This window comes from Shewanella denitrificans OS217, from assembly GCF_000013765.1.
Taxonomy (GTDB): Bacteria; Pseudomonadota; Gammaproteobacteria; order Enterobacterales; family Shewanellaceae; genus Shewanella; species Shewanella denitrificans.
Genome location: NC_007954.1, coordinates 2132913 through 2248255, shown reverse-complemented (window position 1 = coordinate 2248255; position 115343 = coordinate 2132913). Strand labels below are relative to the sequence as shown.

Sequence of the window (115343 nt, the reverse complement as noted above, 5' to 3'; positions counted from 1 at the left end):
CTCTGAAAACAAGTCTAAGATGGCCATGCTAAACCCATCCGATGATATCGCCGCTTGGGTTGAAAAAACCTTGCCAACCATGGGCGCAGGTTGGTGTCCACCTGGCATGTTAGGCATAGGTATTGGCGGCACAGCCGAGAAAGCAGCCGTACTTGCAAAAGAGTCATTGATGGAAAGCATAGATATCCATGAGCTTAAGGCTCGCGGCGCTGTGACAACAGAAGAAAAGCTGCGTTTAGATATTTTTGAACGGGCTAACAACTTAGGCATAGGCGCTCAAGGACTTGGCGGATTGACGACAGTACTTGACGTTAAAATCAAATCTGTGCCAACTCATGCTGCCTCAAAACCTGTGGTGATGATCCCAAATTGCGCAGCGACCCGTCATGTGCATTTTCATCTAGATGGCACTGGGCCTGCCGACCTTGCGCCGCCATCCTTGTCAGATTGGCCTGAAATCACCCGTGAAGCGGGCGAGAATACTCACAGAGTTAACCTCGATAACATCACCCAAGCTGAAATCGAAACTTGGAAGAGTGGTGATACCTTACTGCTCAATGGCAAAATGCTTACCGGCCGTGATGCGGCTCACAAGCGCATTCAAAGCTTACTTGAGTCTGGCGAAGGTTTGCCCGAAGGCGTCGATTTTAAAGGCAAGTTTATCTACTATGTTGGCCCTGTTGATCCAGTGCGTGACGAAGTGGTTGGCCCAGCAGGTCCAACAACCGCCACCCGTATGGATAAATTTACCGACATGATGCTGGAAAAAACGGGCTTGATGGGCATGATAGGTAAGTCTGAGCGCGGCCCACAAACTGTTGAATCCATCAAAAAACATAAAGCAGTCTATTTGATGGCCGTAGGCGGCGCGGCGTACCTAGTGTCTAAAGCCATTAAAAAATCTCGCGTGGTGGCCTTTGCCGATCTGGGCATGGAAGCTATCTATGAGTTTGATGTACAAGACATGCCTGTGACTGTGGCTGTGGATTCAAATGGCGTAAATGCTCATGAAACCGGCCCTGCGGTATGGAAAGTGAATATCGCTAACAGTAAAACAGTAAAGCTAATAGCTAACAGCTAACAGCAAGTTAAGTTACTGGATGTAATACACTGCGCTCGAGTCGCCCTCTATCATAACTTGATACAAGTAGAGGGTTGCTTGAGCGTTTTGTTTTGGCTAGTCTGCTTACAGTTTTTTATTATTTCGAGTGCAGTCTTTATTGCTTGCGCTCATTTTTATAACAGAGAATCGATAACAATGAAAAAAACCTCTCTTTTACTTGCCTTGATGACTGCAGGATTGTGCAGTTCAGTTCAGGCAGCCGCGCCGACGGCGTTCAATGTTCAGCAATTGGTTAACCTTAATAAACTTCATTCTGCTGCTGTGTCTAATGATGGCACTAAGCTGGTTTACGGCGTTAAAATTAAAGATGCCAACAACGAAGCAAGCTCTGATCTTTATTTGCTGGATTTAAGCGATAAAAATGCTAAGCCTATGCAGCTAACCAGCGCTGCTGGCACTGAGTCTGATGTGACCTTTGCCCCCGATGGAAAGTCTATCTATTTCATGGCGAGCCGTTCAGGTTCAAGCCAAATATATAAGTTAGCCCTTAACGGCGGCGAAGCCATCCAAGTCACAGATTTACCTTTAGACGTCAACGGCTACAAGTTGTCACAAGATGGCAAGCAAGTGGTGATGACCCTGCGGGTTTTCCCTGAGTGTAAAGACCTTCAATGCTCTAAAGATAAGTTTCAAGCCGAGAAAGATAAAAAAACTACCGGCCGTGAATACAAGCAGTTAATGGTACGCCATTGGGATACTTGGGAAGATCACGCTCGTAATCATTTATTTGTGGCGCCATTAAACGGCAATAAGATCACCACAGCCATAAATGTAACCCAAGGCAGGGACACAGAAACGCCGCCTAAGCCATTCTCTGGCATGGAAGAAGTGACCTTCACCCCTGATGGACAGCACATTGTCTATAGCGCTAAAGCGCCAAGTACAGATCAAGCTTGGACCACCAATTATGATTTATGGCAAGTGAGTGTGAAGGGCGGTGAAACAACGAATCTAACCCCAAGTAACGCTGCTTGGGATGCACAACCTGTCTTCTCTGCCGATGGCCGTTATTTAGCCTATCTTGCGATGAGCAAACCGGGTTTTGAAGCAGACCGCTATAAAATCATGCTTCGTGACAATGCCACTGGTGATGAACGAGAAGTGGCGCCTTTATGGGACAGAAGTCCGAGTTCGATTAACTTCAGCAGTGATGGTCGTACCTTATACGTCACGGCTCAAGATGTAGGCCAAGTCTCCATATTTGAAGTTAACACTCAATTTGGTGATGTGCGTCCTATCTACAACCAGGGCAGTAGCCACCTAGTTGCGGTGACAAGCAAAGGCATTATTTTCGATAACACTAGCCTGACAGAGCCTGGCGATTTATACAAAATCAACTTAGAAGGTGAGCACTTAACTCGGCTCACCGAAGTGAACAAAGACAAGCTGGCTAACATCAAGTTTGGTGAATACCAGCAATTCAACTTTAAGGGTTGGAACGACGAGACTGTACACGGTTATTGGATTAAACCCACGAACTTCGAAGAAGGTAAACAATACCCCATTGCTTACTTAGTTCATGGTGGCCCGCAAGGATCATTTGGTAACAGCTTTAGCGGTCGCTGGAACGCACAGCTATGGGCGGGTGCGGGCTATGGCGTAGTGATGGTGGATTTTCACGGTTCTACCGGTTATGGGCAAGCATTCACTGACTCCATTTCTAAAGATTGGGGCGGTAAGCCATTAGAAGATTTACAAAAAGGCTTAGCGGCTGTGGCTGAGCAACAACCTTGGCTTGATGCAACCAATGCTTGTGCCTTAGGTGGCTCTTATGGCGGCTACATGATGAACTGGATCCAAGGCCATTGGAATACAGGCTTTAAGTGCCTAGTAAACCATGCTGGTCTGTTTGATATGCGTTCCATGTACCATGTGACTGAAGAGTTATGGTTCCCTGAATATGATTTCGGTGGACCTTACTCAGATAACAAGGCATTGTACGAGAAGTTTAATCCGGTGAACTATGTTGAAAACTGGAAAACACCTATGCTGATCATTCATGGCGAGAAAGACTTCCGTGTCCCTTATGGCCAAGGCTTAGCCGCGTTCAGTTATATGCAACGTAAAGGTATTCCTTCAGAGTTATTGATGTTTCCGGATGAGAATCACTGGATTTTAAATCAAGATAACCTGCAGCAATGGTATAACAATGTACTAGGCTGGATGGACCGCTGGACTGCTAAGTAACCAGCTGAATTTTAGCTAAATAAAGCAAAAAATGGAGACCTTAGGTCTCCATTTTTTTCCATGTGAATAATTCGCTTGGTAAGCATGGGAAATAAGCCTGACTTGGGTTTTCACTGCTATAGTTGTGCGGTTTGTTTCGAAAGAATAGTCGCGAAGCGCTTTACTGAGCTTTTTATTAAGTGATGACTTTTTATTACTTAAGGCAGGGCTTTACCGCTGGTCATTACGCATTAGTTTTCGGCAGGCTAAAATGCCATCACCTATATTTAGCCGCCCTAGTAGCGATGAAAAACCTGCTTTACTGATAAGTTTTTCTTATCTGATACTGGTTAAAAAATGAAAAAAACTCATTTTTGTCAGTGACGTACTTAAGTTAAAGTAGCGCTCCTAGAAACAAGGTGCTGTACCTATTACAACATTGCCTATCACAACAGTGCCGAATACATGAGTGCTGATTATTTAAAGAGGGTTTGTCATTGGACATAATGATTTACGTGAAGTTTTTCTTAGGCTTATTGGCGATCATTAATCCAATAGGGCTATTACCTGTGTTTGTCAGCCTAACCAGCCATCAAACTGAAGTCGAGCGCAATCATACTGGTAAAGTCGCAAACTTTGCCGTGGTGGTGATCTTATTAGTGACCATGCTTGCGGGTCAGCACATTCTGAATTTATTCAGCATCTCACTGTCTGCGTTTCGTATCGCAGGCGGCACCCTTATCGCTATCATTGCCATGTCCATGCTTCAAGGCAAGCTCAGTGAAGTCAAGCGCAACCAAGAAGAGGACAGGGAGTCATCGGCGATGGAATCCGTTGCTGTAGTGCCTCTCGCATTGCCGTTAATGGCGGGGCCTGGCGCCATTAGCTCTGTGATCGTCTTCGCCGCAGGTCATAACAGTTTTGCTAACTTTGTCGGTATGTTTGTCACTATCGTATTATTAGGCCTAGTCAGTTTTGGATTATTTAGAATGGCGCCGGCAATTTTTAAATACTTAGGTAAAACTGGGATTAACGTTATCACACGTTTGATGGGTCTACTCATGCTATCCATGGGGATAGAAGTGATTGCCGCCGGTGTGAAAGGGCTGTTTCCAACCTTATTAGGGTAATAGTGATGCCCTTTGACCAATTTATCTCGAGGTTTGCACAGCATTTGTGCAAACGCTTGAAAATAGGTTTTTTTAGCTTGACCCTCCTAGGTGATTTGCGTAAAGTAGCCGCCGTTCAGCAGGGTATTTGGTTAGGGCGATATTCCCGTTTGAACACAGAATTAAGGTGACGTGTCCGAGTGGCTGAAGGAGCACGCCTGGAAAGTGTGTATACGGCAACGTATCGAGAGTTCGAATCTCTCCGTCACCGCCACTTTATTTAAAGATGAATAAAAAAAGACGCCTAGGGCGTCTTTTTTTATGCCTGTCAGTTGCACTTTCTCATTCGCGCTTATTTCTTTCACACACCAAGCAGACGTTCTCCATAATGGCCCATGACACAGTAAACGGAAAACTCTGCCTTGATTAATCCCCTTTGAATTCCCGCTGAATGACCAGATAATTAATACGATTGGTATTAAATACCATTCGTTTATTCATCTCGTTAGAGGCATACATTTCACCTTGCCAGTCAATTACCCTGATAGAAATCATTGATACTTATCCGCCTGGCCAGCACAAACATCGCTCTCTAGATGTTAGTAACATGTTGGCAAATTTAGTTACTTTATAGTAGGAACAGTCACTTATTAAAAATAAATGGGTAGTAACAATCATCATTTACAATGTAAACTACTGATATTAATTGTTATTTATTTAATGGAACAGCTTTTGCTTTAAAGTCTGTCTAGATATAGCATGGTTAAAGCCGTTATTCAATTTACTAGTATTTTAGCCGCTGTTACATAAAAAATAATAATATTCAAAGAAGGTAAAATTATGAAAAACATTTTCTTTAATAATAATCAAGTACGAAATGGATGGTGGATCTTAATATTTATTGCGTTAGTTGCAATTACGCGGCCTATCTATAAACCCATTAAGCAGGGGCTGGGACAGCTAGGCTTTACAGAGCAAATGTTAGAGCCTGTATCATTTCTTCTCCTATTATTGGTCACTTGGATTTGTATCAAAGTACGCAAAGAATCTTTATCTGATGTCGGTATGGGAGTCAATAAACGTTGGTTCAAACATTTTTTCGTTGGCACATTTGCAGGCCTCGGAATGATGTTTGCCACAGTAGCATTAATTTGGTTCGTTGGTGGCGTCACTTTTGAACTCGATGAAAATAGAAACTGGCAAGTATTAAGCTATGGATTTTATTTGTTTTTAGTTGGATCTTTAGTAGAGGAAATTCTGCACCGTGGATTCATATTTCAACGACTGATAGATGGCATCGGTGTTTGGGGGGCTCAATTATTGATCGCCTCCCTGTTTGTACTAGGTCATTGGGGAAACCCAGGCATGCAGGGGACGACTCAAGTGTTTGCATCACTTGATTTATTTATTGGGTCACTGGTTCTTGGCTTAGCATACCTAAAGACACGTAGTCTTGCTCTACCCATTGGATTACACCTAGGCTGGAATTGGGCACAAGGTAATATTTTAGGTTTTGGCGTGAGTGGATTTGATAAAACCGGTTGGTTTAAGCCTGTCTTTCATGGAATGGAAGAGTGGATGACAGGTGGTGATTTTGGTCCAGAAGCAAGTATGTTTTCGGTATTAATCAGTATTATCACCTTAGTTATTTTGATCCGCTGGAAAGGTAATGTAGATAATACCAATACAGCTAAATTACCTATAGCGGAAGGCCCCGCAACGGCGTAAGAGTAATCACATTGCAGCCTAGCATTGCATTCGGTGACAGGTCAGTTTTTGAATTTCGCCACCATCTACAACAAGTTTAAACTGTCATATTATCGCGCCATGTTGGTGGCTGATATAACCGTTAAAAGAAAACATTAATAGTAGGATTTTTAGCCTGCTATTAATGTCATATGTAAAATGTACCATCAATATTTTCAACTAGAAAGTTACGTTTGGACAGAATTCAGATGCTAGCATGGCATATTGATACTCATCCCCCCAGCTCCTTTGAAAAAAACATTCTCGATACTCATCGATAAAATGAATGGCTAAGTCTCTAACCAATTCATCCGCGTCATGTGTCGTTATCGCCAATCTTCTCCAAATCGTATTCCGGACCAAATGCAAGTTAAGGTAAAAAAACCAAGCCCATTCACCCGTTATCCCGCTTAATCTCCTCTGTAATGCGTTTGGCCCATGCAGTGTAGATTTGCGGGCCAGGGTGGAATCCATCAACGGCCATCACCTGCCTCATAAAGGCTAACATGCTCGTTTCTGATGAAGGCTTATCTAATGGCAAATTAATCAAGCTAAAGCGAGTCGGGTGGTTAAGCTGGCCAAACCCAGGCTTCCCTGTTTGCTGTCCTAGGATAAGCAGTAATTGCTGTAATGCTTGATTAAAGCGAGTTGCTCTTTGGCCTAAGATCCAGCGCAATGGATTAGGCAGTGCGGGAAATAATCCCAGCGGCGGGACTGCCGTGACCAAAATGTGGGTTGGGCTATAACGCTGGGTTAATAGTTTGAATAGTTGTTCTTGCTGATCAAGCCAAGTATCGCAACTTATGGATGAAGTAACATCGTTAACCCCAAGTGAGGTGATGATAATATCAAAATGCGCTTGACTGAGAATGGGATGCTTGCCGTGAAGGTTTTTTTCTAGGGTTTGTAAAGTACTTGCTGTGGTGGCGCCTGTTTTGGCAAATAGGCTGAAACTCAGCTCACCAAAAGGTTTTAGATGATGAATCACTTGACCCAGTAGTGCGTCTTGTTGATTATCAACGCCCACACCCAATGCGGCGGAATCCCCCAAAATAAGCACACTTAAGCTTGGATTGTCTCCAGTTTGGCCCATACGTTCACCCTTAGGTTCAGCAAGCCTTGGTGTTGTACGACGCACTTGTAAGCCCTGCAACAGCAACAGCGGCGCAAGCAAAAGTGATATTCCCTTATGGAGCATAATGGTATTCCTGAGTGTTCTCGGCGGGCCAAAGTGGCGTTTTAGCACAAAATAGCCGCAAATAAGACGCTAGGGCACTCAAGTGACAGAACAACAGTAATAAAACAATAGAGATAACACTGTGATGACACAGCGATGAAACACTGATGACATACAGCTGAATTTGTTACACCTAAGGCTTGCCAGCGCTGCAAGTTAAGATGAGAATAGGGCAATCATAGCTTTCAATCCAGATAAAAAGTTAATAATTCAAGGACTCAAGATGAAAAAAGCGCCACTTGTACTCGCCATAAGCCTGGCTATCTTCGGCTTAAGTGCCTGCAATAAAGCCCCTGACAGTGAAACTCAGTCCAAAACGCCCAAGGCAACTGAGGTGGTTGCATCCGAGACACCCAATGCAGCGACTACCACACAGACTCAGGCTGAAATTGCTACCTTTGCTCACTTTTCTGAGCAGTTTATCGATGCATTATGGACTTTATCGCCTACCTGGGCCTTATACAGTGGTAAGCACATTAATGATGGTTACTTGGAAATCCCCAATGAAGCTGGTCGCAACAACACGCTCGCCTTTGTAAAGGCCCAGCAAGATAAACTCGCCCAGTTTGATAAGGCCGCCCTGACAGCCCAAGAGCTTATCGATTATGAACTTGTTAGCAATTTGCTCAGCAGCATGCAATGGGAAGTGGAGCGCTTTAAGTCTTGGCAGTGGGACCCGTCGAGCTACAATGTCTCAGGCGGTTTTGCTCAGCTGATTAATGAAGAATTTGCCCCATTAGATGAACGCTTAAGCTCAGTTCTTGCCCGTATGGAACATGTGCCAGCCTATTACCAAGCGGCGCGGGAGAATATCGATAAGCCCACCCTAGAACACACTCAACTTGCCATCATGCAAAATCAAGGCGCGTTTTCGGTGTTTTCTGATGATTTGCTGGCTAAAGCCATGGCATCACGCTTAAGTGATGAAGATAAAACCCTATTCAAAAGCCGTTTCGATGCCAGCGTTAACGCCATTAAACAGCATATTGATTGGCTGACTGAACTTGAGAAGGGATTAACGCCGGAAACGGCTCGCAGTTTTCGCATTGGCGAAACCTTATACGAAGAGAAGTTTGCCTTTGACATTCAGTCAGGCATGACGGCAAAGCAGCTTTATTATAAAGCGCTGGATGACAAGAATACCGTGCAGGCTGAAATGGCTAAGATCACAGACAAAATCTGGGCTAAGCATATGAAGACGCCTAAGCCTGTTGATAGTCAGTTAGCCATTAAGGCACTTATCGATACCTTGTCAGCAAAACACGTGAGCCGGGATAAGTTCGTCGATGAAGTCAGGGCACAAATCCCTGAGCTGATTAAATTTGTCAATGACAAAAACTTACTCACATTGGATCCCAATAAGCCATTAGTGGTGCGTGAAACGCCAGAGTATATGCGCGGCTTTGCTGGTGCGTCCATAAGCGCGCCTGGGCCTTACGAGCAAGCTGCTAATACTTATTACAATGTCACGCCCTTGGATGGCATGAGTGATGAATCAGCTGAAAGTTATCTGCGGGAATATAATCACTGGATTTTACAGGTGCTGAATATTCACGAAGCCATCCCTGGGCACTACAGTCAGCTAGTGTATTCCAACCAGTCACCAAGTCTTATTAAGAGTTTGTTTGGTAATGGCGCCATGGTAGAGGGGTGGGCCGTCTATACCGAACGTATGATGTTAGAGCAGGGCTATGGCGATTTTGAGCCCGAAATGTGGTTGATGTACTACAAGTGGAATCTAAGAGTCATTGCGAACACCATTTTGGATTACAGCATTCAAGTGAAGGGCATGACACAAGCACAAGCCATAGACTTTATGACTCAAGAAGCCTTCCAGCAACAAGCCGAAGCCGAAGGAAAGTGGCGCCGAGCAACCTTAAGTCAAGTGCAGCTCACCAGTTACTACGCAGGTTTTAGGGAAATTTATGATTTACGTGAGGCCATGGCTCACTCTCAAGGGGAAATGTTTGAGTTGAAGCAATTCCATGAACAGTTCTTAAGTTATGGCAGTGCCCCGGTGAAATACATAAAACAATTAATGCAGCAGCAATAGGTTGGCCTTGTCTACGTGTTATTCACTTCAATCTTATGACGTAGACTCTTGAGTTATTTTCAATCAAGCCTGATGATAAATCAGGCTTTTTTTATAATATTTTCCGTCAATCCTAGCTGAGCAATCAACTACATGGTAATCTTAATGAAAATGGTTATCGTTTATGTGGTTTGTAATATGGATAAAATACTACTCATTGTTGAAGAATTGAACACGGCGCAGTTTTTTATAGCTGGCCTGTCTGAACAAGGCTTCGAGGTTATATGGGCCAAGAGTGCAAAGGATGGCATAGCAGCAATGACGCAATGCGAGTTTGTGGCAGTGCTGTTTGATCTACACTTGCTGCAAGATAAGAACAAAGCCGATAGTCATGAGTTTTGGCGTAGTCAATTACAAGATCCTCAGCGTGCCGTTGCCGCATTGGCATACTCTAATAGTGACCAAGAACGCTTAGAGGCATTAGAGTTAGGGGCAGATATGTATTTAAAACGCCCATTTATCATCAAAGAGTTATTGCTTAACATAGATGCAATACATCGAAGGGCAGAGCGTGTCGATAAGGCTAGGCAATCAATATCAAGCACAATTAGCTTCGACGAACTTCACTATACGATTAATACACAGCAACAAACTCTGGTGTTAACACAAACTGAATTTTGGCTGTTTAAGTATTTATTTGAACGCGGTGGTGAGGTTGTCACTAAAGAAGAGTTGCAACGTAAGGTACTGAACAAACCTTTGGGGCGTTTTGATCGAAATTTGGACATGCACGTCAGTAATACCCGCCGTAAACTAACTCAATTAAGCCTACCCAGAGAGTGGATAAACACTGTCAGAGGGCAAGGTTATAGCTTCAACCCTGTGATTAATGAGCCATAGTGAGCTTATTAAGCCTTTGCATGCAGGATAACAAAAAACTACAATAAAGGATCCCATTTGTCTCATGGACAACAGATACCTAGAAACTAGGCGAAGGCCATAGTTAACAATTAAGGAAGCATTATGAGGATCAGCGCCAATTTTGATGGTGGTAATATTGAAACCATTAGTTTAGCTAACCCAGATGACATACAACTTGCTATTCGCCCAGATGCTGGTGGTGAGTTTTATCAATGGTTTAACTTTCGTTTCGAAGCCACTATTGGAAAAACCTACACCCTTAATATCCTCAACGCAGGCGGTGCATCTTACCTAAAAGGTTGGGAAGATTACCAAGCTGTGGCCAGTTATGACCGCCAAACCTGGTTTCGTCTGCCTACTGAATATAAAGATGGCAAACTCAGCATCAGTGTTGAACTGGACTGTGAAGCCATTCAAATCGCTTACTTTACCCCTTACAGCTATGAGCGTCATTTAGATCTTATCAGCGCAGTGCAACTTCATCCTTTAGTGAGCACTGAGCATTTAGGCTTAACGTTAGATGGCCGTGACATGACCTTAGTGAAAGTGGGTGATGACGATCCGAGCAAGAAGTCAATCTGGATCACAGCAAGGCAGCATCCAGGTGAAACCATGGCGGAATGGCTGGTAGAAGGCCTATTAAACCAGTTACTAGACAACGATTGTCCAACATCGAAAGCCTTGTTAGACAAAGCCAATTTTTACATAGTGCCTAATATGAACCCGGACGGCAGCGTTCGTGGTCATCTACGCACCAATGCGGTTGGCGCCAATCTTAACCGTGAATGGCAAACGCCCAGTCTTGAGCGAAGCCCTGAAGTGTATTACGTAGTGAATAAGATGCACGAGACAGGTGTTGATTTATTTTATGATGTGCACGGCGATGAAGGCCTGCCTTATGTGTTCTTAGCTGGGTGTGAAGGCATACCTAATTACAGCGATAAGTTGGCTTCATTGCAGCAAGATTTTGTTGCGGCGTTAAGCCTTGCCAGTGCAGATTTCCAAACGGAATTTGGCTACGACAAAGACGAGCCAGGTAAAGCCAATTTAACTGTGGCTTGTAACTGGGTCGCTAATACCTTTAAGTGTTTATCAAACACCCTTGAAATGCCCTTTAAAGACAATGCAAATCTTGCGGATCCTTTCCAAGGTTGGTCTCCTGAGCGCAGTGTGTATTTTGGGGAAGCATCACTTATCGCGATGAGAGCGGTTATTGATAAAATAGGTCAGTAATTATGGCATTGATGAGTTGTCCAGCCTGTCAGAAGCGCATTTCTAGCCAAAGCAAGAGTTGCCCACATTGTCAGGCTGAGTTAGGTGAACGGACTGAAACCTTAGTTAAAATAAGTCATATTGAGCAATCTAATCGCTTGATGAATCACAGCTTTATTTTCCTAACCCTGTTTATTGCTGGTGTGGTGGTGTGGTTTTGGGGCGGTGAGCCCGCCCAAGGCGTGACAGCTATGCTAGCCATTAGCAGTTTCGTGCTAGGTTTTGTGGGCTATTTAATCACCCGCGTGCGTATCGTATTACATAAGCGAAGAAGTGTATGAAATATATCAATAAAGTTATAGATGAAATGCCTGAAGAAGTGTATTTAAGGCTGTTGTCGGCTACAGAGCTTGGCAAATGGGACGATGGCACTGTGCTAAGCGAAGCTCAGCGAGAGTCTAGCTTACAGGTAGTGATGTTATATCAGGCGCGTAAATTAGCGCAAACTGAGCACTTTACCATTGCCGCTGGTGGTCAGATAAACGAATTATCCAAATCTGAGCTTAAAAAGCAGTTCCGCGGCGAAGCTATTGCCGAATTCAAAGAAGCCGATTTATAAGCTTCTTTAGCATAAACTACAAAAAAGCACTGACATTTCAGTGCTTTTTTATTTAGGCGATTTTTAGCTTTTGCTATTTTTGAGCTAGTCGGGTGTCAGCTCGCCCACTAAATTTTGTAGCATGGCGGTTTTAACCTCTTCAGAAGTGAGGTTGATAGAAAGTAAATAATGTAATTTGGCTAAGGCGGCTTCAACCGTCATATCGTTACCACTTATTACCCCAGCTTTAGCTAACGCGTTCCCCGTGGCATAGCCGCCCATATTCACTTTTCCTTGAAAACACTGGGTCAAATTAACTAATACTATGCCGCGTTCATCCGCTTGTTTTAGTGTGGCTAATAACTGCGGGTCTTGAGGGGCGTTACCGACACCAAAAGAAAGCAAAATTAGCGCCTTAACTGGCTGCTGTAGCATGTTATTAAATATTTCGTTGGAGATCCCAGGATAGAGAGTCACCACCCCAATAGGCTGAGGTTTTATGGTGATGACCTCTATGTCTTGTGTCGTCGCAGCCGTTATCTTGCCCGCTTTGACATTGATTTTAATTCCAGCCTCTAGCAGTAACGGGAAGTTAGGTGAGGCGAAGGCATCGAAACCATCGGCATGGGCTTTGGTGGAGCGATTGCCGCGAAATAGCTTGTTATTAAAAAATAAACACACCTCAGCTATGGGATAGTTAGCCGCTATGTATAAGGAATTTAATAGATTAGTTTGGCCGTCCGAACGTAGCTGAGCCAAAGGGATTTGTGAACCTGTCACTATCACAGGCTTAGTTAAGCCTTTGAGCATAAATGATAGGGCGGACGCCGTATAAGCCATGGTATCTGTGCCATGTAGAATGACAAAAGCATCATAATCTTGGTAATTGGCTTTAATGTCATTGGCAATGAGCTGCCAATCTTTGGGGGCCATATTGGATGAATCAATTAACGGGCAATATTCATGGATAACAAAGCTTGGCATTTCATCATGGTAAAACTCCGGCATGGCCTTGACACAATCGGTGAGAAAACCGGCCACAGGGACAAAGCCGTTGTCTGTTTTTTGCATGCCTATGGTACCGCCAGTGTAAGCGACATAAATGGAGCGAGTGGTTTTGGAAGCCGTTGGCATGAAAAAAGACCTAGAAATTGCAGATTATGTAAATTATACGAGTAATGGCTAGATAAACCCAATAAAAAAGCCTGCAATGCAGGCTATTTTTGATGATAAATCAATATCTAGGTTTAGTAATTACAGAGATCGCAATATAGGTAGACACCATTGGGGTCATCAAATGCTTTGAACTCTTCCAGTACTCCGGCCCACTGGGCAAGCAGGGTTTCCATTACACTGGTTTTTTGCAAGCTTTGAGGCAAGTAGGCGGCGGTTACGCTAAACACTTGCTGAACAAATAGCTGCTCAGGGGTGAGTTCTTGCTCGATAAGTTTAGTATCGAAAGTACTCATCTTGGCAAGTTCGGCTGCTTTTGCGACCGCAATATCCATATCACCGATTTCATCGACTAAGCCAAGTTCTAAGGCTTTTTTCCCGGTCCATACTCGGCCCTGGGCAATGGCGTCGACTTGCTCTAAGGTCATGTTACGTTCGGTTGCCACCAAAGAAATAAATTCATGATAACCCCGTTCTATATGACGTTGAATAACCGCTTCTACATTGCTATTCAGTGGTCTTGCAACCGAAAGCCCAGCCCAATCAGAAGTGGCAACCCCATCGCTATTGATGCCAATTTGCGCTAGCGCTTCTTCAAAGGTAGCAAACATGCCGAAAATGCCGATGGAGCCTGTTAGTGTCGTTGGCGTGGCATAAATATAATCGGCACTGGCTGAAATCCAGTAACCCCCAGATGCTGCCATACTGCCCATACTCACGACCACGGGCTTACCCGCAGCCTGAATAGCCAGCACTTCTTGTCGAATTTGCTCCGATGCAAAAGCACTGCCGCCAGGGCTGTCAACACGAAGTACTAGGGCCTTAATCTTGTCATCAAATCTTACCTTACGCAGTAATTCTGAAGTGCTTTCGCCGCCAATATCACCGGCTTGTTGATGGCCATTAAGAATGTTGCCCTTGGCCACTATGATGCCAACGGCGTCTTTTTCAATAAAACGGGTGAGGGGTTTAACAAGGCTTAAGTAATCCGCAAACTTCACTTGGCGGAAGTGCTGGGCATCTTTTGCGGCGCCAATAGAGGCTATCATCGCCAGTCTGAAGTCTTCGGCCGAGACCAACTCGTCAACCCACTTCATTGTCAGTGCCATTTTAGCGCTATCGCCTTCGTTAGTATCAAGCTCAGACAAATAACGCTCAGGGCTTAGAACAAGCGCATCTGGGCTTATGCCGCGATTTTGGCTGACTATATGACTGTAGCTACTCCAAATATCGCTTAATAGCGCATTGCTGGACGCCTTATCTGCCTCAGACATGTCATCACGTATAAAAGGCTCCACAGCCGACTTAAACGTACCCACACGGAATACATGAGTGTTGATTTTAAGTTTTTCTAAGGCGGATTTATAATATAAGCGATAACGGCTCAGGCCATCTAATGACACCATGCCTTGGTTGTTCAAATAAATTTTACTGGCATAGCTTGCGAGGAAATATTGATTCTGATTGAAGTAGTTACCGTGTGCGACAACGGTTTTACCCGTGGCTTTAAATTCATTTAGGGCATCACCAATGGCAGTCATTTTGCTAACGCTAGCTGAGTGCAGGTTAGCAAGATCAAGCACGATAGTCTTGATGCGCTTATCCTGAGTGGCATTGTGAATAACATAAAGAATGTCAGCCAATAAGATTTCAGTATTAGGGTTATCTTCATCGCCCTTATTCAATGCCGCTTCTAAGGGTTCAACAAAATGCTTTTGATCGACAATAGCACCAGAGAGGTTTAACACGAGTGCACTGTCTGGCTCGATAACGATAGCTTCTTCACTTAGCAGGGCAACGGCGATTAAGGCCAATAGTGAGAAAAAAATAAGGTTAAGAATAAGTTTGCGAGTGCCATTGATGGTATTCCACAAAAATAAAAAGAATCTTTTAAAAAACGATGGTTTAGCGGTCATTTACCACTCCTAAATTATCACAATAGGCTAATGCTAACTGAAAATGGTCAAAAAGAGTAAATTCAATTGTAAAGGTTTTTAACAAAGCCAAGGGTGAAATGATTGAGCTTAGGAAACTGAAAAGGTATGCTAGTTTAAATCACTTGTTTAAAAAGGATGTTTGAATGTCGTTTCCACATTTATTAGAACCCTTAGATCTAGGCTTTACTCAGTTGAAAAACCGCGTGTTGATGGGCTCCATGCACACGGGCTTAGAAGAAGAAAAGGGCGGCTTTGAGAAACTGGCAGCATTTTACAAAGAGCGTGCCCTTGGCGGTGTTGGCCTAATTGTTACCGGTGGGATCTCGCCTAATTTTCGTGGCCGCTTAGCCCCCCATGCCAGCCAATTGAGTTTTTCTTGGCAAGTTAAAAAGCACAAAATTGTCACTGATGCGGTGCATGATGGCGGCGGAAAAATCTGTATGCAGATTTTGCATGCCGGCCGCTATGGCTATCACCCTTTTAGCCAAGCACCGAGCAAGATTAAATCCCCTATCACGCCTTTTACGCCATCGGCCATGTCTGCCCGCCAAGTGCGAGGCACAATCAAAGATTACGCCAGCAGTGCGGCTTTAGCGAAAAAAGCCGGTTATGACGGTGTCGAAGTCATGGGCTCTGAAGGCTACCTTATCAATCAATTTGTTAGCTCGCGCACCAACAAACGTGATGATGAGTGGGGCGGTGATTTCGCTAAACGTGCCCGTTTCCCTGTCGAAATTGTTAATGCCATTCGAGAGAAAGTCGGCCAAGATTTTATCATCATTTTCCGTCTGTCTATGCTAGATCTTGTTGATAACGGTTCTACTTGGGATGAAGTGGTTCAGCTCGCTAAATGGCTCGAGGAGTCAGGTGTTAGCATAATCAATACCGGTATTGGCTGGCATGAAGCCAGAGTACCCACAATTTCTACCAGTGTGCCAAGAGGCGCTTTTTCTTGGGTGACTGAAAAGCTTAAAAGCGAAGTTAACTTGCCACTGATTGCCACAAACCGCATCAATACCCCAGAAATTGGTGAATCCATCATCGCCTCTGGGCAGGCGGACATGGTCTCTATGGCTCGTCCTTTCTTGGCCGATCCAGACTTTGTTAATAAAGCGGCAGCAAATCAGAGTGAGATGATAAACACCTGTATCGGTTGCAATCAGGCGTGTTTAGATCACACCTTTGCTCTCAAGCGCGCTACTTGCTTGGTTAATCCAAGGGCTTGTTACGAGACAGAAATAAACTTCCTGCCAACCAAAAATAAGAAGCGTATCGCTGTTATGGGCGCAGGCCCTGCTGGCATGGCCTTCTCTGTGTATGCCGCCACTCGCGGCCACGAAGTGGTATTGTTTGAAGCAAAATCTGAAGTCGGCGGCCAGTTTAACTTGGCAAGGAAAATTCCAGGTAAAGAAGAGTTTAATGAAACGATCCGCTACTTTATCAATCAATTGGCCCTACATAAAGTAGAGTTAAGGCTCAATACTCGTTTGGATGCTAGCGTATTGGCTACAGAAAAGTTTGATGAAGTGGTGATTTCTTCTGGTGTAGTGCCAAGAGCCATTAATTTGCCTGGTTTTGATAGCCCTAAAGTCGTTGATTATCAGCAAGTCTTAAGCGGTCAGGTTGAGATTGGACAAAAGGTTGCATTGATTGGCGCTGGCGGCATTGGTTTTGATATGGCGCACTTCTTGTGTGAGAAAGAGTCGAGCACCTTGCAACCAGACAAATGGCTTAAGCAGTGGGGCATAGATAAAAGCTATGAGCATGCGGGCGGTTTGACTGAAGAAGCCGAGCATCACCCAGGTCGTGAAGTTTACTTATTGCAGCGCAAAACCAGTAAAATAGGTAAAGGCCTTGGGAAAACTACCGGCTGGATCCACAGGAGCGTGCTAAAACAGCATCAAGTGAAGACTATGACTGGGGTCAGCTATGAGAAATTTGATGAACAAGGACTGCACATTACTATAGATGACAAGCCACAAATACTGGCGGTTGATAATGTCGTTTTGTGTGCAGGCCAAGAGTCTAACCGCACCTTGTTGGAGGAAATGAAGGCAACGGGATTACCTGTGCACTTGATTGGCGGCGTGGATGTAGCAGCAGAACTTGATGCTAAGCGGGCCATAAGACAGGGCGCCGAGCTTGCCATGGCACTGTAATTCTGAGCTTGCTGAACTAATCATATGTTAACTTTAGATAATCTTGACTAAGTTAACGCTCAAAACCTAGCACCTAATAAGTGCTGGGTTTTTTTATTGCCTTGGTACAGTAGCGCCGCCCTGATGGAATTAAATCAGGCTCATAATGCATTAGCTAAAATACTCATGTGAATCTGTGTACATCAAAGCATCAAAGCATCAAAGCATCAAAGCATCAAAGCATCAAAGCATCAAAGCATCAAACGAAGATAGCGCGAAATAACCCAGACTGCACAAGACTTCTGTTACGAACCTAAGTTAAAATGACGCAAATTTATTGGAGTATCACCATGAAACTGCGTCATTTCTTATCAGCCTTGTGTTTAAGCTTAATTTCTCCTCTGGTCCTCGGGGCCACTTTCACCTTTACCGCGATTCCAGATGAAGACGAAAGCCAGCTTAGAACCCGCTTTGACAAAGTAGCCGCCTACTTAGAGAAAGAACTAGGCGTCGAGGTTAAATATGTGCCGGTAAAATCTTACTCGGCAGCAGTGAGCGCTTTTCGCACTAACCAAGTGCAACTGGCCTGGTTTGGTGGTTTATCTGGGGTGCAAGCGCGCCGTTTAGTCCCAGGCTCAGAGGCCATAGCCCAAGGGTTTGAAGATCAATTCTTTAAAAGCTATATCATTGCCCATCATTCAACTGGGCTTACTGCCACTGAAAAGTTGGGTGAACTTAATGGTTACACGTTAACTTTCGGATCTAAAGATTCCACCTCTGGTCGGTTAATGCCGCAATATTTTCTTGAGCAAAGCACGCAGCAAAAGCTTGATAAGGTATTTAAACGCATAGGCTTTTCTGGGGATCACAGCCGCACCATTAGCCAGGTGGAGGCGGGGGTTTATCAGTTAGGCGCAGTGAACTATAAAGTGTGGGATACTGCCGTTGAGCAAGCACAAGTCGATACCAGTAAGGTGAGCGTAATTTGGCAAAGCCCAAGCTACCCAGATTACCAGTGGACCGTCAGAGCCGGAACTGATGCCCAATTTGGTCAAGGCTTTAAGGCTAAACTGACCGCCGCACTACTGAATATGCAAGACAAAGCGTTACTTGAGAGCTTCCCTAGAAAATCCTTCGTTGAGGCGAGCAATAGTGATTACCAACCCATTGAAGATGTCGCCATTGCCATTGGATTGTTAGATTAATGCTCGACTTGGTAAAGTGTGATATAGGCTATGGTCCTCGTATTGTCTTGGAAGAGTTTAGTCTGTCATTGCAGGCCGGGGAGCGGATTGCCATCCTTGGCCCTTCTGGATCTGGCAAGAGCACCCTACTCAAGCACCTTCACCACGCGCTTAAATCCACAGCGAGTTTTTGCGCGCAATCAGAGACCTTGATAGATAATCTTAGCGTTTATCACAATGTGTTTATGGGGGCATTGGGCCGCCATAACGCCTTATACAATATGGCTAATTTGTTACTGCCTTTTAGAAAAGAGCGTTTAGAAATCAATGCCTTGTGCCAAGGTCTTGAACTCGATTGCCCGCTGCAACAACAAGTGGTGTATTTATCCGGGGGTCAAAGACAAAGGGTGGCACTCGGACGGGCGATGTATCAGCACCAGCCAACGTTTTTAGGCGATGAGCCTTTTTCGGCACTCGATCCAGCCATGGGACAGCGCTTGTTGAAGCAAGTATTTGATGCACATGAAAGTATTATTTGTGTGCTGCACGATCCCAAGATGGCAGTTCGCCATTTTGATCGCATTATCTTGCTGCAACATGGGCTTAAAACCTTCGATGGCCCAGCAAACTCATTGGATGAAGCGCAATTACAAGCCTGTTACCGCCAAGAGATACCATTAGCCAACAGACAAGCACAGCCAACAGAAGCTGAGATGCATTGTGCCAGATAATAGCCGTTTAGCTTTTGTGGGTTTCTGGCAAAAATTCACCTTAGGCTTGCTGCTGTTAACCTTGATAAGCTTTATTCTCGCCGATACCGAAGTCATCGCCCTAGAGCCTTGGAATGAGCTAGTGCGCATGGGCCAAGGTTTGATGCAAATGGATTTTTTTGCTACCGAATATTTAGCACAGGCCCTATGGCAAACGGTGAGCTTTGCCTTGCTTGGGGTGGGATTAGGGCTAGTATTGGGTGCACCCTTGGCGCTTATTTATCACCATTCATGGGTTGCAGCCATTTGTGCCTTCATTCGGGCTATTCATGAGTTGTTTTGGGCGATACTTTTTCTGCAAATTTTTGGCCTTTCACCCATAACGGGAATTTTGGCCATAGGCTTACCTTTTGGTGCCACCTTTGCCCGAGTGTTTTACGATATTCTGGCGCTGGCGCCTAAAGACACTCAGAAAATATTGCCCCATAACAGCGATAAACTGAGCCGCTATATTTACGGCACTATCATGACAGTGTGGCCGCAATTAGTCTCCTATTGCCGTTATCGCTTCGAATGTGCTTTACGCTCAAGTGCCGTGCTGGGATTTATCGGTATGCCGACCCTAGGTTTTTACTTGGAAACGGCCTTTCGCCAAGGACATTACCCTCAAGGGTTCGCTTTACTCATCATATTTATCATCTTGATAGGCACAGTTTCTCTTTGGTGCAGAAACTTCACCCTGCCACTGCTCTTGCTGGCAGGTATCTATTTTTTACCAGTACTTCCCGCCATGGATGGGGCCTTGATTTGGCGTTTCTTAAGCCATGATATCTTGCCCCCCATGCTGCAAAATATGGGGGAAGAGGGGTTAAGCACTGAGCGCATGCTTGCACTTTTGAATTGGTTTAGTGAGTTAGTGACAAGCCAAGTCATACCAGGCATAGCGGCGACTTTAGTGCTTGCCATTGCGGCACTTGGCTTGACTCATTTGCTGACTATGTTGCTGTTACCATTAAACCTTAAAGCCGTAATGCCAATCGGGTTATTGCTGCCATTAAGAGGTGCAAATCTAGTACTTCGCTCAATACCTGAATACTTGTTGGCCTTTATCTTTATGTTGCTGCTCGGGCCATCAATGCTGCCAGCCATTTTGGCTCTCGCCTTACATAATGCTGGGTTAATGGTGTTTTTAAGTGCAAGGCAAGGGGATAAATTAAGCCTAAGCCCAGACTTTCGCCCAAGACTTGATCATTACTGCTTTGAGCTTTTACCTAAACTTTACCCTAATCTGGTTGCCTTGTTGTGTTATCGCTTCGAAGTCATCATCCGCGAAACCGCAATATTGGGCATGTTAGGGGTGGCCACCTTAGGTTTTTATGTGGACAGTCAATTCTCAGAGATCCGCTATAGCGGCGCACTTGTACTGCTGATATTCACCGCATTACTCAATATCCTGGTCGACAGGCTTTCCAGAAACGTATTAGCTGCACAGGTTCAGTAAAATCTTTCCTACTGAAGCTAACTTAAATTTCAAATGATTCTGATATTTATGAACTAAAATATAATCACCTATTTCAATACTTCATTTGTCTTTGATTAAGTAAAAGGAGCTGCAATGCCGCATTTTATTGTCGATTGTTCAGAAGAGATCTTAGTATCCCATAGCGTAGAAACCATCCTTAAGTATTTGCATCAAGTGGCAAATAACACCAAGCTTTTTGATGAAAGTGATATCAAGGTACGAATCAATCCCTTTAAAACCTTCCTCGTTGGTAATAAAAAACAGCCCTTCATTCATGTATTTGCCCATATCATGGAGGGGCGAACTGATGAAGAAAAAACAAATTTATCTACCCTGATGGTCAAACGCTTATCCATGATGTTTCCGGTTGTGGAATATATCTCCATGAATATCGTCGACTTTAATAAGACGGGTTATGTCAACTTGGTGTTATTGCATGCCGAAGCGGAGCAGAAAAAAGTGATTACTACCCCGGTAGGTGAAAAGCCAGAAACAGTTAAAGAGGGCACCGCGGCAGTTGAAGCGACTCAGGTTGAACCAGCTAGCACTAGCCAAGGTAGTACTAAAGGCACAGCCTAACCTTGTTATATATATTTGCCCTAGACAATTAGCTGTTTAGGGCAAAATTACTTTTTATGAATTAAATAACGCAATAAGTAATTTGATGACTGAGCTAGCAACAACATAGAGCCAGGTTATTATTGTGATTTCACCTACGGTGCGTCTTTTTTACGTTTTACCATCATAGGAATATCGGCCCGTGTACTTGGAATATTGTAAAAGTAAGGACCTGGGTGCATTTTTTCAGGCCAGTCCAGCAACATCATCGCCAAGACGTTTCTGTGCTCCCCCGACGATAAAATCCGCTGTCCTGCAGGAGATGGGATCATTTGATGTTTAGGACTAAAGGCTTTGGTGACAAACTCTTGAGTAATACCCACGACTCTGTGATCAGGCTGGCCTGCCAATAAGAAACTTATACCTACTTCAGTCACTATGTCTTCGGTAGCATCTTTTAAAATCCTGTCGATATTTTTATCGAAATAATCCAAAATCCACTTAAACTCCTTCGCATCCACGGGATACTGATAATAGTTACTGGCGGCGAAAATAAAGTGTGTCATGCCATAAATCTTATTGCGGTACTGGTTCTTTGATAATTTTTTATCTTTATTGTCAGGGTAGGCCTTGATGAAGGCTTTCTTATACTGAGCCACATAATTACCCACACCTAATTGCTCGGCCCAATAAGCGTAGTTAATCAGTTGAGCTGCCCAGGCCTTGATCATCTTTTTGTCGGTTAATGCAGGGGCTAAGTCTTTGGCTTTAAGGGCGGCGATTATCTTGTCATGGCAGGGGCCTTCGAAGCCAAATTCATCCACACGGCTGGCATAGCGCAGCAAGATATCGGCATAAAACATAAAGTCTGGGTAAGGCGTGGTAGCCTTATAGCGAGCTTGTGCCCGTTGACCTGGCATGTCTTTAAGCTTATTTAACTCATTGAGTGACTGACTGCGGATAAACTCCTTATCATCACTGCTACAGGCATAAAAGCTCAGTCTGTCACTAATGGTGATTAAATCAATGAGTGAGGCATTAGCGTATTTGTTTTCTCCCGTCATGCGGTACATACGAATACCATAATGGCCTTGCACTCTCGGTGGCAGGGAATACAAATTATGCTCAAACGTGTCTTTGATTTTTACTCGCACTTCGGCTTGGGATAAATTATGTGGCTCCGGTGCGCCTTTTGCAAATAATGGCCCGCTGATCAGCGCCAGTGACAGTGCTAAATACGAGAGTGTCCTACTCTTGCGTAATACTTGCATGGGTAAATCTCCTGATAAGGGAAAGCGGATCTACGGGGCCTGAAATTAATTGCGCCAGTTGATCCTTAAGGGGTGCATAGGTTTCATTAACTATAAGGATATTAAATATATCCTCAGGGGTCAGTGAACGAGATTGTTGAAAAATCAATTGCGCCAGTGATTGATGCCACAGCGGAAGATAATAGCTTACGCCTTCATTAGCAATAGCCCCGAAGGCATATATTAATTGGCTGGCATCCTGCCAAGGCTCGCCAAAGGACAACGCAAATTCCTCGGCAAGCTTTTTCTGAGTGCTTGCTGAAAAACCCTCTTGAGGCGATAAATAAAATGCTAGGACCAATTTACTGTTAAATACTTTAAACTGGCGTTTATGTTCATCGAGCAATTGTTCCCGAGGCGATAGAGGCGCTAAGTTAATGGCTTCAGTCAGATATTGGCTTAACCACAAGCTGCCTATGGATGTTTGTGCCTCACGCCCAAGGGTGGCGACTAAATAGAAAGCTGCGCCATTGCCAAGAGATGCGATTGCGTCACTGATGCCGGTTATCAGAGCTATAGCATCGCTTCGACGCAGTATATTTGATTGCACGCTTAAGGCCACTTGACCAAACTGCCGTCCAGGTAAGGACTGCCTGAGTATATACGCGCTATTTTTATCGCCTACGTTTGAAAATATTTCCCCTAACAACCTGTCATTATGCCAAATACGATAAACCACAGTGTGCTGCTCATCAAGCACTGGAGCTTTAAGGTTTACTTTACTGCTAGGAGAATTTTCGCTGTGAGGGGGCAGCTTTGCTTCATAGTCTTGCAGAGTTTCGATGCGTATGCCTAATGGGGCTAAGGCTTCAAATAATTGCATCAAGGTATGTTCGCCCTCCAGTGCATCAAAGCGGTGGGTTTCTTTAGCGAGTGCTTGGGCTAAGTTCCACGGCTTCACTTGGGTAAGTTGAGTTTGACTTGCAAGGTAGGCCCATATCTCATCCTGACTCAGCTGCTGTTGCTGAAGTTGCCATAAGCCATAATTATTAACGCCTTGAGACTTAGCAAAATCTGAGCGTATTTGTTTGATAAGTTGCAGCGCAGCAGCACTTCTTTGATTTAAACGGCGTTGATAATCCTGCCATGCCGAGCGGCGGCAAGCTTCATCAGGCTGAGTGAATAAATAGCGGCTAATACTGACAGGTTTGTACCCAGATGCCGTATCATTATGGGCCGCATTATCTGTTGCCGTGCTGTTATTGCCGCTATTGGGTAGTGCGGGAGCAAAAGGTTGGCAATGAGGATCGTTAAACTTAAGGGTAAATTGGCGCTGCTTTAAACTGAAATTGATGCTGGCCTGGGCCGTGTGCAACTGTGATTTAGTGGCAATAGGTAATATTTGCGCGCTAAGGCCTTGTAACAAGCTGCCAAGCTGAGGGTAGGGTGCGGGCAGCAAGGCTAGGTAGTGGGTCCACTGAATTAAATGTGGTTCGCTTAATAACTGTTCAAGTTCATCGGCTAAATGCACTTGGCATAAGAGTAGGCTTTGACCATGATGAGCGCTTTGAGTTAATTCGCGATAGTAATGAAGTCTGTCATTGATATTATGCAGCCCCAAAAGGGTCTGCTCTAAGGACTGAGTTTTATCCGTTAAATCCTGAGCATAACGAAATGAGCCAATGTCAGCTTGGTAGCTTAGACATTGGTTCACGAATAGGGAAATAGGATCGGCAATGGCGGGGGCCATTGCCGACAGATTAAAAAATAGCGCTACTGCTAAAATGTATTTTTGCATACGCGACACGTTCTTCCACTGACATGCTAGGGCCTTTCATGGCCTCTACGTGTTTAAGCCTAGGCAAAATACCTTTACCGTTCGCGATTTGAATTGTCAAACCTGGGCGGGCATTAAGTTCGAGTAACAAAGGACCTTTGTTTTTATCCAGTACCATGTCAGTGCCTAAATACCCCAACTCACACATTTCATAGGCGCTCGAGGCTGTGTGTAGCAAGGTTTCCCAATGAGGAACCTGAATGTTCGACAAGGGGAAGTGGGTATCGGGGTGCTTAGTCACAGGTTTATCAAATTGCACTGCGTGCAAGCTCTTTCCTGTCGCCACATCAAGCCCAACACCGACGGCGCCTTGATGCAAGTTAGCCTTGCCATCAGAGGCTGCGGTAGAAAGACGCAACATGCCCATCACAGGGAAGCCTTTGAACACGATAAGCCGAATGTCAGGTACACCTTCGTAACTGAATCCTTCAAATACAGGATCAAATTCAATCAGCCCTTCCACTAAGGCCACATCAGGCTTGCCCCCCAGTGAGAATAAGCCACTTAAGATGTTTGACACATGGCGGTAGACTTCATTGGGGGTCACTTCATGGCCGTTAGGCTTGTAGTAACAGCCATGTTCAACATGGGTGATGACCAAAATGCCCTTACCGCCAGAACCCTTCGCCGGCTTTATCACAAAACCACTACGATTTTTTACCAGCTCAGGGATCTCCTGAATTTTATGCTGCTCATGGACCACTCCGATTAAATCTGGCACGGCGATGCCGTTTGCCAGGGCTAATTGTTTAGTGATTAATTTATCATCCACACGCTTGTAAAACTTACGCTTATTGTATCGACCAATATAATCGATATTGCGCTTGTTCATATTCAACACGCCGCTTCGGCGTAATTCCCAAGGCCAAGCGTAGTTCATTATTTGTCTCCAGCTAAAGGCTTGAAGCGCTTAAGCTCAGTCAAACGGTAGCCTGTGTATTGGCCCATGACGAGGACTAAGGCCAAGATGACTAAATGGATCCCAAGGAAGTTATACACCCAGTGCTGGATCCAGATATTGTCCATGGCCAAATAAGCTAACGTCGCCACAAATAAGCTGCCACCGCCAGAGGTAAAGACTTTCTTAGGGCCTTCTTCTTCCCACAAGATTGACATACGCTCGATAGTCCACGCCAAAATGATCATAGGGAAGAAGGTAATGGTTAAGCCTTCACTGAGTCCTAGCTTGTATGAAATCAAGGTGAACAAGCCAATAATGAAAATAACCACGATAATCACCGCGGATATTCGCGAGATGAGCAGTAAGTTCAAGGTGGACAGATAGGAGCGGATCATTAAGCCAAACGCCACAATCAATAAAAAGCCGATTAAGCCTGTGAGTAAAGTGGTTTGAATAAAGGCTAAAGCAATCAATACCGGCATAAAGGTGCCAGAGGTTTTAATCCCCACGATGACGCGCAAAAATACTACGACCAACACACCAATAGGGATCAAAAGAATGCCCTTAAAGGTGCTTTGTTCTTCTAGTGGCAGTTGATAAAGCGAGAAATCCAGTGCGCCATCATTGGACAACATGTCAATTGAAGTGGCTAACGCCGAGCGTGTCTCTTGCAACATGGAGAAGTTGACTTGTGAATTAGATGCCCCTGTGACATCTAATACTGAATTGCCGCCAAACTCCCAAAGAATAAGATTCTGACCACGGCCTTGTTTGTTGCCGTTGACATCAAATAATTCCCATTGGCCTTCGTTGTAGACTTGCACATAGTCGCTGAGTTGTTGGCGACGACGTTGATCTTCAAGGACTAAGCCACTGACTTGTTTTGCGGGCACACCTTTACTGTGCAACATGTGCAAGAAAAGTTTAGTGCTGCTATTGGTGGCCAGTAATAAGGACATGTTCTGGCTTTGGTTATCGTCGTTGATAAGCCCCATTAGTTGTTGAGCGAAAGACAGATTAGTGGCACTACGGCCCCAAACGTCTTCGATAATTTGCTCTGCAGCAAGTTTTTCGGTGGCAGGCCAGATATATTCATCAGGCGTCGCAGGCTCTTGCTCTTCGATAATATCAAGTTTACCCGTGGGGACGAGTGTAACGCGATAATACAGGGCTTGAGGACCTGTGGCTTCACGAATGGACCAAACTGCGCGGCGGTTTTCCGTGCTGTCAGTAATGTTTAAGCCGTAACCTGGCGATGAAGCGTTTTCAACTAATACATCAAATGCAGGATCTTGAGGTAAAGAGAAGGACACTTCAGCGGGCTTGCCACGTCCTGAAAAACTAACTTTGGCATCCACAGACCAGCTTTGCACTTGCTCACCAGGTACGAAGGGCACCTTATGTTCAATGCCACGGTATACACTGGCGGCGATGCCAACGATGAAGAGTAATGCCACAAAAATGTAAAAAGGTTGACGAGAATGCATTGCAGTTCCTATTTGATTACGGTTGTGACTTGATTGTTAGCTTTACCATGAATGTAAGTTTGCCCTACATCCACAATGGCGATGTCTTTCATAAATTTGCGACCCAGCAGCAAGGGGAAATCCAAATGGCTACGGTCAGTGAGGTTAAGGTCGGTTTCGGCAGAATATTTACCTATTTTAAGGTGGGCGTGGATCACAGGGCGACGATCGTCACCGGTATTAGCATCTTGTTTAATGCGAACGAAGCGCTCGACTTTGGACTCATAAGTGTTACCAGGTTGGTCAGGGCCATTGGTCATCACATCAAAACGAACCCATTCAACTCCATTGCGCTCGAATAAGACGATGTTTCTGGCATCCAAAGATGACGATTCGGCGCCGGTATCGATACGGGTGGCAAACTGAGTTTTCACTTCATCGATATAAACACTCTCCACTTCACCTAACAGGAACTTCTCGCCAGTTAAAGACTCAGGGCATTGCTGGATCACAGGCTCAACTTTGGCTGCAGGCGCAGGTATGTATATGGTTTTTGGTTTTTGAGCCATAGCCGCGCCAACTTGAGACTTAAGTTGGTTCATTTCAGATGTCATTGCAGCAATTGCCGCGTCATTGTTAGCACATTGCGCTGCAAATGCCTCTATGATCTGGGCCTGCGAATCCGCCAGCCCACTGACCAGTTCAGCATTGGTGAGACTTGGCACCTTAGGTGCTGGCTGGGGAACGGCACAGCCTGAAAGAAAAGCTGTAGCAACGGATAGAGCGATTACCTGCTTAAACATGTTATTTCCTGTCTTCTGTGTTGCTAAATTAAATCAAAATTCGGTTGATTCTTGGTGGCGATTATCGTCGCTCTTTTGGGCGCTGGATAGCCCTCAATGGTAAGATTTATATCTTTTGGATCAAGATAGTCCACTAATGACTCATTTGGCATCCAAGTTGTACTGCGCTGCTCTGCTAATGAGGTGGTATCCACATCAACACAACGTATGTTGGTAAAGTCACATTTCTTAAGCCATAACATCAATGCCGCTACCGAGGGCAGGAACCAGACATTATTCATTTTTCCGTATCTGTCCTCAGGAACCAGTACGGTGTTCTCATCACCGTCGATGACCAAGGTTTCTAATACTAATTCGCCGCCCATGCGTAACTGATCCCTTAACTGATACAAGTGATCGATGGGAGAGCGTCTGTGGTATAACACACCCATGGAAAATACCGTATCAAAGGCATCTAATGGGGGTAACTCCTCTATGCCCAAAGGCAATAAATGCACTGGGTGCTGATTTCCCGCCAAGCGTTTAATGGCTTCAAATTGACACAAAAATAGCGGGGAAGGGTCGATGCCTACCACCCTAGCTGCACCATCGCCAAGCATGCGCCACATATGGTAGCCGCTACCACAACCCACATCTAAGACTGTGCGTTTGGCCAGCGGCGAAATGTGCTGGCGTACTCGCTGCCATTTCCAATCACTGCGCCATTCGGTGTCTATGTCTATACCATGTACATTAAATGGGCCTTTGCGCCAAGGCTGAAATAACCTGAGTAGGTTCTCCAACTTCTGTTGCTGACCAGCACTTAACTGACTGCCGCTGCCTATGGTGACTGAATCGACAAAGTCTACGCTATCAGGCTCAGCATAGTTTAGCTTATTAAGCACTTTTTCCCATTTAGGTAAATTGCCATGTTTATGCTCTCGCTGCCATTTACCCAAAATGGCGGGCAAGTCTTCTAACCAATGCTGGAGAGTTGAATCGGCAATTTGTTGATAGAAGGAACTAAAGCTAATCACTTTATTGCCACCATAGATGCAAAATTAAAACACTGAAACCAGACGCTGAAATGGCTAAAGCCGCTGTCGGTTATCCTTTGTTGATGTTGTACTAATGTATCAGTTCGCATCACATTTTCAAGGGCGCTGCGTTTTTGGCTTATTTCTAACTCACTGTATCCATTAGCACGTTTGAAATCGAGATGCTGTTCATCCAATAACGTTTGTATGCATGCATCATCGAATTTCACTTTTTCAGACAGCACCAAGATGCCGCCGGGTAACATGCCGTCATAGATGCGCTTTATCAAGGTATCTCTGTCTTCAGGGGGCAGAAACTGCAAGGTAAAGTTAAGCACCACCATGGATGCATTATTGATGTCCACATTGCGGATGTCATCACAAACAAGCGTGACTTGCGTGTCGCTCACGTAGGCGGCGAGGTTTTCTTCACAGCGTTCGATCATTGACTGGCTATTATCAATGGCGATGATTTGGCATTGACGGCCTTCAATTTGACGGCGAATGCTTAAGGTCGCCGAGCCCAATGAGCTGCCAAGATCGAACACCTTGCTGTTTGGTGTGACATAACGGCGAGCAAAATCCCCTAAGGTGGCTATGATTTGGTTATAGCCGGGCACGGAGCGGCGGATCATGTCATTAAACACGCCAGCCACACGACTATCAAATTGAAAATCGCTGATGGTTTGGGCTGGCTTGGCGTAGATCCTGTCTTGTTTAGAATTCATCATTAAACAGTTAAAAAAGTGAGACTGCTATTTTAGCTAATCCTATTCAATCCCAGCAAGTATCCTACTGGTATTTTGTGGTTTTTTTTTGTTTAATAGCCGTTAATTGCAAAATAAAGGTGAATAAGCGCTAAGTTAACTGTAATTTATCTTAGCTAATATGAAGAAATGCCGATAAAGGGATGAAAAAACCTGAATCGCTCATTAATCTATTCAGACTATTTACTTTTTATGATTAATCTTCGGAGATAAAAACCTCGTCATGAAATGGTTGAGCTTAGTGCTTTGTAGCGTATTTCTTTTTCTCGGCTCCGAACTTGAAGCGGCAACGGCTGACGCGGATTTATCCTTCGATGAGCCGCTAAAATTGGTGCTTGGGGAGGGCAGTTACCCGATCCAATTTCTGAACGAAGAGGGGGAACCCGCGGGTCTGCTTGTGGACCTATGGCGTCAATGGTCCTTAAAAACCGGTATAGAGGTCATTTTTGTGGCCCGCCATTGGCAAGAAAGCTTAAATCAAATCACCAATAGCCCCAACACAGTGCATGTGGGCATGGCCATCACCCCAGAGCGTGAAAAAATATTTCATTTTGCAAACCCCATAGGCGGCATTAAAAGTTACTTGTATTTACACTCAGATATTGCATCTAAAACCACGATATCTGAGCTTATTCCATTTCAAATAGGTGTGGTAGCAGGCTCCGCCCATGAAAGTAATTTACTTACCATAGAACCTAAATTGACCTTTCGTGAGTATAAGAATCGTGAAGCCTTGCTCGAAGGGGTATCTCGGGGTGAAGTCTATGTATTTGCGGGTATTGAAGGCTACCAAAGAGGGTTAACACTGGAGAAAAATATCGGTGAAACCTTTACAGGTTCGATGCGGATCCTTATTCAAAACACCTTATTGTCACCTGCCATAGGTGCGAATAATCCTAAGTTAATAGAAGTGATCAATGAAGGATTCTCAAAACTAAATCCGCAGGAGCTTGAGCGTATTGAGCGCCGCTGGCTTGGCTATCATAGAAAGACGACGGGTATTGTTATTGCTGGGCAGGCTGGGGTTGAGCCTTTTATGGACCTTGGCCCCGATGGTCAGCCCTATGGCATGTTTATCGATATTTGGCGGCTCTGGTCGACAAAAACCGGTATTAATATCGAATTTTTAGCCAGCAATATGACCGACTCCATCACAGATGTGAGACAAGGTAATGCCGATGTGCACATGGGCTACCCAGAAAGTCATGAGCTCAATAGCGGTCTTAAGCAGGCATGGCAGATTTTTAGCCTCAAAAGCCGACTCTTTATGCATAAATCCCCACTGAACAATAAGGCTGAGCTAAAAGGGATGCGTATTGGCGTCTTTCCCACCGCCCCTTATTTATCTCAAATTACCGCACAGCTTCCCGGGGTGCATATCAAGTTTTATGACAGCTTAGGTTTAATGATTGACGCTGCTAATAAGGGCAGCATCTCTGGATTTATTGCTTCAGGGGCGATGACCACACACCACCTACTCAAAAATAAAATCTGGGCCGATTATCATCAATTTGATGGGCTCGATTTTGAAACCCAGATGTACAGTTTAACCCGCCTTGAAGACAGTGGTTTGGCTGATCGCATTAAAGCGGGCTTTATGTTGATTAATCATAAAGAGTTAGCTCAAATCGAACAGAAATGGCTGATTAACCCAGAAGACAGAAGAAGCCAAGCACAAAACTCACAGATCATTTTTTCATCTCAAGAACGCCAGTACTTGGATAGTTTAGGGGCGATAAAAATGGGCTATCTGAAGGACTGGGCGCCGATGGAATTTGAAGGCGATGACGATGAATTTTTAGGAATTAATAATGATATTCGCGAAATCATCAGTAAACAGTTAGGCATAACAATATTGCCTGTGGCCTATGATGACTGGAAGAAGTTAATGGCTGACATAGTCCAAGGGGATATTCAGCTGGTTGGCAGTGTCGGTAAACACAGGGACAGGGACTTGCTTATTTCTGCCCCCTATTGGCCATCGCCTTGGGCATTGGTCAGCAATTTTAATCAGGCCAGTGTATTCGATTTGACTCAGCTGCATGGTCAGCGAGTGGCTGTCGTCGAAGGCTATAATTTAGTTAAAGAATTAATCAGTCAATACCCAGGTATTGAACTTGTGATGGTAAAAGACATAAAAGAAGGCCTTAGTTTGGTGTCTCAAGCTAAAGTGGATGGTCTAATCGAGCAAGTGGTGACTTTGGCCAATGCCCTTAAAAATCATGACTATCCCAATTTAAAAATTGCTGTGTTAACCGACCTTGCCCAACGTCAAAGTCACATAGGCATTTATCCTGGAATTGCACCGCTACTGGAACCCCTTAACCGTGCCTTAGGTACCATAGACGAAGCCATGCAGCAAAAAATCAATCAGAAATGGGTCTCTATTGAGCTTGAGTCTGATTTTGGTAAATACCTGCACTGGTTTTTCATCTCATTGATTGTTTTGAGCATAGTGCTAGTCATTGTGGTGCTAACCTTGTTAATTAATCGCCGCTTAAAAGCAGAAATTGAACGACGCAAACAGGCAGAACTCGCCTTAATTCACCTGGCCCAGTACGACAGTTTAACTGATTTACCCAACCGAAATTTATTGGATGACAGATTGCAGCAGGCTGTGCTTTCCCATTATAGAAGTGAGTATAAATTTGCGTTGTTATTTATCGATTTAGATGGCTTTAAACAAGTTAATGACACCCATGGTCATCCAACGGGTGACGCTCTGCTTATCCAAGTGGCAGAGCGATTGAACCAAGTGTTAAGGCAATCGGATACCTTGGCCCGCTTTGGGGGGGATGAATTTGTGGTGTTGTTGAATAACATTGAGAGTTTAGCCCAAGCTAAGTTAGTGGAAAGTGCTATTCGCTCAGCCCTAACCCAAGCCTTTATTATCAACGGGGTGCAGGTGACAGTAGGCGCAAGCATTGGCATTGCCATTTATCCCGACGATGCAGATGATGCCATCAATTTGATGCGCATTGCCGACAGAAAAATGTATCAAGAGAAACATGACTGAGCCTTGGGCTAAATTTCGCCAGCCTGAACATTTTTCAGCCAGATGGATGGCCTAACAGCAAATACTTGCCCTAGAGTTCTGGTTAATTGCCTCAATCTACTTAATACTGGCAAACATCTCAGTTTAAGTGCTTTGGTTGCGGGCATTTTTTTACTATAATGCCGCCCAATTAGGGTTTTTATAAGCCGCTTGGTTTTTTGGAATAAAGGATAGGGTTGAATGCGCAGTCATTATTGTGGAGACATCAATAGGTCTCATCTGGGTCAAGAAGTTACCTTAGTGGGTTGGGTTAACCGCAGCCGTGACTTAGGCGGTGTGGTTTTCTTAGATTTACGCGACAGAGAAGGCTTAGTGCAAGTCGTCTATGATCCAGATCTAAAAGATGTCTTCGATGTGGCCAGCAGCTTGCGCGGTGAGTTTTGTGTTCAAGTTACAGGTTTAGTTCGCGCCCGTCCCGATAGCCAAATCAACAGTCAAATGAAAACCGGTGAAATTGAAGTGTTAGGCAAAGGCTTAACCATAATCAATGCGTCAGCGCCATTGCCATTAAGCATGGACAATCACCAGAATAACAGCGAAGAGCAACGCCTTAAGTACCGTTATTTAGACTTACGTCGCCCAGAAATGGCCGAACGCTTAATTTTCCGCGCTAAAGTCACCAGTGCAGTGCGTCGTTTCCTCGACAGTAACGGCTTCTTGGACATAGAAACCCCGATTTTAACTAAGGCAACCCCAGAGGGGGCCCGCGACTATTTAGTGCCGAGCCGCACCTACAAGGGTCAGTTCTTTGCCTTACCTCAGTCGCCACAGCTGTTCAAACAGTTGTTAATGATGTCAGGCTTTGATCGTTATTACCAAATCGTTAAGTGCTTCCGTGATGAAGACTTACGTGCCGACCGTCAACCAGAATTTACCCAAATCGATATCGAAACCTCGTTTATGACCTCTGAAGAAGTGATGGTCAAAACCGAAGAAATGATGCGTGGTTTGTTCCTTGAGCTATTAAATGTGGACCTCGGCGAGTTCCCTCGCATGACCTATAACGAAGCCATGCGGCGTTTTGGTTCAGACAAGCCAGATTTACGTAACCCACTTGAGTTAGTCGATGTGGCTGACTTACTAAAAGAGGTGGAGTTTGCGGTATTCAATGGCCCAGCTAACGATGAAGAAGGCCGGGTTGCCGCGCTGCGCATTCCAAATGGGGCCACGCTTTCACGTAAGCAAATTGATGATTACACTAAGTTTGTTGGCATTTATGGCGCCAAAGGCCTAGCATGGATGAAAATAAACGATTTAGCCGCAGGCATGGAAGGCATTCAATCCCCTGTGCTTAAGTTCTTAACTGAATCAATCGTTAATGACATCATCAGCCGCACTGGCGCACAAACTGGCGACATCATCTTATTTGGTGCCGATAAAGCCAACGTTGTTGCCGAAGCCATGGGCGCATTGCGCTTAAAAGCCGGTGAAGACTTTGAATTACTCGAAGGTCAGTGGCGTCCGCTTTGGGTCATCGACTTCCCCATGTTTGAAAAAATTAACGGCGGTTTCCACGCGGTTCACCATCCGTTTACTGCCCCTCGCGGCGTGACGGCTGCAGAACTTGAAGCCAACCCAGCTAACCGTGTATCCGATGCCTATGACATGGTATTAAACGGCTGCGAATTAGGCGGCGGTTCGGTGCGTATTCATAACGCTGAAATGCAAAGTGCCGTGTTCCGTATTCTGGGCATCGAAGAAGAGGAAGCCAAAGAGAAGTTTGGTTTCTTATTGGAAGCCCTACGTTATGGCACGCCGCCACACGCAGGTTTAGCCTTTGGTCTTGATCGCATCATAATGCTAATGACGGGCGCCACCTCAATCCGCGATGTGATGGCCTTCCCTAAGACCACCACAGCTGCTTGTCCATTAACTAATGCACCAGGTTTTGCTAACCCAGCTCAATTAACTGAGTTAGGTATCAAGGTGGTTGAAAAGGTGAAAGTTGCTGACGGCGAATAAGCCAAACTTAGTCGACAGTAAGACCCAGTTTGAATGTGTTACCCAGTACCGAGGCTTATGCCTCGGTCTGTTTTTATAGTAAAGGAGAAGTAATATGGCAGGTCATAGTAAATGGGCCAATATTAGGCACCGCAAAGCAGCGCAAGACGCTAAGCGTGGCAAACTTTTCACCAAATTTATTCGCGAATTAACGGTCGCAGCCCGTGAAGGCGGCTCAGATCCCGACGCCAATCCTAGGCTTCGTGCCGCAATCGATAAATCCTTGTCCAACAATATGACCCGCGACACGGTTGAGCGCGCCATTAAACGCGGCGCCGGCGAGCTGGACGGTCAGCAGTTAGAAACCATTATTTACGAAGGCTATGGCCCAGGTGGCACGGCTGTGATGGTGGAAACCATGACGGATAACCGTAACCGCACTGTATCGGGTGTACGCAATGCCTTTAATAAATCCGGCGGTAATTTAGGCACCGACGGCTCGGTGGCTTATTTGTTCACAAAATCTGGCATCATCTCTTTTGATAACAGCAATGATGAAGACGTCTTGATGGAGCAAGCCTTAGAGGCGGGCGCCGAAGATGTGATAAGCCATGATGATGGCTCAGTGGATGTGCTCACAAGCCCAGACACTTTCGGCAAGGTGAAAGATGCATTGGACAGTGCAGGCTTAAATGCCCTTAATGCTGAAGTCACCATGCTGGCCTCACTTAAAGCCGAACTTGACCTTGAAACCGCAGAAAAATTCTTGCGTCTCATCGACACCTTAGAAGATCATGATGATGTGCAAGAGGTGTATCATAACGCCGAGATTTCCGATGATGTTATGGCGCAGCTCGATTAATGGCCATCATTTTAGGGGTTGACCCCGGCTCACGCATCACAGGTTACGGCGTCATACAGTGCCAAGGACGACAGCAAATTTACCTAGGTAGCGGCTGTATTCGCACCAGCTCTGATGAACTGCCCATCCGCCTTAAGCAAATTTTTGAAGGCTTAACCGAAATCATTCGCCAATATCAGCCCGAGCAATTTGCCATAGAGCGGGTATTTATGGCAAAAAATGCCGATTCTGCCCTAAAGCTGGGTCAAGCCCGCGGCGCAGCCATTGTTGCTGCCACCTTTGCTGATTTACCGGTGGCCGAATACAGTGCCACTCAAATTAAAAGCGCGGTTGTGGGTACAGGGCGGGCGCAAAAAGCCCAAGTGCAGCACATGATCCAACAATTATTCAAATTGCCCGCGGCGCCACAGGCCGACGCGGCCGATGCCCTAGGGGTTGCCCTGTGTCATTATCACACTCACCAAAGCTTGGTGGCCATGGGCGGCCGAGCCAGTAGCAGAACTTACGGACGATACAGATGATAGGTAGATTGAACGGCATTTTAGTAGAAAAGCACGCCCCAGAAATTGTCTTGGATGTGGGCGGTGTCGGTTATGAGTTGCAAGTGCCAATGACCAGCTTTTATGAACTGCCAGAACTTGAGCAGAGTGCCACCCTGTACACCCACTTTGTGGTCAGAGAAGATGCGCAGCTGCTTTATGGTTTTATCACTAAACAAGAGCGCGCGTTGTTTCGCTTATTGATAAAAACCAATGGTGTGGGCCCAAAGCTTGCGTTAACTATTTTATCTGGCATGACCGCAGGGGAGTTTGTCTCTTGCGTGGAGCGCGATGACATCGTCACCTTGGTTAAATTACCCGGTGTTGGCAAGAAAACCGCCGAGCGTTTAGTAGTAGAAATGCGCGATAAACTAAAAAGTTTGCTTGAAGCCTCAGTGGGCAATGAGCGCGAGTTTATGCTGCAAACCAATTACACAGCGCCTGCGGCAAACGCTGAAGAAGATGCCATTTCCGCTTTAGTCTCACTAGGTTATAAGCCGCCTCAAGCAAGTCGCGCCGTCTCTAAGGCGTATAAAGAAGGCATGGACACGGAAACCTTGATTAAGCTTGCGCTTAAATCCATGTTATAGCTCCAGTGCCGCGGTTTTTGGCCGCAGTTACTTAGCTAAGCCGTGATATCTGATACGTCAGTTAAGCCTAAACCGCCCGTTAGGTCTGTTAATAAGAAAATGAGAGCGCCATGATAGAAGCAGATAGATTAATTCAGCCCCAAGTCCTTGCTCAAGATGAGCATATAGACAGGGCCATGCGGCCAAAACTCTTAGATGACTACACGGGTCAAGATGACACTCGCGCTCAGCTTAAAATCTTCATTCAAGCGGCCATAAACCGTAAAGAAGCCTTAGATCATATGTTGATCTTCGGCCCGCCAGGTTTAGGTAAAACCACCTTGGCGATGATTGTTGCCAATGAGATGGGCGTCAACATTAAGTCCACCTCAGGCCCAGTGCTAGAAAAGGCCGGCGACTTGGCGGCATTACTGACCAATTTAGATGAAGGCGATGTGCTTTTTATCGATGAAATTCATCGTTTAAGCCCTGTGGTGGAAGAAATTCTCTATCCCGCCATGGAAGATTATCAGCTGGATATCATGATAGGTGAGGGACCTGCGGCTCGTTCAATCAAGTTAGACTTGCCGCCTTTTACCTTGATTGGCGCCACCACGCGGGCAGGGGCATTAACCTCACCGCTCAGAGCCCGTTTTGGAATCCCTTTGCGGTTAGAGTTTTATAACGTCAAAGACTTATGCACTATCGTTACCCGCTCAGCCAAAGTGATGGAGCTTGCAATCGATGCCGGCGGCGCCCATGAAATCGCAAAACGCTCTCGCGGCACGCCACGTATTGCCAATCGATTACTGCGCCGTGTGCGGGATTACGCCGAAGTGAAATTTGCCGGTGAAGTCACAGAAGATGTCGCCCAGCAAGCATTAGATATGCTAGATGTGGATCAAGAAGGCTTCGATTATCTCGACCGTAAGCTATTGTTATCCATCATAGATAAATTTATGGGTGGCCCTGTGGGGCTAGATAACTTAGCCGCCGCCATTGGTGAAGACAGGGAAACCATAGAAGACGTGTTGGAGCCTTTCTTAATTCAGCAAGGATTCATCCAGCGTACCCCAAGGGGGCGCATCGTTACCCCAAGGGCGTACCAACATTTCAATATCATCACCCCCGATGTACCCAAGTAGTCATTTGATATAAAGCATATGAAAAGCCCTGTATTAACAAAAACGGTTAATACAGGGCTTTTTTGTTAACTGCGGATGTTAAATTTGTATGATTTTTCAAATAACAAATAACAAATAACAATGGACAAGAGCAGGGGATTTATTGAGTGTTAACTATCAGATTACAAAGCCGATAGGTTAGCTCCTCTCATGACGGCGCAAGTACGTCCGTGTAGCCTCGACCGCCGCATCCCTGCGACACACGCACTCGCTTACCTAACCTAAAGGCTTTCTTTTAGCGACTGTGTGGTCATTAGCAATAAAAGCCTGCAAGAAGGTATAAATTCTGCGCCTCGTTACAATAACTGTACTTATACACAGTGGCAGTGCTTTTGTGGATAATTCCCCAGTAACTGTCGTCAAATAGCTCGCAAATCATTCAAATTTGACTAAAAAGGGTTTAACAATGGGCAATCAAGTTTTTAAGGATGTTAAGTTGATGAATTTTAATCAATAGTTTTATTTGCAACAGTTTGCAACAGATTGATAAAGCGCTTTTATCAGCAACGCCTTGTTTGCTTGTGAAATCCGCAAGAAATAACCGCTTTACTTCAAACGCTTAGGCGTTGTAGCATTCGTTTAATCAATCACTTACACGATAGGCTTTATCTGGCTCGCCGTGTAGTAAGCTGTTAGATGCTCAGTATTAACTTTAGGATTATGATGTACTTATTTTTCAAAAAACAATGGTTCGGTATTCTCAGTTTAGTTATTAGTATCGGTCTATCTTCATACATGTATTTATCAAGTAAAATTGAACGAGTACCTGTTTTTCTAACCGATCCAGTACAAACTTTAGTTGCCAATGGAGATAAAAAAGGAAGTGAAAAAATTAGCGTTATAGACAATAACTCTAATTTAATTGAAGGTGATGTGATCGCAATAAAATTTAACTTTTGGAATGAAGGTCGCCATACAATCAAGTCTACTGATATATTAGAGGATCTAGTATTAACATTAGAAGGAGAGGATGTCGTTATCAGGGATCAAAATATAATAGCGTCAACAAGAGATAATGTTGTATCAGCCACACTTACTAAAATAAATGACTCATCCTTGAATCTTAATTTTAAAACACTCGAAAATAGCGATGGTTTTTCTGGTCAAATAATTTATTCTGCAAAAGGTAGTGCTAAATTAAGTTTGTCTGGTGATTTTGAAGGTGTTGAAGACAATGAAATACTAGGTGATAAAGATCTAGAAAATCGTATATTTTGGCGCTGGTATATACCAATTACAATAATCTCAATAATAGCCATTTTATCTTTCTTTGGTGTAATAGCATTATTTACAAAAATAACAAACGTAGTCGGCTCAAAGCTTAATGATAGTCATAAATCCAAATTGCAATCACTATCCAAACCAATTGGTATAACTGCAGGTGTTATTTTTTTCTTAGCTTATATGGGCTTTGCAACTCAAGCTGCTGTTAATGGTAAAGCATTAAACGAGATGCCAGAAAAACTAAAGAGTGCGCTAGTAGAAACATCTAATCGGGTAGCAGGAGGTGTCTAAGCTCCAGCCCCCAACTACCCTGCATTCGGCTTCGCACACGACTGAATAGCCAATGATGCTCCTAGCAACAAAATGGCATTTCCTCCGTCCATGGAAGTCAGATTCAGGAGGTAGAGCAACGTAGGAGCATGTTGCCGAGGTCGGTTCATTTAGAACGCCTATCTCCACCATCCTTGGTGTCGTTGTTCATCAGCTCGCATTCTTAATCAGTAAAAAGGCTAGCGGCTTCCTCTAGATCGATTCTCGCAGATAAGCCCTTGCCATTCGCTAGTAGTTAACGTTTAATAACAGTATGCTATTAAATACTGAGGACTTTCACCTCATTAGTTAATGCCCATGCTGGGCGCACATAAGGTGCTACATTCGGATAAATTACTTGCTGCGCTCCTAATTTACCGGCGAGCGCGGCGTTAGGTAACTTGGAAATATAGGAAGATAAATGAACGAGCTAAACCCAGCTTTGATATCGGCAGTATCGGCTCTTGTCGGTGCGACTATTCCTACTGTTGTTGGTTATTTTAATAACAAGGCATCTAATAAACACATGTTGAAGCTTAAAGAAATAGAATTTAAAGCTCAATGTAAAAAAGAAGAGAATGAGGAATTAAGAAAAGAAAAAGAGAGGGATAATGACAAACAAGATAAGTTATCCGAATCAAAGAAATCTCTATACCTTGAACTTGTTCTAAGTTTACAAAGCGTGATGAACGAAATTAATAGTGAAAATTTAAAATCATTTCAGTTATTGATAAATAAAATTAGTGTATTAGGTGATGTAGCGGTTGCAGAATCCGCAAATACATATTATCTAAACTTAGTTAAAAAAGGTAGCGCTTTAACTGAACTAGAGCATAATTCAATGCAAAAAGATTTAATAAATGCCATACGTCAAGTAACGTCTCTTCCTACTTTAAACTTATTTAATTTAGTCAAAATACCTGAAGAAATTTGAACACTACCTTTTTTATTTTGCTATTGGCTGTACTGCCAGGTTTCAGTTGCGCGCCATAGACGGTAACGTAATTGAGCCTGTTGAGGCAGATAAAAGACATTTTCTGAGAATTCGCCTGACTCTATCAACAAGGTTTCTCCAAGTTGCACAAAGGTCGCTTTTTTTGCTTCGATACAAGGCAGGGTGACCATAGGTGCTTCCATTAAACTCTCTAGCCAATAGTAGTGTGTCACGCCTTGGCTTGTCTTCGCTGCTTGATTAGCATCGAATGCTAACGGGATTTTTTGCACTTCACCCATGAGTCTGCGCTGATTACAGTCTTGCATAATATTAAGGCCAATTTGTACCTGTAGTTGATATTGACTGGCCTCGGGTAGAGTGTCGACCTTGATGATGTGTACTGCTTGATTGGCTGTAGGTTTAGGCAAGTTTGCAGCAAGTATCTTATCCAATCCTTTAAGCGCTGTGGCGCCGTTATCTTGATGAAAAACTTGACTAGTTACAGGGCTTGTTAGCACGACTTCAGGGGCGGGAGTTGCCTGGCAAGCCTGTATTACACTTAAGCTGATAAGCATTGTGCTCATGCGAAGTAGGGCTTTCTTAGATGAGGTTAGCATTGAAATAAGCCTTCTTTTTTCTGCAAATAAATAAATTGCAGTGGTTATTTTGGGGGGAACTTGATGTGTTGCTTGGTTTTTTTTCTTAAGTATCACTAAAATGTCCTCTATGTTCAGTTGAAGCTAGGATTAAGATTGGCCGAGGTAAGCAACCTTTGAGTTGTATTTAGCCCCGAATTCAGATAATAACTGCGACACTCTTAATTGAGGCGTAGAAGAAGCCAACTGCTGAAAGTGGTAGGCTTTATCTCGCCAAAGAAAAAAGAGTATCACTATGAGTTATCAGCAGTTGACTGAGGGAAGAAGATATCAGATTTCAGTCCTTTTAGACCAGGGTATTTCGATAGCTTTGATTGCAAAAGCTATCAATTGTCATCGTGCGACTGTCTATCGAGAACTAAAACGTTGTCATGCCCTGCAGGGTTATTGCCCTGACAGCGCTCAAGCCAGTGCGTGTAAGATGCGGCGTCATTCAGCCAAATATACCATCCCCGATACAAGAATAAACTTCGTCCGCTTCCTACTGCAACATGATTGGAGCCCAGAGCAGATTTCACGGGTGTTATCGGGCATGAACCAAGCTGTTAGTCATGAATGGATTTACCGCTTTGTGGCAAGGAATAAACGTCAAGGCGGCAAGCTATATCGCCATCTACGGCAAGGTCATAAGCGCTATCGCAGAGGTAAAAAAGAGAAAGCGCCAGCGATTAAAAATGGTACCTCTATCGACTCTAGACCTGCCATTGTTGATACTCGCGAACGTTTCGGTGATTGGGAAATCGATACCGTATTAGGCAAGCATGGGACAGGTTCAATAGTGACAATTTTAGAGCGAAAGACCCGTTTTTATTTAATAAAGAAAGTGGCCTCAAAATCTGCTGAAGATGTGACTAAAGCGACTATCGAATTATTGATGCCCTATAAGCAATATGTGCACACTATAACTGCCGATAATGGTCGTGAATTCGCTCATCATGAAGTCATAGCCAACGCGTTAGACACAACATTTTACTTTGCTCATCCGTATAGTTCTTGGGAACGTGGCGCCAATGAAAATGCCAACGGTTTATTAAGGCAGTATGTAAAAAAAGGGACTGACTTAAGGACAGTAAGCGACGCCATCATCTTATTTGCCCAGAACAGGATTAATTACAGACCTAAGAAATGTTTGAAGTTTAAGCAGCCAGCTGTTGTGTTTAAACAATTAGCCGCTTAATTTGGTGAGTGTCGCACTTCGGAGTTGAATTCGGGGCTAAGCTAATCAATAATTCTCTCCTGTACAAGGTAAAAAAATAGCAAAATCAAAAAGCGAACTATACTTAGCCTGTGCCATAAGTACAGGATGAATACTTAACCACGGCTAACCCTCAGCTAACCCCATAAAATGTCATGGCTCATTTAACTTAGAATAGGTAGACAGGGATGGAGAATACAAAAGAACTGGATCATTCGGCGCATATTCTAAGAATGGTTATTCCGCAAATGGCCAAATTGCATATTCCTGTGACTCCGGAAAACTATGCTATTTGGTATGAATATTTTTCAGAATCCAATCTCAATTTAAAACGTGCTATCGATGGCCTATTGGCCAATGAGGTGCGTTTTACTAAGCAAGTGAATCAGGGTTTGTACAATAATTTTATCCAGGAGCAATCTCCTGAAATCATTCAAAATGTACAAATAGAGACCCAAATACTGATCAAGAGTTTGTTTAATAAAATTCATCAACTGAACGATGAAACCCAAGGCTTTGCAGAGAGTTTAGAAGGGTATAATCAGCAGCTTCAAGATAACCCAACTGTGGGTGTGTTGAACGAAATCATTGTTAATATTTCTTCAGAAGTGGACTTAGTCATCAGTCACAATGAGGAGATGAAATCCAATCTCAACACCCTAGATTTTGAACTCAGTCGCCTGAAAGAGGAGATGGATAACCTCAGTAAGGTAGCGATGACAGATGAATTGACATCCCTTAATAATCGCCGTGCATATGAATTGTTTGCCGTCGAGCAAGTGGCTAAATTTAATCAGACTCAAACAGTGTGCAGCTTGTTAATGATAGATATCGATCTCTTTAAAGGCTTTAATGACACTTATGGTCACCTTATTGGGGATAAAGTCCTAGCCTATGTGGCGTTGTCATTAAAACAAGGTGTCAAAGGGGCCGACTTTGTGGCGCGTTATGGGGGGGAGGAGTTTGTCATTCTGCTGCCAGGTACCGATCTGCAAGATGCGGTAACATTGGCCAATAATTTACGTGAACTCGTGTCTCACAAACAACTTACTGTGGGCAAAGAAAAGAAACAACAATTAGGCAAGGTGACAGTATCCATTGGGGTCGCGAGTATACAGACAGGTGATGATGCCGATACCTTGCTATCGCGTGCCGATGAGAAGCTTTATGAAGCCAAACAAGCGGGCCGTGATTGTGTTAAAAGCTAATGCTTGCAGGTCGTTTCTCATAGGTTATTGGAATGATTTAGCTAAGGGCATCTCCATTTTAATGAGCTGTTCTTCCATATCAAATGACACAATAAAGCCCAATGATTTGGCTAAGCGAGCCATATTTTGATTGGTGAACATGGTATAGCCGGTTAAACGCTCTGTCCCTTGCTGCTGATAGTAACCAATGATCTTTTGTAGCAATAACTTTCCCAGCCCTAAACCTTGATAATCACTGCGCACCGCCATGGCAAACTCGGCTTCGGTATTATCAGGATCTATCGATGCGCGTACAGCCCCCAGGGTTATTGTTTCACCGTCCTTGTCATAGGTAGCAATAAAGGCCATTTCCCTTGCATAATCAATTTGCGTTAGCACCGCCATTTCTTCATGGGTCATGGCTGAGCGAGCACCAAAATATCTCAAGTATCTGTCTTCTGCGCTTAAGGCGTTATCAAAGACTAAATGTTGCGGCTCATCCTCTGGCAAAATAGGTCTTATCATAATATTCATGCCATTGTTAAGTGCCGTCGTTTCTTCTAATTCCACCGGATAAGGCATGATAGCCAGTCGATTGAGAGGCTCTGTCTCTTGAGGATTTAACTCCATTGAGACATCTAAGCAACAAATGTTATCGCCGCTAGCTAATAGTGGATTAATATCTAAGCTTTTAATTTCGGGACAGTCGATGACCAACTGTGAAATTTTAGTCAAGATGACGCATATCGCATCAAGGTCTAGACCCGCAGGCAAGTGCCTATCTTTAATCTTGTTGGTTTTTAATGCTTGAATAAGCATGTATCTGGCTAACGCCATGTTTAATGGCGGTAGGGCGACGGCAGCATCTCGAGTCGGATCCCATTCACTGCCACCTTCCCCAAGGCAGAGGGCTGGGCCGAACACTTCATCATGGATAACCGCAAGCCGTAACTCTTGTGCACCCGCGGTTAAAGCCATTTTCTGAATAATTAACCCCTCTATGTGTGCATTGGGAAGTGTCTGGTTAACCCGAATGAGCATTTGCTGTGCAGCCTGAATCAATTCAGCCTCTGTTTGCAGATTTAACATCACACAGTGAACATCACTCTTATACATTATGTCATTGGACTTAAGTTTAAGCGCCACTGGGTATCCCAGCTGCTTGGCTATCTTGAGCGCGCCTTTAGTATCAAGCGCAAAATCCGTATCTATGGTGTTTAGCCCATATGCGGCTAAGATTTCTCCAGTCTCATGAGTGGCGAGTTGATACTGGCCACGCGCGCGTGCCAAATTCAATAAATGCCGTGCCTTAACCGTGTCCTTAGGGATAAGTTTAGAGATAGAAACAGGCACTTCTTGCAGTAACTTTTGATTCCTGCGGTACTCGACCATTTGCATAAAGGCGTTAACGGCGCCTTCTGGAGTTCGATAGGTGGCAATTCCCGCCCGATTTAAAAATTTTCTAGCAGGGTAAGCCGAATCTTCTCCCGCCCAATTGGTGAGTATGTTAATGCCTTTATGGGCAGGAAGTGTGTTGATACAGTCGTGGATCTCTTGAGCTATGGTGAGGCTATCCTGGCTCGCTGAAGGTGAGTGCAAAATCAGAATAGCATCGGCATCCCCACTGTTAAAAACTACGGCTAATGCTTGGCAATAACGCTGTCCATTGGCATCTCCCACAAGATCTATAGGGTTTTGCCCCGACCAAGCGCGAGGTAATACCGCTGATAAGGCTGCTGTGGTGGCGGCAGAAAGTTGGGCTAATTTACCTCCTTTTATAATTAACTCATCTGCTGCCAATATCGCCGGGCCGCCACCATTGCTGATAATGGCTAAGCGCTCACCCTTAAGTTGAATGGAGTGAGCTAAACTTTCAACTGCCGCAAACAGTGCCACTAAAGAATGAACCCTTAACATGCCCGCGCGGCGAAAGGCGGCGTCATACACCGCATCATTACCTTGAGTGCCGCCCGTATGCAGTTTTGCCGCTTGCATGCCTTCAATACTGCGGCCAGATTTGAGCACCAAGATGGGTTTGTTTCTCGATGCCGCTCTCGCCGCTGATAAGAAGTGCCGCTTCTCATTAATGGCATCTAAGTACAGTATGATGGCGCTGGTTTGGCTGTCTTTGCCTAAATAATCCAGTAATTCATCAAAATCGACATCGGCGGCATCCCCTAAAGAAATTATCGCGGAAAAACCTATGCCTTTATTGTTCGCCCAATCCAGCACAGTAGTGCAAATTGCTGAAGATTGGGATAAGAAAGCAATTTTACCCAGTTTCGCGTTCGTGTGCGTCAAGCTTGCATTAAGGCCAATGTTGGGGAATAGCATGCCTAACGAATTAGGCCCAAGTAGCCGCATGCCGTAGCGTTTTGCATGGGCTAGGGCAAGATGAAGCAGGTTTTGGCCTGTTTCATCACTTTCTTGCGCCATGCCTGAGGCCATAATGATGGCGGTTTTACAGCCAAACTGAGCTAAGGTTTCCACTAATTCAGGCACTCTGCTGGCGCGGGTACAAATGATGGCTAAATCGGGTTTGATGGGCAGCATCATGATGCTTGGGTAGGCGAGCACCCCCATTACCGCAGTGTATTTGGGGGATACCGGCATGATAGGGCCACTAAAACCACCAGCTAGCAAATTCTTCATGACCAGATTGCCCGCCCGCTCTGGGTTCGCCGATGCGCCGATCACCGCGATGGAGCTTGGATTAAACAGGGCTTGCATGCTGCGTTGGCTCATGGGCAATCCTTTAGACTAGGCAATAAAGCCATTGAGATAAGTGGTTAATACTATACCCATTTAACAAATTTTAGGAACCAAACATAAGCTAGGTTAGGATATAGATCACGAGATTTAGAATAAGGTTAGTTTATGTATTTAATTACCGGTGCAAGCAGTGGCCTAGGAGCGGCGCTTTCCCATGAATATGCTGCCGATGGCCAGCAGTTATACCTTACCGGCCGTGATGAGGCCAAGCTTAGTCAAGTTGTCGACGACGTGAGCCGTATGAATAAAGGCGTGACTATCCAATCAAAAAGCGCAGTGCTCAATGATCCCAGTAGTGTCACGGCCTTGTTAGACAGCCTGCCCCATGCGCCTAAGACAGTGATCCACTGCGCAGGCAGCGGCTATTTTGGTGCATTGGCCGAGCAAACCAGTGAAGGGATCATTAATCTGGTGAATAACAACCTCACCGCAACCTTGCTGTTATTAAGTGAGCTTGTCAGGCGCTACCAAGATGAGCCAACACGGGTGGTGATTGTATTATCCACAGCTGCGCTACAAGCAAAAGCTGGTGAGAGCAGCTATTGCGCGGTGAAATGGGCCATTAAAGGATTAATAGAATCTTTACGTCTCGAACTTAAAGGTAAACCTATGTCGCTGATTGCCGTTTATCCTGGCGGGATGGCGACAGAATTTTGGCAAACCAGCGGCAAAAAGCTTAATACCACAGGTTTTATGAGTGCGGCAGAAGCGGCGTCGATGATAAAGCAAGCACTGCTGAGTAGCGAACATGGCTATATTTCTGATGTCACCATTAATCGTCGATAAGCCTTGTTTAATCCCATTTTGGTATTAATTATCTGCTCATTTAGCAGGCGTTCTACAACAGATATCACTGCTCAATGTCGCTTTGTGCTTGTTTGTGTTGCTGCAATATACACTGTTCTAGTAACTTAGCCGCTGGGCCTTGCCTGTCACGGTTTGGAATAACCAATGACATCATAGCCTTGCGGCTTTGACTGCCAAGCAAGTAAATCCGCGCCAGCCTGCCTTCGGTCAAGTCTTGTTCTACAAGCAACCTTGGCATCCAGCAAAACCCCATTTCCTGATTGAGAATTTCTTTCGCCTCATGAAAGTTAGCCACCGTCCAACGTTGCTCAGCCTTGAGCCAACCCGTGTCTGAGCTCCCTAGGGTGCCAGTGTCTTTGATAACGAGCTGCAGATGCTGAGCCAACTGCTTATCATCGTCAACCTGGGTGAGTTGTGCCAAGGGATGGCTTGGGTGTGATACCAGATAAAACTCCATTTCACATAAGGGTTCACTGATATAGCCCTTAGGAGGGACTGCACAAATGGAAATGTCGACACTTTGCGCGTTAATAAGCTCATTGGTGCCCGATAGCACAGTGTCTAAAATAGTGACTCGGGTGCCGCGGCTGTGGGGAAGGAAGGCTTTTAACGCAGCGACAAGCAAGGGCATAGGATAGATGATTTCTCTGCCTAGGGTTAAACTGGGCTCCCAGCCTTGCTCTAGGTTATGGGCTAGCTGCTCAAGTTCCTCGACGGTCTGAGTGAGGTGGCGAGAGCGGCGCAGCATAACTTCACCTTGCTCGGTTAAATAGGCCTTGCGGCCTTTTACTTCGAGTAAAGGAATGCCTAATTGGTGCTGTAATTTGGCCACCGCATGGTTGAGCGAAGATTGGCTTTTATTGAGTTTTTCAGCGGCCTGAGCATAGCCGCCGTGATCGACCACCGCCTGTAAAATGCGCCACTGCTCTAAGGTTGATTTTGCTCGGCTCATTATCGTTCCAATATATTCGCTAATTATGCTGAAATAGTGCCGTTTTCTTTCTAATAATTCAAACATTAATCAATGGATACCGCTGAAATTCAACCGCTAAGTGCACCAGAATAATATTTTCCAGTGGTGATGCTTGTGGAAAATAACAGGCTAAGTTACTGTTAATAAATATTAAAAATTGTCATTCTTTAGGATAAACAGAATATGGACAGACTTGGGGTAGGGGAAGCGAGTTACCAGATTAGAAAAGCCGGTCGTCATGATGCCAAGCAGATATTTGACCTAAGAAGCCGCGCCATATTAGCCAAATGTAGCGGCCATTATGATGAGCAAGTGTTAGCCCATTGGACCCAAGGAGACATGTCTAAGGAATTTCTCGATGATGTTGCTGTGAGTTTCTATGTCACAGAACTTAATGGTGAAATAATTGGCACTGGGCAATTAAGAGCGGCGAAAGATGCGCTCTATCTTGGTATTGTTGATGCTATTTTTGTTGAGCCTAAGCATATGGGCAGCGGCGCTGCTAAAGCCATGCTCTTGCATTTAGAACAACAAGCCATGGCAATGGGCCTAGGACGACTCAAACTTGATGCCACCTTGAATGCGGCGCCTTTTTATCGTCGCTGCGGTTTCATCGGCGATGAGTTAAGCCAATACCATTCACCTCGCGGGCTGGTATTGGCCTGTGTGCCCATGGAGAAGTCTCTGAGCTAATTGGATTAAAGCCACTGCCGATTATGCACTTATGCTTAGCCTAATGCCTTTGTGGCATCTTTTAACTGAATAAGTTCTATCTTGTAACCGTCTGGATCTTCAACAAAAGCGATGTGTGTGGTTCCACCTGCTACGGGACCGGGTTGACGGATGATGGTGCCGCCAGCTTCTGCAATGGCTTTGCAGCGCTGATAAATATCGACTTCACCTATGGCTAAATGGCCGAAGCCTGTGCCTAGATCATAGCTGTCTGTGCCCCAGTTATAAGTGAGTTCTACTACAGCCTGGCCACTAGACTCATCCCCAAACCCCACAAAAGCCAAGGTGTACTTGTACTCAGGGTTTTCTGAGGTTCTGAGTAACTTCATCCCAAGGACTTGAGTGTAAAAGGCGATGCTGCGCTCTAAATTGCCAACACGGATCATGGTATGCAGTAATTGGGACATTGAAATACTCCTTGATAAATGGATGTTTCGCGTGCGTTAACTCACAAAATTGACAATAGTGTCTGTGCTGATAAGGATAAGTCGCGTCATCACAACAATTATTGGTTATATTCTATCTGACTTAATTTTAACTCAGCGACACAAGCACGGCTTCATTGGCTTAGTTGATTTACATAATAAAATAAAGGGCAGTGTATCGACTGTCTCACAGGAGCGCACCATGACCACAGAACTTAAAATGGCCCTAGGCACCACCTTAGTGATTGCAATTTGTTTTAGTGCTTTCTTTGTCGCCTTGTTTTGATCCCAAGCTTAAGTACGGGTGTTAACGCTAGCTAAATTACTTGTGCTAACACTAAGCACTTAACATTTTCCTTAACGTTAGGGCTAGCGTTAGGGTCAGCCGCTAAGGTTAATCCTCAGGGTAAATTTTTTCTTTAAATTCACATAAATCTTCGATGATGCAGCTACCACAGCGGGGCTTTCTGGCAAGGCAGGTATAGCGGCCGTGGAGAATAAACCAGTGGTGGACATCCACTTTAAACTCGCTCGGTACCACTTTTAACATACGATCTTCGACTTCTTGGACATTCTTTCCCGGCGCGAAACGCGTGCGATTTGCCATTCTAAAAATATGAGTATCCACGGCTATGGTGGGCCAGCCGAAGTACAGGGATAGTAGATGTAATCAGACCCATCATTGAATATCATTGTTACAAAACAATTGAATATAATTTTTTTGTAACAATTGAATAATACTTAAAGTGCTAAATTTTCTCTAGACTTTATAATCGTTTTTAATTTCTACAAGGAATGTAAATGCTATTCATTCACATTGCTGCAGGTTCAGTGCTACTGTTGTTTGGTTTTGTTGCTTTAAGTGTGATGAAAGGGCAATACAAGCATCGATTATCAGGGAACTTGTTTTTCATATCATTGCTTTTTATGACAGGAAGTGCTGCTTTACTTACAGACGATCCAACGATGGCGCTGCTTACTCTTTACTATGGGGCTACAGCATGGGCAGTAATAATAAGAAAAGAAAACTCCACTGGTATTTTTGAAATACTAGCTATGATAGCGATTGCACTAGTAAGTGTCAGGCTATTTCATTTTGCTTTTACGGCTACAGATTTACACCCTACCTTCAAGTTTATACTCCTAGCTCATGCCTCAGTTGCCGCGTTGGCTGTATTATTGGATCTTAATATGATTATTCGTGGTGGCCTGTCAGGAAAACACAGAATCGTTAGGCATGCATGGAGAACTTGTTTTGCGCTATTAGGTGCAGTAATGTCTTTTTCATCAAACACTTCTGAGTATTGGCCTCGCTTTATTGATAGTAATGCACTTATTTATTTGATGCTATTCGTGTTGTTTTATTGGTTAATTAGGGTGCTATTTACCAGTTGGTACAATCAAATAATACAATCAGTAGGTGATAGTTTGCTTGCAAGAAAGCTTTTAGAAGCGAAACAATCATTAAATGGAAAGTGATTGTTAACTTCTCGATCGTAATATTTGTGGTGAGCAAGATTTATTGGTTCACCACATGCGTTTAATGCTACTCAGTCTTGTCTTTAAACTCGCACAAGTCTTCAATTAAACACGAACCACAACGTGGTTTACGGGCAATACAGGTGTAGCGGCCGTGTAAAATGAGCCAGTGGTGAACGTCTACTTTAAATTCAGCAGGTACTACTTTAAGTAGCTTTTGCTCAACTTCTACCACGTTTTTGCCCATAGCAAACTTAGTACGATTAGAAACACGGTCGATATGGGTATCCACCGCTATGGTGGGCCAACCAAAGGCCGTATTGAGCACTACATTGGCGGTTTTACGGCCTACACCGGGTAAAGACTCCAGCGCTTCACGGTTTTCAGGGACTTCGCCTTGATATTGATTGATTAAAATTTCACAGGCTTTAATCACATTGATGGCTTTATTGTTATATAAACCTATGGTTTTTATGTAACTTTTTAAGCCGTCGACGCCCAGTTCAAAAATAGCCTGGGGCGTATTGGCGACGGGAAATAGCTTGTCAGTGGCTTTATTGACACTCACATCCGTAGCCTGGGCCGATAATGTCACCGCCACTAACAGCTCAAAAGGGCTTGAAAAATTAAGTTCGGTCTCAGGCTTAGGGTTATTATCCCTAAGGCGAGTGAGAATTTGAATGCGCTTTTCTTTATTCATAACAACCCTAGCTGACTTTAGTGATGCGTACTCGAGCCACAGGCTCAGCTTGCGTTTTAGGTTGGCGGGCTTTTAAACGGGCATCGATAACATTTTTACCGGCAATCAATAATCCCATGCCAATAAAGGCACCTGGGGGCAGTAGCGCGAGCAAAAATGGGGTATCCACTTGCCAGACTTGCATCACTAAAGCTTTAGCCCAATCGCCGAGTAATAAATCGGCGCCTTCAAATAAAGTCCCTTGGCCGAGTAGCTCACGACCAGCGCCGAGCACGACCAGCACACAGGTAAAACCTATGCCCATCATCAAGCCATCGAAGGCGGAGTGCGCCAGATTGTTACGAGAAGCAAAGGCCTCTGCACGGCCAATGATGACGCAGTTGGTGACAATTAACGGCAAAAATATGCCAAGAGACAGGTATAAACCATAGGCATAAGCATTGATAAGCAGTTGCACTGAGGTTACGAGTGCAGCGATGATCATCACAAACACGGGAATGCGTATTTCCTTTGGCACATAGTCACGAACCAGCGAGACCAACATATTCGAGCCAACCAGTACCAATAAGGTGGCAAAACCTAAGCCTAAGGCATTGGTGACAGTGGCAGTGACCGCCAACAGCGGGCAAAGCCCCAATAATTGCACTAGACCAGGGTTATTGTGCCACAACCCTTGTTTGGCTATTTCTTGATATTGACTCATAGTTCGCCTCCACAGGGGTTATGGCTCTTGATCAAGGACTGTCTGTGCTGCTCAACAAAGCTTAAGGCCTTGGCGATGGCCTTAACGTAGGCCCTCGGGGTAATGGTTGCACCGGTAAATTGATCAAATTGACCGCCATCTTTTTTTACTTTCCAACTTTTGTCGTCTGCACTGAATGCTTTGCCGGCAAAATTGAGCACCCAAGAGGATTTTCTCAGCTCAATTTTATCACCTAAGCCTGGGGTTTCTTGGTGGGATAAGGTGCGCACACCCAATAAGGTATTGTGCTCATCCACGGCTAAGATCAGTTTGATTTCGCCGTTATAGCCATCGGGTGCCACAGCTTCAATGGCGATGGCTTCAAGGACATTATCCCGCTCGAGAAGGTAGGCCGATAATGGTGCCTTACTGCCGAGTTCTGGGCTAGTGACCAGAATGCAGCGCTGACTTAAGTTATCATCTTCCATCTTGTGGGGCACAAGTTGCTCTAACACGCTGTCCAGATACATTTTTTGCTGCTCGGCAATGGTATCAGCAGTTAATGAATTGACGACGGCTACAAATCCAGTACAACAGAGTGCAAAAATGGCTAATAATGCGGCATTTTTGCTTATGGGATTGTTGACTAAGCGTTTATTGAAAAGTGGCATCAGTTCGCACTCCTGTGACCATAGGTTCTGGGACGTACATAATGATCGATAAAGGGCGCGCACATATTTGCCAGTAACACAGCAAAGGCGACGGCGTCAGGGTACCCTCCATAGGTGCGGATAAGGTAAATGATAATGCCTATGCTGGCACCAAAAATTAACCGGCCTCTAGGACTGGTTGCGGCAGTGACTGGATCGGTCGCGATAAAAAATACGGCTAACATGGTGCCACCAGAAAACCAGTGAAACAGCGGGCTAACATGGGTATCTGGGCTAATCAAAAAGCCAAAGCTTGCACAAACAAACAGTGCCGCTAAGATGCCGACACTAATGTGCCAGCGAATGACTTTCAGCTTAAGCAAGACAAGGCCACCCGCTAGGTAGGCCAAGTTAACCCAAAACCAACCAACACCATAGCTGCCATCGAAGATGGGTTTGGCAAAACTTTCTAAGGTAGTGAGCCCAAGTGACAGATCTGTTTTTATGGTATCTAAGGGCGTGGCCATGGCTATGCCATCAACCCCTAAACGGTAAAAATCATTGCCTAAGCTTGGGCCAATAGCAAAAATAGCCTTCATAGCGGCCAGGGCATCAACACCGTTAAGGGCTATGCCCTGAGGCGCGACCCATGAGGTCATTTGCAGCGGGAAGGACACCAGTAATACCACATAGCCTGCCATGGCTGGATTAAACAGATTATGCCCAAGGCCGCCATAGAGATGTTTGACTATGATGATAGCAAATAGACTGCCTATCACCACAAGCCACCAAGGTGCCAGCGGCGGTATGGACAGTGCCAATAAGCTGGCTGTCACTAAGGCAGAATTATCTTTGAGCGTGATTAAAATCGGCCGTCCCCTCGCTTTAAGCACTAAGGCTTCGCCAAGATAAGCGGTAAAGATGGCAAGGCAGAGCTGAATTAGGCTACCGAAACCAAAGAACAAGGTTTGTACTAGAATGCCAGGAATAAGGCACAGGGCGACGCGGCGCATTACAGTGGCAGTTTGGATCCCTTGGCTCACATGGGGTGATGAGGTGATTTTAAATGCCATAAATTAATCCTCTTGCTGTTCTTGTTCGGCGCGCTTTTGAGCCGCTTTAGCTTTCGCTTTTGCAACCGCCGCCGCTATCTTAGCTTTCTTGTCATCGGCTGGCGTTATTGCAGCTTCAGCGACCCCAATCTCTGTAACTGGAGCTTGAGAATCTAGCGTTTCACTGTTAATGGACTCAGCCGCTGGGTTTTCATCGGACTTGGCCGCTAACGCGGCTTTTTTGGCCTTGGCTCTGGCTACAGCTGCCGCAACCTTAGCTTTTTTGTCATCGACTTCAGCTACCACTGGCTCAGCCTTTATAGTGGCTTCATTTTCTTCAGTACTTATATCGACACTCGTAGATCCAGTACTCGAGGAGTCAGGAGCCGCGTCATTGGAATTGGCCGCTAACGCCGCTTTTTTTGCTTTGGCTCTAGCCACAGCGGCTGCGACCTTGGCTTTTTTGTCATCAAGTTCTGTGGGCTCAGCGCGAGTTGCATCAAGGGTGGCTGGCGCTTCACTGGTGGTTGCATCAAGACCCGCCAGTGCTGCTTTCTTTGCTTTGGCTCTGGCAATCGCCGCGGCGACTGCCGATTGTTTATCTGTGCTGCTAGCCTTAGGCGCTGAAGCGGTATCTACTACTGAACTTTCGCCTGAAGCCATTGCCGTTTGAGCGGCTTTTTTGGCGGCAATGCGAGCCATGGCTTCGGCGACGGCATTTTTATCGCTGCTCTTCATGGCGGCCTTACGTTTGTCTGCTGCTTCTTTTGCCTTGGCTTCCCGAGCAAGCTTCTCATCTTCGAGTCGCTGCAGCCGAGTTTCAAAGCGCTGTTTGGCTTTCTCCGCCTGAAGTTTTTCTTCGGTCTCTAAGCGAATGGCAGACTTTGCCACTCGATAGTATTCAACTAAGGGTATGTCACTTGGGCACACATAGCTGCAACAGCCACACTCGATACAATCTTTAAGATTAAAGCTGGCCGCTTTGTCGTATTCTTCGGCTTTAGCATGCCAAAATAATTGCTGGGGCAACAAGAGTGCAGGGCAGGCGACAGCGCATTCACCGCAGCGAATACAGGCTTTTTCTTCGGCATCTGCAGCGATTTCATTATCACTGGGGGCCAATAGGCAGTTAGTGCCTTTAAGCACGGGGACGGCTAAATTTGGCAGTGAATAGCCCATCATAGGGCCGCCAACAATGACTTTTTGCTGCAACTGAGGATTAAAGCCCGTTTTTTCAAGGGCTGCATCTATTGGCATACCTATGGCTAGCCAATAATTACCAGGTCGAGCGACTCGCTCACCCGTGATAGTGACTAACCGCTCTACAAGGGGTTTACCATCGAGTACTGCCTGTTTAATGGCAAAGGCGGTACCCACGTTGTGCACCACTATGCCAAGCTGAGCAGGAATGGTGCCACTGGGCACCTCTTTACCTGTGATAATCTGAATTAACTGTTTCTCGCCGCCGGATGGATATTTGGTGGGTATTTGAGTCACTCGCACGCAGCCTGGCACCAACAAACCACAGGTTTCAGCTTGGCCAATGGCAGCTTTCATGGCACTGGCGGCTTGGGGCTTATTATCTTCGATGGCGATGATAATGCGCTCAGGCGTCAATAAGGCATGAATAATGGCAATACCTTCAATAATTTGCTCATTGTATTCACGCATCAGGCAATCATCAGCTGTGATATAGGGCTCGCATTCAACCCCATTGATTATCACTAAATCGATTTCGCTGGCAGGGTTTAACTTAATATGGCTTGGAAATGCCGCGCCGCCCATTCCAGCAATCCCGGCATCCTTAATGCGGGCGAGAATTTGACTGTTGCTTAGCTCAGTGAACGTCGCAGGTGTTAACTCAGTCCAGGTATCATTACCGTCGGGGCGTATGATGCAGCTCATTACAGGCAAAGAAGAGGCGTGGTTGCTGGGCCGTGTTTCTACGGCGATAACCTCGCCAGAGGTGGGGGCGTGAACCGGCAGATAACTAAAGCCTTTGCCTTGGGTCAGTACTTGCCCTTTAAGCACCTTGTCTCCCACATTGACCAACAAGATGGCTTGCTCACCCACCTGAGGGACGGGCACTATGTACTGAGGCGCTAAGGGTAACTTGGCTGCAGGAGTTTGATTCGATAAATGCTTAAGCTCTGGCGGATGAATACCACCAGGAGAGTGCCACAGCGTGCCTTTATCTAATTGTTCCAATAGGGTTAACACTGCTTATCCCCTTGCGTATTATCTGCGTTATCTTGTGCTTGCGTCATCAAAGGGACAGGGTCAATCACAGTGACGGCAATGGCATTGAGTTTCCAATCCCAATTTTTAAGGTTGGTTTCAACCGGTAACATGTCGATGCAATCCACAGGACAAGGCTCGACGCACAGATCGCAACCGGTGCAATCTGCAGCAATAACCGTATGCATCAGTTTACCTGCGCCTAATATGGCGTCCACAGGGCAAGCCTGAATGCATTTAGTGCAGCCTATGCATTCGTCTTCACGTATGTAGGCGACTTTTTTGACCGTATCTTGTTGTTCTTGATCAAGTGGCAGCGGCTCAACGCCCATAAGTTGCGCTAGCTTCTCCATGGTCGCTGTGCCCCCAGGAGGGCACTTGTTGACCTTATCTCCAGCGGCGATGGCCTCAGCGTAAGGACGGCAACCTGGGTAGCCGCATTGGCCGCACTGGGTTTGGGGTAATAATGCTTCCACTTGCTCGACTATGGGGTTGCCTTCAACCTTAAATTTGATTGCAGCAATGCCGAGTATCGCGCCGAAAATTAACCCTAAAAGGCTGAGAAGCCCAATAGCAATGAAGACTTCAACCATATTATTTAATCAGCCCCGCAAATCCCATAAAGGCTAATGACATAAGTCCCGCTGTTATCATAGCAATGGCGCCACCGCGAAAAGGCAGTGGTACATCGGCCGCCGCTAAGCGTTCACGCATGGCGGAAAATAAAATGAGCACCATAGAAAAGCCCACCGCCGCACCAAAACCATAAATGGCAGACTCAATAAAATTATGATCTTCATTGATATTGAGTAAAGCCACACCTAACACGGCGCAATTGGTGGTAATAAGCGGTAAGTAAATCCCTAAGGCGCGATGCAAACTGGCACTGGTTTTTTGTACTAGCATTTCAGTAAATTGCACCACCACAGCAATCACCAGAATAAAGCTCATGGTGCGCAGGTATTCCAGCGAAAAAGGCTGCAGTAGAAACTCATTAGTGAGGAAGCTGAGCACTGAGGCTAAGGTCAATACGAAGGTGGTTGCCATAGACATGCCGATGGCGGAAGCCAACTTGCTCGACACCCCCATAAAGGGACATAAACCTAAGAATTTAACTAATACGAAGTTGTTCACTAGCACAGTGCCAATCAACAACAGGAGATACTCTGTCATCGCTACGCTTTATTAATCAAAATTTTGCCATATTATCGGCGTTTTACGCTGCAGAAACAACGGATAAAAAGCTAACTGAGGAAAAAGTACTGTTAAGGACTGCCATGAGCGCAAAAAATAATCTTGGCTCATGGCAAATGGAATGGCCTGAACTAGGGTAACAAACCAAACAAAAGCCATGCACTATGGGGTGATTATCTTCTCTGGTTTGGCGATGTAATAGCCCTGTAGTCCATCCAGTAACAATTTTTCTAAGGTGAGCTTTTCATCTTGCCTCTCAACGCCAGTGGCGATGACCTTGATACTTATCCGTTTGGCAATATCGACAATCATACGGATAAAAAAGCGATTGTTATTGTCTTGTTCTATGCCATCGCTGTAGCTGCTGTCGAGTTTAATGTAATCAGGACGCACTTCGCGGAAAAATTTGAAGGAAGTAAAGCCCAAACCAAAACGCTCAACGGCGACTTTACTGCCGACTTTGTGCATCTCGCTGACAAAGCGTTGGCTGGCGGCAAGGTTGGTTTGCATGCCGACTTCATTGACTTCAAAAATGATCCGCGACGCCAATTGTGCATGTTTAGATAAAATGTCCCTTAACCAGAAGACAAAACTGTCTTGTAAAATGGATGATGCGCTGATGTTTACCCCAAATTTACCGGTGATACTTGGATTTTTGCTCAACAATTTCAGTACTTGGTTGACTATCATGGAATCCAGTTCGGTATGCAGTCCATAGCGTTCCGCCATGGCGATGACGCTAGTGGTTGGCAATACGTCACCTTGGGCATTCATGAAACGGGTCAATAATTCTCGGTAGACTTCAACATTATGCTGACTGGGTTGAATGGGCTGCTGATGAAAAATAATGCTTTTTTTCTGGATAAGTTCATTAATGGTATTGCGCCAGTGATGATCGCCGGAATTTTGTTGCTCATCTTGTTTTTCAATGATATGGGAACGGTTAGGCCCTAACGTCTGAGCAATACTCACGGCGGTATCGGCAAGGGATAACAGTGCGGCGGCCTTAGTTTGGCCTTGATAGGGTATGACGCCTGCGTGGGCGACAGCATCGACATTGGTACTCTGACCGTATTCGTCTAAATGTAGCTTTAAATTATCGATAAATTTAGCGCTTTCTTTTAAAGGAATATCGGGAAAAATGACCGCGAAGTCACCACTGGAAATACGATAAATATCAAACTGGGTGTAATCTTGGGCTGCTTTACGAATGCAAGTTGCGACCTTAGCTAAATAATCATCTCCGGCACTGCGGCCAAAAAGTTGATTAATGTTGCCAAGTTCGGTTGCCTTTATCATGGCAAAAAGACCACTTTTCTCTTGGTGCAGGTTTGCAATTACATCCAAATGCTGAGTGAAACGTTGCCGAGTTGCAAATCCTGTTAGCGGATCTTGATAGGCCGCTTTAGTGAGGGCTTCATTTTCTCGCTTCACTTTATCAAGACTTAGTTTGAGCCCGGCGCGGCAATATTCCAACGCATCACCAATAGGGATGAGTGACCCTGTGAGCCTTGAGGTTTCTATGGCATCAAACGAAAGCTCTGACATGTGCTTTATACACTCAGCGGCGTAGACGATGCGCTGTTTATGAAGGCGCATAAATACAGCAAACATCAGGCTTAATACAAGGTACGCCAATAATATGAACACGATAAAATGACTCAGGCCATTGAATTCTGCCGCCAAGACTTTATTTTTATCTAACCTAATCTGCAGCCTAGCCTGTGGAAACTCAGCGGTGCTGTCTAAGTCTAAGGAAAACATGTTACCGATAACGTTTTCTTGGTTTTCCGCCAAACTGCCGTGGGTAAAATTGAGGCTGCCATCGGTCCCATGAATGAATTGAAAAAATTGAAATGAATCATCCTGACTTAATGCCTGATAGAGGCTTTTACCATCGCTTTGCCAATCACGAAATTTTGCAATATTTTTTGCAGCTTGGTTTACCGCTTGTTTAGAACTCAGATTAATTTGCTGCTGCGCGCTTAAATAGCTACAGCCGAGCAAGACGGTAAATACGATGAATAGCATAAGCTGAACGGAACGAGAAAGACCCATAATCGCACTCTTTTATCATTATTCTAAAGATTATTGCTTAGAGTGTAACGGCTTAGGGATAAAACAGCATTGGATTTATTTAAAAAAATGATGAAAAAATAAACTTGGGTTAAATTTCTGGATTATTGATTGTGGTAATGAGCTTACTGACTAGAGGGGGGGAGTGGGGTAAAGAGGCTGTAAAAATGAACTAAAGTTGGCTCCCCAGACTGGACTCGAACCAGTGACATACGGATTAACAGTCCGCCGTTCTACCAACTGAACTACTGGGGAATTAAGATAACTTTAATGATTTACTAGGTATAAATACCGTCTTACACTAAAACAGTGGCTCCCCAGACTGGACTCGAACCAGTGACATACGGATTAACAGTCCGCCGTTCTACCAACTGAACTACTGGGGAATTGTACTGTTACTACTTAGTTTGAGTGGCTCCCCAGACTGGACTTGAACCAGTGACATACGGATTAACAGTCCGCCGTTCTACCGACTGAACTACTGGGGAATTGTCTCAACTAATTTATTACATTTATAAACACTATTACCATAAGGATTAAATATTGGCTCCCCAGACTGGACTCGAACCAGTGACATACGGATTAACAGTCCGCCGTTCTACCAACTGAACTACTGGGGAATGGTGTTTATTTTTTCAAATCATTTTCAACTTTATTTGCTTTGCAGGCTAATTGGCTCCCCAGACTGGACTTGAACCAGTGACATACGGATTAACAGTCCGCCGTTCTACCGACTGAACTACTGGGGAATTGAATTAACACTTGTGCTTAGCGATGTATTGCTGAGAACGGAGCCCATAGTAAAACGCCCAGTGAAATGAGTCAACTCGAGTTAGGAAAAAAACTGTAATTAAACTGTTAAGTGCTCAGCAAATGTGCATCATGGTGCACATTTGTACCCAGATGAATGAAAAACCGTCAACATTGATGTTTTAAAAAAGAAAGCTAATTAACATAAGCGCTTAAATGCAACTGAACTGACATTAGTTGAGGTTAATGCCCGCAGATTTTAATTAACATTTATTGGGTCACCCTTACTTGTCTGCAAGAGGAGAGATAAATAGTCGTTCTGAATTCCACAGTTCAATGATTTTGCGACTCTTGTCTTTATTCCAATAACACTTACCGAAGAGGATGATCCCAGCGCCTTCAATATCGCGTTTATCGGTAATGCCAAAGCGCTTTAACACTGTGATTTGGTGACGGCCCAAGGGGATCCCCATATCATGGCAGTCGGCAGGGTTTAGCCAAGCCATCTGGGGATCGCTATGGGATAAGGTGCCCCAATACATTTTCGGCTTCGCTTTTTTTATACTATCACTGGGGGCTGCATCGGCGAAATTAACAAATAAGTTCTTCGCCTTAAATTGATAGCCAGCATCAATTTCAATCAAGGTATCGGCACTGGCAAGATTACTGCCCCTTAGCAAGCTATTAAGCAGCTTGTCCATGCTAAGGCGAGTCACGCTAACCTCTTTATCCTGTATTGATGATGGTGCCTCAGCAATTTGCTTTGGGATCTGGGCTAAAGACACCTCTTGTAAAGGCTTAGACAAGAAAGGCTTTGAGGCCGAGGGGTGGGGCCGTTCATCCTTTTTGATGATAGCGGTAAGAGAAAAATCAAGCTGCAGCGACGTATTCGTGACTATCAGCCTGTCCACTTCAAGGGCATCGCAGTTTTCCTGTTTGCTTTGACTCGTCTGAGTGCTGCGCCTCGCTTCATCGCAATCTAGTTTATGGTAACGGGATCCAAAACAGGCTGATTTACCATCAATACTCTGTTTACGATAATAGGCTTTTCCGCCACACTGTTCACATGATAAATGCTGACGATAACGGTCAATTTCAGCCTCTGGCAGTGCCATAAATGTCACAATTGAATATAACTGTAACTCATCATCTAAGGTTAAAAGTGCATCCAACATAATAAACTTCCTCTTTTATCCTCATACTTTTGGCCGTTATCTTTACCTTATCTCGAGTCCTGCAACTATATACCGAAATCAAGCTTTGCTTACAGTGTATTTGCTTACCTTAATAAATGAGTCCAAAGCGACTAAGACAGGCACTAAATTGTTTTGAATTTTTTACTTTTCAAGAAGACAAAAAGTAGCAGCACTGTAAATATGCAGCATTTGTTGATAATACTACACTTGTGGAGTATTCTTGAGTTCTGGCATGGAGATAGTAATCCATTGCTTATCTTCATCTGAGCAAAGCGAATAGGAGCTGAATATGTCTGCAAATGTGCAAGCTGTATTACAGCAAAACCCAGCAAAAACAGCGCAAGTGGCGCTGGAAGTGTTTTTTAATATCATGACGGCGTGGCAGGTGAAGGGTAAAGATCAAATGATACTCTTGGGCAAACCTGCCGAATCCACCTTTTATAATTGGAAAAAAGGCAAAGTCTCGTCATTATCTCCCGATACCTTAGAGCGTATTTCTTATGTGATGGGCATCTATAAGGCGCTGGGAAGCTTGCTCCCATCCAGAGCTCAAGCAGACGCCTGGTTACACAAACCCAATAAAGTGTTCAATGATCAAACGGCCTTGGCGTTTATGCTCAAAGGCAGCATGATCAATTTAAGTGATATGAGAAGGTACTTAGATGCACAACGGGGTTGAAACTTGTCCGCCAGATGGCCAAAAATGCTACCGCTTAGTGCCGAGTCACTTCCCACCCATTAATTTATTTGAAGAAGTCGCAGATCCCAATGACTTAGCACTCGTCTTTGCCATTGAAGCGCTCACCAACGACAGGTTGCGTGATGAGGTAGGAGATTTGGCATTGGTGCCATTGGAAGAGCGTATTTCAGGGGACGGCACTTCTCCTGTGATGGCGGCCTTCACACACATAGGCACACCAAGCCGCTTTACTGATGGCACAGAATTTGGCATCTATTATGCGGCAAAAAGCTTAAATACAGCCTTTTGTGAAACCATTTATCACAGAGAGCAATTTTTACTGGCCACCAATGAGCCTGATACCGAGCTCACCATGCGCTGTTACATTAATCAGGTTGCACTGCCGCTACATGATATACGGGGGTCAGACTTTCACCACTTACAGGGTGAAGATTATAGCGCGTCACAGCAATTTGCGAAAAGTATGAGGGAGGCTGGCAGTCATGGTCTGGCATATTTAAGCGTGCGAGATGCGGGGGGCGAATGCATAGCAGCCTTTAAACCCAAGGCTGTCACCATTCCAGTTCAAGGGGGTCATTACAAGTACATCTGGAATGGTAAAAAACAGAAAATTGAACATATTTTACAAGTGAATTTGATCAAGTGATCATGGATTTTTATTACAAAGGAAGCTGAAAATGAGCATAAAACAAGTCAGAGACATAGAAAAAAATTATTCCAGTACCGAGTTCGTTGCAAAGCTCAGACGTCTTGCCGATGCCATTGAAACGGGCAGGAGAACGAATTTACATGCCTGTCCGTGCCAGCTATAACATAGAGCATGAACGGAGTGATTCAGAAGAAGAAATTGAATTTCAAATTAAATGGAGCCGTTAATATTTACTGATTTCAAAGAAGCAAGCTACAATGCCGGATCTTCTTAAAAAGCACCTAACGTTTCGCCGCTAATAAAATAAAATCATGGCGTAACTTACTGAGGACTCCTTCAATTGAGAGCATCAATTCACTGTATCGCAGCCTGTGCAATCTTGCTTAGTGCTTGCCAAGCCAGTAATCATAAAACTGGCTCCTCTCTAGGGTCTGCTAGCAGCAAGGGGGCAAAAGCCCCTGTATCGTTAGATCAAAAAGCCAGCAAAAGTGTGAATGGCAATCCTCAAGATGTGGTCTATGTGTGGGATCGTATTCGCCTTTCTATGGCCATGCCGATTCCAAATCAAGCATTGGTTAATCAATACCGAGATTGGTTTATTCGTCATCCCCAGCATCTGGAATTGATATCACAACGAGCTAGGCCCTTCTTATATTTAATTGTAGAAGAGCTTGAAAAGCGTGATTTACCTATTGAGTTGGCACTCTTGCCTATTGTAGAAAGCTCTTTTAATCCATTAGCGTATTCTAGCGCAGCAGCATCTGGACTTTGGCAATTTACCTCTCCCATGGCAAGTCATTTTGGTCTCGACATGAATTGGTGGTATGACGGAAGACGCGACGTACCTGCTGCAACCATTGCCGCGTTAGATATGCTGGCGTACTTATATAAAAAAACCGATAACTGGTTATATGCGTTAGCGGCCTACAATTGCGGTGAAGGTCGACTGCGTAATGCCATTAGAGAAAACGAATCACGTGGGCTTAGCACTGATTTTTGGTCACTCAATTTACCAAAAGAAACCAGACAATACGTACCGCAACTCTTGGCATTGGCCGATGTTGTTAAAAAGGCGGACGAATACGGAATTAACCTCAATCAAATTCCCAATCGACCTTTGGTTGAAGTCATAGATGTTGGCAGTCAAATTGATTTAGCCGTGGCTGCAGAGCTTGCGCAAATGCCCATTGAACGACTGCAAAAACTTAATCCTGGATTTAATCGCTGGACAACCTCCCCAGACGGGCCGCACCAATTGATCATACCCGTAGGTAAAGCCAATGGCTTTAAACAAGCACTAGCAGAAACCAAAGTAAGCGACAGAGTACAATGGTTTAAATATAAGATCAGGGCAGGGGACAATATCAGTGCCATTGCTAAGCGTCATCAAACCAGTACCTCGTTAATCCAATCCATGAATGACATTCAAGGTGATAGGATAATTGCGGGAAACTTCTTATATATGCCAAATCCTGCGACTCAAATGTCGGCGGCTTTGGTTTCACTTGCTAAAGATTCGGCAAGTCAGGAGGTAAAAGCGGCTCCTGAGTTCATCAACAATTCGCAGCAAACTGACTTAACCAAGGCGTTAGCTAGCAAGTCTGTGCAGCAAAGCAAAAGTGCGGAAAAAACCGTAAACCATACCGTTAAGTACGGCGATACACTGTGGAGCTTAGCAAGGGCCTACCAGGTGAGTGTTGAGCAGATTGTTAGCTGGAATAATATGACTGACAAGGACAAATTGAGCGAAGGAAAAACCCTAAAACTGCTCACCAATGTCAGGCGATTTTCATCTTGAATTTAGCGATTTCACTTAAAGATTTTATAGTTTACCGCTGTGGTTGGCTATCTGTGAGTCGGTAGTAGGATTGATAAGCATACTGTTAGCTGGTAAGTTATTAAAAATTAATAATTTAAGTATGAGTTTTGTGGAGGATTTTAGGATGTTAACCGGAATTACGTTAATACGCTGCTAGCTCTATTTCGCAGCGCTACACAATTTGGAAAACTATTACCGGCCTTAGATGGGTGTCAGGCACAATAATATTATTTAAAAATCATAATAAATGGACATATAATGAAGCGTTTTATAAATATAGTTGCTGTAGGTTTAATGTTAACAGCTTGTCAGTCTACGTCTCCTAGAATTATTACAAATGAGCAGAATAAAGAACAAAAATTAAATAGAAATATTGATTTTTTACAAGGGGAAATATTATCAGGGAAACAAGAAAAAAAGATATGACCTTGCGTTAATGTATGCAGCTAGTTTTGATCAAAATAAACGGAAGCTTGCTAGGCCGATATTAGAAGAATTAGTTGAAGAAGGTAATGATGATGCAATATTGTTTTTTGCGCAGTTAGAATTTGTAGGCCAACTTGGAAATACTTCTGATAGGTTGTTCAAAGAGTATTATCAAAGAATAAAAGATAAAGACTCGTCAGTTATTAAGGGCTATGAAGAGGAAAAAGCAGAAATGGAAACCGTTATAGAGTTACATTTCCCCTCTATTAAAAAACTTTACAATGAAAACAATCACTTGTGTGAGCAACCACTTGAGCACTCAATAAGTGCTCTAGAAAAAAACGCTAATACATATCTGGTGGCTAAATATTTTAACCAGTGTTTAGCAAAATACTCAATAATGAACAGTAGACAACGCCTACAGGCAATGTCAAAGTTCCAAGCTATTGTTTGTAGTACAAAGAAAAATGGTAAAATTTGTATCAGTGAGGGATATGATGCACTTAGTTCCGGTTTAAATTCTGTTGAGCACTCTTTTACAGTCGCAACAGTTGTTAGAGATATTTATACATCATACAAAGAATTGTTGCGGAAAAAGTCGGGCGTACAAAAGAGATATCCTTCTTCAAAAACTACTGATGTTGTTACAAAAGCATTTGATACCTATAACGAAAACAATCTCGATAAAAGCAGTGAGATGTTAATTAACTATCTTAATAATGAACCAAAGCTGAGTTCGTATGATATAGCATCTGTACAGAGGATTATTTCCAATTTCCTTTATTTACGTGAAAAAGAAGGTGATATTGCGCTGGCGATTGAGTATGCAAATAAAGCATTAAATAGCAACGAACTCTATTTTAAAGAACATTGGGAGCTGTTCGACTTTCTATCAAATTTATACATTAGTAATGAAGAATACTCAAAGTATATCAAAATGATCGGAGATTACATTTTAGAAAATCAGGGAGATATGGACCTTATTCCTATAGCGAGTCTACCGGACGTTAGTCATCATATGGCTAACATATAAGGATAAGCCGCGCGCAGCTGGCTGATAGCCACATTAATGAAAAGCATGAGCGTAGCGCACGATTAACTTTGACTCATCAGTACTAGGCATAGAAACCGAAATGGCTATATGGTACTGAATGAGTCCGAGATAGTATTTAAGGTCTTTTTTTGTATCTGACCCATAAGGATATGTGAAATGTCAGTATAATGTGAGGCCGTACGTCAAAAAGTGAGTGTTTCTAGATGGTGATGAGTATCAAGGGTTAGTTATCAATTAAGACTCATAAAGCCTATTTAACATAATATACATTGTGCGCATCTTTGTGTGCTATTGAAACTATGAGCGATTTAGCTTAGAACGGCATGATTTAAGCTATCGCTCTGATTAGTAATTAGATTACTAGTCAATGTCAGCTAAGTGATCCAAGGGCTTTTCAAAGGCACTCTGGTGCCGTTCGGTTTGGTTGGTGTGTAAATATTGGGATGTGGTGTCTATGCTTTCATGGCCTGCGTCGGCTTGTACGTGTGACAAAGGTCTGCGGTTCAAGTTGATGTCGTGGGTGATACCGGTATGACGAATATTATGGGCAGTCATTTTTCTCATGGCACTGGCATCATGTTCTAGACCATGATCTAAGGCGGTTTGCGCCGCCAGTTGAATGAGCGTGTCTATCTGATCACGGATTTGACGGATGCCAAGATTGGCATTGACTATACCTGTGTCGCGTCCATGGCCTGCGGCGCGGTGCCGGATAAATATCGGATGATTTTCATCGGCGCTGGGATAATCCGTTAACCCTAAAAAACGTCGATATTCAATCAAGGCTGCCAGCAAGGCTTTTGATATGGCGATATTGCGGGGTTTGCCGCTTTTAGAGATAGGCACATGAAAGTACCAAATACCGGTTTGCCTGTCCTGCTTAAACTGGCTCATGACCGGTGAATAGCCAGCACGGGCGCTAACCTCGGAAATACGTAAGTAACAGCCGTACAATAAGTAGAGTAAAAACAGACTGCGCCGGTGTGTTTGCGGATCCTTTTCTGCTAAGCGTTTGGCCGTACTAATCACGTAGGACCACTGCAGCTCAGTGAAGGCTTGGTTATTGTCATCTTCATTAATGGTGAATTTGCGGGCTATGGCAAAGCGACTGTGATTAAGCCATAACTGGGCCGGATTGCGCTCGTTGTATTCTTCACTGATTAAATAACCATAGAAGGATGACAAAATCGCCAGTTTTGTTTTCAATGCGTTGTCACTTAAGCGATACGGCTGACATTCCCCTAAGTGTTTCTTGCCCACAAAGGGTCGCCACTTAGGATTGGGAAAACGTTCATCACTGCCACTCGCGTTTGTGGATTTGGGCGCACAAAACTGCGGCACATTAAAATAGCCGATTAAGCTTATTGGTGGGTTTTGGCAGTAATCCACGTAGCGGCTCATGTCTTTTCGGCTGACATTCGCCGCAGATAAACACGCCACATCGAAACACCAATGTAAGAATGTCGTGAGCTCACTGCGATAAGCTTTATAGTTGTTTTCACTGGCTTTTTGCTCAAATAGCCAGTCGGCGGCGTGCTCAACTACGAGACCTGCATCGCTGACTGAATTTAGGCTTATTCGAGTAATATACTGATTAACAACAGGATTACCTTGAATGATAAACTCAGGGGCATCAAATAGTGGAATAACCGGAGGATATTGGGGTTGGGAAGCTGTCGTCACTGTGGTGGCCTGCTACTAAAAAGACTAAGTTGAAATGCTAAACAATTCATTATATTGCATTTTAGACACAGTGTAAGCCAAAAGCTCTTATGCCGACTCTTATGCCGATAACGGTATTTATCGGCATCAACAAACCATACTGAGTGGAGTCATAAGGTTAAATGAGTAGATTAACCCCGTAGACTGAATAAAGAGTAAGCCTGTGACATGCAAACTAGCCTTTACGCGTAAAAATCAACTCACCTTCAAGCTGCTTTATGTCAGTCTCATTGACAGCATGAACCGCTTTAGGCACTAGCTTGTTAGTGGGTGTTGGCATTTTGCAAGCCGCTTGGTGACAAACTGCCCGCTTATCACAGCACCAAAGGCATAACTGCCATAATTCTTGCTTGGTTTGCTTATCTAAACATTGAATATCTGCGGCGCACAAATGCCCAGCTTTAAGCAGACTGGCGACTTTTTCTATGGAAATTCCTAGATTCATTTTCATAAACCCTCTCCCCTTTTGAAACTGAAATAGGCGTCTTTCTTGAGCCAAACTTAACAAGAGAAGCATAGCATTCAAACACTCAAATGAGAATGGTTTTTATTTGCATAATAGGGTGTGAACATAATCCCTTTTATAATGATAATTTTTGCTCATATTATTAAGGGATAGCCTACACTTTTAGATATGTTATTGACTCATCTCGCACCTTTTGCCGCCTGAGGTATCGAATGTTGTTTGCTCATTCAAAAACAAAATCGACAGCACCATTAACACCTCAGGGAACGAGTGAATTAACACAAAAAAATTGGAAATTGCTCATTGTGGACGATGAGCCCGATGTCCATGCTGTCACTAAACTTGCCTTGGCGCGTTTTAAATTAGACGATCGCGCCCTCACCTTTTTAAGTGCGTTTAGCGCCGCCCAAGCGAAAGAAATACTTAAGCATGAAACAGACATCGCGGTGGCCTTCATCGATGTGGTGATGGAAAGTGATCACGCGGGCTTAGCGCTAGTGAAATGGATCCGAGAAGAACTGGGCAATAAAACCATGCGCCTTATCTTGCGAACCGGTCAGCCAGGCCAAGCGCCCGAAGAATATGTCATCATGAATTATGACATTAACGACTATAAAGCAAAGGCTGAACTGGATTCACGTAAATTAATGACCAGCGTCTACTCTTCCCTGCGTTCATACCGTGACATAGTGGAAATAGAGCGTGCTCGTGCCCAGCAAGTACTGCACCGTCAAGGATTAGAGCGAGTATTAGATGCTACCTCTGGCTTATTTAAAATGCGCACCTTGCACAAATTTGCCAATGGTTTACTCAATCAAATAGCGGGTTTGCTTAAGCTTAAATCGGAAACCTTGCTGCTCAGTTACAGTGGCATTGATGCCATCAGCGGCCACATGCAACCGGCAAAAATAGAAGTACTGGCTGGCACAGGTAATTTTAAACAATGCCGAGGCGAAGATGTGCCATTAACTGTACTGGCGCTGCTGAAAAAATCCATTGAGAGCAAAAGTTGCTTATATGAGGGTGACTGTTTTGTTGGTTACTTCCCCACAAAAGACCGTCACTGGATTAACCTGCTCTATATGGAAGGTTTAGATAATATCGATGAATTAGATAAGCAATTAATTGAGATTTTTGCTGTTAATGTTGCCGTCGCCTTCGAAAATCTGCTGTTGAGTCAAGAGGTGGAGGATACCCAATCCGAGCTTATTTTACGCTTAGGTGATGTGGTTGAGAGCCGCTCTAAAGAAGCGGCAAATCATGTGGTGAGGATGGCAGAATATTGTTATGAACTGGCCTTACTCATTGGTTTAGGTGAATCTAAAGCCGATCTATTAAAGCGAGCGGCGCCTATGCATGACATAGGTAAAATCGCTATTCCCGATGCCGTGCTACTGAAACCCGGTAAACTCGACGGGGATGAATGGCACATCATGCGCCAACATCCCAAGATAGGGCATCAAATTCTTGCCAGTTCTGAGCGTCCCATACTCAAAGCCGCGGCAATTATTTCATTACAACACCATGAGAAATATGATGGCACAGGTTACCCAGAAGGCTTAGCAGGGGTGAATATTCACATTTTTGCGCGCATTGTGGCTATTGCTGATGTATTCGATGCCCTCACCCATAAACGTTGCTACAAAGAAGCCTGGCCGTTAGAGCAAGTGCTGGCGGAAATGCAACGGGGAACGGCTAAGCATTTTGACCCTGAAATCCTCAGTGTGTTTATCGAGCATGTGGATAAATTTGTGGCGATTAAAAACAGCTTCCAAGACAGCTTTTCACTGCCATAGCATGACAGTGAGTTATCATTATGAATACCTTAGTTGATTATCTGCGGCGATAAGCGTTGCCCTCTATTCATTGTCTGCCAGAAAATCGATATAGCCTGATTTAGTGCTGCCTTGATGATTAACGCTGATAAATAAGCGCCACACCATGTAGTGACTGCTGCAAGAACCATAGATGAAATCCCCTTGGTACTCAGTGCTAGAAACACCTTGCACCTTGACGGGGATCATCCCCATAAACATGTCCCGTCCCTCTAATCGTATACTGACATCAGCGATAGCTTCAGAACTGGTGAGTTTAACCGCAAGGGGCGTTTCACTTGGCGCATGGCTTGGGGTGAGTTCAAGGGCGAGCTTGAGACCTGCCAGGTCTAATTGGCACTGACCTTGACTAAACTGGCAAAGCGTCAGATCCACACTAGACTCTGGCAGTGTGCTTGCTTGCATCTGGGTTAAATCCTGCGGCGCGATTGCCGTTTTCGGCTCGTCAATTGCCCCCGTTACCTTGGTACTATTATCCGGCTGGCATGCTTGTAATAGATTGATAATTAGTAATAAAGGAACTGCTAACTTTAAAGTACACATGAGGTTTAACCTTTAATCGCATTTTGTAACATTATGTTTGAGAGCTTGATCCAGATCAACTTTCACCACTGCTTGCGAGTATCTTTTTTGATGTAGCTCAAGTATCATTGCGTTTCTTCATGATAGAGTCATCTTCGTGAGGTAACACCTTGACAAAAAGTAATAAAAATCGACGCTAGACGCATTATTTTTAACCGATTGTCACCCAAACAGGTAAAGTTTCACTTTACTATAACTAAAAAAAGTAATAAGCCGTGGAAGCATTATGATGAACCATTCCCAGCCTACAGGCGCTGATTACAATTACACCGTCGTCCGCCAGTTTGCCCTAACCACAGTCTTGTGGGGTATTTTTGGTATGGCCGTAGGTGTATTGATTGCGGCCCAGTTAATCTGGCCACAGCTGAACTTCGAAACCCCTTGGTTAACCTTTAGTCGCTTGCGACCATTACATACCAATGCGGTGATTTTCGCGTTCGGCACTTCAGCCCTTTTCGCAACCTCTTACTATGTCGTACAACGCACTTGTCAAACCCGTTTGTTTGCACCTAAATTAGCTGCATTCACCTTCTGGGGCTGGCAAGCCATTATTATATCAGCTGCTATCTCCTTACCTATGGGTTTCACCCAAGGTAAAGAATATGCCGAGCTAGAATGGCCGATTGATATCGCCATCGCACTCGTCTGGGTCAGCTATGCCATAGTGTTCTTCGGCACTATTATCAAACGTACCACCTCACACATTTATGTGGCGAACTGGTTCTTTGGTGGTTTTATCATTACCGTTGCCGTATTGCATATCGTTAACTCCATGGCAGTGCCTGTGAGTATGACTAAGTCTTACTCCCTCTACTCTGGCGCTGTTGATGCCATGGTACAGTGGTGGTACGGCCATAATGCAGTAGGTTTCTTACTGACAGCGGGCTTCTTGGGCATGATGTATTACTTCGTGCCTAAGCAAGCGGGTCGTCCTGTGTACTCTTACCGTTTATCCATCGTCCACTTCTGGGCCTTGATTGCCCTGTACATTTGGGCCGGTCCTCACCACTTACATTACACTGCGCTGCCTGACTGGACTCAGTCTTTAGGTATGGTGATGTCGTTAATTCTATTCGCACCTTCGTGGGGCGGGATGATTAACGGTATCATGACCTTATCCGGTGCATGGCATAAACTGCGTACCGATCCTGTGTTGCGTTTCTTAGTGGTCTCATTGTCTTTCTATGGTATGTCTACCTTCGAAGGCCCAATGATGGCAATCAAGACAGTAAACGCCTTATCTCATTACACGGATTGGACCATAGGACACGTACACTCAGGCGCGCTAGGCTGGGTTGCTATGGTGTCTATCGGTTCGTTATACCACTTAATTCCTGTGCTATTTGGCCATGGCCGCATGTACAGCTCGAATCTTGTGAACGTGCATTTCTGGTTAGCGACTATCGGTACTGTGCTTTATATCGTCTCTATGTGGATATCGGGTGTGATGCAAGGTCTGATGTGGCGTGCAGTGAATGCCGACGGTACATTAACCTATAGCTTTGTTGAAAGCTTAGAAGCGTCTTATCCGTTCTACTTCGTGCGCTTCCTAGGTGGTGTGTTCTTCTTAACTGGCATGTTCTTAATGGCGTATAACGTGATTAAAACCGTTAACGCTGAGAAAGATTCATTGCCTGCCATCCCAGATGAAGCAGCTTAAGGAGCCAACCGATGAAGTTTAATCATGAAGTCATTGAAAAGAATATCGGGCTATTGGCCATATTCACTGTAATCGCCATTAGTTTTGGTGGTTTAGTGCAGATCACTCCACTGCTGTTTCAAAAAGACACTACTCAGCCAATTGAAGGCCAGATCCCTTACACTGCCCTGCAAATTGAAGGCCGTGACATCTATATTCGTGAAGGTTGCTATAACTGTCACAGCCAGATGATCCGTCCACTGCGAGCAGAGACTGAGCGTTATGGTCACTATTCTGTTGCTGGGGAGTCCGTTTGGGATCACCCGTTCCAGTGGGGCTCTAAACGTACAGGTCCTGATTTAGCCCGTGTGGGTGGCCGTTACAGCGACAAATGGCATGAGGTTCATTTAACTGATCCCCGCGCCGTTGTGCCACAGTCAAACATGCCCGCCTTCCCTTGGTTATTGGAAAATACCTTAGATGGCGAGTTGACTGGCGCTAAGATGGACATCTTACGCAAGCTCCATCCAACTCATAATCTGTATACAGATAAAGAGATTGCTGGTGCGCAAAAAGCAGTTGAAGGTAAAACAGAGATGCAAGCCTTGATTGCTTACCTTCAATCTTTGGGTCATGCACTCAAATAAGGGGCAATATATGGATTACGGAACCTTGCAAGGCATTTTAACCATCATTGTAATGGTGACCTTCGTCGGTATATTTGCTTGGGCTTATAGCTCGCGTCGTCATAAACAATTTGATGAAGCGGCTAACCTGGTGTTTTCTGATGATGAAAAACCTCAGGATACGAAGGACTCAGGAGAGCAAAAATAATGAGTAACTTCTGGACTATTTGGATCAGTGTATTATCACTGTTTGTGATTTTCGCTTGCGTCGTACTGCTGCGTTTTTGTAATAAAAACGACACAGGGATTGAAGAAGGCGCGTCCATGGGGCATACCTTCGATGGTATTGAAGAGCTGAACAATCCACTGCCTAAGTGGTGGTCGTACATGTTCTACATTACTATCGTTTTCGGGTTAATCTATTTAGCCATGTATCCAGGTTTGGGTAGCTACAAAGGCCTATTTGGCTGGACCAGCTCAAACCAGAGTGTGCGTTCTATGGAAGAATCTAAAGCTGCGGTTATCGCGGCTAAAGAAGCGGGCGTCTTGTCTCAATACGACCGTGAAATAGAGCATGCTGACGCTAAATATGGCCCTATTTTCAAAGCCTATGCTGAAACGCCATTGGAAGAGTTAGTCAAGAACGAGAAAGCACTGAAAGTCGGTGGTCGTTTGTTCTTGCAAAACTGTGCTCAGTGTCACGGCTCAGATGCGCGCGGCAGTAACGGTTTCCCTAACCTAACTGACGGCGATTGGTTATATGGTGGCGACTTGGCCACCATTAAAACCAGCATCATGAATGGCCGTAACGGTATGATGCCGCCTAAAGGTGGCTTACCTATCGATGACAGCGAACTTGATGCCTTAGCCGAATACTTGGTTAAGCTTTCAGGGCGAGAGCATGATGAAGCCAAAGCCACTCAAGGCCAAGGTACCTTCATGAAGGGCTGTTTTGCCTGTCACGGCATGGATGGCAGTGGTAACAAGTTCATGGGTGCGCCTAACTTAGCCGATAATGTTTATCTTTACGGCGGCAGTAAAGGTATCCTAATGGAGTCAATTAAGAATGGTCGTGCCGGTGTTATGCCTGCATGGAAAACCATTCTTGGCGAAGAGAAAGTCCACGTTATCACAGCGTATGTTTATAGCTTATCAAACAAATAGTGATTAACGATTGAAATAAAGGCCTCGACTTCGGGGCCTTTTTTTTAAGATGATTATTTAGTGCAATCACGTTAATATTGGCGTGCCGTTTTACCCCCTTATTTTGGAATCAAAGATGTCGACTCCCCCTTGGTATAAGCAGTTCTGGCCCTGGTTTTTAATCGTACTGCCACTGTGTGCCGTCGTAGCCAGTTTATCTACCCTGTATATCGCCATTACTAACTCAGACTCCCTCGTTAAAGACGATTATTACAAAGATGGTAAAGCCATCAATATGGACTTGCGTAAAATCAAGCAAGCCAAACATTTAGGCATTAAATTCTTAATCACCAAGGAAGGCAATAGTTTAGTGCTGAGTCAAGAAGGCGGCCCGGCTTATCAGGCAGCGCTCAATTTTGAGCTATTCCACCCCACCATAGAAGCTAAAGATTTCAAACTGCTCGCCACAGCGGATGCCAATTACCATTATCGCATTCAATTACCAGAGAACATCACAGGCACCTGGGAAGTTAAATTAGAAAGTTTTGACAGCCAATGGCGCATTCAGCAAAGGGTAAACTTCTCCGAAAAAACTGAATACTGGCTGCAATAAACCATGAACCGCTGCTTTCATTGTGCTGAACCTTTTATTCAGGTGCCTTTGTATACCCAAATTAATGGTACTGCGCAGCCTATGTGCTGCCCTGGCTGCCAAGCCGTGTCTCAGGCGATCATGGATGCGGGGCTCATGAGCTACTATCAATATCGCAGTGAACCTGGCATGAAGCAGACAGGCTTAGTGCCTGAGCAGCTGTCCCATTTTAGTGCCTACGACTTAGCCGAAGTACAGCAAGATTTTGTCCATCAGCAGGATATATTAAGCACGACCTCGTTAACCATCACGGGCATGAGCTGCGCCGCCTGTGCCTGGCTTATCGAACACAGATTGTCCCCCATTGAAGGTATTGCCAAGGTATTGGTTAACTCAACCACTCAAAGGGCCATGATAAGCTGGGACAACAGCCAGGTTAAACTGAGTGAAATCTTGACTCAAATTAGTCAAATTGGTTATCAAGCCGCGCCGTATCAGCAAGACGAGCAAGAGAAGCAGCATCATAAAGACAGCCGCACCTTTTTACTGCGATTAGGCTTAGCGGGTTTTGCTACCATGCAGGTGATGATGTTTGCCTTGGCGTTATACACTGGCTACTTTAGGGATCTCGATGAGGCTATTCGTGATTACTTTCGTTGGGTCAGCATGATTTTTGCCGCCCCTGTGGTGCTTTATTCGGCGCAGCCTTTCTATTTTAGTGCCCTTCGCAGCCTGCTTAGCGGCAAACTCAATATGGATGTTTCTGTGTCTATCGCCATTGGCGGTGCCTTTACCGCCAGTTGTGTCGCGACTATCAATGGTACAGGTGAAGTGTATTTTGAATCTGTATCCATGTTTACCTTCTTCTTATTGCTGGGGCGCTATTTTGAGCAAAATGCGCGAAGACGCGCCAGTATTAGCAGTAATAATTTGCATAAACTCGTGCCGCTCACCGCTTTACGTCTCGATGGCAATCAACAGACAGAAATCCCTGCGAAAAGTTTACGCTTAGGGGACATCATTCTGGTGCGTCCTGGGGATGCCTTCGCCGCCGATGGGGTGGTGATTGATGGCAGTTCAAGCGCCAACGAAGCTATGCTCACTGGCGAGCAAATGCCGGTGGATAAAAATCTGGATTGCCCTGTGTTTGCGGGCACCCTCAATGTTGAGCAACCTCTGCAAGTGAGAGTGACCGCCCTTGGGCAAGATCAACTGGTGGCGGAAATCATTCGCCTGCAGGAAATCGCTGCGGCAAATAAGCCTGCCATCGCTTTTATGGTGGATAAATTGGCCCGTTATTTCTCAGCCACCATCTTAACCACGGCGTTAATCACGTATTTAGTCTGGCTACAAATCTCCCCAGATGATGCGTTTTGGGTGACCTTATCTGTCCTTGTGGCCACCTGCCCCTGCGCTTTGGCATTAGCCACCCCAACCGCAGTCACTTGCGCTACGGCTATTTTTACTCGTTTAGGCATCATCACTCGTAAAGCCGGCGTATTTGAAAAGCTTGCCAGCATAGAACAAGTCGTATTCGACAAAACCGGCACTTTAACTCGAGGGCATATCGCCTTAGGTGCGCTAAGCATTATTGATCCGCAGCAAAACAAGGGCGACGTGCTCACTGAGAAGCAGATGCTAGCCATAGCCGCTGCATTGGAGGCGGGTTCATTACACCCTATTGCGCTGGCTTTTAGTCGGCATTATGACCCTAATGTGATTGCTACAGAGATAGCCCATTTTGTGGCTCAAGGCATTGAAGGCAAAGTACAAGGTCAAGTATATCGAATAGGTGTTAAAGCATTCGTTCAAGGCAATATGAGCCTTACAGCAAGTGACAGCCAAACAACTGATAACACTAAACCCACTCCCGATACTTCTCCCTGTGTTTGGCTGAGTCAAAATGGCCGTCTCATTGCCAGTATACCAATACAGGATGAAGTGCGTAGCGATGCAAAACAGGCGGTTGAGGCACTGCAACAGGCCAATATTCAGGTCTGCATTGCCAGCGGAGACAGCTTAAGTCATGTCAATGCCTTAGGGCATACCTTAGGTATTCATCAAGTATATGCCGAACAAAAGCCCCAAGATAAACTGACGTTAATTAACCAATTGCAACTCAGTCACAATACCGCCATGTTTGGTGATGGCATTAATGATGCGCCTGTGCTGGCGGGGGCTTACTTGTCGGTCGCCATGGGCAGTGGCAGCGCGATTGCCAAAAACAGTGCCGATCTGATTTTACTTGGGGATCATTTATCCCGCTTCAACGATGCCATCAAGGTGGCGAAAAAAGCCAATGCTATTATTAAACAGAATTTATTCTGGGCTTTTGGCTATAACCTATTGATTTTACCCCTTGCGGTCACAGGCCATGTGCCGCCCTATATCGCCGCCCTTGGCATGTCATTAAGCTCCATTCTGGTCGTCAGCAACAGCCTGCGACTCCTTAGGATAAAATTATGAGCATCATTTATGTGTTGATCCCTATTGCCATGCTATTTGTGGCTATCGCTGTGGCCGTGTTCTTTTGGGCAGTAAAATCAGAACAATTTGACGATTTAGACCGCCAGAGCGTATCAATTTTGTTTGATGATGATGTTAAAAAATCTGCCGCTAATCCGGCGACGCCCTTGGTAAATCAAGACATTCAAGACGCTGCCGCTAACCTTACAGCAGATAATGCCAAGATTCAGATTAGCATTGATGGGAAAGCGCCCAAACGTGATTGAATTTAGTTTATTGGGTGCCTTTTTGGTGGGTTTGATGGGCGCCGCCCACTGCTTTGGCATGTGTGGCGGCCTAGTGGGACTGTTTTCAAACTCAATCCCCACAGCCCCTGGCCGTAATTTCTTGTCCCATCAATTGGGATTTTTACTCAGTTACAACCTAGGTAGGATAACCAGCTACGCCTTTGCGGGCGCACTCGTGGGTGGCAGCAGCGCCATGCTAGGTCAGCTGTTTGCCATAGATAACTACCTTATCTTATTGCGGGTTTTGGCTGGGGTCATGATGATCTTAACGGGGCTTTATATTGCCAAAATTTGGTTTTTAATTGCCAAGATTGAAGGCTTGGGCAAGTACGTCTGGCGCTACATTTCGCCCTTGACCCAGCGCTTTAGTCGCATACAACACAAGCGTGAAGCACTGATGGCGGGCATGATCTGGGGCTGGCTGCCTTGCGGCTTAGTCTACAGCACCTTGACTTGGTCGGTGGCTGCTGGCAATGCCCTTGAGGGCGCGCTTATCATGCTGTGTTTTGGCTTAGGCACCTTACCAGCATTATTGTCAGCGGGCTTTGCCGCCAAAGCGTTAGCCAATCTGGTTCAAAAAAAAGCCGTACGCTTAGCCAGTGGCGGTTTGTTAATTTTATTTGGAATACAAACACTTTACATCGCCATAATGCAGCTAAGCTAGCAACGAGTGAACATTCGTTTTACTATGGTGAAGCTTAAGTAATCATAAATCGAGTATGGATATGATAGTGACTTCAAAAAAATCGAGCCGCAATGCTAACTCAGGCTGCGCTATACATTGTAACGATTGCAGCATGTCCGAGCTGTGTATCCCGTTCACCCTCAATGCCAATGAACTTGAGGAACTGGATAACATCATAGAGCGGAAAAAGCCGGTGCAAAAAGGCGATAAACTGTTTCAATCTGGTGATGGCCTTAAGTCCTTGTATGCAATCCGCTCGGGCACCATCAAGAGTTACACCATTACTCAGCAAGGTGATGAACAGATCACGGGTTTTCACTTAGCCGGTGATGTTATAGGCTTTGATGCCATTCATAAACAGGCTCATCAAAGTTTTGCTGAAGCCCTTGAAACCTCGATGATTTGTGAAATTCCTTTCGATACCTTAGATAGCCTAGCCGGCACTATGCCTAAACTTAGGCAGCAAATCATGCGCCTGATGAGTCACGAAATTATCAGCGATCAAGAAATGATTTTATTGCTGTCTAAGAAAAATGCCGAAGAACGTCTCGCCGCCTTTATTGCTAAATTAGCCAACCGCTTTGCTAACCGCGGCTTCTCCCCTAATGAGTTTCGCCTCTCCATGACCCGCGGCGACATAGGTAATTACCTGGGCTTGACCGTGGAAACCATCAGCCGCTTATTGGGGCGTTTTCAAAAAGCGCAGATGATTGCCGTCAACGGGAAATACATCACTATTGTTGATCATCAGGCGCTCAATACACTGGCCGACCACACCGAGCAATAATGACACTCAACACAATTTAGCCACAGTCAGTGACGAATTATGCTTAATAATTAAATATCTAGCACACTGACTGCTCAAGTTTGCCAACATTAGCTAAACTTAACTTAAGCAAAGCTTGATATAGCTCACGGTATTTTATGTAAAATCAGCAATACTAACAGTACATTAACGCCTAGGAGGATTTATGACGGAATATAAAAAGATTTTAGTGGTAATCAATCCAACTGTAGATCATCAGGCGGCATTAGCACGCGCTGTTGAGCTTGCAACCAAAAGCAATGCCAGTATTACCGCTTTCTTATCTATCTATGATTTCTCCTATGAGATGACCTCCATATTATCCAGCCATGAACGTGAAGCCATGCGCCAAGGGGTTATCGATCAGCGTAGCGCCTGGCTAGATACTGCCATAGCACCATTTAACAGCGCAGGCGTTGCCATTGACTCTAAAGTGATTTGGCACAATCGCCCGTTCGAGAGCGTGATTAATTGTGCCCTCGAAGGCCAGTACGATCTTATTGTTAAAAGCACTCATGAACACGATAAGCTCAAAGCGGTCATTTTCACCCCGACCGATTGGCATCTTATGCGTAAAGCGCCCATGCCTGTGTTGATGGTAAAAGAACATGATTGGCCAGTAGCAGGCAAAATTTTGTGCGCCCTTAATGTCGCCTCTGAAGACTCGGAGCACCAAACCCTCAACGGTAAGATTATCGAACATGCCAAAGACTTAGCGACAAAATTCTCGGCCGACGTGCACTTAGTGAATGGCTATCCTGGCACCCCAGTTAATTTAGCGATTGAGCTGCCTGACTTCGATGCTCATGCCTATAACAACAATATTCGCATGCAGCATCAATCTCGGGTCGAATGCTTAGCCCAGGCGTATGACATTCCGCTGGATCGTTGTCACGTGGAAGAAGGCTTGCCCGAAGATGTTATTCCTGAGGTTGCCGACCGCATTGACGCCGAGTTAGTGATTTTAGGCACTGTGGGACGCACGGGCTTTTCCGCAGCCCTTATTGGTAATACCGCTGAGCACGTGATTGACAGCATTCGCTGTGACTTATTGGCCATCAAGCCTGAAGGTTATGTGTCACCACTGGCTGAATAGTTAGCTCGGCGCTTATCTAGGGTCATTAACTACCAATGACGCTTTACCCCGCCGCTGATTACTGGAATAATACGCGCCCTGAAACATAAGGTTACTGGGCGCATTTTTATGTCTGATATAGTGGTAGATGATTTTTCCGAAAAGCAGGCGGCACGCCTCAACAAATTAAGCAAACGCTTGCACCGTGAAGTAGGCAAGGCTATCGCCGATTACCAGATGATAGAAGAAGGCGATCGCATCATGTGTTGCCTCAGTGGCGGCAAAGACAGCTACGCTATGCTGGATATCTTGCTTAATTTGCAAAAAAGAGCGCCAATCTCATTTGAAATTGTGGCGGTCAACCTAGATCAAAAGCAACCCGGCTTCCCTGAGCATATCTTGCCTGCCTATCTCGATAATTTAGGTGTGGCATACCATATTCTTGAAAAAGACACTTACTCTATCGTCAAAGAGAAGATCCCCGAAGGCAAGACGACCTGCTCCCTTTGCTCTCGTCTGCGTCGTGGTACCTTATACGGCTTCGCCCAGCGCATCGGTGCCACCAAAATTGCCTTAGGTCATCACAGAGATGACATCATAGAAACGCTATTCTTAAACATGTTTTTCGCGGGCAAGATGAAAGCCATGCCGCCTAAGCTCTTGTCTGATGATGGTGCCAACATGGTGATCCGTCCACTGGCCTATTGCCGTGAAAAAGACATTGCCGAATACGCCAAATTCAAAGAATTCCCTATCATTCCTTGTAACTTATGTGGCTCTCAGGAAAATTTAAAACGCGGTGCAGTCAAAGACATGCTTAAGCAGTGGGACAAGCATCACCCAGGCCGCATCGAGTCCATCTTCACTGCGATGCAAAACACTTCGCCATCCCAAGGTGTGGATCGTGAACAATTCGACTTTGCTGGCCTTACTCGTGATCCAGATGCCCCCATGCGCGGTGACGTGGCAGAATCAGACTTACCTGCGTTTGATTTCTTAGACACCAGCAATTCAGGCCACATAGATTTGGACGCCGCTAAAGCGCGCTCAGACCTGTTAAGCCAGCAACGCATAGACATAGTCAGTAGCTACAAGCCCTAGATTCATCTTAATTGTTAACAAGGCTTAGATTGTAAAATCTAAGCCTTGTTGTTAAACATATAGCCTTAATTTCAACATCTTGTTTATCCACTTAAATTCTACACTTGAAACTCAAAGCCGTGACTTAGTATCAAGATCGATCATAGAATAACCAGCATGGTGATACTCTACTGCTGAGTGACAACTGCAGTTGTAGATCAAGTACAGTATTTATCTAAAACTATTCTTGCTAAGCTATTGTTATGCTAATTTAAAGTCTAATTGTGACTTTTGTCTAGGATGGAGAGAAATGAAGAATATTATTTGTGATATCGATGGTGTACTACTGCACGATAACAAGTTAATTCCAGGCAGTGATAGCTTCATTCATCGCATTCTTGAACAAGGGAACCCGTTAGTCATACTCACAAATTACCCAGTACAAACAGGAAAAGACCTGCAAAATCGCTTGGGGGCCGCGGGTATTAATGTCCCCGAGGATTGTTTTTATACCTCAGCCATGGCGACAGCTGATTTTTTGACTCATCAAGAAGGCAACAAAGCCTATGTGATCGGTGAAGGTGCGCTTACCCATGAACTGTACAAGGCAGGTTTTACCCTGACTGATATTAATCCAGACTTTGTGATTGTCGGCGAAACTCGCGCCTACAATTGGGATATGATCCACAAGGCGGCGCAGTTTGTTGCAGGCGGCGCCCGCTTTATTGCCACTAACCCTGATACCCACGGTCCATCCTTCAGCCCAGCTTGCGGCGCCTTATGTGCCGCCATCGAGCGCATTACCGGAAAGATGCCCTTCTATGTGGGAAAACCTAGCGCTTGGATCATCCGCTCAGCGCTGAATCACATTAAAGGCCACTCGGACAATACTGTGATCATAGGTGACAATATGCGCACCGATATTTTGGCGGGCTTTCAAGCCGGGCTTGAAACCATCTTAGTCACCAGTGGCGTCAGTCAGCTCAATGATATTGGCAAAGAGCCGTTTCGCCCTAACCATGTGTTCGCCTGCGCAGGAGACATAGACGTGGTCTAATGCCTGCGCTCAATTTATAATTTATTTTAATAAAACAACAATATATAGGAACACCCTGTGAAGCCATACCTTCCCCTTTGTGCCATGGTACTGTTAAGTGCCTGTACAGATAGCAGTGATGTCATCAATAACTCAGCCCAAGTTGCCAAAAGTGCTGTTTCAACCATTGATACGATAAAAACTCATGAGCCAGCGTTTGATGAAGCCCGATTTAGGCAAGGTATACAGACCTTATCATCAGATACCTTTGAAGGCCGCGCACCGACCACTAAGGGAGAAAAGCTCACCTTAGACTACTTGACTCAAGCTTTTAGTGAAATGGGCCTTAAAGGCGCCAATAATGGCAGTTTTTTGCAAGCTGTGCCTATGGTTAGCTATACAGCAAGTGAAGACCAACAGGTTAATTTCGGCGGTATTACGCTTAAGTATCGCAAAGACATGGTATTAAGCAGTCGCCATGATAATCAACACATCACTATCGAAAAAGCGCCCTTAGTGTTTGTGGGTTATGGCATTAATGCCCCTGAATATCAGTGGAATGATTACCAAGGGCTGGACATGAAAGGCAAGATAGCGGTCATTTTAGTGAATGACCCAGGCTTTGCTAAACCAGAACGCCAACTTTTTAATGGCAAGGCCATGACCTATTACGGTCGCTGGAATTACAAATTTGAAGAAGCGAGCCGTCAAGGCGCCCTCGGCGCTGTCATCATCCATGACACAAAGCCTGCATCTTACCCTTGGTCTGTGGTAGAAAATAGTTGGACCGGCGCGCAGCAAGACTTAGTGCAGGATAAAGCCGTGCAAGATGCACGGGTGCAAGTAGAAGGCTGGCTAACCTTAGACACAGCTAAGGCTTTGTTTACTAAAGCGGGAGTTAATCTTGACAACCTAATGGCTCAAGCTGCGGAGCAAGCCACCAATCAGGCATTATCCCTGACTGCTGATATCCATTTTAACAATCAAGCAAGCTACAGTGACAGCTATAATTTTGTCGCCACCTTACCAGGAGCTACGGCAGATACAAACACTAAGTCAGCGTCAGCGTCATCACAAAAGAGCCAAGCTGACGAGCATATTTTGTTTACCGCTCACTGGGATCATATTGGCATAGATGAGACTAAAACTGGCGATAATATCTATAACGGTGCGCTGGATAATGCCACTGGCACAGCAGGCATTATGGAAATCGCTCGCCAATTTGCTAACCAAGCAAAGGCCGGCAATGGCCTTAAGCGCAGCCTCACCTTTATTGCCACCACAGGAGAAGAGCAAGGACTCTTAGGCTCACGGTTTTATGCGGCAAACCCACTGTATCCCATTGATAAGACTGTGGCAGTGTTTAATTTAGACAGCGGTAATATTTACGGAAAAACCTCAGATTACACCATAGTAGGTAAAGGTCAGTCTGAGCTTGAAACGTATCTGATTGATGCTGCAGCAAGCCAAGGCCGCCAAGCCACAGCAGAATCTAATCCTGCCTCTGGCGGCTTTTTCCGCTCTGACCACTTCAGTTTTGCTAAATATGGCGTGCCCGCCGTGTTTGCCGGTGGCGGTAGCGAGCCGTTAGATACTGTCACCGCGGAATATAAGACAATGATGCAAGCCAAGATGAAGGGCTGTTATCACAATGTGTGTGATCATTATCATCAGGATTGGGATTTAAGTGGTGCCCTGCAGGACATGAGTGTGTATTACATGGCCGCAGAGGCCTTAGGGAATAGCCAAGATTGGCCAGGCTATTACTCAGGTTCTGAGTTTAATCAGCTGCGCCCTGCTAAAAATGGTCAGAATGGCGCTAACAAGGTTGCTGCTAAGCCGAGTTCTGCACATACAGTATCATCGAAATAGCACATATTGCTGGCATGAAAGAAGTGGCTTAAGTGTCATTTCTTTCATGTCTCTAATCTTAATCTAGATAGCGGTTACATCGCCTTATCTATGCGCACATAGCCAGCAAAATACACCACCCGCACTTCGTCTCCTGCCATAAAGGGCATAGCAGGATCCACATCCTGGATGATCATAATGTCACTGCCATCATCTTGCTTTATCATCAGCTCAATTAATTTGTGCTCAAGATAATAGGCTTCATCTCCATAACGGCTGCCGACACCCGCACCCAATAATGCCCCTAACACAGTAGCGACATTTTGCCCGCGGCCACCACCAAACTGATGGCCGATAACGCCGCCAATCAGTGCACCACCGAAGGTACGCCAACCGCTATGACTGTCCTCAATAAGTTGTTTTTCTGTAATATGGCGAATAGAGCTGATGCTGCCATACATCACCTTCTCCACTGGCACGGCTTGATTTCTATCGTAGGTGCGATCATAGTTTGCTTGACAGTGCGCTACCGGTACATTGGTCAAAATAACAGCGGCTAACACAAAGCTTAAGTTTCTGAGTTTCAACATAGACAAATTTCCGCTAACGTATAATAAGGTTCACCCACTGAATATACGCGATTGTGAAGTCACTGTGCTATCTAAATCAAGAAGATTGTTTTCCTGCTGCTCATAAGGCGCTCACCGATCCTAATGGTCTTATAGCCATTGGTGGCGATTTACAGCCTGAGCGGCTTTTAAGCGCCTATCAGCAAGGTATTTTTCCTTGGTTCAATCAGGGAGAGCCCATTCTATGGTGGACTCCAGATCCTAGGGCGGTATTTCAACTCAGCGACTATCGTCCTAGTCGCAGTTTAATGAAGACTCTGAAGCGCCAAACTTGGCGTTTTACCATTAATAAAGCCTTCGATGCAGTGATCCATCAGTGTGCAGCCTTGCGCCAAGAAGGCACTTGGATTACCCCAGCCATCAAAGCCGCTTACGGCCAATTACACGCACAAGGCGATGCGCACTCCATTGAGGTGTGGCAAGGTGAACAATTAGTTGGTGGTTTATACGGTATTGCAGTAGGGAAAATCTTCTGCGGCGAGAGCATGTTCCACCTAGAAACCGATGCATCAAAAGCGGCATTTCATCTGCTAGTCACCCACTTAAGGCGATTTGAGTTTACACTCATAGATGCCCAAGTGATGAATCCTCATTTAGCCCGTTTAGGGGCAAAACCTTTGCCTCGGGAGGCTTTTTTGACTCAATTAGCACAGCTTAAACATCAGCATAGCCCCGCCACCGCTTGGCAGCCGCAAGAGGTTAAACTTGGATACTAATTATGTCACCGTTGGTATAAGCCAGCCCTTCGATTGCAATTACATTAGCGGTCAAAAAGAACAACTCTTGGTCATTCAAGAGGCGCATTTAGATGCGAATTTGTTTGAGCAACTGCTGGGAATGGGATTTCGTCGCAATGGCGACGCCATATATAAACCCCGCTGTCCCAGTTGCCAAGCCTGTCAGTCAATTCGAGTGCCTGTCGCCAAATTTAGCCTCTCAAAACGGCAAAAACGTACTTTAAAGGCCAATCAAGACTTGCACTGGGCGATGACCAGTCAAGCTCACCCACAGCAGTATACTTTGTATGAAAAATACATTGAGGAACGTCACAGTGACGGTCCTATGTTTCCACCCTCAAAAAAACAATTTGACGATTTTCTAAATTGCACTTGGCTCGCACCACACTACATTCAAGTGTTTGATGGTGATACCTTGGTTGGCGTCGCCGTCACCGATGTGATGCCCCGCAGTTTGTCCGCCATCTACAGTTATTTTCATCCTGACTATGAAAAGCGCTCCCTCGGGGCCTTTTTGATCTTGCTACAATGCCAGCAAGCGAGCCTTTGGCAAAAAGACTTCTTGTATTTAGGCTATCAAATCGATGAAAATACCAAAATGAAATACAAGCGTTTATACCGTCCATATCAGATTCTAACCCCTGTGGGTTGGGAAGAAAACATAGAATAAAGTGGCAGTTAACTGTGACGGGTCTTTACAGCAGCGGCATTTTGGGGCATGATACGCCCGATTTTTACAATTGAAGGCTAATGGGATAATTTATTAATGGCGAAAGAAGACAACATTGAAATGCAAGGCACTATCCTTGAGACCTTGCCAAATACAATGTTCCGCGTAGAGCTGGAAAATGGACATGTGGTGATAGCCCACATTTCTGGCAAAATGCGCAAAAACTACATCCGTATTTTAACGGGTGACAAGGTCACTGTTCAGTTGACTCCTTATGACTTATCTAAAGGTCGTATCGTCTTCCGCGCACGTTAATTAGCCATAAGTCTAAAACCCGGCTCCTGTCGGTTTTTTTATTTCTGTCTTTTTAATACCTGCTCTAAGCAATCAGATTATGTTAAATTTTATTTTTGTTGAGTCTGTTTGGTAGACATAAAAAAAATGGCCCTAAAGCCATTTTTTTATGGGTGGAAAAAGTCAAAATAATCTAGTGAGCGACTTTCTCTGGGCATTCACAGCTGATAGCGATTTCTCCCTCAACCACATCCACATGAGCGATGCCGCCTGAACTTAAAGTGCCGAACAAAATCTCATCCGCTAATGGACGTTTGATAAGATCCGTCACCACACGGCTCATCGGCCTGGCTCCCATGTTCTTATCGTAGCCCTTCTCGGCTAACAAGGTACGCGCCTCATCACTGACTTCCAGCACCACGGCTTTATCATCAAGCTGAGCTTGCAGTTCCACTAAGAACTTGTCTACCACTTTGGCGATGATCGTCATATCTAAATGATTGAACCAGACGATTGAATCCAAGCGGTTTCTAAATTCAGGTGAAAAGACCTTGTTTATCTCTGACAGCGCATCTTGACTGTGATCTTGCTGCTTAAAGCCAATGGATGACCGTATGGTCTCTCGAACCCCTGCATTCGTGGTCATCACTAAGGTGACGTTTCTAAAGTCAGCTTTACGACCATTGTTGTCGGTTAAGGTGCCGTGATCCATGACTTGCAACAGCAAGTTGTAGACATCGGGGTGAGCTTTCTCGATTTCATCTAGTAGCACGACACAATGTGGGTTTTTAATCACTGCATCTGTCAGTAAGCCGCCCTGCTCATAACCCACGTAACCTGGAGGCGCACCAATCAAGCGTGAGACAGTGTGACGCTCCATGTACTCAGACATATCAAAACGTATGAGTTTGAGGCTAAGACTAGCCGCTAATTGATTGGTGACTTCGGTTTTACCCACGCCGGTAGGACCGGCAAACAAGAAACTGCCAACAGGTTGGTTATCTGAACCCAAGCCGCTACGGGATAGACGTATGGCCGCGCTAAGCGTCTCAATGGCCTTGTCTTGGCCAAAGACGACCATCTTAAGGTTGCGTTCAAGGTTACGTAACATATCCTTGTCAGTGGACGATACCGACTTCTCAGGGATACGGGCTATTTTGGCGATAATCGCTTCAATTTCCGCTTGGCCAATGGTTTTTTTGCGTTTGCTCTGGGGCATCATCACCATACGAGCACCCGCTTCATCGATAACGTCGATGGCTTTATCCGGCAAATGACGGTCGTTAATGTGCTTTGCGGCTAAAATTGCTGCACTACTGATAGCGGCTTGGGTGTAACGCACCCCATGGTGAGCTTCATACTTAGATTTAAGTCCCATGAGGATCTTAGTGGTTTCAGCTACCGAAGGTTCAAGCACATCGATTTTTTGGAATCGACGGGCCAGTGCCCTGTCCTTTTCAAACACCCCTTGGTATTCCTGGAAGGTGGTTGACCCCATGCAACGTAAATTGCCGCTAGACAGCAAAGGTTTGAGCAAGTTTGAGGCATCCATCACCCCACCCGATGCGGCGCCTGCCCCTATGATGGTATGAATTTCATCGATAAATAGAATCGCGTGTTTATCATTTGAGAGCTCTTTAAGTAGACTCTTAAAGCGTTTCTCAAAATCACCACGATACTTAGTGCCTGCGAGCAGTGAGCCTAGATCTAACGAGTAGACCGTGGCTTCTGCCATCACCTCTGGCACTTGTTGATTGACGATTCGATAAGCTAAGCCTTCGGCGATAGCGGTTTTACCCACCCCAGCCTCACCCACTAATAGCGGATTGTTCTTGCGACGACGACACAAGGTTTGAATTGCCCGCTCAACTTCATCATCACGACCTATGAGGGGATCAATATTGCCATCTAAGGCTAATTGATTCAGGTTGGCACAAAATTGCGCCAACATGCTGCGATCTTCTGCCGTTTCAGATTGATCTTCGATACGCTCTTGCTCAGGGCTGCCTTGATTTTCATCATCTTTTGACACCCCATGAGAAATAAAATTAACCACATCGAGACGAGTAATGTCGCAGCGACGCAGTAAATAAACTGCTTGAGATTCTTGCTCACTGAAGATGGCCACCAGCACATTGGCCCCAGTGACTTCATTTCGGCCCGAAGACTGCACATGAAACACGGCGCGCTGCAGCACACGTTGAAAACCTAAGGTGGGTTGAGTTTCGCGCTCTTCACTGACCTCAGCAATAAGCGGTGTGGTTTGTTTGATGAAATTGGCGACCTCTTCACGTAGACGCTCGATATCTGCGCCACAAGATGTTAACGCTTCATTAGCCGATGGATTATCGATTAACGCCAATAATAAATGTTCTACTGTCATGTATTCATGACGTGAATCTCTAGCCCGCTGAAACGCTAGGTTCAAGGTGACTTCAAGATCTTTATTCAGCATAAGCACCCCCTAAATTATCTTCAAATACGACACTACACGTTACGCTTTCTCTAAAGTACAGAGTAATGGATGTTGATTTTCTCTTGCAAATTGATTTACTTGTAACACTTTTGTTTCTGCAATTCCAAATGGATAGACACCACATATTCCCTTACCTTGATGATGGATAGTCAGCATAATGTCAGTAGCTTGTGGCTCATGCTTATCAAAAAACCTCGCCAATACTTCAATAACAAAGTCCATCGGCGTGTAGTCATCATTATTTAAAATCACCTTGTACATAGATGGTGGCATTAATTCTGACTCAATGCGCTGCTTTGTGTGCTCTACACTTCCAGTTTTACCCATGATCTAATACTAGCCTCTCGTTTGTCCTATAACCACTTGATACGAAAAAATTAATCAAATGTATATTTAATGTTAATTTTCGCTTGACATATTTTCGTACAAATTTCATTCTGTTGCTTAGCGGAGATCTTGTCCGCTCTAATTTAAGTTTGACTATCTTACTGGTAAGTAGACAACAGAAGGAAGTGGAAGTATGGCAAACGGAACGGTGAAATGGTTCAATAACGCCAAAGGATTCGGGTTTATCTGCCCAGATCAAGGTGGCGATGATGTATTTGCGCACTACTCAACAATTGAAATGGAAGGCTATAGAACTCTAAAAGCAGGCCAACCGGTTCAATTTGAAGTAGAGCAAGGCCCCAAAGGAATGCACGCCTCAGCCATTTCAGCTAAATAATAAAACTCACTATAAAGCAAAAAGACAGGGATTTTAATCCCTGTCTTTTTATTTGTGTCACACTATTTTTAAGCCATCAATCAGAGATTAGTCGATCAGTGCATTCAAAGTGGCACTTGGGCGCATCGCCTTGCTGGCTTTAGCCAGATCTAAACGGTAATAACCACCTAAATCTACCGCAGGACCTTGTGAACCATTAAGTTCAGCTATGATGATTTCTTCCTGAGTGCTAAGTGCATTAGCAAGAGTTGCAAAATGCGCCGCAAGTTCAGCATCTGCCGTTTGCGCTGCTAAGGCTTGTGCCCAATACATAGCAAGGTAGAAGTGACTTCCACGGTTATCAAGCTCACCCACACGGCGTGAAGGTGACTTGTTGGTATCAAGGAACACACCAATGGCCACATCTAAGCTATCTGCAAGCACTTGAGCTTTAGGGTTTGATTGAGTCTGGCTTAAATGCTCAAGGGATGCCGCTAAGGCCAAGAATTCACCAAGAGAATCCCAACGTAAGTGACCTTCTTTCTCAACCTGCTGCACGTGCTTTGGTGCACTGCCACCTGCGCCTGTTTCAAACAAGCCGCCGCCGTTCATTAAGGGCACAATAGACAGCATTTTAGCACTGGTGCCTAATTCAAGAATGGGGAACAAGTCAGTTAGGTAGTCACGTAATACGTTACCGGTCACTGAGATAGTGTCCTCACCTTTGATGATGCGCGCTAAGGTAGCACGAGTCGCTTCAACCGGTGACATTATCTGGATGTCTAAGCCGCTAGTGTCATGCTCAGGTAAATACTGGTTCACTTTCTTGATAAGCTCTGCATCGTGAGCACGCTTGCTGTCTAACCAGAAAATGGCTGGCGTGTTGCTTAAACGTGCACGCTTAACTGCAAGTTTTACCCAGTCACGAATGGGTGCATCTTTAACCTGACACATACGGTAAATATCACCGCTATCGACATCATGGCTCATTAACACATCGCCAGCTTGGTTAATCACCTTAACCGTACCTTTGGCTTTGATTTCGAATGTCTTGTCGTGACTACCGTACTCTTCGGCTTTTTGCGCCATTAGACCTACGTTTGGCACGCTGCCCATAGTGCTTGGGTTAAAGGCGCCATTGGCTTTACAAAAGGCTATCGTTTCTTGGTAAACACCGGCGTAGCAGCGATCTGGGATCAAGGCTTTAGTGTCTTTTAACTGGCCATCGGGTCCCCACATCTGACCTGATGAACGAATAGCAGCTGGCATAGAGGCATCGATGATGATGTCACTTGGCACATGAAGGTTTGTAATACCTTTATCAGAATCAACCATGGCAAGGGCTGGACGTGCGGCATACACAGCGGCAATGTCAGCTTCAATTTCAGCACGCTTTGCTTCTGGAAGCGACTTAATTTTGGCATACACGTCGCCAAAGCCGTTGTTAACATCAACACCAAGTTCAGCAAATAACGCGCCGTGCTTAACAAACACGTCTTTGAAGAAGACTTTAACCGCATGACCGAACAGAATAGGATCTGAGACTTTCATCATGGTGGCTTTTAAATGCAGTGATAACAACACGTCTTCAGATTTAGCGGCTTCGATTTCACGGCTATAGAATTCGATTAAGGCTTTGTTGCTCATCACTGCCGCATCGATAACTTCATCAGTGAGTAAGCTTAACCCTGCTTTTAATACTTGCTCTGTGCCATCGGCTTTTTCAAACACTATGCTGACTTTGTCGGCTTTAGTTAAGGTGACAGACTGCTCACTAGCGTAGAAATCGCCTTCATTCATGTGGGCAACATGAGACTTTGAATCGCTAGCCCACTTACCCATTGAATGTGGGTGTTTCTTGGCGTAGTTTTTCACTGACGTCGGTGCACGTCGGTCAGAGTTGCCTTCACGCAATACTGGATTTACCGCACTGCCTTTAATCTTGTCATAACGAGACTGAGTTTCTTTTTCAGCATCATTCTTAGGCTCATCTGGGTAGTTTGGAATGTCGTAGCCTTTGGCTTGAAGCTCAGCGATACAGACTTTTAACTGAGGAATAGAAGCACTGATGTTTGGCAACTTGATGATGTTAGCTTCTGGACGATTAGCCATTTCACCTAACTCAGTTAACGCATCAGCAATTTTTTGCTCAGCAGTTAGCTTTTCTGGGAAGTTAGCTAGGATACGGCCCGACAATGAAATGTCACGGGTTTCAACTTTAACCCCGGCTGCAGAGGTAAAGGTGCGTATAATAGGCAATAGAGATAAGGTTGCCAGTGCTGGCGCTTCATCGGTTTCTGTGTAGATGATAGTTGGAGAATTATCTTTCATTTTATATCCTACGTTATTGTAAATTAACAACTTAACTATTTTTTATCATTATAATTTTTATCAAACAAATCGGAACTGTCACTATTAGCATATAGATAAGTGTTCTATAAGTTACTGTGCAAGTACTGAAGGCACCAGAAAGCAGTTTTATTTGTGTTGGCATCAGTTTAGGCCGACATGATAGATCATTCTTAGTAATATTCAAATTCCACTAAAGACCAATGCCAAGTAAACTTGACACTCTTCGTCGCTATATTCTCTATAAGAGCAACAGGAAAGCCTATGTCTCGCCCAACCAATACTCATAAGCGCAGCCCATTTTCCTCATTAAGCAGGAATAATCCTGGCAAAAGCGCTTTTGCTAAGCAAAGACCCACTAAAAAACCTATCAGTAAACCGTCGGTGGCCAATCCTGTGATGGTGCTATTTAATAAACCATTCGATGTGTTATGCCAATTCACCGATGAAGCGGGAAGAAAAACCCTAAAAGATTTTATCCCTGTGCCAGGCGTGTATGCTGCAGGCAGATTAGATAGAGACAGCGAAGGCTTATTGCTACTGACCAACGACGGTAAATTTCAATCAAAGCTCACAGAGCCTAAACAAAAAACCTTTAAAACCTATTGGGTGCAAGTAGAAGGTGAGCCAAACCAAGCCGCAATTGATGCACTGTGTGCAGGGGTCGAGCTTAAAGATGGCATGACACTGCCCGCAAAAGTGCGATTAATGGCAACGCCCGATGTCTGGCCTCGCACCCCGCCAGTGCGTGAGCGTCAATCCATACCCACCGCGTGGCTTGAAGTGCAAATTTGTGAAGGACGTAATCGACAAGTACGGCGTATGACGGCTCATGTCGGCCACCCAACGTTAAGATTAATCCGTTATAAAATAGGCCAATGGAGTCTAGATGATCTGAATAATGGCGATTACAAGTTACTTAATATCGATGGCAGCGCCCTCGATGAAACGGCCTTTAAGCAAATAACAGCAAATGGTAAGACACAGGGTTGAGTATCATTAACTTCAACTTTATATCCGAATTCTTGTACCCTGCATTTCAAAAAATGTCGATAAATTCATATATGCCTACCACCTCTGTGGTCAATTGGATTTACACTTCTTGATGTCAAACTGCAATCAAGCTTCATAATGAAAGCACATGATAATTATTTGTGCTTGATCCCCTCCTGGGCCCTGCACTTTAGACTACAATTTAAATTCAATAATATCATTGAACGCCTAATGGATCGGGCTACACCCACCTTAATGTAGGAGGATCCATGGCTGAACATAAACAAGATCACAAAGTGATTGAGAAACTGCGTGCCGATGTGCTGCGACTAGAAAGTCTTGAACAGCAAATTGATTCATTACAACAAGAGCGAAACAATCTCATTGACTCCAGTACCAAATTATCAAGTCGGTTAGACGAGTACCGTCAGGGCATGGAAGAATGGGAATGGTTTTTCCGCAATTCCCTTGAAGGCCTTTGTATTGCAGGGCTAGATGGGTATTTTAAGCGGGTAAATCCGGCCTTTGCAGCCATGCTGGGCTACAGCGTCGAAGAATTACTGGCTAAACCATTTAGTTCTTTTATTCACCCAGATGATTTATCCAAAACCGCCACCGAACTCCATTCTCTAGGATCAGGTGTTGACAGCATCAATTTTGAAAATCGTTACCGCAATAAGCAGGGAGAATGGCGCTGGCTATCATGGCATTGCCCTGGTGTTAAACAAACCAGCAAACTGTATGCTATTGCCCGTGATGTCACCGATACTAAACAAGCCCAGGCTGATATTCTCTATAAAGCGACTCACGACACGCTAACTAAGCTGTATAATCGCGCCGCGTTCGATGATAATCTCGCTGACGCCATGGCGCGAGCAAAGCGAAATACCAGCAACTTAGTGATCATGTATTTGATTGACCTCGATGGTTTCAAGACAGTGAACGATACTCATGGTCACCCCGTTGGCGATCGGGTGTTGAAAGTGCTGGCAAAACGTTTGCTTAATGCTCAACGGCAAGGGGAAATGGTATGTCGTCTAGGGGGGGATGAATTCGCTATTTTGATAGAAGGCACTGGTGACACTCAAGTATCGCCTTTAGCAGAACGCATTTTATTATCTATCAAGCAGCCAATCGATGTGGAGGAGCTTCAATTAAGCATAGGGTGCAGTATTGGTATTTCAATATACCCCAGCCTTGCAGCTAATTCTGATGAATTATTTTCACAATCAGACAAAGCCATGTACACCATTAAAAATACAGGGAAAAATGGTTTTTGCTTATATAAAAATCAACCTAATTAATTAGATACAATAAAATAATTCATCGTAATAATTCATTACGCTATAGCTGTTCTCGCTAAAAACCAGCTAACACATCCAGATTAAATCGGTAAAATACGGCTTTAATGACGTAGAACGCCGGTAGAAATACCGAGTCCCCTCGCCATTCATAAACTCATCAACGCTATATCCAAGTGATTAAGCTTGAACACTGGTCTCTGTGCTATCTATACATACGCTTTAAGACATAATTGTGGCGGACTCACGATAGCCCAAACGAGGAAAGCGTGATAGAATGCGCGCCGCGAGAACATGCACACAAACAGTCTGTGGCAGACTCTTTAAGACAATGGAATGCTGGTGTTAATTCATTGCAACAGAGCTTGGCTAACCCCCTGTTTAGCATCACACTTTAAACTCATGATTGGCAGCTTTTAGCCTCGCCACTCTGCATTATGGTTTTAGGATCTATGACATCAATCAAACCCATTCATAACGGTAAAAAAGTCATTGTCGGTATGTCCGGCGGTGTGGACTCCTCGGTTTCAGCTTACTTGCTTATGCAGCAAGGCTATGAAGTTGAAGGTCTCTTTATGAAAAACTGGGAAGAAGATGACACCGACGAGTATTGCGCCGCTGCTGACGATCTAAAAGATGCACAAGCCGTGTGTGACAAACTCGGGATCAAGATGCACACGGTGAACTTTGCCGCCGAGTATTGGGACAATGTGTTCGAATACTTCCTCGCCGAGTACAAGGCCGGTCGCACTCCGAATCCTGATATTATGTGCAATAAAGAAATCAAATTCAAAGCCTTCCTAGAATTTGCCGATGACATACTCGATGCCGATTACATTGCCATGGGCCATTATGTGCGTCGCCGTGATAACAGTGACGGCAGCGTGCAAATGCTTCGCGGTGTCGATGGCAACAAAGATCAAAGCTATTTCCTGTATACCTTAAGCCATGAGCAAGTGGCCAGAAGCTTGTTCCCTGTGGGTGAGCTTGAAAAACATGAAGTACGTGACATCGCCAAACAAATGGGTCTTATCACCCATGACAAAAAAGACAGCACCGGCATTTGTTTTATCGGTGAACGTAAGTTTACCGACTTCTTAGCCACTTACCTGCCAGCCCAGCCAGGTGACATAGAAACCCCTGAAGGGGAAGTCATTGGCAAACACCAAGGCTTGATGTATCACACCTTAGGGCAACGTAAAGGCTTAGGAATTGGCGGTCTTAAAGACAGCAATGAAGATCCCTGGTATGTGGTTGAAAAAGATTTACTGCGCAATGTATTAATTGTGGCACAAGGTGGCAATCACCCAAGGCTGATGTCTCAGGGAATGACAGTCAATCAGTTACATTGGGTTGACCGTAAAGGTCCTGCCACTGATAGCCAGCTCGTTGTAAAGACACGTTATCGTCAGACAGATGTCCCCTGCCGTATCAGTTTTGATGACCCACAGAGAATAACTGTCATATTTGACTCACCTGTTGCCGCCGTGACCCCAGGTCAATCTGCGGTATTTTATGACGGTGATGTCTGCCTAGGTGGCGGCATCATTGACAGTCTCATAAGAGGATAAGCCGTGAGCGCCCATAACCCTGATAGCCAGTTAATGGAAAGATGCATGGCCTTTGCTGGTATATTGCAGGCCATTACTCAAGTTCAAAGCTTAGCAAGGCTTGGTGAGTGTGATGACGCCGAACTCAGCGCAAGCTTACGCACCATCATAGTGACAGAGCCTGAAAATATTCAAGAGGTTTACCCTGCGTTTAGCGAGCTTGAAAAAGGCTATAAGCTAATTCTTAATCAGCTCGGTGATAGCCAGAAAAAAGACGTCGAAACCACCCGCTACTTAGTGGGCATTTTAGCACTTGAGCGTAAACTTGCCCGCTCAGCCAACGGCATGGGTATGCTTGCCGAGCGCATTAACCAAGTTCATCGACAATTGGTGCATTTTGCCATCACAGATGAGCAAGTGTTAGCCAATTTTGCCAGTATCTACAGCGATATCATCAGCAACCTTGGGCCTAAACTGCAAATTTCTGGCAACCCTGCCATCTTGCAGCGCCCTCTAGTCCAGCAAAAAATTCGTGCCTTACTACTCGCCGCCATGCGCAGCGCCGTACTCTGGCGTCAGCTCGGCGGTAAGCGCAGACACTTAATCTTATCTCGCAAAGCCGTAGTCGACGCCGCCAAATTGACATTAAAGAATAACTAATCGAATCACCCTACAATAAAAAGTTCATTAAGGAGCTTCACATGGATCTTTCTGCACTCACGGCTATTTCCCCAGTAGATGGCCGTTATGGTAGTAAAACCGCATCACTTAGAGGTATTTTCAGCGAGTTTGGCCTGACTAAATACCGAGTACAAGTGGAAATTAACTGGTTAAAGCTACTATCAAGCTGCCCAGAGATTGAAGAAGTTCCCCCTTTTAGCGAAACTGCGCTGGCCTTGCTCGACAGCATCAAAGATAACTTCAGTGAGCAAGATGCACTGCGCGTTAAGGCCATAGAAAGTACTACCAATCACGATGTGAAAGCGGTTGAATATTTCATCAAAGAACAAATTGCTAGCAGCCCTGAATTGGTTGCCATCGATGAATTTGTGCATTTTGCTTGTACTTCAGAAGACATCAACAACTTATCTCATGCACTGATGCTCAAAGAAGCTCGTGAGCAAGTACTCGTGCCTCATTGCCAACAGATTATTGATGGCATCAAGAAACTTGCCCGTGACAACAAGAGCGTACCTTTAATGTCACGCACCCATGGTCAGCCAGCCTCCCCTTCGACCTTAGGCAAAGAAATGGCCAACGTTGCCGTGCGTCTAGAGCGTCAATTAAAGCAAATTGAATCAGTTGAAATCATGGGCAAGATTAATGGTGCTGTGGGCAACTACAACGCCCACATCTCAGCCTATCCTGAAGTCAACTGGCATGAGCTTTCACAGCGATTCGTCACTAGCCTTGGTGTGGTCTGGAATGCATACACCACCCAAATTGAGCCCCATGACTATATCGCCGAACTCTTTGATGCCGTAACCCGTTTCAACACGATTTTATTGGATTTTGATCGTGATATCTGGGGTTATATCGCCTTGGGTCACTTCAAGCAGCGCACCATAGCGGGTGAAATTGGTTCATCAACCATGCCACACAAGGTTAACCCCATTGATTTTGAAAACTCTGAAGGTAACTTAGGCATAGCCAATGCGATACTGCAGCATCTCTCGGCTAAGCTACCGGTATCCAGATGGCAACGTGATTTAACCGACTCCACAGTATTGCGCAACTTAGGTGTAGGCTTAGCCCATTCACTGATTGCCTATCAGTCGACGTTAAAAGGCATCAGTAAGCTTGAAGTCAATGAAGCCCAACTATTGGCTGAGCTTGATAAGAACTGGGAAGTGCTTGCCGAGCCAGTGCAAACGGTTATGCGCCGTTACGGTATTGAAAAGCCGTATGAAAAATTGAAAGAACTCACCCGTGGTAAGCGTATCGATGCCCAGCAGCTGGCAGTATTCATCGACGGTTTAGCCTTACCTGATGATGTGAAAACCGAACTCAAGAAGATGACGCCTGCCAACTATATTGGCCGCGCCGAAGCCTTCGTTGATGAACTAAACTAATTATCCATTTAATTCTAAGGATTGGCGGCAGCTCCTGATGGAGTTGCCGCCTTTTTTAATCATATGTATACACTCGATATTGATAAAGTCCACTTCTTAAGAGACGTGTGGCAGAAAAAACCGCTATTAATCACTCAAGGTTTTAAGGATTTTGTTGATCCTATCGCCGCTGACGAACTCGCCGGTCTTGCCTGTGAAGAGGAGATTTCCTCACGCATAGTGGTCACTAAAGATAATGATTGGGAGGTTATCCAAGGGCCATTCGAAGATTATGATGACCGCGGTGAAACCCATTGGCAGTTATTGGTACAAGCGGTGAATCATTGGTACCCCGACTCTCAACCTTTGGTTGAAGCATTTCGTTTCCTACCCGACTGGCGCTTCGATGATTTAATGGCATCGTTTGCGACGCCACTGGGCGGTGTGGGTCCACATATCGATAATTATGATGTGTTTATCATTCAAGGTGAAGGTGAACGCCGCTGGCGTGTGGGCGATAAAGGTGAGCATCAGCGTCGCAATAATGATCCCATGTCACCTATGGTTGAAGATTTTGAACCCATCATAGATGTGGTGCTTAAAAAAGGCGATGTGCTTTATATCCCCCCAGGCTTTCCCCACAGCGGTGAAACCCTCACCATGGCCATGAGTTATTCGGTAGGCTTTCGTGCGCCAAGCCAGCAAGAGCTACTCACCCAAGTTGCCGACTCACTTATAGACAGCAATGGTGGACAACAACGTTTTACTTCAATTGATGAACCTGCAAATCCCGGACTTCTGAGCCAAAGCCAGCAGCAAGGCATTATGGCGCTACTGGCCCAGCTTGCCCAAGATCCTTCTAGCTACCAGAGTATGTTAGGCAAAATGCTTAGCCAAAACCGCTTCGAGCTTGATATCTGTGAAGGTGAAGAGCCGCTTAATGTTGAAGAACTGCAGGAGTTGTTAGCAGAAGGCGCCAGTATTGCACGGATTGGCGGTCTTAAAGTACTGCAGCTTGAAGCGGACTCTGAGCCAAGACTCTTTATCAATGGTGAAGAATTTCAAGTGCCTGGCATAAACCAAGAACATTTGAGCATCTTAAGCCGTGAAGTGCATTTAGACACAGAATTAGCGCAACAACTGTGTGAAAGTGCTGCAGTGAGTGAACTGCTGGTTCAGCTTATCAATCAAGGGCTATTCTTTTTAGGGGAATAAGTTTCTGGGTGCATAAGTTTTTAGGTTAATACATTTTTGGGTGAAAAGTTTTTGACAAACGAGCCTTTGAATACTGAGCCTAGCGCTAGATAAAACCTTAACTGAAATCTTGATATAAAAAAGGCACCTTAGGTGCCTTTTTTATGATGTTTTATTGATCATGTTGTCAATTATGGAGCCTAAACCCACAATTTATCATCGGCTTGCATTTTATAGAGGCTTTCAGCGCGAGACACCAATAAGTCGGCAAACTTGGCCTGAGTGGCGTCTTTAGTGACACCAGCTCTGTGTAGATTTTCAGCTTTTACTTGCCACATCATGGAGAAATGACGCACAGCTTCACGGGCGGTACTTGCCACTTTTACATCCACATAATCTGAGGGTAAATCACCGGACATCACCCAGAATGTTTGTTTAGTCGGCTGTTTAGATTCCATCTTCCAAATGGCGAAATAAGGCGCCAAATAACGGCTTTCATCGGTAATAACCTTGTTAGGGATCACACCTTTTTCACCTAAGAAACGGTTTGCCTTTTGGAACTGAGCTCTCACCCACTCCTGCCTAAGGAGCTCAGGATCTTGCACTTGAGCATCACTAGAAGAGGCTGTTTGTGGCTCAACACCTTGATTTTCCATGGCTTGTTCTAAATTTTTATCAACAACTTCATCTGTCATACTAACTTCCTATCTTATTTTTGGCGAAACTTAACGATTCGTCTTTTATAAATACATCAACAGCGAACTTAAAATACTTTACGTTTACGTAAAGTGGCAAGCAAAATTGCCACTGGGTTCGCAAAAATAACTCTAGCTTGCTTGGTGAGAGTATCCCTAAATGCTATCTTGCTGCAAATAATTTAACGAGTCTGTTCAACGGACCGCATCTTGTCCCTTTATGGAGAGTTACCGTGGCTGTATTTAATCATGTCTCTTTTGATGAGCACGAACAAGTGGTGTTTTGTCATGATAAAGAAAGTGGCTTAAGGGCCATTATTGCTATTCATAATACCAATCTAGGTCCTGCTGTTGGCGGTTGCCGGATGTGGAATTACGCCAGTGATGATGAGGCACTGACTGACGTGTTGCGGCTTTCTCGTGGGATGACGTACAAAAATGCCCTTGCTGGACTCAACATGGGTGGCGGAAAGTCTGTCATTATCGCCGATCCTAAAACCACTGAACGTGAAGCATTATTCCGTGCATTTGGTCGTTTTATTCATACTTTAGGTGGCAAATATTATTCAGCAGAAGATGTCGGCACCACCACAGCCGATATCATGATTGCCCATCAAGAAACCCCTTATATGGCAGGTCTTGAAGGTAAAAGTGGCGATCCCTCACCCTTCACAGCCATTGGCACTTTCTTAGGCATCAAAGCCGCCGTTAAACATCAGCGGGGGCTAGACAGCCTTAAAGGCTTAAAAATTGCCGTTCAAGGCGTAGGTCATGTAGGCTATTACTTATGTCAGCATTTGCATCAAGAAGGCGCTGAGTTGATTGTCACCGACATTCATCAAGCTTCACTGGATAAAGTAGCCAGTGAATTTGGTGCCTCTGTGGTTGCTCCTAACGACATTTACAGCCAAGATGTGGATGTCTATGCCCCTTGTGCCCTTGGCGCCACAATCAACGACCACACCATTCCTCAGCTAAAAGCCCGTATTGTTGCAGGGTGTGCCAATAATCAGTTAGCGGAAGTACGTCACGGTGAGAAACTTAAAGAATTAGGCATTTTATACGCGCCAGATTATGTGATTAATGCTGGTGGGATAATCAATGTGTCATTTGAGAAAGACTATGACGTCCACAAATCCACCACTAAAGTTGAACAAATTTACCAAACATTACTGAGCATTTTCGAGCGAGCTGAAGCTGAGAACCGCACTACCGGTTCTGTCGCAGATGAAATGGCTAAAGCCATCATAGCTCAAGCTAAGATGGTGACAGTCTCTTAAGCTACAAGATCAATCGTTTCGTCTATTGCAACGAAAAAAGCCAATAACACACTGTTATTGGCTTTTTGTTTACAAGATTATTTCTTGTATCATTTTTTCATTAATATTCAATGACTTAATTGAGAGTGTTGGTCTTTATCCTCAGTATAAATCTGCTTTCACCTTGACAGTTTTGTCACTACTGCCTTAGCAAACGATCTTAATTTGACCAGTAAAAATAACCAAAATTTAAATCCGCTTACGCCTCAATAGGATAGCTTTTATTGCTGTTTTTCTTTGCATCATGCATTGGATAAATCTGCTTTGTAGTGCTTTGATTAAGGCTGTTTTTAACGGCTAGTGCGAAAGTAAAGGTAGGACTTATGATACGTTTCCAATATGATTTTTTTTCTGATCAAATCGAACTTCAAGCCAGTGATTGGTCTGGAGTTGAGCGCTTATTGTTAAATGGAAAACCTGTATCAAGCAAAATTAATTTCGGCCCCAACAGCACTCACTATGTAAAGCTACAAGACGGAAAGCCATGTAAACTTCAGCTGCAACTTGACCCGCAAACCAATTTACTGACCTGTCAGGTATTTCAACAAAATCAATTGATTGCCATTTTAAAACAAGGAAAACAGCATTTAACTCTCAGTCGCCATAATTTGGACATGGCTATTTTCTTTAGCTGCAGTGCTATTTTGGCCATGATAGTGCTTTAATACGACAGATATAATGTGGGCCTTAGCGATTGCCCTTTTTCAGTTTAGTGAAACCCGCTTGTATTAAACTCATCAGTGTCAATGCTAATGCACCCGCCACTAGGCCAAATAAGGCATTAAGCACGCTTGGGGTAAACCAAGCTAGGATAGGACCGATAAGGCTTAATTCTGCCACTGCGCTTGCCGCTTGCGTTATCCATACAGACACGCTGTGCAGCCCATGAGTTAAGATGCCGCCCCCCACCATAAACATGGCAATGGTACCTATGATGGTCAGAGCCTTCATTAAATAAGGCGCCGCCGCCAATAAAAAGCGGCCTATGCCATGATAGAGCGAAATTTTGCGACCATTACCTTTTTTCTGACTCAGGGATAAGCCTAAGTCATCAATTTTAACTATCCCAGCCACCAAACCATAGACACCGACGGTCATGACTACTGCTATCACTGCTAAAGTCAGAAACTGATTGAGTAGCGGTTGCATGGCCACCACGCCGAGGCTGATGGCAATAATCTCTGCAGATAAGACAAAATCGGTGCGGATAGCCCCTTTTACTTTGTCCTTTTCGAATTGAGCTAAGTTTTTTAGATCGGTATTTAACGCTTGGCTAGCATCTTCAGCTGTCGTTAATGATTGCTTTTTAGCCTGCCTATGCTGATAACCATGATGCAGTTTTTCTACACCTTCATAGCAAAGAAATAAACCACCAAACATCAAAAGTGGTGTCACGGCCCAAGGCAAGAAGGCGCTGATCAATAAAGCGGCGGGGACTAAAATCAGCTTATTAATAAAGGAGCCTTTGGCCACAGCCCAAACAACGGGTAATTCTCGCTCTGATGCCACGCCGGAGACTTGCTGGGCATTTAATGCCAGATCATCCCCCAGCACACCGGCAGTCTTGCGAGCGGCAACCTTACTCATGGCGGCAACATCATCTAAAATCGTCGCAATATCATCTAATAGTGTGAGTAAACTTGCCCCAGCCATAATCTGTCCTTAGTATAGATGTCGTGACTCAATGAGCTAACACATGTGTCACTGAGTTGTTGTTAATGTTGGCAACTGACAAAGTAAAATCGGTTAATGTTTGTTTTGCGGCACACGAGATAAGACACCAGCTATGCTTTAGGGTCGCTTTCGCCGCAGGAACGACGCACCACCAATTCAGTTTGGATCAATTGCGGGCTCACAGCTTGACCACGGATAAGCTTAAGCACACTATCCACGAGAATTTCACCCGCTAGGCGTGTATTTTGCTTTACTGTGGTCAAGGGAGGATTGGCAAAACTTGCCACGGGGATATCGTCGTAGCCAACGATGGCCACATCATCTGGCACTCGCACCCCGCGAAGATGTAATGCCCGCATTGCGCCAATAGCAATCAAGTCACTGGCAGCAAAAATACCATCGAAGCTAAGCCCTTTATCTAATAGCAGATTGGCAGCATCAAAACCTGAAGCCTCAGTATTAATCGCATCAAACTGTTTACGTTTATCCGCTTTTATTCCTTTAGCCTTCATGGCACTAACATGACCTAAGTAGCGATCTCTAAATTCTGGGCTGTGGCTAGAAGCATCCCCGAGAAAAGCAATATCTGAGACGCCTAAAGATAACAAATGCTCAGTGGCACTCACGCCTCCCTGATGATTATCACACCCCACCGACAATACAGATTTGTTATTATGCTCTGCGCCCCAAATGACAAAATGGGTATCCTGCTCCAGCAACTTAAGCAATTTTTGTTCATAATCCATGTAGTCACCATAACCCAGCAGAATAATGCCATCAGCCTTGTTACTGTCTTCATAGTCGGCATGCCAGTCACTGGATAGCTGTTGGAAAGATACCAACAAATCATAGCCTTGCTGCGCCGTGGCTCGAGTAATTGAGCCTAACATAGATAGGAAGAAAGGATTGATGAGAGAGTCATCGTTGGTAGGGTCTTCACAGATCAGCAAGGCTAAGGTATGACTATTTTGAGTGCGTAAGTTACTGGCATTCTTATCAACCTTGTAGTTAAGCTCTTTTGCAATAGCTTGAATACGCTGACGGGTTTCAGGGTTAACTAAAGGACTATTGCGAAGGGCCCGGGATACGGTAGATTGTGACACACCGGCGCGGTAAGCAATGTCGATTGAGGTCGCTTTAGAAGCCATGCTGCTTGGACTCTTATAATTGTTATTGTTTGTAGACAAAAAATAAAAAAGAATTTTATGGATAAAAAGTTAACGTTAATTGCAGTTAGCAAGGCTAGTGTTTTTTCACTAGCCTTTGACTGAGTTACAGACCCAGTTCGCTTAATAAATCATCGGCATCATCAGCGACAATGCCTTTGACCTCTGGATTATTTAGCCTATCAGGCTTCACCGCAAGTGTGGCTTTTTTAGGTGAGGCTGCTGCGGGCTTACTAGCCACTTTCTTAGACGCTTTACGGGCTTTGTTGGCTTTTTTCTTATGTTCTGCCAAGCTGCTACCATGCTGTTCGAGTAAAGAATCTGGATCAAATTCTTCATCCATTTCAAATTCAGCTGATGCAATAAACTCTGTGTTATCCATAGCAAATTCAAGATAAAAAATATGGTTGCTTTGAGTTCTGAATGACACTCTTCGCGCCACAGGGTTATCAAGATTTGCATCAATCGAAATAGTTAACTCTTTATTTATGGTTAACATTTTGGGTTGAGACTGGCTGATAGAGGTCTGTAATTCTTTAGACACTTTACCGATAAAGTCCCCTAGAATTTGGTTCATTAATTCACCCATCACATTACCGACATCATCGGATGTGTGCGTAAATGCCAATTCAGTTTCAGGCATGCCCATGTTAATCATATAACGGCGGTAAATTTCAATCGCGGCTTCAGCTGAAAAGTTAATGATAACTAAACCTGAAAACCCCCCATCAAATATTGAGAAGCAACCTAAGTCAGGCTTGAGGCGAGTACGATTGATGGTTTGCACCATGCCTGCATGAGTCACTTGACTAGCACTGGTACTGGACAATACATGTGAGACCGAATGACACAGTTTCAATAAAATATCATCTGTGGTGACAATTTGTGCAGAATTCATAGTATAAACACCTAGCTATTGATAAATATGAGGTAATCTTGCGACTAAAACGTGAAAAAATCAAAACTTAAATGCCACTAAGCCAATATAAAATCAAGCTTGTCATGGTAAGCATAAGCCTTGAGTGTAACTCACAATGCCATTTATACCAGAACTGAAATTTAAGAATTGAATATATTGTATAACTGCTAAATGCCAGTTACGTTGGGCCACCAGATTAAGGTATTATTCGGTTTGTTGTAATTTAAGAGTCCATTTATCTATGTATCAAAAGTCATTGACCATCACAGCCCCCCATGGGATCCACACTCGTCCAGCAGCATTAATAGTGAAAGAAGCGAAAACCTTTGACTGTGATGTCATTGTCGAATGTAATGGCAAGAAAGCCAGTGCTAAGAGCCTGTTTAAATTACAAACCTTGGGTTTGTACCAAGGCGTTGATGTGACTGTGAGTGCCCAAGGCGTGCAGGCTGAAACAGCGGTCAATCAAATTGCATTCATGCTTTCAAGCTTAGAATAAAACACATGTATTCATTAACTTAAGCGCAGCTGTTAAAGTTAAGTTTATGTCTGTAAAAAGAAAAGGAGCCGCTATGCCAATTACAGGGACCTTAGTATCATCGGGTATCGCCTTCGGTGAAGCACGGCTTATACCGGCTCACAAGCATTCTTTAGATGTTCGACTCATATCCCCTACAGGCATTATCAAAGAACAAATCAAACTCAAGGGGGCGATTAAGCAACTTTGCCAGCACTTGCGCCACTGCCAAGGTAATTTTGCTCCAGAGCAAGACACCTTCGAGTTAATCGATGCCGACATACTCTTACTCGAAGATCCTGAGTTGCATCATGCACTTAATGAGCACATTGATAAATTTCGCTTTAGTGCTCAAGTGGCCGTTGATAGAATATTTACCCAGCAAGCCGATGAATTAGCTCAGCTTGACGATCCTTATTTAGCCAATCGTAGTTTGGATATTCGAAGCCTTGGACAACGCCTTATCAACGCCCTTAATGGTGATCTGGCCCTGGATCTTTCAGCAATCACCCAAGACTGTATCATTTTGGCTCAAGACTTAACCCCCGCTGAATTTGGCCAGCTGCCGCTTCAATTTATCAAGGGATTAGTGTTGCAAACTGGCAGCGTTACAAGCCACACCGCGATTCTTGCAAGGGCTGCGGATATTCCGACACTAGTGAACTGTCAATGGCAAGATGGCCCTCACTCAGGCTCAAACCTTGGCATAAAAAATGGCGATAAATTAATATTAGATGCAATAGCTGGCGAACTATTTAATGATCCCTCGCCAGATCTGCAAACAAAATTGCAGCAAAAGTATCAGGCAGAGCAGCAAAGACGCCAAGCGTTAGCCCAATACAAGTGCCGCCCCAGTGAAACTCGTGACGGTCACCAGGTTTCCATCAGGGCCAATGTGGGGGATTTAAACGACGTGCTCAGGCTAACCGATACCGGTGCCCAAGGTGTTGGCTTGTTTCGCACCGAGTTTTTACTTATTCATGCCAAGCAAGTGCCAACAGAGCAACAACAGTATCAACTCTATTGCGATGCACTGCACAGTTTAGACGGCCAAGTACTGACGATACGCACCTTCGATATAGGTGCCGATAAAGCGCTGCCCTGTCTTAATCAAGCCAAAGAAGATAATCCTGCTTTAGGTTTAAGGGGCATTCGTTACAGTTTGGCTCAACCCAGTTTATTACAGCCGCAATTGCGCGCTGTGCTCAGGGCGGCTAATCATGGTCCTATTAGGCTCATGTTCCCCATGCTGAATCAGCTAGAAGAACTGGAACTGCTGATCGGCCAAATTGAGCTATGTAAAGCGCAATTAATCGAGCAAGAAAAAGGATTTGGTGAACTCAGCCTTGGCATAGTCATAGAAACACCGGCTGCAGTATTAAATTTACCCAGTTTATTGCCCTTATTGGACTTTGTCAGCATAGGCAGTAACGATCTAAGCCAGTATACTCAAGCAGTAGACAGAACTAACTCAGCGTTAACCAAAAACTTTTCCCCCCTGTCACCGCCTGTGCTTAAGCTTATCGCCATGACAGTTGAATGTTGCAAGGCACAAAATAAGCCCATAAGCCTGTGTGGCGAGCTGGCAAGCGACCCTAAATTAACCCCGCTGCTCGTGGGCCTTGGTATTAATGAACTCAGTGTTACGCCGGGACAGATTTTAGAAGTGAAAGCCGCACTGTGTTTAGGTGAGTTTGGCGGTGATAGCGGCTTTTATGCTCATGGTAAAGACGCGCTGTCCAAAAGTAGGATGCTAGACCTAGCTCAGTGTGTTTCTGATTACAATCAATAACACTTTTAAAAAACACAATATTGCATTCCATTAATAACAATAAAGAGGCTGGTATCATGAGTTTTTTTAGCCGAATTCGACGACTTATTTCAGGGCAACCCCAAGTGACAGGCGGCATTCCCGTTTACGCCCCGGTATCGGGGGATATTGTCGCCATAGAAAAAGTACCCGATGTGGTATTCGCCGAAAAAATTGTCGGCGATGGCATAGCCATTATGCCAAAAGGTGAGTTTCTTCTTGCACCGATTGATGGCCGAATAGGAAAAATTTTCGAAACTAATCATGCGTTTAGTATTGAATCACCACTAGGGTTAGAGCTATTTGTTCACTTAGGGGTTGGCACAGTGGAACTTAGAGGTAAAGGCTTTACTCGCCTTGCCGCCGAAGGACAAGAGGTTAAAATGGGTCAGCCTATACTCGGCTTTGATATAGAAAGCATTCGAAGTGAAGTCGATAGCCTGCTCACCCCAGTGGTACTTGCCAATATGGAAGACATCAAATATTTAGATAAAGAGCAAGGCAGTGTGGTCGCCGGTAAAGACATCATCTTTACCGTTCAACTTTAAGTTATTAAAATATAACATTTAATACAGTTCAGCGTTAATGAGGAAAGGTACACTCAATGTCAGTGACACTCTTTGGTATAAAAAATTGCGACACAGTGAGAAAAGCACGTAAATGGTTAGAGGCTGAGAATATCAAGGCGCAGTTTCATGATTTTAGAGACGATGGCTTAAGCCAAGAACAACTGCAACACTGGGTGGAGTCACTTGGCTGGGAAACGGTATTAAATAAGCGCAGCACCAGTTTCCGTGCATTAACGGAACAACAGAAAAATGAATTAAATCAGGCAAGCGCAATGCAACTTATGCTTGAAATGCCCACACTTATCAAGCGCCCTGTGCTCGTCAAAGACGACAAAGTGTTATTGGGATTCAAGTTAACAGACTATCAAGCGTGGTTTGCCAAATGAGCACTGACGTAACCCAACTTGCCATGGCGCTTATCGCCCGCCCGTCTGTAACGCCTTTAGACGAAGGTTGTCAAACCTTGATGGGTAAACACTTATCCGCGGCGGGTTTTACCTTAGAGCCCATGGTGTTTGAGGATACCACTAACCTATGGGCGCGACGCGGCACACAGGCACCGGTTTTTTGTTTTGCTGGCCACACAGACGTTGTGCCTATAGGGGATCTTGCCCGCTGGCACACTCCTCCTTTTGAGCCGACCATCATAGATGGTTATTTACACGGCCGCGGCGCTGCTGACATGAAAGGTTCACTTGCCGCCATGTTGGTGGCAACTGAACGTTTTGTTGCTAAACATCCGCATCATAACGGCTCGATTGCTTATTTAATCACCAGCGATGAAGAAGGCCCTTTCATCAATGGCACCACTCGAGTGATAGACACCTTAGAAGCCCGCAATGAGAAAATTACTTGGGCACTCGTTGGTGAACCATCATCCACCTATAAACTCGGCGATGTCGTAAAAAATGGCCGCCGTGGTAGCTTAACGGGGAATTTAACCGTCAATGGCGTGCAAGGTCACGTGGCCTACCCTCATCTTGCTGACAACCCTATTCATAAGGCTGCCCCAGCACTGACTGAGCTTGCGCAAATGCACTGGGATAATGGCAATGAGTTTTTCCCGCCCACCAGTTTCCAAATCGCCAATATCAATGGCGGCACAGGTGCATCGAATGTGATCCCTGGTAACCTAGAGGTCATGTTTAACTTCCGCTACTCAACCGAAGTCACAGCCGATGAGCTCATCGCGCGAGTGCTTGGGATTTTAGATGCCCACGGCCTAGATTATGACATCAGCTGGGTATTCAATGGTCTGCCATTTTTAACCGGAGATGGCCCGTTACTTGAAGCCACTAAAAGTGCCATTCGTGAAGTCACAGGTTATGATACAGATCCACAAACCACAGGCGGCACCTCAGATGGGCGTTTTATTGCGCCAACCGGAGCCCAAGTTATTGAGTTAGGTCCAGTAAATGCCACCATACATAAGGTCAATGAGTGTGTAAAGATTGCCGATTTAGAGCAATTGGCTCTTTGCTATGAAAAGCTTTTGGAAAAACTCTTGTGCTAAGTAACGACGATGCAGACAAGGTCATAGCAAAGCCAGAGCTTTATGGTTTGAGCGAAACCCAATTAGTGAACTATGAGTCTTTTTTGATGGAACGGCGCACCCTAGAAGCCTTCCTCAATCTTAAGCAAGGGGCATTATTAGCCGGGTTTGAATTGTGCATTTGCTCAGCCTATCGTAACTTTGACAGGCAACTTGCCATTTGGAATGCAAAAGCCAATGGTCAGCGCAGCCTACTTGATGCAAACTCGCAGGACATTAATCCGTTTAGCCTCACCCCAGATGAACTTATCGATGCCATCTTGTTATGGTCTGCCTTGCCTGGGGCCTCACGACATCATTGGGGCACAGACTTGGATGTATTTGATGCTAAAGCCATTACTAAGGCTGAATTACAACTGGTAAGTCACGAATATCAGCTTGGCGGCCCCTGCTATGCTCTGCATCAGTGGCTGATGGAGAATGGCCCCAAATATGGGTTTTATTTCCCCTTTCAAGCCAATTTAAGTGGCGTCAGTCCTGAGCCTTGGCATATCAGTTATTTCCCTGTGGCTGCGACCTATTTAGCTAATTTCGATAGCCACGCCTTGCATCAGCTGATTGAACAAAGTGACATTAATCCCAAAGGCGCGTTACTGGCGCGACTTACCAGCATAGTCGATTCCCATGTGCGTTTTGTCGCCCCGCAGCCAGGGTTAATCCATAAGATTTAAACATAAACCTCGAGAATATAATGACAACACACAGTCACACACTCACCATCGCGGGCCAGCCGCTGCATTACACAGATCAAGGTCAAGGTAACACCTTAGTGTTTATCCATGGTCTGTTAGGCAATAAAGTTCAATGGCAGAGTCAAATCGATGCACTAAAAGCAAATTATCGCTGCATCGCCATCGATTTATGGGGCCATGGTGACAGCCAAACAATGCCAGAAAATACCGCAAATCTTAAAGATATTGCTAGCCAATTGCTGAGCATGTTGACAGCGCTCAACATCAATAGCTGCAGCTTAATATCCTTAGGAACCGGCTGTGCCATCGCCAGTGAAATGGCATTATTAAGCCCGAAAAACATCAATGCCTTAGTGATGATAAATGGTTTTATCGGTTTTGAACCCGAAGTAAACTGCGTGAAGTACCAAGGCATGCTAGATGAAGTTCAACTGAATAACGGTATCTCTACGGCATTAGCCAAGCAAATTGCCACGCTATTTTTCAACACACAAGCTCAAAAAACAGCGGTTAAAACGGATACTGTCACTAATGCAGTAACTAATGAAATAGAAAGCGCCTCAGTTGATAGCCAAATCAGTGATAAGGCAATGGCGGCCCTAGCGCAACAACTCACTGAGATTAATGCAGTGCAATTATCAGCATTAGTTAAATTTGTTCCCATGGCTATCTACAAACGCGATACCTTAGAAGATGTCGAACGTTTCTGCCTCCCAAGCCTTATTCTTGCGTCAAATAACAATAAACTGCGCACGCCTTTGGAAGCCTATCTAATGCAAGATACCTTAGATGGCAGCCAACTAACACAGATCCCAAATGCTGGCCATTGGGTTCATTTAGAGCAAGCTGAGCAACTCAAGCAACTCATTAGTCAATTTCTACAGCAGCACTGATTAACCCGTTGCAAGTAGGCTAAGGTCTTGCAGGCATCAAATTGAATCAGTTGAATAAATGCCAAGGGATTTACCCGTTCAAATGGATAGACCAGATGGTCAAACTATGCTGATATACTCCCAAACCAAAATAGCAGTTAACTCCACTGTTTAAGTTAAGTTAAATATAAGGTTGTTGAGCTTTTATGAGATTACTTAAGCCACTGTTTGATAATAACCGTCTCTGGGCCGAGCGGATCAATAAAGAAGATCCCACTTTTTTCGAGAAACTGGCCAAACAGCAAAACCCTGAATACTTATGGATTGGTTGTTCAGACAGCCGTGTGCCGTCAAACCAGATTATCGATCTTATGCCTGGTGAAGTGTTTGTGCACCGTAACATAGCTAACATGGTCATACATACTGATCTTAATTGCTTATCGGTCATTCAATACGCCGTCGATGTACTCAAAGTTAAACACATTATGGTTGTCGGTCATTATGGTTGTGGTGGTGTGCGTGCCGCCATGGACAACTTAAGACTTGGGCTTATTGATAACTGGCTTGGGCATTTGCGAGACATCTACCGCATGCATGAAGCAGAGCTTAGTCTACTTGATGAAGCTGAACGTTTCAGACGCCTCTGTGAACTGAATGTTATCGAACAGGTGGCTAACGTCACCAGCACCACTATCGTCAGAGAAGCTTGGGATCGCGGACAAGACGTTGCGGTACACGGCTGGATCTACGGTGTTAACAATGGCTTATTAACCGATCTTGACGTTACCACCACTAGAGATTGCATCAGCTAACATCGCCTTAGCAGTAAAAATACGCTAATACAGTAATAAGAAGCGGGGCTGTATTAGCGGTTAATAAGTTGGTTGATAAACAAATGTAGGTGCAGTCATAAATCATCTCTTTTTGGTTTATTCTAAAGAAATGACACAGCAATTTGAACACTACCAGAGGAATCCAAGGTTCAAATCCCTGCTCTACTCTCTTCATCTAGCAGGGCCACACGCAAAAAAGCTTTAACATATGCTAAGTTTGTTGCTTTTGATTTTATCTTTAGGAGGGATAGCTTTCTCTAATAAAAAGGAACCCTTGGGGTCAAATCCCCTTCTTTCGCCAAAAACAAAAAAGCCCGCTATAAATAGCGGGCTTTTTTGTTGAATGTGGCGGAGGGATAGGGATTTGAACCCTAGAAGGGCTATAAACCCTTGCCGGTTTTCAAGACCGGTGCATTCGACCACTCTGCCATCCCTCCGAACGAGCGAGATAATATAATTAGCTGACCTGAGTGTAAAGTCTGAAATGTATTTTTTCTGCCGACTTAAGTTTAATTGCTCAATATCAAGGCATTATGAGTGAATTTTGACTTATTAATACAGAAACGGCCCAATGTGCAGATAAAAAATGGTTATTTTGAACCTTTGGACACTGCCAATGAGGTAGCCAAAACTGAGTGTTCGTCTTATAACATCCACGTGGATCTTCTACTATCAATTCCCTTAGTGTCTGGTATTATCAGCTGTGATTTTAATGAGTTGCCCGTTTTCATAGCAAGGGATAGCCAATGCTTTCAGAACAAGCCTTAGAAATGATCGATATTGTGGCCCGTGTGGGTAGCTTTACCGCTGCGGCCAATAAATTGAACAAGGTGCCTTCGGCGGTGAGTTATGCCGTCAAACAAATTGAAGATGACTTAGGGGTTATCTTGTTCGAACGTCATCATAGAAGTGTCAGCCTCACACCCGCGGGACAACATTTTGTTAATCAAAGCCGCGAGATCATCAATCAACTCACTGCCATTAAGCGTGATACCCAAAAAGTGGCCAATGGCTGGCGGCCATCCATTTCGATTGCCATCGATAATATGGTTCGCGCCGATAGAATAAGCGTGCTTATCGCCGATTTTTACCGTCAGTTTAGCGATATCGAGCTTATCATACGTTTAGAAGTGTATAACGGTGTGTGGGAAACCTTATCTAGTGGCCGCAGTCAATTAGCCATAGGGGCTAGCGCCACCTTACCGGTTGGCGGCAGTTTCAAAATTCGCGATATGGGTACCATTGAATGGGTGTTCTTAGTCAGTAAAAATCATCCTTTGGCTGAAATTGAACATCCGTTAACGGCGGAAGATCTCATGCCTTTCCCCGCCATTTGCTTAGAAGACACCGCCATAGATATACCGCCTCGCGCCAATTGGTTGCTGAAGAATCAACGCCGCTTGGTGGTCCCTGACTGGATAAGAGCGCTGAACTGCTTTCGAGAAGGCCTAGGCATAGGCTATATGCCCGCCCACTTAGCCAGCGTGTTCGTTATGTCTGGGGCCTTATTAGAAAAAACCTTGGCCGAGCCTAAGAAAGATACCCAATGCAGCCTAGCCTGGGATCAATCACAAATGAGTCCGGCCATGGCATGGATCTTAGATTATTTAGGTGACAGCGAACAATTGCACAAGCAATGGTTAACCTAGCACAAGATTTGATCGGCAAAAATACCAGTAAAGGATACTTTTTTGTCTGAGTATGTTACCTTTTACTTCATCAGCTTAGATAACTTTTAACCCCCATTTTATCGGCTAAGGTGAGCGTTAAGATGAACGAGATATTTCAAGGAGACCTTCAATGAGTCAACAATCCACAATTAATGGCAGTTTAACGACGGTTGAAGTCAATAAAATGCTAAAGAATACCTATATGTTACTGTCGATGACATTGGCATTTTCAGCCTTGTGTGCAGGGTTTGCCATGATGCTCGACATCGGCCCTATGATGTCGATTGGCTTATCCATAGGTGGTTTAGTGCTGCTGTTTGTGACGTTACGTAAAGCAGATTCTGCCGCAGGGATATTCTGGGTGTTCGCCTTTACCGGTATTGAAGGGGCGTCACTGGGTTATATTTTGAATCACTACGCTGGTATGGCTAACGGCTCTTCACTTATCATGCAAGCGCTGGGTCTTACCTCGGTTATTTTCGTTGCCTTATCGGCCTATGCCCTTACCACCAAGAAAGACTTCTCCTTTATGAGTGGTTTCTTATTTGCAGGCTTAATCGTGGTAATAGCGGCTGCCGTTATCAATATTTTTGTCGGTAGTAGTGTGATGTTCATGGCACTGAACGCCGGTGTCGCCTTATTGATGACAGGCTTTATCCTGTACGATACCAGCCGTATCGTGAATGGCGGCGAAACCAACTATGTTCGTGCAACCATTTCTTTGTATTTAAATTTCTTAAACCTATTTATCAGCCTACTGCACCTTCTAGGTATGGGCAGCGATGATTGATCCCAAATAGGGAAAATTTAGGTTAAAATGGCCCACTTGGGCCATTTTTTATGGCATTTTTTGAGAGACACAAGGTTATGAGTCAGTTCCTTATCCAAGTCAATGGCGGCGCCTATGGCAGCACAGGCAGTTTTCGCGCCCTAAAATTTTGCCAAAGCGCCCTAGCTCAAGGCCATACCATAGTAGGTGTGTTTTTCTATCAAGATGGCGTTTACAACAGCAATGCATTGCTCACGCCGGCATCGGATGAATTCGATATTCATACCGCCTGGCAAGCTTTGAGTGAAGCGCATCAGATAACACTGACTAATTGCGTCTCAGCCGCTTGGCGCCGTGGGATTTTATCGCCCCAAGATGCGTTAGATAATGCTAAGCCCCAATGGAACGCAGCAACGAGCTTTACCATGGGCGGTCTGGGCGAGCTGGTGGCGGGCATAGAGCAAGCCGAACGTCTGGTGTGTTTTTAGCCTTATGCGGCTTTAGCTTTTGCATCAAGTGCCTTTAGTTTAATCATCACGGATAAGCCATGAAACGCATCACCATCATATTTAGAAAAAGCCCCATAGGCACGAGTAGCGCCCGAGAGGGATTAGATTTTGCCTTGCTAAGCGCAAGCTTTGAGCAAGAAGTGAGCCTAGTCTTCACCATGGAGGCGGTGCTGCACCTTTTGCCATCTCAAAATCCTGAACTTAGCGGTAGCAAAGACTATATTGCCGCGTTAAAAGCCCTGAGCTTGTATGACATAGACACCGTGTTAGTGTGCCAAGCATCGCTCAAGGCCCTAGGTTTACGCAATGAGCAACTGGCCATCCATGCCACTGCTGCCAGCTTTGATGACATAAAAGCCTTAATTAATCATGCCGATGAGATAATGGTCTACTGATGATTTTACATTTAATCCAAACTTCAGCGTCTCAAGATAACGCCCTTTCTACTTGCTTGTGCTTAATCCAGCCAAGTGACAGTATTTTGCTTATGGGTGATGCCGTCAATTGCCTGTTAATGCCAACATGGCAAGCCCAGCTCAAAGGCATGGCCTTATTTGCATTGGAAGATGATGTCACCGCTCGCGGCTTGAGCTCACTTATGCCAACAGAAAACTTACCCCAGTTACAACTGCTCAATTATGATGAGTTTGTGGCTCAAACATTAAGCCACCAAAAGGTGATCACTTGGTAAACTACATTGAATTTGATGGTCAGCAGATTGAAGTCGACCCACAAGGCTATCTTAAAAATGTTAATGACTGGGAGCCCGAGCTTGCGCCAGTCCTTGCCGCCAGTGAGGACATAAACTTAACCCCAGCACATTGGGAAGTCATCCATTTTGTGCGCCATTTTTACCTGGAATATAAAACCAGCCCCGCTATTCGGGTGTTAGTGAAAGCCTTAGGCCAAAGCTTAGGGCCAGATAAAGGCAATTCTAAATACCTTTATACCCTCTTCCCCATAGGGCCTGCGAAACAAGCCACCAAAATTGCTGGCCTTCCCAAGCCCGCTAAATGCTTGTGATCCTAAAGGTGATTGACCTTTCTTAAGGGTAAAGATTATTTGGCAAAAATTAGACATCGATCTTATACCAATCACATTAATTATGTGTTCTATCAGAGCGCCTCAAGCTTTTCAATTCAAGGCGCATTAATGCAGTAAGGGTTATTCCCTTTCAAATTAATGTAACGATGAAGTGGAATGCTTGAGACGTTCCCGAGGGGCGGGTTTCAAAGGGGATTTCTCTGCGTTGAAGACTTTTGGCATAGCACCACTATGCCTTCAAGCCTCCGCCTTAATTAATCCCCTTTGAACTCCCGCTGAATGAGCAGATAATTAATACGATTGGTATTAATAGCTTCAAGTGCTGTTGCCGTTCGAGTGGGAATAAACTCAATTACCTCAAATATGGCGACATCGGCAATATAAAAAGGATCAAGTTTAATGATGTCATCTATCTCCTCCTTCGAAGCACCATGAGCCAGTATAACCCCACCGGTACGAGG

The 115343-nt window shown here is 44.8% G+C and carries 107 protein-coding genes, 7 tRNA genes and 2 pseudogenes (2 of these 116 cut by a window edge); 74 read left to right on the top strand and 42 right to left on the bottom strand.

Annotation, left to right across the window (positions count from 1 at the left end; genetic code table 11):
• The 5 genes from SDEN_RS09980 to SDEN_RS19795 form a co-directional block, all read left to right on the top strand.
• A protein-coding gene (locus tag SDEN_RS09980) for a fumarate hydratase (RefSeq protein WP_011496351.1) crosses the window boundary here: on the top strand, positions 1 to 1081 show its 3' portion. It extends 482 nt beyond the left edge of the window; 1081 of the gene's 1563 nt are visible here — the last part of the coding sequence; the start codon falls outside the window, past its left edge; it ends in the stop codon at positions 1079 to 1081.
• A 177-nt stretch (positions 1082 to 1258) separates the two neighbouring features.
• Positions 1259 to 3310, top strand: a complete 2052-nt coding sequence (locus SDEN_RS09975; RefSeq protein WP_011496350.1) for an alpha/beta hydrolase family protein — start codon at positions 1259 to 1261, stop codon at positions 3308 to 3310.
• A 485-nt stretch (positions 3311 to 3795) separates the two neighbouring features.
• Positions 3796 to 4419, top strand: coding sequence for a YchE family NAAT transporter (locus SDEN_RS09970; protein WP_011496349.1), 624 nt, complete (start codon positions 3796 to 3798; stop codon positions 4417 to 4419).
• 165 nt (positions 4420 to 4584) lie between these two features.
• Positions 4585 to 4672: transfer RNA gene (locus SDEN_RS09965), tRNA-Ser, on the top strand.
• 566 nt (positions 4673 to 5238) lie between these two features.
• Positions 5239 to 6126 carry a CPBP family intramembrane glutamic endopeptidase gene (locus SDEN_RS19795; RefSeq protein ID WP_011496348.1) on the top strand — a complete coding sequence of 296 codons (888 nt, stop codon included), beginning with the start codon at positions 5239 to 5241 and terminating at the stop codon, positions 6124 to 6126.
• Positions 6127 to 6538: 412 nt separating this feature from the next.
• On the opposite strand, the gene SDEN_RS09955 is transcribed toward SDEN_RS19795, so the two are convergent.
• Positions 6539 to 7342, bottom strand: a complete 804-nt coding sequence (locus SDEN_RS09955; RefSeq protein ID WP_011496347.1) for an SGNH/GDSL hydrolase family protein — start codon at positions 7340 to 7342, stop codon at positions 6539 to 6541.
• Between the two features lie 262 nt (positions 7343 to 7604).
• Between SDEN_RS09955 and SDEN_RS09950 the strand changes: the two genes are divergently transcribed.
• The 5 genes from SDEN_RS09950 (at position 7605) to SDEN_RS09930 (ending at position 12165) form a co-directional block, all read left to right on the top strand.
• Complete coding sequence (locus SDEN_RS09950) at positions 7605 to 9434, top strand: DUF885 domain-containing protein (RefSeq protein WP_011496346.1); 1830 nt, start codon at positions 7605 to 7607, stop codon at positions 9432 to 9434.
• Positions 9435 to 9578: 144 nt separating this feature from the next.
• The gene (locus SDEN_RS09945; RefSeq protein ID WP_232279942.1) at positions 9579 to 10313 is read left to right on the top strand and encodes a response regulator transcription factor; all 735 of its coding nucleotides are present in this window, start codon (positions 9579 to 9581) and stop codon (positions 10311 to 10313) included.
• 123 nt (positions 10314 to 10436) lie between these two features.
• Positions 10437 to 11567, top strand: a complete 1131-nt coding sequence (locus SDEN_RS09940) for a M14 family metallopeptidase (RefSeq protein ID WP_011496344.1) — start codon at positions 10437 to 10439, stop codon at positions 11565 to 11567.
• A gap of 2 nt (positions 11568 to 11569) precedes the next feature.
• Positions 11570 to 11887, top strand: coding sequence for a hypothetical protein (locus SDEN_RS09935; protein WP_011496343.1), 318 nt, complete (start codon positions 11570 to 11572; stop codon positions 11885 to 11887).
• Positions 11884 to 12165: a YeaC family protein gene (locus SDEN_RS09930; RefSeq protein WP_011496342.1), complete on the top strand. Its 282-nt coding sequence runs from the start codon at positions 11884 to 11886 to the stop codon at positions 12163 to 12165. Before SDEN_RS09935 ends, SDEN_RS09930 begins: the two co-directional genes overlap by 4 nt.
• Positions 12166 to 12249: 84 nt before the next feature.
• Here the strand turns inward: SDEN_RS09930 and ansA are convergent, their stop codons facing one another.
• Together ansA and sppA are read right to left on the bottom strand one after the other, a co-directional pair.
• Complete coding sequence (gene ansA / locus SDEN_RS09925) at positions 12250 to 13278, bottom strand: asparaginase (RefSeq protein ID WP_011496341.1); 1029 nt, start codon at positions 13276 to 13278, stop codon at positions 12250 to 12252.
• A 113-nt stretch (positions 13279 to 13391) separates the two neighbouring features.
• Positions 13392 to 15233 carry a signal peptide peptidase SppA gene (gene sppA, locus SDEN_RS09920; protein WP_011496340.1) on the bottom strand — a complete coding sequence of 614 codons (1842 nt, stop codon included), beginning with the start codon at positions 15231 to 15233 and terminating at the stop codon, positions 13392 to 13394.
• A 164-nt stretch (positions 15234 to 15397) separates the two neighbouring features.
• Between sppA and SDEN_RS09915 the strand changes: the two genes are divergently transcribed.
• From SDEN_RS09915 to SDEN_RS20680, 5 genes are all read left to right on the top strand, one after another.
• Positions 15398 to 17413 (top strand): FAD-dependent oxidoreductase, encoded by a 2016-nt coding sequence (locus SDEN_RS09915; protein ID WP_011496339.1) that lies wholly within the window; start codon positions 15398 to 15400, stop codon positions 17411 to 17413.
• A gap of 329 nt (positions 17414 to 17742) precedes the next feature.
• Positions 17743 to 18597: a putative selenate ABC transporter substrate-binding protein gene (locus SDEN_RS09910; RefSeq protein ID WP_011496338.1), complete on the top strand. Its 855-nt coding sequence runs from the start codon at positions 17743 to 17745 to the stop codon at positions 18595 to 18597.
• Complete coding sequence (locus tag SDEN_RS09905; RefSeq protein WP_011496337.1) at positions 18597 to 19307, top strand: ATP-binding cassette domain-containing protein; 711 nt, start codon at positions 18597 to 18599, stop codon at positions 19305 to 19307. The genes SDEN_RS09910 and SDEN_RS09905 overlap by 1 nt, the downstream gene beginning before the upstream one ends.
• Positions 19297 to 20787 (top strand): PhnE/PtxC family ABC transporter permease, encoded by a 1491-nt coding sequence (locus SDEN_RS09900; protein ID WP_011496336.1) that lies wholly within the window; start codon positions 19297 to 19299, stop codon positions 20785 to 20787. Before SDEN_RS09905 ends, SDEN_RS09900 begins: the two co-directional genes overlap by 11 nt.
• A 114-nt stretch (positions 20788 to 20901) precedes the next feature.
• Positions 20902 to 21387 carry a 5-carboxymethyl-2-hydroxymuconate Delta-isomerase gene (locus tag SDEN_RS20680; RefSeq protein WP_011496335.1) on the top strand — a complete coding sequence of 162 codons (486 nt, stop codon included), beginning with the start codon at positions 20902 to 20904 and terminating at the stop codon, positions 21385 to 21387.
• A gap of 134 nt (positions 21388 to 21521) precedes the next feature.
• Here SDEN_RS20680 and SDEN_RS09890 read toward each other — a convergent pair whose 3' ends face one another.
• From SDEN_RS09890 to cmoA, 7 genes are read right to left on the bottom strand one after another with little or no spacing between them, the layout of a single operon-like run.
• Positions 21522 to 22637 (bottom strand): DUF3541 domain-containing protein, encoded by a 1116-nt coding sequence (locus SDEN_RS09890; protein WP_049762998.1) that lies wholly within the window; start codon positions 22635 to 22637, stop codon positions 21522 to 21524.
• The gene (locus SDEN_RS09885; protein ID WP_041405753.1) at positions 22615 to 24414 is read right to left on the bottom strand and encodes a hypothetical protein; all 1800 of its coding nucleotides are present in this window, start codon (positions 24412 to 24414) and stop codon (positions 22615 to 22617) included. Before SDEN_RS09885 ends, SDEN_RS09890 begins: the two co-directional genes overlap by 23 nt.
• Positions 24377 to 25333, bottom strand: coding sequence for an alpha-L-glutamate ligase-like protein (locus tag SDEN_RS09880; RefSeq protein ID WP_011496332.1), 957 nt, complete (start codon positions 25331 to 25333; stop codon positions 24377 to 24379). The genes SDEN_RS09885 and SDEN_RS09880 overlap by 38 nt, the downstream gene beginning before the upstream one ends.
• On the bottom strand, positions 25333 to 26841 hold the full coding sequence (locus tag SDEN_RS09875) for an inactive transglutaminase family protein (protein WP_011496331.1): 1509 nt from the start codon (positions 26839 to 26841) through the stop codon (positions 25333 to 25335). Before SDEN_RS09875 ends, SDEN_RS09880 begins: the two co-directional genes overlap by 1 nt.
• 8 nt (positions 26842 to 26849) lie before the next feature.
• A complete protein-coding gene (locus tag SDEN_RS09870) occupies positions 26850 to 27623 on the bottom strand; it encodes an ATP-dependent zinc protease family protein (RefSeq protein WP_011496330.1) in 774 nt (257 codons plus the stop codon).
• A gap of 23 nt (positions 27624 to 27646) precedes the next feature.
• On the bottom strand, positions 27647 to 28639 hold the full coding sequence (cmoB, locus tag SDEN_RS09865) for a tRNA 5-methoxyuridine(34)/uridine 5-oxyacetic acid(34) synthase CmoB (protein WP_011496329.1): 993 nt from the start codon (positions 28637 to 28639) through the stop codon (positions 27647 to 27649).
• The gene (gene cmoA / locus SDEN_RS09860; protein ID WP_041405752.1) at positions 28636 to 29367 is read right to left on the bottom strand and encodes a carboxy-S-adenosyl-L-methionine synthase CmoA; all 732 of its coding nucleotides are present in this window, start codon (positions 29365 to 29367) and stop codon (positions 28636 to 28638) included. Before cmoA ends, cmoB begins: the two co-directional genes overlap by 4 nt.
• 262 nt (positions 29368 to 29629) lie before the next feature.
• Between cmoA and SDEN_RS09855 the strand changes: the two genes are divergently transcribed.
• The 8 genes from SDEN_RS09855 to SDEN_RS09820 all read left to right on the top strand — a co-directional run bounded on the left by SDEN_RS09855 (position 29630) and on the right by SDEN_RS09820 (position 40023).
• On the top strand, positions 29630 to 32422 hold the full coding sequence (locus SDEN_RS09855) for a diguanylate cyclase domain-containing protein (RefSeq protein ID WP_011496327.1): 2793 nt from the start codon (positions 29630 to 29632) through the stop codon (positions 32420 to 32422).
• 219 nt (positions 32423 to 32641) lie between these two features.
• A complete protein-coding gene (aspS, locus tag SDEN_RS09850) occupies positions 32642 to 34423 on the top strand; it encodes an aspartate--tRNA ligase (protein ID WP_011496326.1) in 1782 nt (593 codons plus the stop codon).
• Positions 34424 to 34517: 94 nt separating this feature from the next.
• Positions 34518 to 35264: a YebC/PmpR family DNA-binding transcriptional regulator gene (locus tag SDEN_RS09845; RefSeq protein WP_011496325.1), complete on the top strand. Its 747-nt coding sequence runs from the start codon at positions 34518 to 34520 to the stop codon at positions 35262 to 35264.
• Positions 35264 to 35785, top strand: a complete 522-nt coding sequence (gene ruvC / locus SDEN_RS09840) for a crossover junction endodeoxyribonuclease RuvC (RefSeq protein ID WP_011496324.1) — start codon at positions 35264 to 35266, stop codon at positions 35783 to 35785. Before SDEN_RS09845 ends, ruvC begins: the two co-directional genes overlap by 1 nt.
• Complete coding sequence (gene ruvA, locus SDEN_RS09835) at positions 35782 to 36393, top strand: Holliday junction branch migration protein RuvA (RefSeq protein ID WP_011496323.1); 612 nt, start codon at positions 35782 to 35784, stop codon at positions 36391 to 36393. The genes ruvC and ruvA overlap by 4 nt, the downstream gene beginning before the upstream one ends.
• Positions 36394 to 36503: 110 nt before the next feature.
• Positions 36504 to 37517 carry a Holliday junction branch migration DNA helicase RuvB gene (gene ruvB / locus SDEN_RS09830; protein WP_011496322.1) on the top strand — a complete coding sequence of 338 codons (1014 nt, stop codon included), beginning with the start codon at positions 36504 to 36506 and terminating at the stop codon, positions 37515 to 37517.
• Between the two features lie 699 nt (positions 37518 to 38216).
• Positions 38217 to 39071, top strand: a complete 855-nt coding sequence (locus SDEN_RS09825; protein ID WP_198134636.1) for a hypothetical protein — start codon at positions 38217 to 38219, stop codon at positions 39069 to 39071.
• A 439-nt stretch (positions 39072 to 39510) separates the two neighbouring features.
• Complete coding sequence (locus SDEN_RS09820; RefSeq protein ID WP_011496320.1) at positions 39511 to 40023, top strand: hypothetical protein; 513 nt, start codon at positions 39511 to 39513, stop codon at positions 40021 to 40023.
• 20 nt (positions 40024 to 40043) lie between these two features.
• Here SDEN_RS09820 and SDEN_RS09815 read toward each other — a convergent pair whose 3' ends face one another.
• Positions 40044 to 40640 carry an ecotin family protein gene (locus tag SDEN_RS09815; protein ID WP_041405751.1) on the bottom strand — a complete coding sequence of 199 codons (597 nt, stop codon included), beginning with the start codon at positions 40638 to 40640 and terminating at the stop codon, positions 40044 to 40046.
• 274 nt (positions 40641 to 40914) lie between these two features.
• Here SDEN_RS09815 and SDEN_RS09810 point away from each other — a divergent pair, with 274 nt between their 5' ends.
• Positions 40915 to 41856 carry an IS30-like element ISSde3 family transposase gene (locus tag SDEN_RS09810; RefSeq protein ID WP_011494504.1) on the top strand — a complete coding sequence of 314 codons (942 nt, stop codon included), beginning with the start codon at positions 40915 to 40917 and terminating at the stop codon, positions 41854 to 41856.
• A gap of 206 nt (positions 41857 to 42062) precedes the next feature.
• Positions 42063 to 43082, top strand: coding sequence for a GGDEF domain-containing protein (locus SDEN_RS09805; protein ID WP_011496318.1), 1020 nt, complete (start codon positions 42063 to 42065; stop codon positions 43080 to 43082).
• A 24-nt stretch (positions 43083 to 43106) separates the two neighbouring features.
• Here SDEN_RS09805 and SDEN_RS09800 read toward each other — a convergent pair whose 3' ends face one another.
• On the bottom strand, positions 43107 to 45806 hold the full coding sequence (locus SDEN_RS09800) for a bifunctional acetate--CoA ligase family protein/GNAT family N-acetyltransferase (RefSeq protein WP_011496317.1): 2700 nt from the start codon (positions 45804 to 45806) through the stop codon (positions 43107 to 43109).
• A 132-nt stretch (positions 45807 to 45938) separates the two neighbouring features.
• On the opposite strand from SDEN_RS09800, the gene SDEN_RS09795 reads away from it, so the two are divergent.
• On the top strand, positions 45939 to 46619 hold the full coding sequence (locus SDEN_RS09795; protein ID WP_011496316.1) for an SDR family NAD(P)-dependent oxidoreductase: 681 nt from the start codon (positions 45939 to 45941) through the stop codon (positions 46617 to 46619).
• A 64-nt stretch (positions 46620 to 46683) separates the two neighbouring features.
• Here the strand turns inward: SDEN_RS09795 and SDEN_RS09790 are convergent, their stop codons facing one another.
• The gene (locus SDEN_RS09790) at positions 46684 to 47592 is read right to left on the bottom strand and encodes a LysR family transcriptional regulator (RefSeq protein WP_041405750.1); all 909 of its coding nucleotides are present in this window, start codon (positions 47590 to 47592) and stop codon (positions 46684 to 46686) included.
• A 204-nt stretch (positions 47593 to 47796) separates the two neighbouring features.
• On the opposite strand from SDEN_RS09790, the gene SDEN_RS09785 reads away from it, so the two are divergent.
• Entirely contained in the window at positions 47797 to 48306 is a 510-nt protein-coding gene (locus SDEN_RS09785) for a GNAT family N-acetyltransferase (protein WP_011496314.1), read from the top strand.
• 35 nt (positions 48307 to 48341) lie between these two features.
• Here the strand turns inward: SDEN_RS09785 and gloA are convergent, their stop codons facing one another.
• Positions 48342 to 48752, bottom strand: coding sequence for a lactoylglutathione lyase (gene gloA / locus SDEN_RS09780; protein ID WP_011496313.1), 411 nt, complete (start codon positions 48750 to 48752; stop codon positions 48342 to 48344).
• A 64-nt stretch (positions 48753 to 48816) separates the two neighbouring features.
• Here gloA and SDEN_RS09775 point away from each other — a divergent pair, with 64 nt between their 5' ends.
• Complete coding sequence (locus tag SDEN_RS09775; RefSeq protein WP_198134635.1) at positions 48817 to 49056, top strand: hypothetical protein; 240 nt, start codon at positions 48817 to 48819, stop codon at positions 49054 to 49056.
• Positions 49057 to 49164: 108 nt separating this feature from the next.
• Here SDEN_RS09775 and SDEN_RS09770 read toward each other — a convergent pair.
• Positions 49165 to 49434, bottom strand: a pseudogene (locus SDEN_RS09770) (endonuclease III); the annotation flags it as partial.
• A gap of 137 nt (positions 49435 to 49571) precedes the next feature.
• Between SDEN_RS09770 and SDEN_RS09765 the strand changes: the two are divergent.
• Positions 49572 to 50249, top strand: a complete 678-nt coding sequence (locus tag SDEN_RS09765) for a hypothetical protein (protein WP_011496310.1) — start codon at positions 49572 to 49574, stop codon at positions 50247 to 50249.
• A 67-nt stretch (positions 50250 to 50316) separates the two neighbouring features.
• Here the strand turns inward: SDEN_RS09765 and nth are convergent, their stop codons facing one another.
• From nth to SDEN_RS09695, 14 genes and pseudogenes are all read right to left on the bottom strand, one after another.
• On the bottom strand, positions 50317 to 50949 hold the full coding sequence (gene nth / locus SDEN_RS09760; RefSeq protein ID WP_011496309.1) for an endonuclease III: 633 nt from the start codon (positions 50947 to 50949) through the stop codon (positions 50317 to 50319).
• Between the two features lie 7 nt (positions 50950 to 50956).
• The gene (locus SDEN_RS09755) at positions 50957 to 51652 is read right to left on the bottom strand and encodes an electron transport complex subunit E (protein WP_011496308.1); all 696 of its coding nucleotides are present in this window, start codon (positions 51650 to 51652) and stop codon (positions 50957 to 50959) included.
• A pseudogene (gene rsxG / locus SDEN_RS09750) lies at positions 51606 to 52302 on the bottom strand (electron transport complex subunit RsxG). Before rsxG ends, SDEN_RS09755 begins: the two are co-directional and overlap by 47 nt.
• Positions 52302 to 53354 carry an electron transport complex subunit RsxD gene (gene rsxD / locus SDEN_RS09745; RefSeq protein WP_011496306.1) on the bottom strand — a complete coding sequence of 351 codons (1053 nt, stop codon included), beginning with the start codon at positions 53352 to 53354 and terminating at the stop codon, positions 52302 to 52304. The pseudogene rsxG and the gene rsxD overlap by 1 nt, the downstream one beginning before the upstream one ends.
• A 3-nt stretch (positions 53355 to 53357) precedes the next feature.
• A complete protein-coding gene (gene rsxC / locus SDEN_RS09740) occupies positions 53358 to 55553 on the bottom strand; it encodes an electron transport complex subunit RsxC (protein WP_011496305.1) in 2196 nt (731 codons plus the stop codon).
• Positions 55547 to 56164 carry an electron transport complex subunit RsxB gene (gene rsxB / locus SDEN_RS09735; RefSeq protein ID WP_011496304.1) on the bottom strand — a complete coding sequence of 206 codons (618 nt, stop codon included), beginning with the start codon at positions 56162 to 56164 and terminating at the stop codon, positions 55547 to 55549. The genes rsxC and rsxB overlap by 7 nt, the downstream gene beginning before the upstream one ends.
• A gap of 1 nt (position 56165) precedes the next feature.
• Positions 56166 to 56744 (bottom strand): electron transport complex subunit RsxA, encoded by a 579-nt coding sequence (gene rsxA, locus SDEN_RS09730; RefSeq protein ID WP_011496303.1) that lies wholly within the window; start codon positions 56742 to 56744, stop codon positions 56166 to 56168.
• A 183-nt stretch (positions 56745 to 56927) separates the two neighbouring features.
• Entirely contained in the window at positions 56928 to 58823 is a 1896-nt protein-coding gene (locus SDEN_RS09725) for an EAL domain-containing protein (protein ID WP_011496302.1), read from the bottom strand.
• 197 nt (positions 58824 to 59020) lie between these two features.
• Positions 59021 to 59096: transfer RNA gene (locus SDEN_RS09720), tRNA-Asn, on the bottom strand.
• Between the two features lie 55 nt (positions 59097 to 59151).
• A tRNA-Asn gene (locus SDEN_RS09715) sits at positions 59152 to 59227 on the bottom strand.
• A 26-nt stretch (positions 59228 to 59253) separates the two neighbouring features.
• Positions 59254 to 59329 (bottom strand) — tRNA-Asn (locus tag SDEN_RS09710).
• A gap of 56 nt (positions 59330 to 59385) precedes the next feature.
• Positions 59386 to 59461 (bottom strand) — tRNA-Asn (locus tag SDEN_RS09705).
• A 53-nt stretch (positions 59462 to 59514) separates the two neighbouring features.
• A tRNA-Asn gene (locus SDEN_RS09700) sits at positions 59515 to 59590 on the bottom strand.
• 285 nt (positions 59591 to 59875) lie between these two features.
• Positions 59876 to 60766, bottom strand: coding sequence for a hypothetical protein (locus SDEN_RS09695; RefSeq protein ID WP_011496301.1), 891 nt, complete (start codon positions 60764 to 60766; stop codon positions 59876 to 59878).
• Positions 60767 to 61076: 310 nt separating this feature from the next.
• Between SDEN_RS09695 and SDEN_RS09690 the strand changes: the two genes are divergently transcribed.
• The 5 genes from SDEN_RS09690 to SDEN_RS09670 all read left to right on the top strand — a co-directional run bounded on the left by SDEN_RS09690 (position 61077) and on the right by SDEN_RS09670 (position 65414).
• Positions 61077 to 61466, top strand: coding sequence for an MbcA/ParS/Xre antitoxin family protein (locus SDEN_RS09690; protein ID WP_011496300.1), 390 nt, complete (start codon positions 61077 to 61079; stop codon positions 61464 to 61466).
• A complete protein-coding gene (locus tag SDEN_RS09685) occupies positions 61450 to 62133 on the top strand; it encodes an RES family NAD+ phosphorylase (protein WP_011496299.1) in 684 nt (227 codons plus the stop codon). The genes SDEN_RS09690 and SDEN_RS09685 overlap by 17 nt, the downstream gene beginning before the upstream one ends.
• Before the next feature lie 343 nt (positions 62134 to 62476).
• A complete protein-coding gene (locus SDEN_RS09675; RefSeq protein ID WP_011496298.1) occupies positions 62477 to 63934 on the top strand; it encodes a LysM peptidoglycan-binding domain-containing protein in 1458 nt (485 codons plus the stop codon).
• A gap of 279 nt (positions 63935 to 64213) precedes the next feature.
• Entirely contained in the window at positions 64214 to 64381 is a 168-nt protein-coding gene (locus SDEN_RS20525) for a hypothetical protein (protein WP_157599847.1), read from the top strand.
• Between the two features lie 10 nt (positions 64382 to 64391).
• The gene (locus SDEN_RS09670) at positions 64392 to 65414 is read left to right on the top strand and encodes a hypothetical protein (protein ID WP_011496297.1); all 1023 of its coding nucleotides are present in this window, start codon (positions 64392 to 64394) and stop codon (positions 65412 to 65414) included.
• Between the two features lie 381 nt (positions 65415 to 65795).
• Here the strand turns inward: SDEN_RS09670 and SDEN_RS09665 are convergent, their stop codons facing one another.
• Positions 65796 to 67118 carry a tyrosine-type recombinase/integrase gene (locus SDEN_RS09665; RefSeq protein WP_011496296.1) on the bottom strand — a complete coding sequence of 441 codons (1323 nt, stop codon included), beginning with the start codon at positions 67116 to 67118 and terminating at the stop codon, positions 65796 to 65798.
• Positions 67119 to 67332: 214 nt separating this feature from the next.
• Positions 67333 to 67608 carry a hypothetical protein gene (locus SDEN_RS09660; protein WP_041405748.1) on the bottom strand — a complete coding sequence of 92 codons (276 nt, stop codon included), beginning with the start codon at positions 67606 to 67608 and terminating at the stop codon, positions 67333 to 67335.
• Positions 67609 to 67835: 227 nt separating this feature from the next.
• On the opposite strand from SDEN_RS09660, the gene SDEN_RS09655 reads away from it, so the two are divergent.
• Positions 67836 to 69419, top strand: coding sequence for a DUF3369 domain-containing protein (locus SDEN_RS09655; RefSeq protein ID WP_011496294.1), 1584 nt, complete (start codon positions 67836 to 67838; stop codon positions 69417 to 69419).
• 63 nt (positions 69420 to 69482) lie between these two features.
• On the opposite strand, the gene SDEN_RS09650 is transcribed toward SDEN_RS09655, so the two are convergent.
• Positions 69483 to 70001, bottom strand: a complete 519-nt coding sequence (locus SDEN_RS09650; protein WP_011496293.1) for a hypothetical protein — start codon at positions 69999 to 70001, stop codon at positions 69483 to 69485.
• Positions 70002 to 70266: 265 nt separating this feature from the next.
• On the opposite strand from SDEN_RS09650, the gene ccoN reads away from it, so the two are divergent.
• The 13 genes from ccoN to SDEN_RS09585 all read left to right on the top strand — a co-directional run bounded on the left by ccoN (position 70267) and on the right by SDEN_RS09585 (position 83346).
• On the top strand, positions 70267 to 71700 hold the full coding sequence (gene ccoN, locus SDEN_RS09645; protein ID WP_011496292.1) for a cytochrome-c oxidase, cbb3-type subunit I: 1434 nt from the start codon (positions 70267 to 70269) through the stop codon (positions 71698 to 71700).
• A gap of 11 nt (positions 71701 to 71711) precedes the next feature.
• Positions 71712 to 72326 carry a cytochrome-c oxidase, cbb3-type subunit II gene (gene ccoO / locus SDEN_RS09640; protein WP_011496291.1) on the top strand — a complete coding sequence of 205 codons (615 nt, stop codon included), beginning with the start codon at positions 71712 to 71714 and terminating at the stop codon, positions 72324 to 72326.
• A gap of 10 nt (positions 72327 to 72336) precedes the next feature.
• The gene (locus SDEN_RS09635) at positions 72337 to 72513 is read left to right on the top strand and encodes a cbb3-type cytochrome oxidase subunit 3 (protein WP_011496290.1); all 177 of its coding nucleotides are present in this window, start codon (positions 72337 to 72339) and stop codon (positions 72511 to 72513) included.
• Positions 72513 to 73469, top strand: coding sequence for a cytochrome-c oxidase, cbb3-type subunit III (gene ccoP / locus SDEN_RS09630; protein WP_011496289.1), 957 nt, complete (start codon positions 72513 to 72515; stop codon positions 73467 to 73469). The genes SDEN_RS09635 and ccoP overlap by 1 nt, the downstream gene beginning before the upstream one ends.
• Before the next feature lie 115 nt (positions 73470 to 73584).
• Positions 73585 to 74061 carry a FixH family protein gene (locus SDEN_RS09625; protein ID WP_011496288.1) on the top strand — a complete coding sequence of 159 codons (477 nt, stop codon included), beginning with the start codon at positions 73585 to 73587 and terminating at the stop codon, positions 74059 to 74061.
• Between the two features lie 3 nt (positions 74062 to 74064).
• The gene (locus SDEN_RS09620; RefSeq protein WP_011496287.1) at positions 74065 to 76506 is read left to right on the top strand and encodes a heavy metal translocating P-type ATPase; all 2442 of its coding nucleotides are present in this window, start codon (positions 74065 to 74067) and stop codon (positions 76504 to 76506) included.
• Positions 76503 to 76772, top strand: coding sequence for a cbb3-type cytochrome oxidase assembly protein CcoS (gene ccoS / locus SDEN_RS20835; protein ID WP_011496286.1), 270 nt, complete (start codon positions 76503 to 76505; stop codon positions 76770 to 76772). The genes SDEN_RS09620 and ccoS overlap by 4 nt, the downstream gene beginning before the upstream one ends.
• Positions 76765 to 77457 (top strand): sulfite exporter TauE/SafE family protein, encoded by a 693-nt coding sequence (locus SDEN_RS09610; RefSeq protein ID WP_011496285.1) that lies wholly within the window; start codon positions 76765 to 76767, stop codon positions 77455 to 77457. The genes ccoS and SDEN_RS09610 overlap by 8 nt, the downstream gene beginning before the upstream one ends.
• Before the next feature lie 61 nt (positions 77458 to 77518).
• The gene (locus SDEN_RS09605) at positions 77519 to 78265 is read left to right on the top strand and encodes an FNR family transcription factor (protein ID WP_041406199.1); all 747 of its coding nucleotides are present in this window, start codon (positions 77519 to 77521) and stop codon (positions 78263 to 78265) included.
• A gap of 184 nt (positions 78266 to 78449) precedes the next feature.
• Positions 78450 to 79379 carry a universal stress protein UspE gene (gene uspE, locus SDEN_RS09600; protein ID WP_011496283.1) on the top strand — a complete coding sequence of 310 codons (930 nt, stop codon included), beginning with the start codon at positions 78450 to 78452 and terminating at the stop codon, positions 79377 to 79379.
• A gap of 108 nt (positions 79380 to 79487) precedes the next feature.
• Positions 79488 to 80459, top strand: coding sequence for a tRNA 2-thiocytidine(32) synthetase TtcA (gene ttcA / locus SDEN_RS09595; RefSeq protein WP_011496282.1), 972 nt, complete (start codon positions 79488 to 79490; stop codon positions 80457 to 80459).
• 289 nt (positions 80460 to 80748) lie between these two features.
• The gene (locus SDEN_RS09590; protein WP_011496281.1) at positions 80749 to 81495 is read left to right on the top strand and encodes an HAD-IIA family hydrolase; all 747 of its coding nucleotides are present in this window, start codon (positions 80749 to 80751) and stop codon (positions 81493 to 81495) included.
• Positions 81496 to 81552: 57 nt separating this feature from the next.
• Positions 81553 to 83346, top strand: a complete 1794-nt coding sequence (locus SDEN_RS09585) for a M28 family metallopeptidase (RefSeq protein WP_011496280.1) — start codon at positions 81553 to 81555, stop codon at positions 83344 to 83346.
• A 74-nt stretch (positions 83347 to 83420) separates the two neighbouring features.
• Here SDEN_RS09585 and SDEN_RS09580 read toward each other — a convergent pair whose 3' ends face one another.
• Positions 83421 to 83915: a glycine zipper 2TM domain-containing protein gene (locus tag SDEN_RS09580; protein ID WP_011496279.1), complete on the bottom strand. Its 495-nt coding sequence runs from the start codon at positions 83913 to 83915 to the stop codon at positions 83421 to 83423.
• A 53-nt stretch (positions 83916 to 83968) separates the two neighbouring features.
• On the opposite strand from SDEN_RS09580, the gene aat reads away from it, so the two are divergent.
• The 3 genes from aat to infA all read left to right on the top strand — a co-directional run bounded on the left by aat (position 83969) and on the right by infA (position 85676).
• Positions 83969 to 84670 carry a leucyl/phenylalanyl-tRNA--protein transferase gene (aat, locus tag SDEN_RS09575; protein WP_011496278.1) on the top strand — a complete coding sequence of 234 codons (702 nt, stop codon included), beginning with the start codon at positions 83969 to 83971 and terminating at the stop codon, positions 84668 to 84670.
• Positions 84660 to 85361, top strand: coding sequence for an arginyltransferase (locus tag SDEN_RS09570; protein ID WP_011496277.1), 702 nt, complete (start codon positions 84660 to 84662; stop codon positions 85359 to 85361). Before aat ends, SDEN_RS09570 begins: the two co-directional genes overlap by 11 nt.
• 96 nt (positions 85362 to 85457) lie before the next feature.
• The gene (gene infA, locus SDEN_RS09565; RefSeq protein WP_011496276.1) at positions 85458 to 85676 is read left to right on the top strand and encodes a translation initiation factor IF-1; all 219 of its coding nucleotides are present in this window, start codon (positions 85458 to 85460) and stop codon (positions 85674 to 85676) included.
• Between the two features lie 172 nt (positions 85677 to 85848).
• On the opposite strand, the gene clpA is transcribed toward infA, so the two are convergent.
• Positions 85849 to 88110 carry an ATP-dependent Clp protease ATP-binding subunit ClpA gene (clpA, locus tag SDEN_RS09560; RefSeq protein WP_011496275.1) on the bottom strand — a complete coding sequence of 754 codons (2262 nt, stop codon included), beginning with the start codon at positions 88108 to 88110 and terminating at the stop codon, positions 85849 to 85851.
• Between the two features lie 39 nt (positions 88111 to 88149).
• Complete coding sequence (clpS, locus tag SDEN_RS09555; RefSeq protein WP_011496274.1) at positions 88150 to 88458, bottom strand: ATP-dependent Clp protease adapter ClpS; 309 nt, start codon at positions 88456 to 88458, stop codon at positions 88150 to 88152.
• Positions 88459 to 88651: 193 nt separating this feature from the next.
• Between clpS and cspD the strand changes: the two genes are divergently transcribed.
• On the top strand, positions 88652 to 88855 hold the full coding sequence (gene cspD / locus SDEN_RS09550) for a cold shock domain-containing protein CspD (protein WP_011496273.1): 204 nt from the start codon (positions 88652 to 88654) through the stop codon (positions 88853 to 88855).
• Between the two features lie 87 nt (positions 88856 to 88942).
• Here cspD and SDEN_RS09545 read toward each other — a convergent pair whose 3' ends face one another.
• Positions 88943 to 91165 (bottom strand): NADP-dependent isocitrate dehydrogenase, encoded by a 2223-nt coding sequence (locus tag SDEN_RS09545; protein ID WP_011496272.1) that lies wholly within the window; start codon positions 91163 to 91165, stop codon positions 88943 to 88945.
• Positions 91166 to 91447: 282 nt separating this feature from the next.
• On the opposite strand from SDEN_RS09545, the gene SDEN_RS09540 reads away from it, so the two are divergent.
• The 6 genes from SDEN_RS09540 to SDEN_RS09515 all read left to right on the top strand — a co-directional run bounded on the left by SDEN_RS09540 (position 91448) and on the right by SDEN_RS09515 (position 98293).
• The gene (locus SDEN_RS09540) at positions 91448 to 92176 is read left to right on the top strand and encodes a pseudouridine synthase (protein ID WP_011496271.1); all 729 of its coding nucleotides are present in this window, start codon (positions 91448 to 91450) and stop codon (positions 92174 to 92176) included.
• A gap of 269 nt (positions 92177 to 92445) precedes the next feature.
• A complete protein-coding gene (locus SDEN_RS09535) occupies positions 92446 to 93480 on the top strand; it encodes a GGDEF domain-containing protein (protein WP_011496270.1) in 1035 nt (344 codons plus the stop codon).
• Between the two features lie 449 nt (positions 93481 to 93929).
• Positions 93930 to 95048 (top strand): tRNA 2-thiouridine(34) synthase MnmA, encoded by a 1119-nt coding sequence (gene mnmA, locus SDEN_RS09530; protein ID WP_041405746.1) that lies wholly within the window; start codon positions 93930 to 93932, stop codon positions 95046 to 95048.
• Between the two features lie 33 nt (positions 95049 to 95081).
• Positions 95082 to 95687, top strand: a complete 606-nt coding sequence (gene hflD / locus SDEN_RS09525) for a high frequency lysogenization protein HflD (protein ID WP_041406197.1) — start codon at positions 95082 to 95084, stop codon at positions 95685 to 95687.
• A 41-nt stretch (positions 95688 to 95728) separates the two neighbouring features.
• Positions 95729 to 97099, top strand: coding sequence for an adenylosuccinate lyase (gene purB, locus SDEN_RS09520; RefSeq protein WP_011496267.1), 1371 nt, complete (start codon positions 95729 to 95731; stop codon positions 97097 to 97099).
• A gap of 63 nt (positions 97100 to 97162) precedes the next feature.
• Positions 97163 to 98293, top strand: coding sequence for a cupin domain-containing protein (locus SDEN_RS09515; RefSeq protein ID WP_011496266.1), 1131 nt, complete (start codon positions 97163 to 97165; stop codon positions 98291 to 98293).
• A 179-nt stretch (positions 98294 to 98472) separates the two neighbouring features.
• Here the strand turns inward: SDEN_RS09515 and SDEN_RS09510 are convergent, their stop codons facing one another.
• Positions 98473 to 98928, bottom strand: a complete 456-nt coding sequence (locus SDEN_RS09510; protein ID WP_041406196.1) for a DUF4826 family protein — start codon at positions 98926 to 98928, stop codon at positions 98473 to 98475.
• Positions 98929 to 99200: 272 nt separating this feature from the next.
• On the opposite strand from SDEN_RS09510, the gene SDEN_RS09505 reads away from it, so the two are divergent.
• Together SDEN_RS09505 and SDEN_RS09500 are read left to right on the top strand one after the other, a co-directional pair.
• On the top strand, positions 99201 to 100247 hold the full coding sequence (locus SDEN_RS09505) for a Glu/Leu/Phe/Val dehydrogenase dimerization domain-containing protein (RefSeq protein ID WP_011496264.1): 1047 nt from the start codon (positions 99201 to 99203) through the stop codon (positions 100245 to 100247).
• Positions 100248 to 100609: 362 nt separating this feature from the next.
• A complete protein-coding gene (locus tag SDEN_RS09500; RefSeq protein WP_011496263.1) occupies positions 100610 to 100951 on the top strand; it encodes a hypothetical protein in 342 nt (113 codons plus the stop codon).
• A gap of 22 nt (positions 100952 to 100973) precedes the next feature.
• Here the strand turns inward: SDEN_RS09500 and SDEN_RS09495 are convergent, their stop codons facing one another.
• The 3 genes from SDEN_RS09495 to SDEN_RS09485 all read right to left on the bottom strand — a co-directional run bounded on the left by SDEN_RS09495 (position 100974) and on the right by SDEN_RS09485 (position 104024).
• A complete protein-coding gene (locus SDEN_RS09495) occupies positions 100974 to 101939 on the bottom strand; it encodes a DUF808 domain-containing protein (RefSeq protein WP_011496262.1) in 966 nt (321 codons plus the stop codon).
• Between the two features lie 131 nt (positions 101940 to 102070).
• The gene (locus SDEN_RS09490; protein ID WP_011496261.1) at positions 102071 to 103108 is read right to left on the bottom strand and encodes a LacI family DNA-binding transcriptional regulator; all 1038 of its coding nucleotides are present in this window, start codon (positions 103106 to 103108) and stop codon (positions 102071 to 102073) included.
• Positions 103109 to 103232: 124 nt separating this feature from the next.
• The gene (locus tag SDEN_RS09485) at positions 103233 to 104024 is read right to left on the bottom strand and encodes a DUF3334 family protein (protein ID WP_011496260.1); all 792 of its coding nucleotides are present in this window, start codon (positions 104022 to 104024) and stop codon (positions 103233 to 103235) included.
• Positions 104025 to 104286: 262 nt separating this feature from the next.
• Here SDEN_RS09485 and SDEN_RS09480 point away from each other — a divergent pair, with 262 nt between their 5' ends.
• The 8 genes from SDEN_RS09480 to can all read left to right on the top strand — a co-directional run bounded on the left by SDEN_RS09480 (position 104287) and on the right by can (position 110869).
• Complete coding sequence (locus SDEN_RS09480; RefSeq protein ID WP_011496259.1) at positions 104287 to 104544, top strand: HPr family phosphocarrier protein; 258 nt, start codon at positions 104287 to 104289, stop codon at positions 104542 to 104544.
• A 73-nt stretch (positions 104545 to 104617) separates the two neighbouring features.
• Positions 104618 to 106354: a phosphoenolpyruvate--protein phosphotransferase gene (gene ptsP, locus SDEN_RS09475; RefSeq protein ID WP_011496258.1), complete on the top strand. Its 1737-nt coding sequence runs from the start codon at positions 104618 to 104620 to the stop codon at positions 106352 to 106354.
• A 56-nt stretch (positions 106355 to 106410) separates the two neighbouring features.
• Positions 106411 to 106920: a PTS glucose transporter subunit IIA gene (crr, locus tag SDEN_RS09470; protein ID WP_011496257.1), complete on the top strand. Its 510-nt coding sequence runs from the start codon at positions 106411 to 106413 to the stop codon at positions 106918 to 106920.
• Between the two features lie 56 nt (positions 106921 to 106976).
• On the top strand, positions 106977 to 107327 hold the full coding sequence (locus SDEN_RS09465) for an ArsC family reductase (protein WP_011496256.1): 351 nt from the start codon (positions 106977 to 106979) through the stop codon (positions 107325 to 107327).
• On the top strand, positions 107324 to 108454 hold the full coding sequence (gene dapE, locus SDEN_RS09460; protein ID WP_011496255.1) for a succinyl-diaminopimelate desuccinylase: 1131 nt from the start codon (positions 107324 to 107326) through the stop codon (positions 108452 to 108454). Before SDEN_RS09465 ends, dapE begins: the two co-directional genes overlap by 4 nt.
• Positions 108448 to 109164 (top strand): M15 family metallopeptidase, encoded by a 717-nt coding sequence (locus SDEN_RS09455; protein WP_011496254.1) that lies wholly within the window; start codon positions 108448 to 108450, stop codon positions 109162 to 109164. The genes dapE and SDEN_RS09455 overlap by 7 nt, the downstream gene beginning before the upstream one ends.
• Before the next feature lie 20 nt (positions 109165 to 109184).
• Complete coding sequence (locus tag SDEN_RS09450; protein ID WP_011496253.1) at positions 109185 to 110078, top strand: alpha/beta fold hydrolase; 894 nt, start codon at positions 109185 to 109187, stop codon at positions 110076 to 110078.
• A 185-nt stretch (positions 110079 to 110263) separates the two neighbouring features.
• On the top strand, positions 110264 to 110869 hold the full coding sequence (gene can, locus SDEN_RS09445) for a carbonate dehydratase (RefSeq protein ID WP_011496252.1): 606 nt from the start codon (positions 110264 to 110266) through the stop codon (positions 110867 to 110869).
• A 367-nt stretch (positions 110870 to 111236) separates the two neighbouring features.
• Here the strand turns inward: can and SDEN_RS09440 are convergent.
• Positions 111237 to 111327: transfer RNA gene (locus SDEN_RS09440), tRNA-Ser, on the bottom strand.
• Positions 111328 to 111636: 309 nt separating this feature from the next.
• Here SDEN_RS09440 and punR point away from each other — a divergent pair.
• The 6 genes from punR (at position 111637) to SDEN_RS09410 (ending at position 114861) form a co-directional block, all read left to right on the top strand.
• Positions 111637 to 112539, top strand: coding sequence for a DNA-binding transcriptional activator PunR (gene punR / locus SDEN_RS09435; RefSeq protein ID WP_011496251.1), 903 nt, complete (start codon positions 111637 to 111639; stop codon positions 112537 to 112539).
• 151 nt (positions 112540 to 112690) lie between these two features.
• Positions 112691 to 113350: a Bax inhibitor-1/YccA family protein gene (locus SDEN_RS09430; protein WP_011496250.1), complete on the top strand. Its 660-nt coding sequence runs from the start codon at positions 112691 to 112693 to the stop codon at positions 113348 to 113350.
• 77 nt (positions 113351 to 113427) lie between these two features.
• Positions 113428 to 113817 carry a sulfurtransferase complex subunit TusD gene (tusD, locus tag SDEN_RS09425; RefSeq protein WP_041405745.1) on the top strand — a complete coding sequence of 130 codons (390 nt, stop codon included), beginning with the start codon at positions 113428 to 113430 and terminating at the stop codon, positions 113815 to 113817.
• 59 nt (positions 113818 to 113876) lie between these two features.
• The gene (gene tusC / locus SDEN_RS09420; RefSeq protein WP_011496248.1) at positions 113877 to 114233 is read left to right on the top strand and encodes a sulfurtransferase complex subunit TusC; all 357 of its coding nucleotides are present in this window, start codon (positions 113877 to 113879) and stop codon (positions 114231 to 114233) included.
• Positions 114233 to 114529 (top strand): sulfurtransferase complex subunit TusB, encoded by a 297-nt coding sequence (tusB, locus tag SDEN_RS09415; RefSeq protein WP_011496247.1) that lies wholly within the window; start codon positions 114233 to 114235, stop codon positions 114527 to 114529. Before tusC ends, tusB begins: the two co-directional genes overlap by 1 nt.
• Entirely contained in the window at positions 114523 to 114861 is a 339-nt protein-coding gene (locus tag SDEN_RS09410; RefSeq protein ID WP_011496246.1) for a TusE/DsrC/DsvC family sulfur relay protein, read from the top strand. Before tusB ends, SDEN_RS09410 begins: the two co-directional genes overlap by 7 nt.
• Before the next feature lie 275 nt (positions 114862 to 115136).
• Here the strand turns inward: SDEN_RS09410 and SDEN_RS09405 are convergent, their stop codons facing one another.
• Positions 115137 to 115343, bottom strand: the 3' portion of a protein-coding gene (locus SDEN_RS09405) for a YciI family protein (protein WP_011496245.1). 126 nt of this gene lie beyond the right edge of the window; only the last 207 of its 333 coding nucleotides appear in the window; the start codon falls outside the window, past its right edge; the stop codon is at positions 115137 to 115139.

Excerpts from the sequence above, each read along its gene's own strand:
- SDEN_RS09975 (WP_011496350.1), top strand. The coding sequence starts at position 1,259 with ATGAAAAAAACCTCTCTTTTACTTGCCTTGATGACTGCAGGATTGTGC.
- SDEN_RS09970 (WP_011496349.1), top strand. The coding sequence starts at position 3,796 with ATGATTTACGTGAAGTTTTTCTTAGGCTTATTGGCGATCATTAATCCA.
- SDEN_RS19795 (WP_011496348.1), top strand. The coding sequence starts at position 5,239 with ATGAAAAACATTTTCTTTAATAATAATCAAGTACGAAATGGATGGTGG.
- SDEN_RS09955 (WP_011496347.1), bottom strand. The coding sequence starts at position 7,342 with ATGCTCCATAAGGGAATATCACTTTTGCTTGCGCCGCTGTTGCTGTTG.
- SDEN_RS09950 (WP_011496346.1), top strand. The coding sequence starts at position 7,605 with ATGAAAAAAGCGCCACTTGTACTCGCCATAAGCCTGGCTATCTTCGGC.
- SDEN_RS09945 (WP_232279942.1), top strand. The coding sequence starts at position 9,579 with ATGAAAATGGTTATCGTTTATGTGGTTTGTAATATGGATAAAATACTA.
- SDEN_RS09940 (WP_011496344.1), top strand. The coding sequence starts at position 10,437 with ATGAGGATCAGCGCCAATTTTGATGGTGGTAATATTGAAACCATTAGT.
- SDEN_RS09935 (WP_011496343.1), top strand. The coding sequence starts at position 11,570 with ATGGCATTGATGAGTTGTCCAGCCTGTCAGAAGCGCATTTCTAGCCAA.
- SDEN_RS09930 (WP_011496342.1), top strand. The coding sequence starts at position 11,884 with ATGAAATATATCAATAAAGTTATAGATGAAATGCCTGAAGAAGTGTAT.
- ansA (WP_011496341.1), bottom strand. The coding sequence starts at position 13,278 with ATGCCAACGGCTTCCAAAACCACTCGCTCCATTTATGTCGCTTACACT.
- sppA (WP_011496340.1), bottom strand. The coding sequence starts at position 15,233 with ATGACCGCTAAACCATCGTTTTTTAAAAGATTCTTTTTATTTTTGTGG.
- SDEN_RS09915 (WP_011496339.1), top strand. The coding sequence starts at position 15,398 with ATGTCGTTTCCACATTTATTAGAACCCTTAGATCTAGGCTTTACTCAG.
- SDEN_RS09910 (WP_011496338.1), top strand. The coding sequence starts at position 17,743 with ATGAAACTGCGTCATTTCTTATCAGCCTTGTGTTTAAGCTTAATTTCT.
- SDEN_RS09905 (WP_011496337.1), top strand. The coding sequence starts at position 18,597 with ATGCTCGACTTGGTAAAGTGTGATATAGGCTATGGTCCTCGTATTGTC.
- SDEN_RS20680 (WP_011496335.1), top strand. The coding sequence starts at position 20,902 with ATGCCGCATTTTATTGTCGATTGTTCAGAAGAGATCTTAGTATCCCAT.
- SDEN_RS09890 (WP_049762998.1), bottom strand. The coding sequence starts at position 22,637 with ATGCAAGTATTACGCAAGAGTAGGACACTCTCGTATTTAGCACTGTCA.
- SDEN_RS09885 (WP_041405753.1), bottom strand. The coding sequence starts at position 24,414 with ATGCAAAAATACATTTTAGCAGTAGCGCTATTTTTTAATCTGTCGGCA.
- SDEN_RS09880 (WP_011496332.1), bottom strand. The coding sequence starts at position 25,333 with ATGAACTACGCTTGGCCTTGGGAATTACGCCGAAGCGGCGTGTTGAAT.
- SDEN_RS09875 (WP_011496331.1), bottom strand. The coding sequence starts at position 26,841 with ATGCATTCTCGTCAACCTTTTTACATTTTTGTGGCATTACTCTTCATC.
- SDEN_RS09870 (WP_011496330.1), bottom strand. The coding sequence starts at position 27,623 with ATGTTTAAGCAGGTAATCGCTCTATCCGTTGCTACAGCTTTTCTTTCA.
- cmoA (WP_041405752.1), bottom strand. The coding sequence starts at position 29,367 with ATGAATTCTAAACAAGACAGGATCTACGCCAAGCCAGCCCAAACCATC.
- SDEN_RS09855 (WP_011496327.1), top strand. The coding sequence starts at position 29,630 with ATGAAATGGTTGAGCTTAGTGCTTTGTAGCGTATTTCTTTTTCTCGGC.
- aspS (WP_011496326.1), top strand. The coding sequence starts at position 32,642 with ATGCGCAGTCATTATTGTGGAGACATCAATAGGTCTCATCTGGGTCAA.
- SDEN_RS09845 (WP_011496325.1), top strand. The coding sequence starts at position 34,518 with ATGGCAGGTCATAGTAAATGGGCCAATATTAGGCACCGCAAAGCAGCG.
- ruvC (WP_011496324.1), top strand. The coding sequence starts at position 35,264 with ATGGCCATCATTTTAGGGGTTGACCCCGGCTCACGCATCACAGGTTAC.
- ruvA (WP_011496323.1), top strand. The coding sequence starts at position 35,782 with ATGATAGGTAGATTGAACGGCATTTTAGTAGAAAAGCACGCCCCAGAA.
- ruvB (WP_011496322.1), top strand. The coding sequence starts at position 36,504 with ATGATAGAAGCAGATAGATTAATTCAGCCCCAAGTCCTTGCTCAAGAT.
- SDEN_RS09825 (WP_198134636.1), top strand. The coding sequence starts at position 38,217 with ATGATGTACTTATTTTTCAAAAAACAATGGTTCGGTATTCTCAGTTTA.
- SDEN_RS09820 (WP_011496320.1), top strand. The coding sequence starts at position 39,511 with ATGAACGAGCTAAACCCAGCTTTGATATCGGCAGTATCGGCTCTTGTC.
- SDEN_RS09815 (WP_041405751.1), bottom strand. The coding sequence starts at position 40,640 with ATGCTAACCTCATCTAAGAAAGCCCTACTTCGCATGAGCACAATGCTT.
- SDEN_RS09810 (WP_011494504.1), top strand. The coding sequence starts at position 40,915 with ATGAGTTATCAGCAGTTGACTGAGGGAAGAAGATATCAGATTTCAGTC.
- SDEN_RS09805 (WP_011496318.1), top strand. The coding sequence starts at position 42,063 with ATGGAGAATACAAAAGAACTGGATCATTCGGCGCATATTCTAAGAATG.
- SDEN_RS09800 (WP_011496317.1), bottom strand. The coding sequence starts at position 45,806 with ATGAGCCAACGCAGCATGCAAGCCCTGTTTAATCCAAGCTCCATCGCG.
- SDEN_RS09795 (WP_011496316.1), top strand. The coding sequence starts at position 45,939 with ATGTATTTAATTACCGGTGCAAGCAGTGGCCTAGGAGCGGCGCTTTCC.
- SDEN_RS09790 (WP_041405750.1), bottom strand. The coding sequence starts at position 47,592 with ATGAGCCGAGCAAAATCAACCTTAGAGCAGTGGCGCATTTTACAGGCG.
- SDEN_RS09785 (WP_011496314.1), top strand. The coding sequence starts at position 47,797 with ATGGACAGACTTGGGGTAGGGGAAGCGAGTTACCAGATTAGAAAAGCC.
- gloA (WP_011496313.1), bottom strand. The coding sequence starts at position 48,752 with ATGTCCCAATTACTGCATACCATGATCCGTGTTGGCAATTTAGAGCGC.
- SDEN_RS09765 (WP_011496310.1), top strand. The coding sequence starts at position 49,572 with ATGCTATTCATTCACATTGCTGCAGGTTCAGTGCTACTGTTGTTTGGT.
- nth (WP_011496309.1), bottom strand. The coding sequence starts at position 50,949 with ATGAATAAAGAAAAGCGCATTCAAATTCTCACTCGCCTTAGGGATAAT.
- SDEN_RS09755 (WP_011496308.1), bottom strand. The coding sequence starts at position 51,652 with ATGAGTCAATATCAAGAAATAGCCAAACAAGGGTTGTGGCACAATAAC.
- rsxD (WP_011496306.1), bottom strand. The coding sequence starts at position 53,354 with ATGGCATTTAAAATCACCTCATCACCCCATGTGAGCCAAGGGATCCAA.
- rsxB (WP_011496304.1), bottom strand. The coding sequence starts at position 56,164 with ATGGTTGAAGTCTTCATTGCTATTGGGCTTCTCAGCCTTTTAGGGTTA.
- rsxA (WP_011496303.1), bottom strand. The coding sequence starts at position 56,744 with ATGACAGAGTATCTCCTGTTGTTGATTGGCACTGTGCTAGTGAACAAC.
- SDEN_RS09725 (WP_011496302.1), bottom strand. The coding sequence starts at position 58,823 with ATGGGTCTTTCTCGTTCCGTTCAGCTTATGCTATTCATCGTATTTACC.
- SDEN_RS09695 (WP_011496301.1), bottom strand. The coding sequence starts at position 60,766 with ATGTTGGATGCACTTTTAACCTTAGATGATGAGTTACAGTTATATTCA.
- SDEN_RS09690 (WP_011496300.1), top strand. The coding sequence starts at position 61,077 with ATGTCTGCAAATGTGCAAGCTGTATTACAGCAAAACCCAGCAAAAACA.
- SDEN_RS09685 (WP_011496299.1), top strand. The coding sequence starts at position 61,450 with ATGCACAACGGGGTTGAAACTTGTCCGCCAGATGGCCAAAAATGCTAC.
- SDEN_RS20525 (WP_157599847.1), top strand. The coding sequence starts at position 64,214 with ATGAAGCGTTTTATAAATATAGTTGCTGTAGGTTTAATGTTAACAGCT.
- SDEN_RS09670 (WP_011496297.1), top strand. The coding sequence starts at position 64,392 with ATGTATGCAGCTAGTTTTGATCAAAATAAACGGAAGCTTGCTAGGCCG.
- SDEN_RS09660 (WP_041405748.1), bottom strand. The coding sequence starts at position 67,608 with ATGAAAATGAATCTAGGAATTTCCATAGAAAAAGTCGCCAGTCTGCTT.
- SDEN_RS09655 (WP_011496294.1), top strand. The coding sequence starts at position 67,836 with ATGTTGTTTGCTCATTCAAAAACAAAATCGACAGCACCATTAACACCT.
- SDEN_RS09650 (WP_011496293.1), bottom strand. The coding sequence starts at position 70,001 with ATGTGTACTTTAAAGTTAGCAGTTCCTTTATTACTAATTATCAATCTA.
- ccoN (WP_011496292.1), top strand. The coding sequence starts at position 70,267 with ATGATGAACCATTCCCAGCCTACAGGCGCTGATTACAATTACACCGTC.
- ccoO (WP_011496291.1), top strand. The coding sequence starts at position 71,712 with ATGAAGTTTAATCATGAAGTCATTGAAAAGAATATCGGGCTATTGGCC.
- SDEN_RS09635 (WP_011496290.1), top strand. The coding sequence starts at position 72,337 with ATGGATTACGGAACCTTGCAAGGCATTTTAACCATCATTGTAATGGTG.
- ccoP (WP_011496289.1), top strand. The coding sequence starts at position 72,513 with ATGAGTAACTTCTGGACTATTTGGATCAGTGTATTATCACTGTTTGTG.
- SDEN_RS09625 (WP_011496288.1), top strand. The coding sequence starts at position 73,585 with ATGTCGACTCCCCCTTGGTATAAGCAGTTCTGGCCCTGGTTTTTAATC.
- SDEN_RS09620 (WP_011496287.1), top strand. The coding sequence starts at position 74,065 with ATGAACCGCTGCTTTCATTGTGCTGAACCTTTTATTCAGGTGCCTTTG.
- ccoS (WP_011496286.1), top strand. The coding sequence starts at position 76,503 with ATGAGCATCATTTATGTGTTGATCCCTATTGCCATGCTATTTGTGGCT.
- SDEN_RS09605 (WP_041406199.1), top strand. The coding sequence starts at position 77,519 with ATGATAGTGACTTCAAAAAAATCGAGCCGCAATGCTAACTCAGGCTGC.
- uspE (WP_011496283.1), top strand. The coding sequence starts at position 78,450 with ATGACGGAATATAAAAAGATTTTAGTGGTAATCAATCCAACTGTAGAT.
- ttcA (WP_011496282.1), top strand. The coding sequence starts at position 79,488 with ATGTCTGATATAGTGGTAGATGATTTTTCCGAAAAGCAGGCGGCACGC.
- SDEN_RS09590 (WP_011496281.1), top strand. The coding sequence starts at position 80,749 with ATGAAGAATATTATTTGTGATATCGATGGTGTACTACTGCACGATAAC.
- SDEN_RS09580 (WP_011496279.1), bottom strand. The coding sequence starts at position 83,915 with ATGTTGAAACTCAGAAACTTAAGCTTTGTGTTAGCCGCTGTTATTTTG.
- infA (WP_011496276.1), top strand. The coding sequence starts at position 85,458 with ATGGCGAAAGAAGACAACATTGAAATGCAAGGCACTATCCTTGAGACC.
- clpA (WP_011496275.1), bottom strand. The coding sequence starts at position 88,110 with ATGCTGAATAAAGATCTTGAAGTCACCTTGAACCTAGCGTTTCAGCGG.
- clpS (WP_011496274.1), bottom strand. The coding sequence starts at position 88,458 with ATGGGTAAAACTGGAAGTGTAGAGCACACAAAGCAGCGCATTGAGTCA.
- cspD (WP_011496273.1), top strand. The coding sequence starts at position 88,652 with ATGGCAAACGGAACGGTGAAATGGTTCAATAACGCCAAAGGATTCGGG.
- SDEN_RS09545 (WP_011496272.1), bottom strand. The coding sequence starts at position 91,165 with ATGAAAGATAATTCTCCAACTATCATCTACACAGAAACCGATGAAGCG.
- SDEN_RS09540 (WP_011496271.1), top strand. The coding sequence starts at position 91,448 with ATGTCTCGCCCAACCAATACTCATAAGCGCAGCCCATTTTCCTCATTA.
- SDEN_RS09535 (WP_011496270.1), top strand. The coding sequence starts at position 92,446 with ATGGCTGAACATAAACAAGATCACAAAGTGATTGAGAAACTGCGTGCC.
- mnmA (WP_041405746.1), top strand. The coding sequence starts at position 93,930 with ATGACATCAATCAAACCCATTCATAACGGTAAAAAAGTCATTGTCGGT.
- hflD (WP_041406197.1), top strand. The coding sequence starts at position 95,082 with ATGGAAAGATGCATGGCCTTTGCTGGTATATTGCAGGCCATTACTCAA.
- purB (WP_011496267.1), top strand. The coding sequence starts at position 95,729 with ATGGATCTTTCTGCACTCACGGCTATTTCCCCAGTAGATGGCCGTTAT.
- SDEN_RS09515 (WP_011496266.1), top strand. The coding sequence starts at position 97,163 with ATGTATACACTCGATATTGATAAAGTCCACTTCTTAAGAGACGTGTGG.
- SDEN_RS09510 (WP_041406196.1), bottom strand. The coding sequence starts at position 98,928 with ATGGAAAATCAAGGTGTTGAGCCACAAACAGCCTCTTCTAGTGATGCT.
- SDEN_RS09500 (WP_011496263.1), top strand. The coding sequence starts at position 100,610 with ATGATACGTTTCCAATATGATTTTTTTTCTGATCAAATCGAACTTCAA.
- SDEN_RS09495 (WP_011496262.1), bottom strand. The coding sequence starts at position 101,939 with ATGGCTGGGGCAAGTTTACTCACACTATTAGATGATATTGCGACGATT.
- SDEN_RS09490 (WP_011496261.1), bottom strand. The coding sequence starts at position 103,108 with ATGGCTTCTAAAGCGACCTCAATCGACATTGCTTACCGCGCCGGTGTG.
- SDEN_RS09485 (WP_011496260.1), bottom strand. The coding sequence starts at position 104,024 with ATGAATTCTGCACAAATTGTCACCACAGATGATATTTTATTGAAACTG.
- SDEN_RS09480 (WP_011496259.1), top strand. The coding sequence starts at position 104,287 with ATGTATCAAAAGTCATTGACCATCACAGCCCCCCATGGGATCCACACT.
- ptsP (WP_011496258.1), top strand. The coding sequence starts at position 104,618 with ATGCCAATTACAGGGACCTTAGTATCATCGGGTATCGCCTTCGGTGAA.
- crr (WP_011496257.1), top strand. The coding sequence starts at position 106,411 with ATGAGTTTTTTTAGCCGAATTCGACGACTTATTTCAGGGCAACCCCAA.
- SDEN_RS09465 (WP_011496256.1), top strand. The coding sequence starts at position 106,977 with ATGTCAGTGACACTCTTTGGTATAAAAAATTGCGACACAGTGAGAAAA.
- dapE (WP_011496255.1), top strand. The coding sequence starts at position 107,324 with ATGAGCACTGACGTAACCCAACTTGCCATGGCGCTTATCGCCCGCCCG.
- SDEN_RS09450 (WP_011496253.1), top strand. The coding sequence starts at position 109,185 with ATGACAACACACAGTCACACACTCACCATCGCGGGCCAGCCGCTGCAT.
- can (WP_011496252.1), top strand. The coding sequence starts at position 110,264 with ATGAGATTACTTAAGCCACTGTTTGATAATAACCGTCTCTGGGCCGAG.
- punR (WP_011496251.1), top strand. The coding sequence starts at position 111,637 with ATGCTTTCAGAACAAGCCTTAGAAATGATCGATATTGTGGCCCGTGTG.
- SDEN_RS09430 (WP_011496250.1), top strand. The coding sequence starts at position 112,691 with ATGAGTCAACAATCCACAATTAATGGCAGTTTAACGACGGTTGAAGTC.
- tusD (WP_041405745.1), top strand. The coding sequence starts at position 113,428 with ATGAGTCAGTTCCTTATCCAAGTCAATGGCGGCGCCTATGGCAGCACA.
- tusC (WP_011496248.1), top strand. The coding sequence starts at position 113,877 with ATGAAACGCATCACCATCATATTTAGAAAAAGCCCCATAGGCACGAGT.
- tusB (WP_011496247.1), top strand. The coding sequence starts at position 114,233 with ATGATTTTACATTTAATCCAAACTTCAGCGTCTCAAGATAACGCCCTT.